Annotated in this window: 103 protein-coding genes, 1 pseudogene and 1 riboswitch; of the genes and pseudogenes, 56 read left to right on the top strand and 48 right to left on the bottom strand. The window is 69.3% G+C overall.

Annotated elements, in window-relative coordinates:
- Positions 1 to 45: 45 nt before the first annotated feature.
- Positions 46 to 1,656 carry a chaperonin GroEL gene (groL, locus tag ACWEKR_RS17085; RefSeq protein ID WP_452355253.1) on the top strand — a complete coding sequence of 537 codons (1,611 nt, stop codon included), beginning with the start codon at positions 46 to 48 and terminating at the stop codon, positions 1,654 to 1,656.
- Positions 1,657 to 1,872: 216 nt separating this feature from the next.
- On the opposite strand, the gene ACWEKR_RS17090 is transcribed toward groL, so the two are convergent.
- The 3 genes from ACWEKR_RS17090 to ACWEKR_RS17100 all read right to left on the bottom strand — a co-directional run bounded on the left by ACWEKR_RS17090 (position 1,873) and on the right by ACWEKR_RS17100 (position 3,444).
- Positions 1,873 to 2,124, bottom strand: coding sequence for an RskA family anti-sigma factor (locus ACWEKR_RS17090; protein WP_195084637.1), 252 nt, complete (start codon positions 2,122 to 2,124; stop codon positions 1,873 to 1,875).
- Position 2,125: 1 nt separating this feature from the next.
- Positions 2,126 to 2,701 carry a sigma-70 family RNA polymerase sigma factor gene (locus tag ACWEKR_RS17095; protein WP_159839569.1) on the bottom strand — a complete coding sequence of 192 codons (576 nt, stop codon included), beginning with the start codon at positions 2,699 to 2,701 and terminating at the stop codon, positions 2,126 to 2,128.
- A gap of 449 nt (positions 2,702 to 3,150) precedes the next feature.
- On the bottom strand, positions 3,151 to 3,444 hold the full coding sequence (locus ACWEKR_RS17100) for a WhiB family transcriptional regulator (RefSeq protein WP_039796164.1): 294 nt from the start codon (positions 3,442 to 3,444) through the stop codon (positions 3,151 to 3,153).
- Positions 3,445 to 4,069: 625 nt separating this feature from the next.
- On the opposite strand from ACWEKR_RS17100, the gene ACWEKR_RS17105 reads away from it, so the two are divergent.
- From ACWEKR_RS17105 to ACWEKR_RS17115, 3 genes are all read left to right on the top strand, one after another.
- Complete coding sequence (locus ACWEKR_RS17105) at positions 4,070 to 4,957, top strand: hypothetical protein (protein WP_452355254.1); 888 nt, start codon at positions 4,070 to 4,072, stop codon at positions 4,955 to 4,957.
- Positions 4,958 to 5,087: 130 nt separating this feature from the next.
- Complete coding sequence (locus tag ACWEKR_RS17110; protein ID WP_039795737.1) at positions 5,088 to 5,666, top strand: sigma-70 family RNA polymerase sigma factor; 579 nt, start codon at positions 5,088 to 5,090, stop codon at positions 5,664 to 5,666.
- Positions 5,659 to 6,828: an anti-sigma-D factor RsdA gene (locus ACWEKR_RS17115; RefSeq protein WP_452355255.1), complete on the top strand. Its 1,170-nt coding sequence runs from the start codon at positions 5,659 to 5,661 to the stop codon at positions 6,826 to 6,828. Before ACWEKR_RS17110 ends, ACWEKR_RS17115 begins: the two co-directional genes overlap by 8 nt.
- A gap of 235 nt (positions 6,829 to 7,063) precedes the next feature.
- Here ACWEKR_RS17115 and ACWEKR_RS17120 read toward each other — a convergent pair whose 3' ends face one another.
- Positions 7,064 to 7,477: a DUF5319 domain-containing protein gene (locus ACWEKR_RS17120; protein WP_039795739.1), complete on the bottom strand. Its 414-nt coding sequence runs from the start codon at positions 7,475 to 7,477 to the stop codon at positions 7,064 to 7,066.
- Between the two features lie 227 nt (positions 7,478 to 7,704).
- Between ACWEKR_RS17120 and guaB the strand changes: the two genes are divergently transcribed.
- Both guaB and ACWEKR_RS17130 read left to right on the top strand, forming a co-directional pair.
- Complete coding sequence (guaB, locus tag ACWEKR_RS17125; protein ID WP_195084640.1) at positions 7,705 to 9,249, top strand: IMP dehydrogenase; 1,545 nt, start codon at positions 7,705 to 7,707, stop codon at positions 9,247 to 9,249.
- Positions 9,250 to 9,540: 291 nt separating this feature from the next.
- The gene (locus ACWEKR_RS17130) at positions 9,541 to 10,704 is read left to right on the top strand and encodes a GuaB3 family IMP dehydrogenase-related protein (protein ID WP_452355256.1); all 1,164 of its coding nucleotides are present in this window, start codon (positions 9,541 to 9,543) and stop codon (positions 10,702 to 10,704) included.
- 152 nt (positions 10,705 to 10,856) lie between these two features.
- On the opposite strand, the gene ACWEKR_RS17135 is transcribed toward ACWEKR_RS17130, so the two are convergent.
- Entirely contained in the window at positions 10,857 to 11,657 is an 801-nt protein-coding gene (locus ACWEKR_RS17135; RefSeq protein ID WP_452355257.1) for an alpha/beta fold hydrolase, read from the bottom strand.
- A 118-nt stretch (positions 11,658 to 11,775) separates the two neighbouring features.
- Between ACWEKR_RS17135 and guaA the strand changes: the two genes are divergently transcribed.
- Positions 11,776 to 13,350 carry a glutamine-hydrolyzing GMP synthase gene (gene guaA, locus ACWEKR_RS17140; RefSeq protein WP_159839559.1) on the top strand — a complete coding sequence of 525 codons (1,575 nt, stop codon included), beginning with the start codon at positions 11,776 to 11,778 and terminating at the stop codon, positions 13,348 to 13,350.
- Between the two features lie 51 nt (positions 13,351 to 13,401).
- Here the strand turns inward: guaA and ACWEKR_RS17145 are convergent, their stop codons facing one another.
- The 3 genes from ACWEKR_RS17145 to ACWEKR_RS17155 all read right to left on the bottom strand — a co-directional run bounded on the left by ACWEKR_RS17145 (position 13,402) and on the right by ACWEKR_RS17155 (position 15,494).
- Entirely contained in the window at positions 13,402 to 13,536 is a 135-nt protein-coding gene (locus tag ACWEKR_RS17145) for a hypothetical protein (protein WP_268895590.1), read from the bottom strand.
- 118 nt (positions 13,537 to 13,654) lie between these two features.
- Positions 13,655 to 13,873: a hypothetical protein gene (locus ACWEKR_RS17150; protein WP_452355258.1), complete on the bottom strand. Its 219-nt coding sequence runs from the start codon at positions 13,871 to 13,873 to the stop codon at positions 13,655 to 13,657.
- Positions 13,866 to 15,494, bottom strand: a complete 1,629-nt coding sequence (locus tag ACWEKR_RS17155; RefSeq protein ID WP_452355259.1) for a PspC domain-containing protein — start codon at positions 15,492 to 15,494, stop codon at positions 13,866 to 13,868. Before ACWEKR_RS17155 ends, ACWEKR_RS17150 begins: the two co-directional genes overlap by 8 nt.
- Before the next feature lie 211 nt (positions 15,495 to 15,705).
- Between ACWEKR_RS17155 and ACWEKR_RS17160 the strand changes: the two genes are divergently transcribed.
- Complete coding sequence (locus ACWEKR_RS17160) at positions 15,706 to 17,034, top strand: ATP-binding protein (protein ID WP_452355260.1); 1,329 nt, start codon at positions 15,706 to 15,708, stop codon at positions 17,032 to 17,034.
- A gap of 128 nt (positions 17,035 to 17,162) precedes the next feature.
- Positions 17,163 to 17,798 (top strand): response regulator, encoded by a 636-nt coding sequence (locus tag ACWEKR_RS17165; RefSeq protein WP_195084849.1) that lies wholly within the window; start codon positions 17,163 to 17,165, stop codon positions 17,796 to 17,798.
- A 34-nt stretch (positions 17,799 to 17,832) separates the two neighbouring features.
- On the opposite strand, the gene ACWEKR_RS17170 is transcribed toward ACWEKR_RS17165, so the two are convergent.
- Positions 17,833 to 18,954: a serine/threonine-protein kinase gene (locus tag ACWEKR_RS17170; RefSeq protein ID WP_195084644.1), complete on the bottom strand. Its 1,122-nt coding sequence runs from the start codon at positions 18,952 to 18,954 to the stop codon at positions 17,833 to 17,835.
- Positions 18,955 to 19,495: 541 nt separating this feature from the next.
- Here ACWEKR_RS17170 and ACWEKR_RS17175 point away from each other — a divergent pair.
- Both ACWEKR_RS17175 and ACWEKR_RS17180 read left to right on the top strand, forming a co-directional pair.
- The gene (locus ACWEKR_RS17175) at positions 19,496 to 20,284 is read left to right on the top strand and encodes a hypothetical protein (protein WP_452355261.1); all 789 of its coding nucleotides are present in this window, start codon (positions 19,496 to 19,498) and stop codon (positions 20,282 to 20,284) included.
- A 310-nt stretch (positions 20,285 to 20,594) separates the two neighbouring features.
- Positions 20,595 to 22,178 (top strand): DNA polymerase Y family protein, encoded by a 1,584-nt coding sequence (locus tag ACWEKR_RS17180; RefSeq protein WP_452355262.1) that lies wholly within the window; start codon positions 20,595 to 20,597, stop codon positions 22,176 to 22,178.
- Between the two features lie 408 nt (positions 22,179 to 22,586).
- Here ACWEKR_RS17180 and ACWEKR_RS17185 read toward each other — a convergent pair whose 3' ends face one another.
- On the bottom strand, positions 22,587 to 23,285 hold the full coding sequence (locus ACWEKR_RS17185) for a class I SAM-dependent DNA methyltransferase (RefSeq protein ID WP_452355263.1): 699 nt from the start codon (positions 23,283 to 23,285) through the stop codon (positions 22,587 to 22,589).
- A gap of 195 nt (positions 23,286 to 23,480) precedes the next feature.
- Between ACWEKR_RS17185 and ACWEKR_RS17190 the strand changes: the two genes are divergently transcribed.
- A complete protein-coding gene (locus ACWEKR_RS17190; protein ID WP_452355264.1) occupies positions 23,481 to 24,236 on the top strand; it encodes an alpha/beta fold hydrolase in 756 nt (251 codons plus the stop codon).
- Between the two features lie 12 nt (positions 24,237 to 24,248).
- On the opposite strand, the pseudogene ACWEKR_RS17195 reads toward ACWEKR_RS17190, so the two are convergent.
- Positions 24,249 to 25,163: pseudogene (locus ACWEKR_RS17195) on the bottom strand (SDR family NAD(P)-dependent oxidoreductase); the annotation flags it as partial.
- A gap of 254 nt (positions 25,164 to 25,417) precedes the next feature.
- On the opposite strand from ACWEKR_RS17195, the gene ACWEKR_RS17200 reads away from it, so the two are divergent.
- The 4 genes from ACWEKR_RS17200 (at position 25,418) to ACWEKR_RS17215 (ending at position 30,561) form a co-directional block, all read left to right on the top strand.
- Complete coding sequence (locus ACWEKR_RS17200; RefSeq protein ID WP_452355265.1) at positions 25,418 to 25,873, top strand: hypothetical protein; 456 nt, start codon at positions 25,418 to 25,420, stop codon at positions 25,871 to 25,873.
- 54 nt (positions 25,874 to 25,927) lie between these two features.
- Positions 25,928 to 29,290, top strand: coding sequence for an error-prone DNA polymerase (locus ACWEKR_RS17205; RefSeq protein ID WP_452355266.1), 3,363 nt, complete (start codon positions 25,928 to 25,930; stop codon positions 29,288 to 29,290).
- A gap of 88 nt (positions 29,291 to 29,378) precedes the next feature.
- A complete protein-coding gene (locus ACWEKR_RS17210) occupies positions 29,379 to 30,371 on the top strand; it encodes a DUF4349 domain-containing protein (RefSeq protein ID WP_452355267.1) in 993 nt (330 codons plus the stop codon).
- Complete coding sequence (locus ACWEKR_RS17215; RefSeq protein ID WP_452355268.1) at positions 30,328 to 30,561, top strand: DUF167 domain-containing protein; 234 nt, start codon at positions 30,328 to 30,330, stop codon at positions 30,559 to 30,561. The genes ACWEKR_RS17210 and ACWEKR_RS17215 overlap by 44 nt, the downstream gene beginning before the upstream one ends.
- A gap of 6 nt (positions 30,562 to 30,567) precedes the next feature.
- Here ACWEKR_RS17215 and ACWEKR_RS17220 read toward each other — a convergent pair whose 3' ends face one another.
- Both ACWEKR_RS17220 and ACWEKR_RS17225 read right to left on the bottom strand, forming a co-directional pair.
- Positions 30,568 to 31,032 carry a tRNA (cytidine(34)-2'-O)-methyltransferase gene (locus tag ACWEKR_RS17220; protein WP_195084655.1) on the bottom strand — a complete coding sequence of 155 codons (465 nt, stop codon included), beginning with the start codon at positions 31,030 to 31,032 and terminating at the stop codon, positions 30,568 to 30,570.
- A gap of 49 nt (positions 31,033 to 31,081) precedes the next feature.
- Positions 31,082 to 31,513 carry a hypothetical protein gene (locus ACWEKR_RS17225; RefSeq protein ID WP_452355269.1) on the bottom strand — a complete coding sequence of 144 codons (432 nt, stop codon included), beginning with the start codon at positions 31,511 to 31,513 and terminating at the stop codon, positions 31,082 to 31,084.
- Between the two features lie 109 nt (positions 31,514 to 31,622).
- Here ACWEKR_RS17225 and ACWEKR_RS17230 point away from each other — a divergent pair, with 109 nt between their 5' ends.
- Entirely contained in the window at positions 31,623 to 32,195 is a 573-nt protein-coding gene (locus ACWEKR_RS17230) for a hypothetical protein (RefSeq protein WP_452355270.1), read from the top strand.
- A gap of 6 nt (positions 32,196 to 32,201) precedes the next feature.
- Here ACWEKR_RS17230 and ACWEKR_RS17235 read toward each other — a convergent pair whose 3' ends face one another.
- Positions 32,202 to 33,104 carry an NAD(P)-dependent oxidoreductase gene (locus ACWEKR_RS17235; RefSeq protein ID WP_452355271.1) on the bottom strand — a complete coding sequence of 301 codons (903 nt, stop codon included), beginning with the start codon at positions 33,102 to 33,104 and terminating at the stop codon, positions 32,202 to 32,204.
- A 284-nt stretch (positions 33,105 to 33,388) separates the two neighbouring features.
- Here ACWEKR_RS17235 and ACWEKR_RS17240 point away from each other — a divergent pair, with 284 nt between their 5' ends.
- Complete coding sequence (locus tag ACWEKR_RS17240) at positions 33,389 to 33,691, top strand: DUF3017 domain-containing protein (protein WP_452355331.1); 303 nt, start codon at positions 33,389 to 33,391, stop codon at positions 33,689 to 33,691.
- A gap of 38 nt (positions 33,692 to 33,729) precedes the next feature.
- On the opposite strand, the gene ACWEKR_RS17245 is transcribed toward ACWEKR_RS17240, so the two are convergent.
- Positions 33,730 to 34,377 (bottom strand): nitroreductase family protein, encoded by a 648-nt coding sequence (locus tag ACWEKR_RS17245; protein WP_452355272.1) that lies wholly within the window; start codon positions 34,375 to 34,377, stop codon positions 33,730 to 33,732.
- A gap of 69 nt (positions 34,378 to 34,446) precedes the next feature.
- On the opposite strand from ACWEKR_RS17245, the gene ACWEKR_RS17250 reads away from it, so the two are divergent.
- Positions 34,447 to 34,824: a winged helix-turn-helix transcriptional regulator gene (locus ACWEKR_RS17250; protein ID WP_195084660.1), complete on the top strand. Its 378-nt coding sequence runs from the start codon at positions 34,447 to 34,449 to the stop codon at positions 34,822 to 34,824.
- Between the two features lie 73 nt (positions 34,825 to 34,897).
- Here ACWEKR_RS17250 and metX read toward each other — a convergent pair whose 3' ends face one another.
- Together metX and ACWEKR_RS17260 are read right to left on the bottom strand one after the other, a co-directional pair.
- Positions 34,898 to 36,055, bottom strand: a complete 1,158-nt coding sequence (gene metX, locus ACWEKR_RS17255) for a homoserine O-acetyltransferase MetX (protein ID WP_452355273.1) — start codon at positions 36,053 to 36,055, stop codon at positions 34,898 to 34,900.
- A 184-nt stretch (positions 36,056 to 36,239) separates the two neighbouring features.
- A riboswitch (SAM riboswitch) is annotated at positions 36,240 to 36,350 on the bottom strand.
- A gap of 51 nt (positions 36,351 to 36,401) precedes the next feature.
- Entirely contained in the window at positions 36,402 to 37,115 is a 714-nt protein-coding gene (locus tag ACWEKR_RS17260) for a TetR/AcrR family transcriptional regulator (protein WP_452355274.1), read from the bottom strand.
- A gap of 125 nt (positions 37,116 to 37,240) precedes the next feature.
- Between ACWEKR_RS17260 and ACWEKR_RS17265 the strand changes: the two genes are divergently transcribed.
- From ACWEKR_RS17265 to ACWEKR_RS17275, 3 genes are all read left to right on the top strand, one after another.
- A complete protein-coding gene (locus ACWEKR_RS17265; protein WP_195084663.1) occupies positions 37,241 to 38,740 on the top strand; it encodes an MFS transporter in 1,500 nt (499 codons plus the stop codon).
- Between the two features lie 351 nt (positions 38,741 to 39,091).
- Positions 39,092 to 40,309, top strand: coding sequence for an NADP-dependent isocitrate dehydrogenase (locus tag ACWEKR_RS17270; RefSeq protein WP_040864988.1), 1,218 nt, complete (start codon positions 39,092 to 39,094; stop codon positions 40,307 to 40,309).
- Between the two features lie 390 nt (positions 40,310 to 40,699).
- Positions 40,700 to 41,857: an MFS transporter gene (locus ACWEKR_RS17275; protein ID WP_452355332.1), complete on the top strand. Its 1,158-nt coding sequence runs from the start codon at positions 40,700 to 40,702 to the stop codon at positions 41,855 to 41,857.
- Positions 41,858 to 41,918: 61 nt separating this feature from the next.
- Here ACWEKR_RS17275 and ACWEKR_RS17280 read toward each other — a convergent pair whose 3' ends face one another.
- A complete protein-coding gene (locus ACWEKR_RS17280) occupies positions 41,919 to 42,605 on the bottom strand; it encodes a TetR/AcrR family transcriptional regulator (RefSeq protein WP_452355275.1) in 687 nt (228 codons plus the stop codon).
- A 333-nt stretch (positions 42,606 to 42,938) separates the two neighbouring features.
- On the opposite strand from ACWEKR_RS17280, the gene ACWEKR_RS17285 reads away from it, so the two are divergent.
- The 5 genes from ACWEKR_RS17285 to ACWEKR_RS17305 all read left to right on the top strand — a co-directional run bounded on the left by ACWEKR_RS17285 (position 42,939) and on the right by ACWEKR_RS17305 (position 47,892).
- Positions 42,939 to 44,156, top strand: a complete 1,218-nt coding sequence (locus tag ACWEKR_RS17285) for a lipid-transfer protein (protein WP_452355276.1) — start codon at positions 42,939 to 42,941, stop codon at positions 44,154 to 44,156.
- Between the two features lie 42 nt (positions 44,157 to 44,198).
- The gene (locus ACWEKR_RS17290) at positions 44,199 to 44,636 is read left to right on the top strand and encodes a type II toxin-antitoxin system Rv0910 family toxin (RefSeq protein WP_159839513.1); all 438 of its coding nucleotides are present in this window, start codon (positions 44,199 to 44,201) and stop codon (positions 44,634 to 44,636) included.
- A gap of 144 nt (positions 44,637 to 44,780) precedes the next feature.
- A complete protein-coding gene (locus ACWEKR_RS17295) occupies positions 44,781 to 45,662 on the top strand; it encodes a MaoC/PaaZ C-terminal domain-containing protein (RefSeq protein ID WP_195084665.1) in 882 nt (293 codons plus the stop codon).
- Positions 45,663 to 45,733: 71 nt separating this feature from the next.
- Positions 45,734 to 46,609: an SDR family oxidoreductase gene (locus ACWEKR_RS17300; protein WP_159839509.1), complete on the top strand. Its 876-nt coding sequence runs from the start codon at positions 45,734 to 45,736 to the stop codon at positions 46,607 to 46,609.
- 26 nt (positions 46,610 to 46,635) lie between these two features.
- The gene (locus ACWEKR_RS17305; RefSeq protein ID WP_452355277.1) at positions 46,636 to 47,892 is read left to right on the top strand and encodes an acyl-CoA dehydrogenase family protein; all 1,257 of its coding nucleotides are present in this window, start codon (positions 46,636 to 46,638) and stop codon (positions 47,890 to 47,892) included.
- Between the two features lie 469 nt (positions 47,893 to 48,361).
- On the opposite strand, the gene ACWEKR_RS17310 is transcribed toward ACWEKR_RS17305, so the two are convergent.
- Entirely contained in the window at positions 48,362 to 49,252 is an 891-nt protein-coding gene (locus tag ACWEKR_RS17310; RefSeq protein WP_452355278.1) for an alpha/beta fold hydrolase, read from the bottom strand.
- A gap of 62 nt (positions 49,253 to 49,314) precedes the next feature.
- Between ACWEKR_RS17310 and ACWEKR_RS17315 the strand changes: the two genes are divergently transcribed.
- Genes ACWEKR_RS17315 through ACWEKR_RS17325 form a run of 3 tightly spaced genes read left to right on the top strand, consistent with a single transcriptional unit; the run spans position 49,315 to position 51,061 of the window.
- Positions 49,315 to 50,091 (top strand): exodeoxyribonuclease III, encoded by a 777-nt coding sequence (locus ACWEKR_RS17315; RefSeq protein WP_452355279.1) that lies wholly within the window; start codon positions 49,315 to 49,317, stop codon positions 50,089 to 50,091.
- On the top strand, positions 50,088 to 50,567 hold the full coding sequence (locus tag ACWEKR_RS17320; protein ID WP_452355280.1) for a ribonuclease domain-containing protein: 480 nt from the start codon (positions 50,088 to 50,090) through the stop codon (positions 50,565 to 50,567). The genes ACWEKR_RS17315 and ACWEKR_RS17320 overlap by 4 nt, the downstream gene beginning before the upstream one ends.
- Positions 50,567 to 51,061: a barstar family protein gene (locus ACWEKR_RS17325; protein WP_452355281.1), complete on the top strand. Its 495-nt coding sequence runs from the start codon at positions 50,567 to 50,569 to the stop codon at positions 51,059 to 51,061. The genes ACWEKR_RS17320 and ACWEKR_RS17325 overlap by 1 nt, the downstream gene beginning before the upstream one ends.
- Positions 51,062 to 51,070: 9 nt before the next feature.
- On the opposite strand, the gene ACWEKR_RS17330 is transcribed toward ACWEKR_RS17325, so the two are convergent.
- The gene (locus ACWEKR_RS17330; RefSeq protein WP_195088086.1) at positions 51,071 to 51,706 is read right to left on the bottom strand and encodes a TetR/AcrR family transcriptional regulator; all 636 of its coding nucleotides are present in this window, start codon (positions 51,704 to 51,706) and stop codon (positions 51,071 to 51,073) included.
- A gap of 151 nt (positions 51,707 to 51,857) precedes the next feature.
- On the opposite strand from ACWEKR_RS17330, the gene ACWEKR_RS17335 reads away from it, so the two are divergent.
- The 3 genes from ACWEKR_RS17335 to yhjD all read left to right on the top strand — a co-directional run bounded on the left by ACWEKR_RS17335 (position 51,858) and on the right by yhjD (position 54,957).
- Positions 51,858 to 52,790, top strand: coding sequence for an oxygenase MpaB family protein (locus ACWEKR_RS17335; protein ID WP_452355282.1), 933 nt, complete (start codon positions 51,858 to 51,860; stop codon positions 52,788 to 52,790).
- Positions 52,791 to 52,811: 21 nt separating this feature from the next.
- A complete protein-coding gene (trpS, locus tag ACWEKR_RS17340; RefSeq protein WP_452355283.1) occupies positions 52,812 to 53,843 on the top strand; it encodes a tryptophan--tRNA ligase in 1,032 nt (343 codons plus the stop codon).
- An 82-nt stretch (positions 53,844 to 53,925) separates the two neighbouring features.
- On the top strand, positions 53,926 to 54,957 hold the full coding sequence (yhjD, locus tag ACWEKR_RS17345) for an inner membrane protein YhjD (RefSeq protein ID WP_452355284.1): 1,032 nt from the start codon (positions 53,926 to 53,928) through the stop codon (positions 54,955 to 54,957).
- A gap of 37 nt (positions 54,958 to 54,994) precedes the next feature.
- Here the strand turns inward: yhjD and ACWEKR_RS17350 are convergent, their stop codons facing one another.
- A complete protein-coding gene (locus ACWEKR_RS17350; protein WP_452355285.1) occupies positions 54,995 to 56,296 on the bottom strand; it encodes a D-alanyl-D-alanine carboxypeptidase family protein in 1,302 nt (433 codons plus the stop codon).
- Between the two features lie 128 nt (positions 56,297 to 56,424).
- Here ACWEKR_RS17350 and ACWEKR_RS17355 point away from each other — a divergent pair, with 128 nt between their 5' ends.
- Both ACWEKR_RS17355 and ACWEKR_RS17360 read left to right on the top strand, forming a co-directional pair.
- Positions 56,425 to 57,939: an MFS transporter gene (locus tag ACWEKR_RS17355; RefSeq protein ID WP_452355286.1), complete on the top strand. Its 1,515-nt coding sequence runs from the start codon at positions 56,425 to 56,427 to the stop codon at positions 57,937 to 57,939.
- Positions 57,929 to 58,540, top strand: a complete 612-nt coding sequence (locus tag ACWEKR_RS17360; protein ID WP_195088094.1) for a TetR family transcriptional regulator — start codon at positions 57,929 to 57,931, stop codon at positions 58,538 to 58,540. The genes ACWEKR_RS17355 and ACWEKR_RS17360 overlap by 11 nt, the downstream gene beginning before the upstream one ends.
- 15 nt (positions 58,541 to 58,555) lie before the next feature.
- Here ACWEKR_RS17360 and ACWEKR_RS17365 read toward each other — a convergent pair whose 3' ends face one another.
- Positions 58,556 to 59,446: a phenylalanine 4-monooxygenase gene (locus tag ACWEKR_RS17365; protein WP_452355287.1), complete on the bottom strand. Its 891-nt coding sequence runs from the start codon at positions 59,444 to 59,446 to the stop codon at positions 58,556 to 58,558.
- A 128-nt stretch (positions 59,447 to 59,574) separates the two neighbouring features.
- Entirely contained in the window at positions 59,575 to 60,096 is a 522-nt protein-coding gene (locus ACWEKR_RS17370; protein ID WP_452355288.1) for a DUF4396 domain-containing protein, read from the bottom strand.
- A gap of 107 nt (positions 60,097 to 60,203) precedes the next feature.
- Between ACWEKR_RS17370 and ACWEKR_RS17375 the strand changes: the two genes are divergently transcribed.
- Entirely contained in the window at positions 60,204 to 60,401 is a 198-nt protein-coding gene (locus ACWEKR_RS17375; protein ID WP_452355289.1) for a type II toxin-antitoxin system VapB family antitoxin, read from the top strand.
- Between the two features lie 18 nt (positions 60,402 to 60,419).
- On the opposite strand, the gene ACWEKR_RS17380 is transcribed toward ACWEKR_RS17375, so the two are convergent.
- The gene (locus tag ACWEKR_RS17380; protein WP_452355290.1) at positions 60,420 to 60,719 is read right to left on the bottom strand and encodes a DUF6881 domain-containing protein; all 300 of its coding nucleotides are present in this window, start codon (positions 60,717 to 60,719) and stop codon (positions 60,420 to 60,422) included.
- A gap of 257 nt (positions 60,720 to 60,976) precedes the next feature.
- Here ACWEKR_RS17380 and radC point away from each other — a divergent pair, with 257 nt between their 5' ends.
- The 3 genes from radC to ACWEKR_RS17395 are packed head-to-tail and all read left to right on the top strand — an operon-like array spanning position 60,977 to position 63,395.
- Positions 60,977 to 61,648, top strand: coding sequence for a RadC family protein (radC, locus tag ACWEKR_RS17385; protein WP_452355291.1), 672 nt, complete (start codon positions 60,977 to 60,979; stop codon positions 61,646 to 61,648).
- 38 nt (positions 61,649 to 61,686) lie between these two features.
- On the top strand, positions 61,687 to 62,373 hold the full coding sequence (locus tag ACWEKR_RS17390) for a HEAT repeat domain-containing protein (RefSeq protein WP_452355292.1): 687 nt from the start codon (positions 61,687 to 61,689) through the stop codon (positions 62,371 to 62,373).
- Positions 62,367 to 63,395: a HEAT repeat domain-containing protein gene (locus tag ACWEKR_RS17395; RefSeq protein WP_452355293.1), complete on the top strand. Its 1,029-nt coding sequence runs from the start codon at positions 62,367 to 62,369 to the stop codon at positions 63,393 to 63,395. Before ACWEKR_RS17390 ends, ACWEKR_RS17395 begins: the two co-directional genes overlap by 7 nt.
- A gap of 45 nt (positions 63,396 to 63,440) precedes the next feature.
- On the opposite strand, the gene ACWEKR_RS17400 is transcribed toward ACWEKR_RS17395, so the two are convergent.
- The 6 genes from ACWEKR_RS17400 to sdhC form a co-directional block, all read right to left on the bottom strand.
- The gene (locus ACWEKR_RS17400) at positions 63,441 to 63,866 is read right to left on the bottom strand and encodes a cytotoxic translational repressor of toxin-antitoxin stability system (protein ID WP_452355294.1); all 426 of its coding nucleotides are present in this window, start codon (positions 63,864 to 63,866) and stop codon (positions 63,441 to 63,443) included.
- The gene (locus ACWEKR_RS17405) at positions 63,863 to 64,279 is read right to left on the bottom strand and encodes a prevent-host-death protein (protein WP_452355295.1); all 417 of its coding nucleotides are present in this window, start codon (positions 64,277 to 64,279) and stop codon (positions 63,863 to 63,865) included. The genes ACWEKR_RS17400 and ACWEKR_RS17405 overlap by 4 nt, the downstream gene beginning before the upstream one ends.
- A 122-nt stretch (positions 64,280 to 64,401) precedes the next feature.
- Entirely contained in the window at positions 64,402 to 65,175 is a 774-nt protein-coding gene (locus tag ACWEKR_RS17410) for a succinate dehydrogenase iron-sulfur subunit (protein WP_195088114.1), read from the bottom strand.
- Positions 65,175 to 66,944 carry a succinate dehydrogenase flavoprotein subunit gene (sdhA, locus tag ACWEKR_RS17415; protein WP_159839461.1) on the bottom strand — a complete coding sequence of 590 codons (1,770 nt, stop codon included), beginning with the start codon at positions 66,942 to 66,944 and terminating at the stop codon, positions 65,175 to 65,177. The genes ACWEKR_RS17410 and sdhA overlap by 1 nt, the downstream gene beginning before the upstream one ends.
- 16 nt (positions 66,945 to 66,960) lie before the next feature.
- Positions 66,961 to 67,392, bottom strand: coding sequence for a succinate dehydrogenase hydrophobic membrane anchor subunit (locus tag ACWEKR_RS17420; protein WP_452355296.1), 432 nt, complete (start codon positions 67,390 to 67,392; stop codon positions 66,961 to 66,963).
- Between the two features lie 82 nt (positions 67,393 to 67,474).
- The gene (gene sdhC / locus ACWEKR_RS17425; RefSeq protein WP_083863252.1) at positions 67,475 to 67,873 is read right to left on the bottom strand and encodes a succinate dehydrogenase, cytochrome b556 subunit; all 399 of its coding nucleotides are present in this window, start codon (positions 67,871 to 67,873) and stop codon (positions 67,475 to 67,477) included.
- Between the two features lie 275 nt (positions 67,874 to 68,148).
- On the opposite strand from sdhC, the gene ACWEKR_RS17430 reads away from it, so the two are divergent.
- The 4 genes from ACWEKR_RS17430 to ACWEKR_RS17445 all read left to right on the top strand — a co-directional run bounded on the left by ACWEKR_RS17430 (position 68,149) and on the right by ACWEKR_RS17445 (position 72,118).
- Complete coding sequence (locus tag ACWEKR_RS17430; RefSeq protein ID WP_195088119.1) at positions 68,149 to 68,550, top strand: cytidine deaminase; 402 nt, start codon at positions 68,149 to 68,151, stop codon at positions 68,548 to 68,550.
- A gap of 70 nt (positions 68,551 to 68,620) precedes the next feature.
- Entirely contained in the window at positions 68,621 to 69,913 is a 1,293-nt protein-coding gene (locus ACWEKR_RS17435) for a thymidine phosphorylase (RefSeq protein ID WP_324198282.1), read from the top strand.
- A 380-nt stretch (positions 69,914 to 70,293) separates the two neighbouring features.
- Complete coding sequence (locus tag ACWEKR_RS17440; RefSeq protein ID WP_195088123.1) at positions 70,294 to 71,391, top strand: adenosine deaminase; 1,098 nt, start codon at positions 70,294 to 70,296, stop codon at positions 71,389 to 71,391.
- Between the two features lie 70 nt (positions 71,392 to 71,461).
- On the top strand, positions 71,462 to 72,118 hold the full coding sequence (locus tag ACWEKR_RS17445) for a hypothetical protein (RefSeq protein ID WP_452355297.1): 657 nt from the start codon (positions 71,462 to 71,464) through the stop codon (positions 72,116 to 72,118).
- Here the strand turns inward: ACWEKR_RS17445 and ACWEKR_RS17450 are convergent, their stop codons facing one another.
- From ACWEKR_RS17450 to ACWEKR_RS17470, 5 genes are read right to left on the bottom strand one after another with little or no spacing between them, the layout of a single operon-like run.
- A complete protein-coding gene (locus tag ACWEKR_RS17450) occupies positions 72,119 to 73,381 on the bottom strand; it encodes a primosomal protein (protein WP_452355298.1) in 1,263 nt (420 codons plus the stop codon).
- 26 nt (positions 73,382 to 73,407) lie between these two features.
- A complete protein-coding gene (locus tag ACWEKR_RS17455) occupies positions 73,408 to 73,755 on the bottom strand; it encodes a YbaB/EbfC family nucleoid-associated protein (protein WP_452355299.1) in 348 nt (115 codons plus the stop codon).
- The gene (locus ACWEKR_RS17460; RefSeq protein WP_159839445.1) at positions 73,752 to 74,093 is read right to left on the bottom strand and encodes a hypothetical protein; all 342 of its coding nucleotides are present in this window, start codon (positions 74,091 to 74,093) and stop codon (positions 73,752 to 73,754) included. The genes ACWEKR_RS17455 and ACWEKR_RS17460 overlap by 4 nt, the downstream gene beginning before the upstream one ends.
- Positions 74,090 to 75,199, bottom strand: a complete 1,110-nt coding sequence (locus ACWEKR_RS17465) for a C40 family peptidase (protein ID WP_452355300.1) — start codon at positions 75,197 to 75,199, stop codon at positions 74,090 to 74,092. Before ACWEKR_RS17465 ends, ACWEKR_RS17460 begins: the two co-directional genes overlap by 4 nt.
- Positions 75,200 to 75,203: 4 nt before the next feature.
- Positions 75,204 to 75,539 (bottom strand): type VII secretion target, encoded by a 336-nt coding sequence (locus tag ACWEKR_RS17470; protein WP_452355301.1) that lies wholly within the window; start codon positions 75,537 to 75,539, stop codon positions 75,204 to 75,206.
- A 129-nt stretch (positions 75,540 to 75,668) separates the two neighbouring features.
- Between ACWEKR_RS17470 and upp the strand changes: the two genes are divergently transcribed.
- Entirely contained in the window at positions 75,669 to 76,292 is a 624-nt protein-coding gene (gene upp / locus ACWEKR_RS17475) for a uracil phosphoribosyltransferase (protein ID WP_452355302.1), read from the top strand.
- A 19-nt stretch (positions 76,293 to 76,311) separates the two neighbouring features.
- On the opposite strand, the gene ACWEKR_RS17480 is transcribed toward upp, so the two are convergent.
- Positions 76,312 to 77,808 carry a phospho-sugar mutase gene (locus tag ACWEKR_RS17480; RefSeq protein WP_452355303.1) on the bottom strand — a complete coding sequence of 499 codons (1,497 nt, stop codon included), beginning with the start codon at positions 77,806 to 77,808 and terminating at the stop codon, positions 76,312 to 76,314.
- Positions 77,809 to 78,588 (bottom strand): purine-nucleoside phosphorylase, encoded by a 780-nt coding sequence (locus ACWEKR_RS17485; RefSeq protein WP_452355304.1) that lies wholly within the window; start codon positions 78,586 to 78,588, stop codon positions 77,809 to 77,811.
- A gap of 384 nt (positions 78,589 to 78,972) precedes the next feature.
- Here ACWEKR_RS17485 and ACWEKR_RS17490 point away from each other — a divergent pair, with 384 nt between their 5' ends.
- The 3 genes from ACWEKR_RS17490 to ACWEKR_RS17500 all read left to right on the top strand — a co-directional run bounded on the left by ACWEKR_RS17490 (position 78,973) and on the right by ACWEKR_RS17500 (position 82,835).
- Positions 78,973 to 79,677 carry an enoyl-CoA hydratase-related protein gene (locus ACWEKR_RS17490; RefSeq protein WP_452355305.1) on the top strand — a complete coding sequence of 235 codons (705 nt, stop codon included), beginning with the start codon at positions 78,973 to 78,975 and terminating at the stop codon, positions 79,675 to 79,677.
- 651 nt (positions 79,678 to 80,328) lie between these two features.
- Positions 80,329 to 81,570, top strand: coding sequence for a M20 family metallopeptidase (locus ACWEKR_RS17495; RefSeq protein ID WP_452355306.1), 1,242 nt, complete (start codon positions 80,329 to 80,331; stop codon positions 81,568 to 81,570).
- Between the two features lie 59 nt (positions 81,571 to 81,629).
- Positions 81,630 to 82,835 (top strand): M20 family metallopeptidase, encoded by a 1,206-nt coding sequence (locus tag ACWEKR_RS17500; RefSeq protein WP_452355333.1) that lies wholly within the window; start codon positions 81,630 to 81,632, stop codon positions 82,833 to 82,835.
- Positions 82,836 to 82,950: 115 nt separating this feature from the next.
- On the opposite strand, the gene ACWEKR_RS17505 is transcribed toward ACWEKR_RS17500, so the two are convergent.
- On the bottom strand, positions 82,951 to 83,424 hold the full coding sequence (locus ACWEKR_RS17505) for a gamma-glutamylcyclotransferase (protein WP_195088143.1): 474 nt from the start codon (positions 83,422 to 83,424) through the stop codon (positions 82,951 to 82,953).
- Positions 83,425 to 83,597: 173 nt separating this feature from the next.
- On the opposite strand from ACWEKR_RS17505, the gene ACWEKR_RS17510 reads away from it, so the two are divergent.
- From ACWEKR_RS17510 to ACWEKR_RS17525, 4 genes are all read left to right on the top strand, one after another.
- The gene (locus ACWEKR_RS17510) at positions 83,598 to 85,001 is read left to right on the top strand and encodes an NAD(P)H-quinone dehydrogenase (protein ID WP_452355334.1); all 1,404 of its coding nucleotides are present in this window, start codon (positions 83,598 to 83,600) and stop codon (positions 84,999 to 85,001) included.
- Between the two features lie 465 nt (positions 85,002 to 85,466).
- On the top strand, positions 85,467 to 86,345 hold the full coding sequence (locus ACWEKR_RS17515) for a hypothetical protein (RefSeq protein WP_452355307.1): 879 nt from the start codon (positions 85,467 to 85,469) through the stop codon (positions 86,343 to 86,345).
- 200 nt (positions 86,346 to 86,545) lie between these two features.
- A complete protein-coding gene (locus tag ACWEKR_RS17520) occupies positions 86,546 to 87,418 on the top strand; it encodes a hypothetical protein (RefSeq protein ID WP_452355308.1) in 873 nt (290 codons plus the stop codon).
- Between the two features lie 148 nt (positions 87,419 to 87,566).
- Positions 87,567 to 88,745 (top strand): aminotransferase-like domain-containing protein, encoded by a 1,179-nt coding sequence (locus tag ACWEKR_RS17525; RefSeq protein ID WP_195088151.1) that lies wholly within the window; start codon positions 87,567 to 87,569, stop codon positions 88,743 to 88,745.
- Positions 88,746 to 88,872: 127 nt separating this feature from the next.
- Here ACWEKR_RS17525 and glpK read toward each other — a convergent pair whose 3' ends face one another.
- Positions 88,873 to 90,372 (bottom strand): glycerol kinase GlpK, encoded by a 1,500-nt coding sequence (gene glpK / locus ACWEKR_RS17530; protein WP_452355309.1) that lies wholly within the window; start codon positions 90,370 to 90,372, stop codon positions 88,873 to 88,875.
- 354 nt (positions 90,373 to 90,726) lie between these two features.
- Between glpK and ACWEKR_RS17535 the strand changes: the two genes are divergently transcribed.
- Positions 90,727 to 92,460, top strand: coding sequence for a glycerol-3-phosphate dehydrogenase/oxidase (locus ACWEKR_RS17535; RefSeq protein WP_452355310.1), 1,734 nt, complete (start codon positions 90,727 to 90,729; stop codon positions 92,458 to 92,460).
- A gap of 26 nt (positions 92,461 to 92,486) precedes the next feature.
- On the opposite strand, the gene ACWEKR_RS17540 is transcribed toward ACWEKR_RS17535, so the two are convergent.
- From ACWEKR_RS17540 to ACWEKR_RS17560, 5 genes are all read right to left on the bottom strand, one after another.
- The gene (locus ACWEKR_RS17540) at positions 92,487 to 93,062 is read right to left on the bottom strand and encodes a TetR/AcrR family transcriptional regulator (RefSeq protein ID WP_452355335.1); all 576 of its coding nucleotides are present in this window, start codon (positions 93,060 to 93,062) and stop codon (positions 92,487 to 92,489) included.
- Between the two features lie 59 nt (positions 93,063 to 93,121).
- Positions 93,122 to 93,385 (bottom strand): hypothetical protein, encoded by a 264-nt coding sequence (locus tag ACWEKR_RS17545; RefSeq protein WP_452355311.1) that lies wholly within the window; start codon positions 93,383 to 93,385, stop codon positions 93,122 to 93,124.
- Positions 93,378 to 93,563: a hypothetical protein gene (locus ACWEKR_RS17550; RefSeq protein ID WP_452355312.1), complete on the bottom strand. Its 186-nt coding sequence runs from the start codon at positions 93,561 to 93,563 to the stop codon at positions 93,378 to 93,380. Before ACWEKR_RS17550 ends, ACWEKR_RS17545 begins: the two co-directional genes overlap by 8 nt.
- A gap of 12 nt (positions 93,564 to 93,575) precedes the next feature.
- A complete protein-coding gene (locus ACWEKR_RS17555) occupies positions 93,576 to 94,358 on the bottom strand; it encodes a DNA-formamidopyrimidine glycosylase family protein (RefSeq protein WP_452355313.1) in 783 nt (260 codons plus the stop codon).
- Positions 94,359 to 94,433: 75 nt separating this feature from the next.
- Positions 94,434 to 99,290 carry an ATP-dependent helicase gene (locus ACWEKR_RS17560; RefSeq protein WP_452355314.1) on the bottom strand — a complete coding sequence of 1,619 codons (4,857 nt, stop codon included), beginning with the start codon at positions 99,288 to 99,290 and terminating at the stop codon, positions 94,434 to 94,436.
- Between the two features lie 96 nt (positions 99,291 to 99,386).
- On the opposite strand from ACWEKR_RS17560, the gene ACWEKR_RS17565 reads away from it, so the two are divergent.
- The 3 genes from ACWEKR_RS17565 (at position 99,387) to ACWEKR_RS17575 (ending at position 101,780) form a co-directional block, all read left to right on the top strand.
- A complete protein-coding gene (locus ACWEKR_RS17565) occupies positions 99,387 to 99,932 on the top strand; it encodes a histidine phosphatase family protein (RefSeq protein ID WP_324198284.1) in 546 nt (181 codons plus the stop codon).
- A gap of 67 nt (positions 99,933 to 99,999) precedes the next feature.
- Positions 100,000 to 100,947, top strand: coding sequence for a patatin-like phospholipase family protein (locus ACWEKR_RS17570; protein ID WP_452355315.1), 948 nt, complete (start codon positions 100,000 to 100,002; stop codon positions 100,945 to 100,947).
- A complete protein-coding gene (locus tag ACWEKR_RS17575; RefSeq protein WP_452355316.1) occupies positions 100,944 to 101,780 on the top strand; it encodes an SDR family oxidoreductase in 837 nt (278 codons plus the stop codon). Before ACWEKR_RS17570 ends, ACWEKR_RS17575 begins: the two co-directional genes overlap by 4 nt.
- Before the next feature lie 52 nt (positions 101,781 to 101,832).
- Here ACWEKR_RS17575 and ACWEKR_RS17580 read toward each other — a convergent pair whose 3' ends face one another.
- Together ACWEKR_RS17580 and ACWEKR_RS17585 are read right to left on the bottom strand one after the other, a co-directional pair.
- Positions 101,833 to 103,020 carry a lipase family protein gene (locus ACWEKR_RS17580; RefSeq protein WP_452355317.1) on the bottom strand — a complete coding sequence of 396 codons (1,188 nt, stop codon included), beginning with the start codon at positions 103,018 to 103,020 and terminating at the stop codon, positions 101,833 to 101,835.
- A 372-nt stretch (positions 103,021 to 103,392) separates the two neighbouring features.
- Positions 103,393 to 103,872, bottom strand: a complete 480-nt coding sequence (locus ACWEKR_RS17585) for a hypothetical protein (protein ID WP_452355318.1) — start codon at positions 103,870 to 103,872, stop codon at positions 103,393 to 103,395.
- 275 nt (positions 103,873 to 104,147) lie between these two features.
- Here ACWEKR_RS17585 and ACWEKR_RS17590 point away from each other — a divergent pair, with 275 nt between their 5' ends.
- Positions 104,148 to 107,621 carry an indolepyruvate ferredoxin oxidoreductase family protein gene (locus ACWEKR_RS17590; protein ID WP_452355319.1) on the top strand — a complete coding sequence of 1,158 codons (3,474 nt, stop codon included), beginning with the start codon at positions 104,148 to 104,150 and terminating at the stop codon, positions 107,619 to 107,621.
- A gap of 265 nt (positions 107,622 to 107,886) precedes the next feature.
- Here ACWEKR_RS17590 and ACWEKR_RS17595 read toward each other — a convergent pair whose 3' ends face one another.
- Together ACWEKR_RS17595 and ACWEKR_RS17600 are read right to left on the bottom strand one after the other, a co-directional pair.
- Entirely contained in the window at positions 107,887 to 109,353 is a 1,467-nt protein-coding gene (locus tag ACWEKR_RS17595) for a subtype B tannase (protein ID WP_452355320.1), read from the bottom strand.
- Between the two features lie 408 nt (positions 109,354 to 109,761).
- The gene (locus tag ACWEKR_RS17600) at positions 109,762 to 110,391 is read right to left on the bottom strand and encodes a hypothetical protein (RefSeq protein ID WP_452355321.1); all 630 of its coding nucleotides are present in this window, start codon (positions 110,389 to 110,391) and stop codon (positions 109,762 to 109,764) included.
- Between the last annotated feature and the right edge of the window lie 675 nt (positions 110,392 to 111,066).

Genomic DNA, 111,066 nt, shown 5'->3' on the forward strand with positions numbered 1-111,066 from the left:
CCCGGGCGGTCCGGAGCGCCGCAATCCACTACAGGAGCGAATTCCATGGCAAAGCAGATCGAGTTCGACGAGAAGGCTCGCCGGGCTCTGGAACGCGGCGTCGACAAGCTCGCCGACGCGGTGAAGGTCACTCTCGGCCCGCGCGGACGGCACGTCGTGCTGGCGAAGTCCTTCGGCGGTCCGACCGTCACCAACGACGGCGTGACCATCGCGCGCGACATCGAGCTCGAGGACCCGTTCGAGAACCTCGGCGCGCAGCTGGTCAAGAGCGTCGCCACCAAGACCAACGACGTCGCGGGCGACGGCACCACCACCGCCACCGTGCTGGCCCAGGCGCTGGTCCGCGCCGGACTGAAGAACGTTGCCGCGGGCGCCAATCCGATCGCGGTCGGCTCCGGCATCGCCAAGGCCGCGGACGCGGTCTCCGAGGCGCTGCTCGCGCTGGCCACGCCGGTCTCCGGTGAGCAGGCCATCGCGCAGGTCGCGACGGTGTCCTCGCGCGACGAGGAGATCGGTGAGATGGTCGGCAAGGCGCTGACCACCGTCGGCAAGGACGGCGTGGTCACCGTCGAGGAGTCCTCGACGATGCAGACCGAACTCGTCGTCACCGAGGGCGTGCAGTTCGACAAGGGTTACCTGTCGCCGTACTTCGTCACCGATCCCGACAGCCAGCAGGCCGTCCTGGAGGACGTGTTCGTCCTGCTGCACCGCGAGAAGATCAGCTCGCTGCCGGACTTCCTGCCGCTGCTGGAGAAGATCGCCGAGAGCGGTAAGCCCGTCCTGATCATCGCCGAGGACGTGGAGGGCGAGGCCCTGTCCACCCTGGTGGTCAACGCGATCCGTAAGACGATCAAGGCCGTCGCGGTCAAGGCGCCGTTCTTCGGCGACCGCCGCAAGGCGTTCCTGGACGACCTCGCCGTGGTCACCGGTGGCACCGTGGTGAACCCGGATCTCGGCATCTCCCTGCGGGAGGCGGGCTTGGACGCGCTCGGCAAGGCGCGCCGCGTCGTCGTCACCAAGGACGACACCACGATCATCGACGGCGCCGGTTCCGCGGCCGACGTGGAGGCGCGGGTCGCGCAGCTGCGCCGCGAGATCGAGTCCACCGATTCCGACTGGGATCGCGAGAAGCTGGAGGAGCGGCTGGCCAAGCTGGCCGGCGGCGTCGCGGTGATCAAGGTCGGAGCGGCCACCGAGACCGCGCTCAAGGAGCGCAAGTACCGCGTCGAGGACGCGGTGAGCGCCGCCAAGGCCGCCGTGGAAGAGGGCATCGTGCCCGGCGGCGGCACCGCGCTGGTGCAGGCCGCGGGCAAGCTCGTCGAGCTGCGCGAGTCGCTGTCCGGTGACGAAGCCGTCGGCGTCGAGGTGGTCCGCACCGCGCTGCAGGCGCCGCTGTACTGGATCGCCACCAACGCGGGCCTGGACGGCGCGGTGGTGGTCAGCAAGGTCGCGGAGGGCAAGGACGGCTTCAACGCGGCCACCCTCACCTACGGTGACCTGCTCACCGACGGCGTCGTCGACCCGGTGAAGGTGACCCGTTCGGCCGTCGTGAACGCGGCGTCGGTCGCCCGCATGGTGCTCACCACCGAGAGCGCCGTGGTCGACAAGCCCGCCGAGGAGCAGAACGAGCACGGCCACCACGGCCACGCGCACTGAGCCCGGCGTCGGGCAATCCGGCCGGCAGGGCCCCTGAACCGCATGGTTCGGGGGCCCTGCCCGTTCCGGCGACAGGCCACGGCCGTGATTTCCGATGACACCGAGAATGTTCCGAGCTCGACACGCTGTCTGCCGCGGGACCGAAAGGGGATGCGGGCCGATCCGGACCGTTCGGCCCGGACGCGCGGAGCGGGAAAACCTGGCGGGACGCCGGATTCAGCTGGCGACCGGCGGCTGTTCGGCGGCGATGGCCGCGAGTAGGCGAGCACGCAGCGACGGCGGCGGAAGGGCCGCCGTGGCTGCGGCGAGAGCGGAAAGCGCTTCTTTCGTGTCTCCGACTTCCCGGATGAACTCCGCGCGTAGCACGGGGTCCTCGCTGTCGAGCAGTTCCTGCACTTCCTGATGGTCTTCGTCGTCGATCGATCCGAGCGCGACGGTGTGCGCGAGATCGATCTGGCGTTCGTTCATCTCACGTCACCCCCAAACTTTTCTTCAGTCGTGTCAATCCGTCCCGGATCCGGGACTTAACCGTAGGCAACCCTACGTCGAGGTAGGTGGCTACCTCCGCATAAGTGCGCCCACCGTAGTAGGCGAGCGAGATGGCTTCTCGCTGGGTTTCGGTGAGTGTGGCGAGACCGGCGAGGACCGCCTGTTGTTCGAACCTGCGCTCGACCTCTTCGGTGACCTCGTCGAATTCGTTGCCGAGCACCCGGATGCCGTAGGCGACCTCGCGCTGGGTGTGGGCCTGCTCGGCGCGCACCCGATCGACGGCGCGCCGATGGGCGAGCGTCATCAACCAGGTGACCGCGGAACCCTTCGCCGGGTCGAAAGTCGAGGCCATCCGCCAGATCTGCAGATAGACCTCTTGCGTGGTCTCCTCCGCGTAGCCCGGATCGTGCAGGACGCGCAACACGAGACCGAAGACGCGCGCACACGTCCGGTCGTACAGTTCGGCGAATGCTTCCTGGTCGGCTCGGCCGCATCGATGCAAAAGAGCGGCGAGCTCGATACTTTCGGCTGCGCGTGCCGTAACCGCAGAATCCACCGTGGGTGGGAAGGCTTCTCTTCGGAACGAGTCGCCCTCTGCGGCCGACGGCCGCGTTGTCACAACGCTCCATTCTGTGTCATCGGTCACTACCGTAGCGCGCCGCTATGACCTCCCTTCCGCTGGGGTGCCCGCGAGTCCGTCACACATCGGCGCCGCGTTGCGGAAAAGCGTCGAGAGGGCGGACATCTCGGAGGGACACGCCGTGACACGCCGAGCACTGTCGCACCGTGCCGCGGAACGACCGTGCCGCGGAAACGGCAGATGCCCGGTTTCCGGCCTTGGTCCGGCGGCCGGCCGATCGAGGGTGACGATCGGAACCCACGCGCCGACCTCGGCGAGGAGCCGATCATCGTGTCGCGTGAGCGGCCCGGCCGAAGCATGTTGCAGTGGCCCGTTGTTTGCTAGGAATTCGACGCCCGGTGGCGTGCGGATGGGGAGGGATTGATTCAGACGGCCATGCGGCGGCGGTTGCGCCGCGCGTGCATCTCGCGCTCGGTCTCCGACATGCCGCCCCAGATGCCGTAGGGCTCGCTGACTTTCAGCGCGTGCGCGCGGCACTGCATGAGCACCGGGCAGGTGCGACAGATCTCCTTGGCGCGCATCTCGCGGGCGGTGCGGGCTCGGCCACGTTCGCCATCGGGGTGGAAGAACACCGCGGAATCCTGCCCGCGGCACGATCCTCGCATCTGCCAATCCCAGACATCGGCGTTGGGTCCCGGGAGGTGGGTCGGCATGGGCATGGTGAACTCCTCGTGGTGCGAGCTCGTCAGCGTTGTCGAGCAGTTGTTCTGCAACAGTTGTGGGCCACGACGCCGGTCGGCGGGGGTACCCGGGGGCTCGCCCTTCGTGGTCGCTGCAATTTCGCGCGGCGCCGTCCGTGGCGATGAGCTACGTTAGGTCCAGCCGCGAAATTCCGTCAATAGTTCGACGCAGCACTTTTCCAAATCTCGCGCTGTGAAATTTAACCTCCGAACTGTTTACTTTTCGCGTCGCTTCCGGCGATACTGTTCGGTTGGCCGGAGGTCCGTGGCTCTCGCACGGGCTATGCTCCTTCGTATTATCGCAGGTAGAAGTGATTTCTGGGCTTCGGCTCCGCTTCGGCGCCGAGGGCACGCGTATGACAGCGGTCACCGCGGCGGCCGACGGCCTTCCCGGCGCGCGGATCCGAAGATGGCGGAAACGGGGCGGGCAGGTTAATTACGCGAAACGCGCATGAATTCCCGGCGGGGCCGCTCGGCGATTGCCGGGCCGAGATTTACCTAATGGAAACATCGGTCCGGTGGGGAAATCCCGGTGGTTGCCGGTCTGTCCTTCGATCACCTTTCGTCGTCCCGGCCCGGGTGCCGCACAGGATAGAGTGCGCCCGTGTTCGCGCCCGCTCCGTTCGCAGACCCTCACGTCGCGGTCCTCGCCGAGGCCGCCTTCGGCGCCGATCCGGGTCGCGCCGCCGCCGATCTGCCGCCCGCCTCGGACGCGCTCGGCGGGTGGTATCGGGCGGTGGTGCTCGGCGGCCAGGGACGTTATGCCGCGGCGCGCGCCGAATTGCGAAGGGTATGCAACCACAGCCGCGACCCCGTTCTCCTCTCACTGGCGGGAAGTACGGAGGGTTCTTTCCTGCGTCAGCTCGGCTGGCACGAGCGCGCGGCGGCGTTCGACGGGCGGGCCGCCGCCGTGATCCTCGCCGCCGACGCCGGGACGGAGGCCACGGCCGTGGGCGGCGCGCCGCCGGAAACCGGCGCGTACCTTCCCGGCCGCGCCGACGCGATCTGCGACGCGCTCACCGGGCTCGCCGCCGACGCGCTCGGGACCGGACGGCTCGCGCTGGCCGCCCGGCTGCTGCGGCGCAGCGCGTCGGCGGCACGGCAGTATGGAGCGGGCTGGCGTCCCGCGATCCGGCTGGGCTGGGTGTCCGCGGAAACGGCCTTGGCAACAGGGGATTTCGAGTCGGCGGCGGAGCACGCGGCGGGCGCGCTGGACCTCGCCGACCGATCCCCGTCGGTACGCCATCAGGTCAAGTCCCGCCTGCTGGTCGCCGCGGCCGACGTGGCGCGCGACGCGCGCGGGGCATCCGGCGTGTCGGCCGAGGACGTCGCCGCGCAGTGCCGCGAGCACGGCCTGCTGCCGTTGCGCTGGGCTTGTGCCATGCTCCGCGCCGGATCGGGTGCCGAGAACGCCGCGGTGGAGGCGGCCGAGTGCGCCGCCGTCATCGCCCGCGCCGGCGGCGCGTTGCGGCCCATGGGCGGCGGGCAGTGATCACGGAGTCACCCGTGTTGCCCAGCTTCGGCCAACGGGTCGCTATTGTTAGATCCGTTCCGCCCCTTCGGTGGAAGCACTGGTCGTCACCGGACCGTGCCACTTTGTAACGCCAGGAATATCTCTGACGATGACGCACACGGGCGAAGAGTTGGACCTCGCCGTCGCTGCCGCTGCGCAGGGCGACAGATCCGCTTTAGCTCAGGTACTGGAGATGATCCGCCCGCTGGTGGTGCGCTACTGCCGCGCGCGGATCGGAGCCGCGGAGCGTGGGCAGCTCTCCGCGGACGACGTTGCGCAGGAGGTTTGCCTGGCTGTGATGACAGCCTTGCCCAGGTATCAAGACCAGGGCAGGCCCTTCATGGCCTTTGTTTACGGAATCGCTTCTCACAAGGTCGCCGACGCACATCGCAACGCCGCCCGTAACAAGGCGGAGGCGATGGCCGAAGTACCAGATGTCATATCCACCGACCAGGGACCGGAACAACGAGCTCTCGAGTCCGAGACGAGCAGGCAGATGAACCGTCTGCTGGCGACGCTTCCCGAGAAGCACCGAGAGATCTTGATCCTGCGCTTGGTCATGGGTTTGTCAGCGGAAGAAACCGCAGTCGCCGTGGGCAGTACGGCGGGTGCGGTACGGGTGGCCCAACACAGGGCACTCGCGAAACTCAAGTCACAAGTGGCGAGGGCAGGTGAAATGTATGGCTAGGGATGGCGAGCGCGGTCGGGGTGACTGGAAGGCGCGGCTTGGATCGCGGAACAGCGGTCCCTACGCCGAGGCGTCCGGTGACACCGGCCCGGTCGACATCGCCGCGGTACGCCGCGACGATGCTCTGATCGATGCCATCGCCAGCGATGGTCCGGTGCACACCGACAGCGCCGAGGAGTATCAGCTCGCGACGTTGCTCGCGGATTGGCGAGCGGAGTTGCTCGAGGCTCCGATGCCGGCCGAACCGGACCTGGATGCGATCGTGGCCGCGGTCAACCAGGAGATCGGTGCGCGGCAGGTTCGCATCGGGGCGCACAACGGCGGACGACTGCGGCTTGTCCGTCCGATCATGGGCGCCGCGGCCGCGCTTGCCCTGGTCATCGGCGGTATGACGGCGTTCTCGTACAACGCCGAACCAGGCGATCCGCTATGGCGGGTCAAGGAGGTCGTGTTCAGCGAGCAGGCCCAGACCACGGTGGTGCAGCGTGCGGGCGACGATCTGAACGAGGCGTCGACTCTGGTCACGCAGAACCCGTCGCAGGCGAAGGTGCGCCTGGAGCGCGCCAAGGAGAGCGCCGCGCAGGTCAGCGATCCAGAGAAGCGCGCCGACCTGATGGCCGAGTGGGAACGACTGCTCGCGGAGTTGCGCAAGGTGGACAAGGAGCTGGCCGACCAGCTCGAGGCGACGGTGCCCAAGACCACCGATCCGCGCGCGACCCCGGGCACCAGTGCGACCACGAAGCCCGGCTCGTCGACCGGCTCGACGATCGTCCAGCAGCCGGGTGAGCCGACGAAGCCTTCCACCACCGTTGATGCGACCGCTCCGAGCGGAGGCGGCACATCGAACAATGGCGGAACTCCGAACGGCGGAACTTCGAACGGCAATGCGCCGACCACGGTGCCGCCGGTGACCACCGCCCCGCCGGTGACCCCGGTCCCGCCGGTGACCGTGGAACCGACGGCGCCGCAGGAACCGCCGGTCACGGAGGTCAAGCCGCCGCCAACGGGCGGACCCACGGGAGACACGGGTAATCCGACGGCGCCGCAGCAACAGCCTCCCACCGCTCCTACGCAGGGCAACACCGGCACCAACAATCAGCCGCCGACCTTCAGCGTGCCCGTCATCCCCAATCCGGGCTCGTTCGTGCCACCCGGTCGCTGAGAGTAGAAAATTCGGGTAAGGCAAGAACCGATCGCCAGCCAGGCGGTCGGCTTTTTGTCTTAGGGGAGCCGGTCTCCCCGGCGAGGCCCATCGGACCGTGATTCATCGGCGGGTCGGCCCGTTCGGGACCGTCGCTTTTCGCTTGTCGAAGTGATCGTGTGCGTCGAAAATCACAGTGGCAAGCGTCGAGTCCGCGCGCCGAGCGTGGCCCGCGTGCGTCTGGGTCGGACCGGGTTCAGCCGTCGAATCCGTCGAATCCGTCGCCGTGGAAGGCCTCGTTCATCGAGGCGTCCGCGTACCCCCGGCAGTAGTCCCAGGTGACGTACGCTTCCGGCGTCGGGTCATAGGCGGGCTCGTGCGGGCGGACCGTGCCGTCGACCAGCAGTTGCAGCAAATTGGCGCGCAACATGTCCCAGTCGTGGTAATGGTCCTGCCTGCAGTCTTCGCAACTGACCACGAGTCCGCGGATACCGCGGTGGGCCAGCAGCGCCTCGTACACCGCGAGGTCGGCGAGATCCTCCTCGACCGCAAGGCGCTCGTGGGGATCCAGCGGTTCGCCGGGCTCGATGGCGTCGAGCGCGGCGGACGGGTCGGAGGGGTCTCCGGCGAACGGATCCGGCGGCAAGCCAGGTGGTAGATGGTCACGCACATCCCCACGGTACGCAGAACAGGGTGGTCTGCGCCAGCTATGCGGCCTGCCAGTTTCGGTGGTGGGCTCACTTCGTCGGCGAGTTCACCGGACAGATACCATGGAGCGCACAGGCTACGGCGGGTCCCGACCGCACCGCCGCCGCACCCACGTCCATCCCATCAGCCGTCACGGCGCCGGTTACCCCGGCGCCGGTCGCTATCGACGTCCAGGAGGGGTCGATCCGAATGAGTAATCCCGTATCGGGCGAACGAATCGCAGTCCGCCCTCCTACGGGTGGCGACGATCCGAACAAGATCGCCATGCTCGGCCTCACATTCGATGATGTGCTGTTGCTGCCTGCCGCCTCGGATCTCATCCCCAGCTCTGTGGAGACCTCCAGCTTGCTGACCAGGGAGATCCGCCTGCGCACCCCGCTGGTCAGCTCGGCCATGGACACGGTCACCGAGGCGCGGATGGCGATCGCCATGGCCCGTGCGGGCGGCATGGGCGTGTTGCACCGCAATCTCTCTGCGGCCGACCAGGCTTCCCAGGTGGAGACGGTCAAGCGGTCCGAGGCCGGGATGGTCACCGACCCCGTGACCTGCCGTCCCACCGATACCCTCGCCGAGGTCGACGCCATGTGCGCCAGGTTCCGCATCTCCGGTCTTCCGGTGGTGGACGAGACCGGTGCGCTTGTGGGCATCATCACCAACCGGGACATGCGGTTCGAGGTGGATCAGAACCGTCGCGTCGCGGACGTGATGACCAAGGCCCCGCTGATCACCGCGCAGGAAGGCGTGACCGCCGAGGCCGCGCTCGGGCTGCTGCGCAGGCACAAGGTGGAGAAGCTGCCGATCGTCGACGGCAACGGACGCCTGCGCGGCCTGATCACGGTCAAGGACTTCGTCAAGACCGATCAGTACCCCAACGCCACCAAGGACCGGGACGGCCGGCTGCTGGTCGGCGCCGCGGTCGGCGTCGGCACGGACGCCTGGTCGCGTGCCATGACACTGGCCGACGCGGGCGTCGACGTGCTGGTGGTGGACACCGCGCACGGGCATCAGGCGCAGGTGCTGCAGATGGTCACCAAGGTCAAGGCCGAGGTCGGCGACCGGATCCAGGTGGTCGGCGGCAACGTCGCCACCCGTCAGGGCGCGGCCGCCCTGGTCGAAGCGGGCGCGGACGCGGTCAAGGTGGGTGTCGGCCCCGGCTCCATCTGCACCACCCGCGTCGTGGCCGGTGTCGGCGCGCCGCAGATCACCGCGATCCTGGAAGCGGTCGCCGCGTGTAAGCCCGCGGGCGTCCCGGTGATCGCCGACGGCGGCATCCAGTACTCCGGTGACGTCGCCAAGGCCATCGCCGCCGGTGCGTCCACGGTGATGCTCGGCTCGCTGCTCGCCGGCACCGCCGAGTCACCCGGCGAACTGATCCTGGTCGGCGGCAAGCAGTTCAAGAGCTATCGCGGCATGGGTTCGCTCGGCGCCATGCAGGGGCGCGGCCAGGCGAAGTCGTTCTCCAAGGACCGCTACTTCCAGGACGACGTGCTCGCCGAGGACAAACTGGTCCCCGAGGGCATCGAAGGCCGGGTGCCGTTCCGCGGGCCGGTCAACCAGGTGATCCATCAGCTGGTCGGCGGTCTGCGCGCCGCGATGGGCTACACCGGTTCGCAGTCGATCGCGCATCTGCAGGAGGCTCAGTTCGTGCAGATCACCGCGGCGGGCCTCAAGGAGAGCCACCCCCACGACATCACGATGACCGTCGAGGCCCCTAACTACACCGGACGGGGTTAGCCCACTAGGTTCATGTACAGGACCAACCGGTCCGTGCATGATTGAGCTTGCCCACCGGCTGTGGCGGTGAGCGAACTGCGGTGAGTCGGTGGTGCATTTGTGCTGCCCACCGCCCCCACAAGTAACCACTGGAGGCGCGAGTCTTACGAGCGCCGTTCGCGGCCCGGCTCGCGTTCCAGCGGTCGAAGCGCATGCGCCGCAGGCGCGCGTCTCGACCGCTGGAACGCGAGCCATCCAGGGGCCGCGAACACGCAGCGCCGCAGGCGCTGCCAAAAATTAAGGAGATTTCGCGTGCGCGACATGGTGGAGATCGGCATGGGCCGGACCGCCCGGCGTACCTACGAGCTGGACGACGTCGACATCGTCCCCTCGCGCCGGACCCGCTCGTCGAAGCAGGTCTCGCTGTCCTGGCAGCTGGACGCCTACCGCTTCGAGATCCCGTTCCTCGCGCATCCCACCGACGCGCTGGTGTCGCCGGAGTTCGCCATCGAGCTCGGCCGCCTCGGCGGTCTCGGTGTGATCAACGGCGAGGGCCTGTGGGCGCGGCACGCGGACGTCGGCGCGAAGATCGACCAGCTGCTCGAGCTGGTCGGCAAGGGCGGCTACGAGCGCGCCGTGGCGCTGCTGCAGGAACTGCACGCCGCGCCGATGCAGCCCGATCTGCTCGCCGCCGCGGTCGCGCAGGTCCGCGCCGCCGGTGTCACCGTGGCGGTGCGGGTGAGCCCGCAGAACGCGCGCACCCTCACCCCTGCGTTGCTGCAGGCCGGCATCGACCTGCTCGTGGTGCACGGCACGATCATCTCCGCCGAGCATGTCGGCGACGGTGAGCCGCTGAACCTCAAGACCTTCATCGCCGAGCTGGACGTGCCCGTGGTCGCGGGCGGCGTGAGCGATCACCGCACCGCGCTGCACCTGATGCGCACCGGGGCGGCGGGCGTGATCGTCGGCTACGGCTCCTACCCCGGAGCGACCACCACCGGCGAGGTGCTCGGCATCGGCGTTCCGATGGCCACCGCGATCGCGGACGCCGCCGCCGCGCGCCGCGACTACCTGGACGAGACCGGCGGCCGCTACGTGCACGTCATCGCGGACGGCGACATCGCCACCTCGGGGCAGCTGGCCAAGGCGATCGCCTGTGGTGCGGACGCCGCCATGCTCGGAGTACCGCTGACCGTGGCCGCGGAGGCGCCGGGCCGCGGCTGGTACTGGCCGTCGGCGGCCGCCCATCCGTCGGTGCCCCGTGGGTCGCTGCTGCACGTCGATGATCCGTGGGATCTCGGTGGCGAGCCGGTCGGCGACACCGTGCGACCGAGTCTGGAGCGCGTGCTCTTCGGTCCGTCCGACGATCCGTTCGGCTCGCTGAATCTCGTCGGCGGGTTGCGCCGTTCGATGGCGAAGGCCGGTTACTCGGATCTGAAGGAATTCCAGAAGGTCGGCCTGAGCGTCCGCGCTTGAGTTGCGTCTGATTTGCAGCGCTGTGCCTGATGTGCAGCGCCTGCGGCGCTCGTGATCGGCGCGCGGCTGGGAGGGCGCGCAGGGCCGCTCGCCGCTGCATTCCGCCACACGGATCGGGTGCAACGGTTTCGATGACTCATCGGGTGAGTGGTTCACCGCACGCGAGTGGGTTTCGTTCTGGCGCGCAGGAATTGCTGGATCGCGTGGTTCACCGGTTCGGGATGGGTCATCGTGACGGCCAGTCGTGCTTCGGCGATTTCGATGAACGTGGCGCCGGACAATCCGTAAGCCAGTTCCTGGGCGCGCTCGCGATCCATGCCGCTGTGCGTGGGGTGGATCACCAAAGCGGGGCAAGCGATTTCGTGCAGGCGATCCAGCACCGAATCGCGGCTGAGCAGGCAGCCCGCCGCCACCTCGATGCCGCGCCGGTCGCGCACCAGCCAGCGCTGGGTCCAGATCGAGCGATACCACTCGTCGTCGCCGATCAGCCAGGAAGCCAGTTGGTGCACGGCCCGTTCGCGGGAGCCGTCGTCGTACCACTCGTCGAGGAACTTCTGAGTGGCGGTGGACTGCTCAGGGGTGGGACCGTGCGCTTCGGTGCTGATCAGGATGAGCGCGGAGACGCGTTCGGGCGCGATCAAGGCGGTACGCAGTGCCGTGAACCCGCCCTGCGCGGTGCCGCCGACCACGGCCTGCTCGGCGCCGAGATGATCGAGGACGGTCAGCGCGTCGCGGGCCGCGGTCCAGTAGGTGAAGGGTAGGCCCTCGTCCCGAGTGCGGCCGTGGCCGCGGGCATCCCAGGAGACGATCCGGAACTCCGGTGCGAGCGCGGCCATTTGGGCGGCGAACATGGTGCGGTCCATGAAGAACTCGTGCGCCAGCAGTACCACCGGGCCGTCCCCGCCGCTGTCCTCGTAGTGGATGTCGGCATCGATCGCGCGGGCGAAGGGCACGAGCAGAAGGATAACCAGCGAGCCGGGCCGCGGGTGACGATTCGGGCGGTCGGCTCGCCCACCGCCCGAGCCGCTGTGCCGATGATTCGCTCGTTCAACCGCTCACTAAACTGGCTGGGTGGCACAAACCCAGAGACCGGTCCTCGTCGTCGACTTCGGAGCACAGTACGCCCAGCTGATCGCGCGACGGGTGCGCGAGTCGAGCGTGTTCTCCGAAGTGGTCCCGCACACCACGACGGTGGAGGAGATCGCCGAGAAGCAGCCGCTCGCGGTGATCCTCTCCGGCGGCCCGGCCAGCGTCTACGCCGAAGGCGCGCCGCAGCTGGACCCGCGTCTGTTCGAGCTGGGGCTGCCGGTCTTCGGCATCTGCTACGGCTTCCAGGCGATGGCCCAAGCGCTGGGCGGCACGGTCGCGCACACCGGCACCCGCGAGTACGGGCGCACCGAACTCAACATCGACGGCGGTTTGCTGCACGGCGGCCTGCCCACCATCCAGCCGGTGTGGATGAGCCACGGCGACGCGGTCACCGACGCCCCCGACGGCTTCGAGGTCACGGGCACCACCGCGGGTGCTCCGGTCGCCGCGTTCGAGGATCGCGCGCGCAGGCTGGCCGGCGTGCAATACCACCCGGAGGTGCTGCACTCGCCGCACGGGCAGCAGGTACTGAGCCGGTTCCTGCACGAACTCGCGGGCATCCCCTCCAGCTGGACACCGGCGAACATCGCCGATTCGCTGGTCGCCTCGGTGCGCGAGCAGATCGGTGACGGGCACGCGATCTGCGGGCTGTCCGGTGGGGTGGACAGCGCCGTCGCCGCCGCCTTGGTGCAGCGCGCCATCGGTGACCGGCTGACCTGCGTTTTCGTCGACCACGGCCTGCTGCGTGCGGGGGAGCGCGAGCAGGTGCAGCAAGATTTCGTAGCCGCCACCGGCGCCAAGCTGGTGACCGTCGACGCGGTGGACAAGTTCCTCGGCGAGTTGAAGGGCGTGACCGATCCCGAGGAGAAGCGCAAGATCATCGGGCGGGAGTTCATCCGCTCCTTCGAGGACGCGGTGAGCGAGGTGGTGCTCGAGCACGGCGAGGCCGACGGCGCGACGCCGAAGGTCGAGTTCCTGGTGCAGGGCACGCTCTACCCGGATGTCGTCGAGTCCGGCGGGGGCAGCGGCACCGCGAACATCAAAAGCCATCACAATGTCGGCGGTCTGCCCGACGACCTGGAGTTCGACCTGGTCGAACCGCTGCGGTTGCTGTTCAAGGACGAGGTCCGCGCGGTCGGCCGCGAGCTGGGGCTGCCCGAGGAGATCGTCGCCCGTCAGCCTTTCCCCGGTCCGGGCCTGGCCATCCGGATCGTCGGTGAGGTCACCGCGGACCGGTTGGAGACGCTGCGCCAGGCCGACGCGATCGCCCGTGAGGAGCTGACCGCGGCCGGTCTGGACGGGCAGATCTGGCAGTGCCCGGTCGTGTTGCTCGCGGAGGTCCGCAGCGTCGGCGTCCAGGGCGACGGCCGCACCTACGGTCATCCGATCGTGCTGCGCCCGGTCTCCAGCGAGGACGCCATGACCGCCGACTGGACCCGGCTGCCCTACGAGGTGCTCGAACGCATCTCGACCCGCATCACCAATGAGGTGGCGGAGGTCAACCGGGTGGTCCTGGACGTGACCAGCAAGCCGCCGGGGACCATCGAGTGGGAGTGATCGCCCGGCTGTATGCCGGGCGGTAGCTCGTCATCGAGCCCGCGGACGAGGTCAGCGGGGGCGGTGGAAGGCGCTGTGCAGGATCAGATGGCCGAGGAGTGCGCCGGTCGAGGCGCCGGGACGGGGATCCGGCGGTGTGGTCCGAGCCGTGGGACGCGCCTGGTCGTTGGGTTTGTCGGAGTTCATGCGGTTCTCCTGTCGTACGACGACGAGGGGGAGTGTTGTCCGGCTCGCCCGGCGTGCCGGTGAGGTCCGGAGATCGAACGCCGAACGGCCCGTCGCGGGGACGGGCCGTTCGGCGTGATCAGGATCGTTTGCGCGGGGAGATCACCAGCGCGATGCCGATGACGATCGCGGCGAGCACGATGATCCACCCGATCGGGATCATGCTGGCCGCGGGCCAGGACGCCGGGCCGACGAAAGCCCACACGCTGATCGCGAGGGACAGCAGTCCCGCGACGAGCAGCGACGCGGCCGGGCCGCGGCGGGAATCGGTCGTCTCCTTCTGCTCGGTATCAGCCATGCTGCACCTCCACGTTTCCGGCGCGGACGTCGACGTTCAGATCCAGGACCGGCGCGCCGGGGGTATTCGGACCGCTGACGCCGTCGACGCAGCGCGCTTCGGCCATGGTCGCCGCGCAGTGCGTGCGGACGGTCATCTCCGCGGGCAGCAGGACACGGGCCTCACCCATCCGGACGTCGAGGTCCACGGTGCGATTCTCGGTCAGTTTCACCGACCTGAGGTCCAGCGTGCCGGACCCCATGGTCACCCGGTAGTTCGACGCCAGGTCGGCGACGGAAGCCGGCGCCCAGGTGTGGTCGCCCATCGCGCCTTGCTCGAAGTGGATCGGACCCACCGCGGAGGCGAGCAGCACGAACCCGGCGAGTGGCGCGGTGAGCACCAGTAGGCCGTAGCCGCGGCGCAGGAATGCCCCGAGCACCAGGCCGAGGCCGATCACGGCGAGCGCCGCCGCGGCGATCCGGCCGGGTGTCATCCACTCCGCGCCCGAGGCCGCCGCCGCACCCGCGCCCGCTGCCGCGAGGATGGCCAGGCCGATCACCACCGGGGTCAGGCGCGAGCGGGGACGCTTCGGCGGCGGGGCGACGACGGTGCGGGCCGGCGTCGGCTCCGGGAGGTCCCAAGCGAGCGGGGCGACGCCAAGCGGATCCCAGGAAGGTGGGGTCGAGCCGCCGATGATGGCGGAGTGCGCGGCCACGGGGCGGTGCGTGGTCGCGACCGGCCGGGACACCGGAACGTCTTTGCCGAGGGCGACCGGACCATCGGATGAGGTCCCGGCGACGGATTCGCGCCTGTCGGTCGTGGCGGGCGCGGTTCGGCCGACTGCCTCGGCTTGCCCGCCGCCGGCCGCAGCCGGTCCATGATCATCGACCGCGGTGGGCGAATCGGCCCGGTCGCGGTCGTCGGCGGACGAATTCGTCTCCGCCCCCGCGGCGGGCATCGCCGACGTTTCCGGAGCCACGGTCGCGGGCTTGTGCAGCGGGACCGTGGTCGCAGCGCCGTCAGGCGCGGGCGCCTCCGGAACGTAGGCGTCCGGCAGCTTCGTATAAGGGGTGTACACGCTGGTCGGCGGAACGTACATGTCTCCGACGGTCCGGGGCGCTCCCGGCGGGAAGACCGCGCCGGGGTAGCCGGTGGCGGTGATCCCGCCCTCCGGGGCGAATCCGAACGCCTCGGTGGTTCCTGGCGGCGGGTTGGGCGTGCGCAGGTGCAGCATCCACCAGCCCGCCAGCATCAGGGCGAGGCTGATCAGACCGGATCCACCGAGACCGACCCCGACCGGGCCCATCGTGCTGACCGCGATGGCCAGGGCCACGATCAAGACGATGGTCTTGGTCTGCGACTGCGAGCTGGGGCCCTTGCCGACCAGCGACTCGGCCGCGGACGCCTGATCGCCCGCCGCGCTCAGCAGCAGCCAGGCCAGCAGGTAGAGCACCATGCCCGCGCCGCCGAAGATCGTCGAGACGACGAACGCGACGCGCACCAGCACCGGGTCGATCTCGTAGCGGCGCGCGAACCCCGCCGCGACGCCCGCGATCGGTCCCTGTCGCGGCAATCGGACCGGCCGGGTCTGCCATATCTGCTGGACCTGGTCGCCGAAGCTCGTTTTCGTCATGTTTCCCATGGTGTGCCGCGCCACGGAATCGGCGCATCGGGGGGAACCCTGAAAAACGGCCTGAACACTTTGGACCGATCCACTGATGTAGCAATCACCCAGCTATGTCTGTGCCCGGCTGGGACCGACCGCGTCTGCCCTGGTCGGCATGGGTGTCGTCCAGCAAGATCAGGGTGAATCCCGATGGCTGGCAGCTGCGTTGTCGGGCAGTATCGAAGACATGTACCCGTCTGTTCCCGCGTTCGACACTCGGGGGTTCGACGCTGCCCGTGGGCTGGGACCCGCGCCCGCGCCGGTTCCCGGGCCGCCGCAGGCGCGGATGGTCCGCCGGTCCGGCGGCCGGATCGTCGGCGGGGTGGCCGGCGGTCTGGCCGACCACTTGGACGTCGACGTGTTCAAGGTGCGGATGGCGTTCGTGCTGTTGTCCGCGCTGGCCGGGGCGGGCATCGTCGCCTACGGGCTGCTGTGGATCTTCTCGCCGGGCGGGTCGGACCAGGCGAAACCCTCCGGTGCGGAGCGTCGGCAGGCGATCGGGCTCGCTCTGCTCGGGCTCGGGCTCGCGGTCGCCGTGTCGTGGGTGTTCAGCGGGACGGCGGCGAAGGTGATCGCGCCGATCATCGTGGTCGCGGTCGGTGCGGCGCTGGTATGGCGGGAGTACGACGTCGACGGGCCGCGTTCGCTGCTCGGCATGCCCGCGCGGCCCTCGGTGGTCACCTGGTCGCGCATCGTCGCCGGTGTGACGCTGATCGTGGCCGGTCTCGGAGTGGTGGTGCTTGCGCGGATCGATCTGAGCTCGCTCGGATCGGCGCTGCTCGCGGTCGCGGTCACGTTGATCGGCGCAGGCTTGCTGACGGTTCCGTTGTGGCTGCGGATGATGCGCGCGTTGAACGCCGAGCGGGCCGCGCGCATCCGCAACGAGGAACGCGAGGAGATCGCCTCGCATCTGCACGATTCGGTGCTCCAGACGCTCGCGCTCATCCAGCGCCAGGCCGACGACCCGCAGGAGGTGCTGCGACTGGCCCGCAGCCAGGAGCGGGAATTGCGGAAATGGCTGTTCGAGGATGCCGCCCCCGCGCAGTCGAGCCTGGCCGCGGCCCTGCGGACCATCGCGGGCGAGGTGGAGGACCAGCACGGCGTGAAGGTGGCGCCGGTGACCGTCGGCGACGTGTCGATGGACGTCGACGGCTCCGGGGCGGGTCTGCCGAAAGAGCACTTCACCGCATTGCTCGGCGCGAGCAGGGAAGCCCTGGTCAACGCCGCGAAGCACGCGGGCGTCCCGGAGATCGACCTGTTCGCCGAGGTGGAGCCGCATCAGGTGAGCATCTTCGTCCGTGACCGCGGCTCCGGCTTCCACCTCGCGTCCGTGCCGGAAGATCGCCGCGGCCTGGCCAAGTCCGTGCGCGGCCGGATCGAGCGCCGCGGGGGTCAGGTGGACATCCTGTCGACGCCGGGCCGCGGCACCGAGGTCCGGATCATCATGCCGCGCAGCGACTCCGGTTGCCCCACCGCGGAGGAAGAGCCGGCTCCCGCCGCGGGTGTCCCCCGCTAGGACGCGGACTCCTTCGATTCCGCGCGGTCGGCGCAGCCGGCGCCCGGACGTGACATTCTGCGGAGCGCGTGGGGGATGAGTGTGGTACGGGTTGGGGGTCATGGGTCGGTTAGGAGAAGTAGGTGACCGTGCGGGTCTTTCTCGTCGATGATCACGCCGTTTTTCGGTCGGGTGTGCGTGCCGAGTTGAGCCGGGAGGCGGACATGGAGGTGGTCGGGGAGGCCGGCGGGGTGGCGGCGGCGGTGGCCGGGATCAACGCCGAGCGCCCGGACGTCGTCCTGCTCGACGTGCACATGCCCGACGGCGGCGGGGTGGCGGTGCTGGCCGGTATCGAACCGGGACCGGTGTGCCTGGCGTTGAGCGTGTCCGACGCGGCCGAGGACGTGATCGCGGTGATCCGGGCCGGGGCCAGAGGGTATGTGACCAAGACGATTTCGGGAGCCGAGCTGGCCGACGGCATCCGCAGGGTGGCGGGCGGCGACGCGGTCTTCAGCCCGCGATTGGCCGGATTCGTGCTGGACTCGTTCACCGGGAGATCCCCGGTGCCCGAACCGCCCCTCGACCCCGAACTCGACTCACTGACGCCGCGCGAGCTGGAGGTGCTGCGCCTGCTCGCCCGCGGCTACACCTATCGCGAGATCGCCGAAAACCTGTTCATCTCCGTGAAAACCGTGGAGACGCACGCCTCCAACGTGCTGCGCAAGACTCAGCAGTCCAACCGCAACGCCCTGACCCGCTGGGCCCACCGCCGCCGCATCGACTGACCGCCGCTCGCACACCGCTGGATACGCGCGGAGGTCAGAGGACGGCGACGATGATCGCGATGATGATGATCAGGCCGATCAGAAGACCCACGGCGATGGCCAAGGGGGCGTTGCTCGGCTGCGGGTTCCTGGCGCGCTGCCCAGGTGTGGCCGCGGTGGCGCCCACGTGGTTGCGATGCGGGCGAGGGAGCGGCGTGGAGTGGGGGCTGCGGATGCCGGACGCCGAATTGCGGGCGGCCCAGAACGGGATGGTTCCGTCCTCGGTGCGGACGGGCGCGCCGAGAATGTACGGTCCGGTGCCGGGACCGAAAGCCGCGGTGAGGATCTCGTCGCGCGCCTCGGCCATGGTCGGGCGGCGCTGCGGCGCGGGCTCCATCATGTGCAGCAGCGCCTGGGTGAGCGCGCCGCTGCGGGTCGGCGGGATGATCTGCGCCATGGCGGCGCGGTGCACGATGACGTCGCTGTCCTCGTCGAAGCCGTACGGCGGCTGCCCTTCGATCGCGGTGTAGAGCGTGGCGCCCAGGGAGAACACGTCGCTGGCTTTGGTCGGCTGTGCCCCGCGCGCCACCTCGGGCGGCAGGTAGGAGGGGGTGCCGGTGATCACGCCGTCCGGTTCGTCGGACAGATCGCCCGCACCGCGGGAGATGCCGAAGTCGCTGAGTTTCGCCATGCCCACGCCGGGGCCGCGGTCGGCGACGAGGATGTTGCCCGGCTTGATATCCCGGTGCACGATCCCGACCGCGTGCGCGGCGGCCAGCGCGTCGGCGACCTGAGCGCCGATCTGCGCGACCTCGATCGGCGGCAGGGTGTCGACCAGCGCGAGCGCTTTCGCGACACTGCGGGAGGGTAGGTGCTCCATCACCAGCCAGGGCTCACCGGCTTCGAGCACCACGTCGTAGACGGCGATCGCGTGGTCGTGCGAGAGTTTCGCGGCGACCCGGCCCTCGTGCATGATCTGGTTGCGGACGGCGTTCGCTTCTTCCTCGTCCAGCCCGGCCGTGGTGAGCACCTGCTTGATCGCGACGTCCCGGTCGAGCAGGCGGTCGTGCGCCAGCCAGACCGCGCCCATGCCGCCGCCCCCCAGCTTCGACTGGAGGCGATAGCGGCCTGCGACGAGATATTGGGGGCCGACAGTGGGACGAGCGCGTTCGGTCACGGGTGCAGGGTAGCGGAAAATGAGGCTAGCTGGCCTGATTCGTGTTCGCGCATAGGCGCGACAGCAGGCGCGGCCGTACGGCCGGGGGTGCCTGCTGACGTTGGGTCGGATGTGTGTCACACACCATACCGATGAACGGGTGCTGCGGTGCTGTAGCCGGGCATCCGCCGGATTCTGCCCCGCCTGTTCTCGCATCGAGAATCACGTCCCTCGGCGTAGGTTGCCGGGCGGAATCGGGGTTGCGATCCCGGTTTGCCGGCGGATCGCGTTCGCCCGCGGGCAGGACGCGCGTCTGCCGGAGCCGGGTCCGCCGCGCGGCTGAATGCGCGCCCGGCCTGGGGGCCAGGGCGGAATCCGCTCGATGCACCGTTCGGGCGACACGAAGCGCTGCGCCCTTGACGAAACCTGGGGGTCGGTTTCTACTGAGTCGGTATCGAACGTATATTCGATACGAATCGATAGCTGGATCGGTGCTGACGCTCGAATAGAGGGTCGCTCCGCATGCTTCGCCTCGGGTCCATCGTGGGAAGTAGGTGTTGGGATGGGTTCGGATGCGATCTCGCAGGGAGGGGTGAATCGGGGCGCGCCGGCGCGCAGTGGTGGGCGGGGGGATGCTCCATCACTGGCTGAACTGCGCAGACGCATGGCCGCGGTACCGGGTCGCGGGGAATCGGCGGCGCATCGGGTGCCGCTCGGCGCCGGGTCGCGGGGAATGGCGCTGCCCGTGCCCGCGGCGCTCGCACCACTGTTGCCCGATGGTGGCTTGGCCAAGGGTTCCGTCGTGGCGTACACGGGGGCGAACTCGCTGCTGGCCGGCCTGCTCGCCGCGGTGACCGAAGGCGGCGGGCATGCGGCGGTGGTCGGCATGCCCCGGCTCGGTCTGCTCGCCGCGGTGGAAATGGGCGCGCAGCTGCGGCGACTGGCCGTGATCGCCGACCCCGGCCCCGACCCGGTAGAGGTGGCCGCGGTGCTGCTCGACGGGCTCGATCTGGTCGTGCTCGGGCTCGGCGGCGGCGCCGTCGCGCCCGCGCGCAGCCGGGTGATCGCGGCCCGCGCCCGCAACAAGGGCGCCACCCTCGTGGTCGCCGACGGTCGCTGGCCGGGCGCGTCTCTCCGGCTCGACGCCCGTGTCTCGGGGTATACCGGGCTCGGCCGCGGGCGTGGACGCTTGCGTTCGCTCGGCTTGACGGTCGAGGTGCGTGGCAAGGCGGGACCGCCGCGGCGCGGACGGCTGGATCTGTGCCCGAACGCCGGACGCGTGGAATGGGTGCTGCGCGAAAAAGCCGCTCGAACAGTCGAAGCCATCGACACGCAGGAGGCGGTGTCGTGAGTGTGCCTGCGAGCTCCGCGGCTGCCCCCGGCGTCTCGACGACTCCGGCCACCCTCCGCCGGGAGCGATCGCTGCCGAGCCGGCCCGGCGCACCGACCGAGCGATTCGGCGCGGCTGGTCACGACGGCCGCAACCGCGATCCAGGGGTGCGGACGGGCGGCAGCGAGCGCGCGCGGGGCCGGTGTGACGGTCTTGCCCGCTATCTCGAGCCCATGCCCGGCGATGCCCCGGCCCGTTCCGCCGGAGCAGTGCGTTTGCGCGGACGCACTGGTCGCCGGAAACCGGGGATGGTGGAAGGTCGTGCGGCGCCGTGACCCGGCCGGGGTCGAAACGGGTGCTCGCACTGTGGTGCCCCGACTGGCCCGCGGTCGCCGCGGCGGCGGTGGCGGGACTGCCCGCGACGCGGCCGGTGGCGGTGTTGTTCGCCAACCGGGTAGTGGCCTGTTCGGCGATCGCGCGAGCCGAAGGGGTGCGGCGCGGCCTGAAACGCCGAGAAGCGCAGGCGCGGTGTCCCGAGCTGTACCTCGCGCAACAGGATCAGGATCGCGACGCGCGACTGTTCGAACCGGTGGTGGCGGCGGTGGCCGCGACGGTGCCCGGAGTGGAGGTGCTGCGTCCCGGGTTGCTGGTGCTCGCCGCGCGCGGTGCGGCGCGGTTCTTCGGGTCCGAGGAGGCGGCGGCCGAGCGGCTGGTCGACGCGGTGGCCGCGGCCGGGGTGGAGGCGCAGATCGGGATCGCCGACGAGTTGTCCACGGCGGTGATCGCCGCCCGGCGCGCCGCGATCGTGCCCGCGGGGGCGGGAGCGCGCTTCCTCGCGCCGTTGCGGGTCGGGGAACTCGCGGTCGAGCCGAGCTTGGCCGCACCGGAACGCGCCGATCTGGTCGATCTGCTGCACCGCTTGGGTTTACGCCGGATCGGGGATTTCGCCGCGCTCTCGGCGGCGGAGGTCGCCTCTCGGTTCGGGACCGACGCCGTGCTCGCGCATCGCTGCGCCAGGGCCGAGCCGGAGCGTCCGCCCTCCGCGCGGCAGCCGCCGCCGGATCTGGTGGTGGAGTACCGCTGCGATCCGCCGATCGAGCGGGTCGATGCGGCGGCCTTCGCCGGACGCTTGCTCGCCACCCGGCTGCACAGCGCGCTCGCGGCTGCCGGGCTGGCCTGCACCAGGCTTTCGGTGCACGCGGAAACCGGTGCTGGAGAAGATCTTTCGCGGATCTGGCGCTGCGCCGAGCCGCTCACCCCGGAGGGCACGGCCGATCGGGTGCGCTGGCAGCTGGACGGCTGGCTCACCCGGCGTGCCGGCGCGCGACCCACCGCGCCGATCACCGTGCTGCGGCTGGAACCCGTCGAGGTGATCACGGCGGGCGCGCTGCAACTCGGGTTGTGGGGTGGAGACGGGGAAGAGGACGAGCGTGCCCGTCGCGCGCTGATCCGGGTGCAGGGGCTGCTCGGCGGGGCATCGGTGCGGGTCGGCGTCCTGAGCGGCGGACGCGGACCCGCCGAGCGCATCACCATGGTCACGCTGGGCGATGAACTCGTCCCCGCGACCGACCCGGCGCAACCCTGGCCGGGGCGGCTGCCCGAGCCCGCCCCCGCCGTGATCCTGCTGAACCGTCCGCTGGTACGGCTGGAAGCCGCCGACGGCGCGCTCGTCAAAGTCACCGACCGCGCCCTGTTCGACGCCGACCCCGCACTGCTGCGGTGGGGAAGCAAACAGTGGCGGCTGACCGGCTGGGCGGGCCCGTGGCCGGTGGACGAACGCTGGTGGGCGCCCGATTCGGACGACGCGTTCACCGCACGCGCACAGGTCCAGCTCGATGACGACCCTGCCGCGGGCAAAGTGCTGTTGCTGATCTATCACGACGAGACTTGGCGGGCCGAGGGGCTTTACGACTGACGCCCTGCGCGCCACTGCACGTGATCAACAGCAAAGGCACATGATCGATCGACTCCGGCTCTGTTCGACTGAAACCCATGGATTGGGTGCGGGAGTTCTACTCCAGAAATGACTCGTGGTGGGGCAAGACCGAGGCGAGGGTTGCCGATCGCGACCGGCACCGCGTGCGTCTGCTCCGCGACCACGGCGCATCGGCGGGCCGGGTGCTCGAACTGGGCTCGGGTTATGGCACCACCGCGGTGGCGATGGCGCTGGAAGCGCTACGCCGTGACTGCGATCGAGATCAGCGACCGCGCCGACTTCACCCACCAGCTGGTCGAGGACAACGCCGCGTGACGCGCACGAATATCTCGCGATCATCCGCCGGACCGCCGAGGCGTAACCCCCGGATCGCGTGCTGCGACGGGCTTACTCCGGGCGCGACCACACCGTCGCCAGCGTGAACGGATGGCCGCGCAAGGCGGCCCATTTCGGCTTGCGAGCCAGCCAGGCGTCGTCCACCAACGCCTCGGCTACCTCGGTGAGCACCCAGCCCGCGGCCAGGCCTGCCGTCAGGTGCTCGCTGATCAAGTGCAAGTGGGTGCTGATCGCCACCGGTTCGCCGGACGGGTCGGTGTAGTGCGTCGGCATTCCGGACACCATGATGAATTGCGGGTGATAGCTGACCAGTACGCACCGCGCGCCCGGCGCGGCCAGCCGCCACGCCTCCGCGTAGAACGGCGCCTGCTCGGGTAGGTGCTCGTCGATCAGGGACGCGATCACCAAGTCGTAGGCGCCGCCCGGCAGGCCGGTGGCCCGCACGTCCGCGCGGGTCAGCGTGGTGTGGGCGCCGCGTTCGGCGGCCAAGGCCAGCATTCCCCGGCTCACGTCGACCCCATCGATGTGCGTTATCCCCTGCTCGCGCAACCAGCTTCCGGTTCGGCCGGTGCCGCAGCCGAGGTCGGCCGCGCGCCGTACTCGGCCGAGGTCCAGGTGCAACCGCCCGAGCAGGGCGAGATCCATCTCGTCCAGGACCGTTTGCTCATAGGTGGGCGCCCAGCCGTCGTACCCGGTGGCGACGTCGACGGTGCGGTAGTCGCGGCGGTCGAAATCGGCGAATGAGGGCATGGGGCGAGTATTGTTCCGAGTCGGCGCCCGCGCCAGGCGTTTTTCGGGCAACTCGAAATACCGAGGGGGTCAGCGCAGTTCGTGACCTCTCGCCGCCGATCTCGGCAAAGTGCCATTCGAACTGCGTCTTTGCCGCAGGTGATCAGCGCTACACCGTGCGGAGTCGGCGCATGACTGCCGGTATTCTCGTTGGTCGTGGATCTGACGCTGGGCCAGGTGACTTTCGGAGACGTGCGGATCGCCTATCGGGACTCGGGGGTGGGCGCGGTCAGCGACATCCCCGTGCTGCTGGTGCACGGGATGGGCGGCGACGGGCATACGTGGGATCGGTTCGCGCGCGTTCTGATGCGGTCCGGGCGCCGTGTGATCATCCCCGATCTCCGTGGACACGGCCGTAGCTCACACGCCGGTTCCTACCTCTTCGACGACTTCGGCGACGATCTGCTGCGCCTGTGCGACCATCTGGAACTGCCCACGGTAGACCTGGTCGGGCATTCGCTCGGCGGTTACGCGGTGTCGCGGGTCGCGCAGGAGCGGCCGGAACTGGTGCGCAGGCTGGTCATGGAGGAGTGTCCGCTTCCGCTGCAGTCCGGCGCCGAGGAAGTGCGTCTGACCCGCCGGTTTCCCACCGTGCCCGAACTGTGGCACGCCACCTCGAGCCTGGTCCGGCACCCGCGCGCGGTGCTCGCGTTCGACCGCTCCATGACGAAGACGGCGCTCGAGCAGTTCCGCAAGCCGAACCCGGAGTGGTGGGACCGGCTCTCCGACATCACCGCACCTACCCTGGTGCTGTGCGGCGGGCCAGGCGGCATGGTGGATCCGGAGAAGCTCACCGTCCTGCAAGCCGGCCTCGCGGACTGCACGGTCACCACCTTCACCTGCGGCCACAGCATCCATCGCGACCGCTACTGGGAGTTCGCCGCCGCCGTCCGGCCGTTCCTGGCGGGCTGACCTTCTTTCGGATCACCAATGGGTGCCGGGTACCCAGCGGGCGGCGCGGCGTAAGGCTGTACCTGTGACGCGGCGCGCGGTCGACCGGGTGCGGGGTGTGGGGAGCGCGGCGATGGGGTCGGCCGGTTCACCGGGCACGTTCGGTTCGCCCTTGGCCGCGGGGGAGTCGGGCAGGGCGCGGTAGTAGCGGTGCAGGACGCGGTCGCGGATCTTCGGGGTGAGCAGCGCGCCGTATTCGGCGATGGTGCCCAGCGGTACGTCGATGCGTTTGGGCCGTTCGGTCAGCGCGCGCACGATGGTCGCGGCCGCCCACTCGGGGGACTCGGCGGGGCCCTGGTCACCGCTCGGGGTGATCATCGGGGTGCGCACCAGCGGCATGTGGATGGTGGTGAACGTGACGCCGTCGGCCATCGTCTCGACGGCAGCCACCTCGGTGAACTTGTCCAGCGCCGCCTTGCTGGCCAGATAAGCCGAGAACCGCGGCGTGGCCATCTGCACGCCCGCGCTGCTGATGTTGACGATGTGCCCGAACTTACGTTCCCGCATCTGCGGCAGCAGGGCCAGCGTCAGCCGCAGTGCGCCGAAGTAATTGACGGCCATGGTGCGTTCGAAGTCGTGCAGCCGGTCGGTGGAGCGGTGGATGGCGCGGCGGATCGAGCGGCCCGCGTTGTTGACCAGCATGTCCACGTGATCGTGTTCGCGCAGGATGGTCTCGACCACGTGGTCGACCGAGTCGGTATCGGTGACGTCGCAGGAGTATCCGTAAGCCGAGCCGCCCGCGGCCCGAATCTCGTCGACGACGGCGGCGAGCTCCTCGCCCCGGCGCGCGAGGAGAAAGACGGTGGCGCCTTTGCCCGCCACCGCCACCGCCGCCGCCCGGCCGATTCCGGAGGACGCTCCGGTGATGAGGACGTGCCGTCCGGTGAGGTCGCGGGTGCGGCGCCGGGTGTGCTCAGCGGATGCGTCGGTCATCACTGCTCCTTTGCAGGTCTGGTGCCCATGAACTTACTCTGAAGTAAGTTCGCTGCCAAGTGTCCCGGTCGCACTCGGATCGGCACACCACCCCGTCGGCGCGTCCGCGCCGGGGTGTTCGAGAACCGCACGGGCGCGGGGTTTTCGGGTGCGCGAAACGCATCGAACAACTCTCGAAACGTTCGAACATATGTGCGATACTTCACCGCATGTCGGACGATCGGATGGCGGAGGTGTTTGCCGCGGTGCGGCTCGGTGGCGTCGACCCCGCGGCGGGGCGACGGGCGTTGGAAAAGCTCTGGGACGAACTCGGCGAACGCGGCGGAGCGTTGCAGCGCTGCGTGGTCGCCCATCATCTCGCCGATCTCCAAGCGGAGCCCGCCGAGGCGTTGCGCTGGGATCAGCGCGCACTGGCCGCGGTATTCGGCCCCGGAGTGCCGCTCGACGAAGGGCTGCGCGGCTTCTTGCCCTCGCTCTATCTCAACCTGGCCGACAGTCATCGCCGGGTCGGCGAGTTCGAAGTGGCCAGGATGCAACTGGCGATCGCTCGCGGGCATCTCGACGTCCTCGCCTCCGACGCCTACGGCGCGCTCATCCGCGCTCGGCTGAAGGGTGTCGAAGCCGCGCTGGCCGCCGGGTCCGTCGAACGCCTGTCGGTGGCCTGACCTGCCTGTACAACGTCGCGCATCGAATGTATGTTCGAGGCGAGGAGGTGAGTCGTGGGCTGGGGCAACGGTCCGCCCAGCTGGGCGGAGATGGAGCGGGTGCTGTCCGGGCGGCCCGGACGGACGAACCCCGACGCGATGTATCCGGGCGACGGCGGCGACAGCCCGGCGTGGTCGCGCAAGCGCGGCGAGTACCACGCCGAGCCCGTGCGACGCGCCGAAGAGCCACCGGTCCCGTACGCGGAGCTGCACGCGCATTCGGCCTACAGCTTCCTGGACGGCGCCAGCCCACCGGAGGAACTGGTGGAGGAGGCGGTACGGCTCGGCCTGACGGCGATCGCGCTCACCGACCACGACGGCTTCTACGGCACCGTCCGCTTCGCCGAGGCGGCCAGGGAATGGGGAATGCCCACCGTCTTCGGCGCCGAGCTGTCCCTCGGCACGGCTGCCGAGCCGCACGTTCCCGGCTCCGCGAGCGGGCCCGCCGCCGCCCCCGACTCGGCGCCGCGCACCGGCGCGCCGGACCCGGCCGGGCCGCACCTGCTGGTGCTGGCTCGCGGCCAGGAGGGCTACCGCAGACTCTCCCGCGAGATCGCCGCCGCGCACATGGCCGCCGGGGAGAAAGGGATCCTGCGTTACGACCTCGACACGCTCACCGCGGCGGCCGAGGGGCACTGGCAGATCCTCACCGGCTGCCGGAAGGGGCAGCTGCGCCAGGCGCTCGAGCTCGACCTGCGCGCCGGCAGCACCCGCCTGGAACGGGCGGAAGCCGCGCTGCGTGAGCTGACCGAGCGCTTCGGCGCCGACCGGGTGAGCGTGGAGCTGACCCAGCACGGCATCCCGGAGGACGACGAGCGCAACGCGCACCTGATCGCCTTGGCCGATCGCGTCGGCCTGCCCGTGCTCGCCACCACCGGAGCGCATTTCGCCGCACCGAGCCGGCGTCGCCGCGCCATGGCGCTCGCGGCGATCCGGGCCAGACAGAGCCTGGACGAGATAGCGGGCTGGCTGGCGCCGGTGGGCGGCGCGCATCTACGGTCCGGTGCGGAAATGGCGCGGTTGTTCGCCGACTGCCCGCAGGCGGTGGCGAACGCGGCGGCCCTGGCCCGCGAATGCGCCTTCGACCTGCAGCTGATCGCTCCGCACCTGCCGCCCTTCGACGTGCCCGCCGGGCACGACGAGCAGTCCTGGCTGCGCGAGCTCACGATGGCGGGCGCCGCGGCGCGCTATGGGACCCCCGAGCAGAACCCGGAGGCCTACCGGCAGATCGAGCACGAACTCGCGGTGATCGAGAAGCTGGAGTTCCCTGGCTACTTCCTGGTGGTGCACGACATCGTCAGCTTCTGCAAGGACAACGACATCCTGTGCCAGGGGCGCGGCTCGGCGGCCAACTCCGCGGTCTGCTATGCCATCGGCATCACCAATGTCGACCCGGTCCGTAATCAATTGCTGTTCGAGCGTTTCCTCTCCCCGGAGCGCGACGGTCCGCCCGACATCGACGTCGACATCGAATCCGATCGCCGCGAAGAGGCCATCCAGCACGTCTACCGGAAGTACGGCCGCGAATACGCCGCGCAGGTGGCCAACGTGATCACCTACCGCGGCAAGTCCGCGGTCCGGGATGCCGCACGGGCACTGGGGTTTTCACCCGGGCAGCAGGACGCGTGGAGCAAACAGGTGAGCCGCTGGACGGGCGTCGGCGCCGAGACGAACACCGACATCCCCGCCGAGGTGCTGGAACTGGCCGCCGACATCGAGGGCCTGCCCAGGCACTTGGGCATCCACTCCGGCGGCATGGTGATCTGCGACCGGCCGATCGCCGACGTCTGCCCGGTGGAATGGGCGCGCATGCCCGGCCGCAGCGTCCTGCAGTGGGACAAGGACGATTGCGCCGCCATCGATCTGGTGAAGTTCGACCTGCTCGGCCTCGGCATGCTCTCGGCCCTGCACTACATGATCGACCTGGTGCGCGAGCACAAAGGCGAGACCGTCGAGCTGCACTCGCTGGACCTGGCCGAGCCCGAGGTCTACGAGATGCTCGCGCGCGCGGACTCGGTCGGCGTCTTCCAGGTCGAGTCGCGCGCGCAGATGGCGACCTTGCCCCGGCTGCGCCCGCGCAGTTTCTACGACCTGGTGGTCGAGGTGGCGCTGATCCGTCCCGGTCCGATCCAGGGCGGATCGGTGCATCCCTACATCCGCAGGCGCAACGGCGTGGAGGACGTCGTCTACGACCATCCGGCGCTGAAGAATTCGCTGGAACGCACGCTCGGCGTGCCGCTGTTCCAGGAGCAGCTCATGCAGATGGCCGTCGACGTCGCCGGATTCACCGCCGTCGAGGCCGATCAGCTGCGCCGCGCCATGGGCTCCAAGCGGTCCACGGAACGCATGGAGCGCCTGAAGGCGCGGCTCTACCAGGGCATGCGCGAGCGGCACGGGATCACCGGCGAAGTCGCCGACCGGATCTACGAGAAGCTCTACGCTTTCGCGAATTTCGGCTTCCCGGAGAGTCATTCGCAGAGCTTCGCCGCGATCGTGTACTACTCGGCCTGGTTCAAACTGCATCATCCCGCCGCCTTCTGCGCGGGTCTGCTGCGCGCCCAGCCGATGGGGTTCTACTCGCCGCAGTCGCTGGTCGCCGACGCGCGCAGGCACGCGGTCGCGGTGCACGGTCCCGACGTCAACGCCAGCCGGGCCGAGGCGACCCTGGAGGCTCAGGGCACCGAGGTGCGCCTGGGTCTCGCCGCGATCCGCCAGATCGGCGACGACCTCGCCGAACGCATCGTCGCCGCCAGGGGCGAGCGGCCCTACACGTCCTTCCTCGACCTGACCGGCCGGGTGGAACTGACTGTGGCGCAAGCCGAATCGCTCGCCACGGCGGGCGCGCTCGGCAGTCTCGGGATCACCCGCCGCGAGGCGCTCTGGGCGGCCGGCGCCGCCGCGGGCGAGCGCTCGGACCGGTTGCCCGGTACCGGCGCGGCCACCACCGCGCCCGCTCTGCCCGGGATGAGTGACCTCGAGCTGGCGGCCGCCGACGTATGGGCCACCGGCGTCTCGCCGGGTAGTTATCCGACGGAATTCTTGCGCCCGCACTTGGACGCGCTCGGCGTCGTGCCGGCCGCCGGCCTGCTCACCGTGCCCGACGGCTCTCGTGTGCTGGTGGGCGGCGCGGTGACGCACCGGCAGCGTCCCGCCACCGCGGAGGGCGTCACCTTCCTGAATCTGGAAGACGAGACCGGCATGGTGAACATCGTCTGCTCGCTGGGGCTGTGGCGGCGTTACCGGCGTCTGGCCCAGGGCGCCGCCGCTCTGCTCATCCGCGGCCGGGTGCAGAATGCCGAAGGCGTGGTCAGCGTGGTCGCCGAACATCTCCAGCGCATGGATCTGCGGATGGCGTCCACATCGCGCGACTTCCGTTGAGCCCATTGCTTTAAAGAAGTGTTAGAAGCGCTCTAGGAAACCGTTATGCGGGGCTGTCCGCGCAGCGTAAACGGCTACTGTGCCAGGCATGAGGAAGCTTGCTGTGCTGTGTGTCGGCGCGCTGGGGTTGGCTCTGCTCGCCGGTTGCGGTGACGACGACGCGAAACCCGCTCGGGACCGGTCGTCGACGGTGGTCACCGGTCCCGCCCCCGCGATCGCACCGCCGGGAGCGCACGAGCTGGCGCCTCCGAAGCGGGACAACAACTCCGGCGGCGAACCGGTGTCCACGCGCAAGGAAGTGGTCACCGGCAGCGTGGAAATCACCGCCGACGCGCCGGTCGCCGCGGCGGGCACGATCATCGACCAGGTGCGCGCCGCGGGCGGCCGGGTCGACAGCCGCACCGAGCAGCCCGGCACCGACGACACCGAGCCCAGCGCCACGCTCGTCGTCCGCCTGCCCGCGGACAAGACCGACGCGTTCATCACCGGTCTCGGCGGGGTCGGGCAAGTCACCCGGGTCACCACCAACCGCGACGATGTCACCATGCAGTGGGAGGACCTGGACGCGCGGATCAAGGCACTACAAGCGTCGGTGGACCGGCTGCGCGCGCTCATCGCGGGCGCCACCAGCACCTCCGACCTGCTCGCCGCCGAACAGGCGCTGTCGAGCCGCCAGGGTGAACTGGACAGCCTCACCGCGCAGAAGCGACGCCTCGACGACCAGGTCGCCTTGTCCACGCTGACCATCGAGATCACCACCGACCGCGACGGGCCCGGCGACGACCCGGACAATTTCTGGGACGGCATCGTCGCCGGCTGGAATTCCCTGGTGAACTGGCTGCAGGACGCCGTCGTGTTCAGCGGCAGAGCGATTCCCTGGCTCGGCTTCCTCGCTGTGGTGGCCGCGGTGCTGTGGGGTATCGCGCGCCTGGTGCGGCGTCGGAAGCCCGCGCCGCGTAGGGAAGAATCGGCGCAGGCTCCCGTCGAGCCCGCGAGCAGCGCCGCGGACGGCGCGCAGACCAGCGCAGGAGGCGAGAATGCCGACGGTGGTAAGGGCGACGATCAAGCCGAACAGCCGTAAGGGCCCGCTGGTGGAAACCCTCGACGACGGCAGTCTGCAGCTGTACGTGCGGGCTCCCGCCGTCGAGGGAAAAGCCAACAAGGCGGCCGTCGAACTGCTCGCCGAGCACTACGGAGTCCCCAAGTCCGCCGTCCGGCTGGCCGCGGGCGCGACGTCTCGCTTCAAGCGCTTCGAGATCGACCTGCCATGACCACGCCTATACGCCGCCGGGAAAGCCCAGTTGGCGCCATGCTTCGTAGACGGTGACCGCGGCCGCGTTGGACAGGTTCATGGAGCGGCGGCCGGGCAGCATCGGGATGCGCAGCCGGTCGGTGACGTGCGGGTCCGCCAGCACCTCCGCGGGCAGGCCGGTGGGTTCGGTGCCGAACAGCAGGACGTCGTTCTCCCGGTAGGCCACGTCCGTGAACCGGGTGGTGGCTTGCGTGGTGAACGCGAAAACCCGCTCCGGCCGCAACGTCTCCCACGCGGCCGCCAGAGTCGCGTGCACCGTCACCGACGCCAGATCGTGGTAATCCAACCCGGCTCGGCGCAGCTTCGGCTCCGACAGATCGAACCCCAACGGCTCGATCAGGTGCAGATGACACCCGGTCCCCGCGACCAACCGGATCGCGTTGCCGGTATTCGGCGGAATGCGCGGCTCGTGGAACATCAGATGGAACACGGGTGTCAGTCAACCAGGCGCCACGACCGCCGGGGCTACCGGCGAGGCCTCAGCCGAAGCTGCCCGTGCTCGGCTTGCCGATCACGTCGACGGTGACGATGTCCGTCGTCGCGGTGTCGCCCGCGCGGGGATCGCCGGTGGGCCGTTCCCAGGCGCATGCGCCACGCACGCGCATCTGTCCGGCGGGCAGGGACCCGTTGCCGAGCGACGTCTGGACCATCTTGCCGTCCGCGATGGCGAACGAGGTGGGGTTGTTGCCGCCGAAGATCTCCCCGGTGTCGTCGTTGTACACCCAGCACATGCCCTCGGCGTTGGGATTGTGGAACTTCGCCGACACGGTTCCGGGCACCGAGAAGACCTCCTCGAGCACCGGAGGCGACAGCGGAGGTGTCGCGGTAGCGGTGGCGCCGGAGCCGAGCCCCACCGCCAGAAGGGCGGTAACGGCGAGAAGGGGAAGTCGTCGCGCGATCATGATCGACATGTTGTCACCCGAGCGTGCCCTGTCTCCAGGGGTGGCCATACCACTGGACGACGACGCTTTCGATCCGGTAGGAAGCGATAGACCAGCTGAGCGGGAGGGCGCGCTGTCCGTGGCCGCGTCGAACCTGAGCGGAGGCAACATGGTGGGGGCGGTGGTTCGTGCCGGATCGAGTCTGCTGGCCGTCGTCGTCGCCGGCGTTGCGCTGCTGGCAGGTTGCGGTTCCGGGAGTTCGGCGGATCCGGCGGCGGAGCCGACCGGGACAACGACTTCGACGGCAGCCATACCAGCAGGCTGCCCCGCCCTGTCTGTCGATCCTCTGGTCACCGGGGAGTTGAAGACCGCCCTGACAGCGATAAACCTTCCGGTGGGAGCATGTCTCACGTCCGTGCATGTGGTGGGAAGCCCGGCCACCCTGGATGAACTGGCGTTCCTCGTCACCCTCACCATACCCACGGCGGCAGCACCGGATGATCTACGCCCGATCGCCACCGACATCGCACACGTGTGGAAGAAAAGCCAGCTCGGGCAGCGGACGTCCGAGCTGGCGGTCACCAATTGGGCGTATACCGGAGCGAAGTACGTGGAATACCTGACCGACGAGCGCTTTCGGGATCATCCGTGGGACGGAACGCAGTCCCGCGAAGCCGAGTTGGCGATATGGACCGTCACGGCCAAGGGATGAATCCTCTCAGATTTCCCGGGTATCGACCCGCCGACGGTCGGGTGCGAGGAGCTGGACCAGCGCTGTGATGCTCTGCTCGCCCAGGCCCTCGGCTACCGCTCGGTGCAGCAGGTCGTGTATCGGGGCATGCCAGGACATATCGACGCCCGACTCCGCGGCGAGTCGCTCGTCGTCGCCGATCGCGTTGTGGAACAGCGCGATCGACGAGCCGAGCCGGGTGTAGTCCTCGCTGTCGATCTCCTCGGCCATGACCGGCAGCAGTGACTCGATCATCTGTAGCCATTTGATCGAATACGGCACCATTGTGCGTGCTGTCAGACCGCGCGCGGACAGTATCGCTGCGCCTTCGAAGAATCCGAGCAGTGTGGGCAGAAGTGTTGCGCCGACCGCAGATTCGTAGAGAGCGGCCAGGTCCGGTTCGGCACCCAGATGGACGAGTTCACCACCGAGCACTCGCAGTGTTTCCTTGTGCTCGTCGAAGATGTCCGGTTCGCCGCCGAAGTACAGCAGTGTGTCCGGCTTCCCGACGGCCGCAGGTACGTTCTTGATCGCGCCACCGAGGAAACGCGCTCCTCGGCCGGCGGCCCACCGCGCGAAGTCTCGCGCGTCGGCCGGGGTGCCGCTGTTGAGAGTGATCAGCGTTCGCCCGTTCAGCTCGGTGTCGGCAGCGGTCAAAGTGTCGCGGGTCGCTTGAAACGTGGTCAGGCAGGTGATTATCAGCGGGCTGGCGGTGATGGCATCGGCGACGGCGAGCTGTTGACGCGCGCCCACGGCCACCAGCGCAGACGCTCGCTGCGGGCTGCGATTCCACACGGTGGTCGAATATCCCGCCGCGAGAAGAGCCTCTGCGAGGGCGTAACCCATCGAACCCGTGCCGAGCACGGTCACCGCGGTTGTCCGATCGTTCATGCGACTCCCCTCGCGCGCTGTGCCCGTAGGGCTCACGGCTTCCTGACCACGACCGAGTGTTTGCTCAGCCCGCGACGACGACAAGTACGCACTTTCGACACCAGTTCCGCACGTTCAGGTAAGCGCCCAGGTGGCCGGGAGTGGAACCCGGCCCAAGTGACCGGAGTCACCATCGGCCGTCGCCATCGAGGCGGTCGCCATGGGCGCGACAGCCAAGCTCGCGGAACCTCCGGCGGACCGGACGCGGGCAGGTCTGCAAGAATCGGGGCGTGACCGATGCCGACATGCCTGTCGCCAGGCGACGCAGTCCGGGGGCGGAGTTCTTGCGTTCCCATCTGCCGATGGTGGTTGTGACGCTGGTCATCGTGGTGGCGGTGGTTTTCGTCGCGTCCGATCGGTGGCGGCGCGGGGCGTTCTTCTTCGGGGGGGCGACGTTGCTGGCGGCGGCGTTCCGGCTGTGCCTGCCGACCGCGCGGGTGGGGCTGCTCGCGGTGCGCAGCAAGCCCTTCGACGTCGGCGCGCTGACCCTGCTCGGATCGAGCATCCTGTTTCTCGCGGCCACGATCAACACGCTCGGCGTCGGCTGAGGCGCGGGCGACCCGGCCGGGCCGGGCCGCCCTGGCGATCAGCGGGCAGCGGGATATCGCTCGGCGAAAACAGTTCGCGCGCGCGGGCGGCGCCCGGGGTGGGGCGGGACGGTGTCGCTGTAGCCGATGGTGACCAGCACCGCGATGGCGAGATCGTCGCGGTCGCCGATGCCGATGGCTTGTTTCACGAGCGTGGGGTCCCAGCCGTTCATCGGTGCCGAGGCCAATCCGAGACCGGTGGCGGCGAGCATCGCGTAGGTGGCGGCGATCATCGCGTTCTTGACGGCGTTCTCCCGTAGCAGCCCGTGCCGCTCCAAGGTCAGGTACTCGGCGCGCGCGTCGAACATAGCGGTGAACTCGGCGTTCCACGCGCCGTTGCGGCCGGCCAGTTCGGCGATGTCGGCGTTGGCCGCTCGCCAGGCGGCGGCATCGGCGACGAAGACCAGCACCACCGGCGCCTCTGTGGGTTGCGGCTGACCGAACGCCGCCTCCGACAGCGCGGCGCGGCCGGATTCACTCGTCACCACCACGATCGACCGGTCTTGCATGTTCCATGCGCTCGGCGCTTGCATCGCCAGCTCGAGCAACTCCTCGATCAGCTCGGGTGCCACCGGATCGGAGCGGTAGTGGCGCACCGTGCGACGCCCGCGGATCGCGTCGGCCACCGAAAGTGTTTGCGTTTCCATATTTCTAACTATCGGAGAGTCACACTCTCTTAGGAAGAAGGCACTAATCGGTGCGCTACACTCCAATAGGTGTCCACCTATGTCGAAAGCTCCGGCCTGCCCGCCGACGTGTACTCCGCGAAGTGCCCGACGCGGGAGATTCTCGACCACATCGCGGGCAAGTGGACGGTGCTCATCATCGACGCGCTCGCCGACGGCACCCTGCGCTACACCGATCTGCGCCACCGCATCGATGGGATCTCCCAGAAGATGTTGACGCAGACGTTGCGGCAACTCGAGAACGACGGATTCGTCACTCGCACAGTGCATCCCACCATCCCGCCGCGGGTGGACTACACGCTCACCGAACTCGGCCACAGTCTGCGCACGCCGATCGCCGCGCTGCGGGAATGGATCGAAACCAACATCAACCTGATCGAATCCGCGCGGCGGCGCGCGGCGCTCTGAGCGCAAGGCGACGCGGACAGCGCCCGGAACGCCGCCGGGCACTGTGCGGCGATCGACGGCCGGGCCGAACCGCTCAGCGTTCGGGCCGCACCACGGCGCGCGCCAGGCGCATGGTCTCGGTCAGCAGCTTCGACACCGCCGCCGCCTCGGTGAGGAATCCGTCGTGCCCGTCGCGCGAGTGCACGACGTCCAGCCCGTCGCAGCCGGGCAGCAGATCGGCGAGTTCCTGCTGGGTCCGCAGCGGGTACAGCCGGTCGGAGTCGACGCCGCCGACCACGCACGGCACCGGCGTCGCCGCGAGCGCCGCCTCGATGCCGCCCCGGCCGCGACCGACGTCGTGACGGTTCATCGCCTCGGTCAGCAGGACGTAGGTGGCGGGATCGAAACGCTTGCACAGCTTTTCGGCCTGATGGTCGAGGTAGCTCTGCACGGCGTAGCGGCCGCCGTGCCACGGGTCCTCGTCGTCCTGAGGCTTGTTCTCGAACCGGTGATCCAGCTCGAATTCGGTGCGGTAGGTCAGGTGCGCGATCCGGCGGGCCAGGGCCATGCCCGTCGTCGGGGCGCGGCCGGTGCCGTGATAGTCGCCGCCCTGCCAGTCCGGATCGGCCTTGATCGCCGCGATCTGGGTGGTCTGGGTGCCGATCTGGTCGGCGGTGGCGCGGGCGCCGACCGCGAGCACCAGTGCCGCGGCGACCCGCTCCGGCGCCCCCACCATCCACTCGAGCACCCGCATGCCGCCCATCGACCCGCCGACGACGGCGGCGAGCCGCTCGATGCCGAGCAGGTCGAACAGAGCCGCCTCGGCGGTCACCTGATCGCGGATGGAGATCTCGGGAAACCTCGCGCCCCAGGGCTTTCCGTCCGGGGCGAGGCTGGAGGGCCCGGTGCTGCCCTTGCAGCCGCCGAGCACGTTGGTCGCGATCACACACCATTCGTCGGTGTCCAGCGGCGCGCCCGGCCCGACCATGCCGTCCCACCAGCCGGGCATCGGGTGCACGTCGTCGGGCTTGCCGACGACATGGGAATCGCCGGTCAGCGCGTGTTCGACCAGTACCACGTTGTCCAGGCCGGGCGAGAGTTCACCCCAGCGCTGCACCGCCAAGTGGACGTCCGGGATGACCGCGCCGTTCTCCAGACGCACGTCCCCGATGGCGATGGTGCCGAGCCGCCCATCCGGAGGGGGCAGGGCGACGCCGGAGGTTCGTGCGTTCGCTTCGGTACCCACGGTCACGTCGCCGCCGTCGCTGAACCTGCGTGCGCATCCGCAATGTCCACGCTGCGGAAAGACCACTGCGCGGGCTCGGCCCCGGGCGCGGTGAATTCACTCATGGTTTGCTCCCAAGCAGGTGTTCGCCGGTACAGCAGGGGTTAGCGGTGTGTGGGTGACGAACAACAACACATGCCGGCGACCTCCTGTTACGCGCTTGCTCCCGGCTCTCGGGAGCCAGGTCATCACCCGGAGCACCCCACCGCGGCTGGAGGGTTGCCGACCAGCGAGCCGGGGCTTGGCGCTGGTACTCATGACCTGCCCGGCATCATAACCGGCGGCGGTCAGCGCCCGAAATCCTCCGTCGAACTCACCGGTCCGCGGCGCCCGGCGCCCCGCAGCAGGCGCGGACGAACTCATCGTAGGTCTCGGTGAACGCGGCGCGGCCCGCCCTGGCCGCGGCTGAAAGGTCCTCGTCCAGGAATGTGTCGTCCGAGCATTCCATGCCGATGTGGCCGATGAGTTGCCAGGTGCCGACGATGAGCCGCACGGGACGCGCGTCGGGTGTGGTGCCGAGACGCTCGGCGACCACCGCCGCGATCGCGGTGTTCTTGTCGTCGGCGTGTTCCATGCTGCGCGCGCTGACCGACGGGCTGCTGCGCAGGATGCGCTGTATCTGCTGGAACTGGCGGAACGACAGCGGATCGGCGTCGCCCGCCGCGGCGGCTCGATCGACCACGTGCAGGAACGCCGTGCGCAACGCCTCGAGTTCGTTGCCCGTGCGGGGCAGCTCGCGCAGCGTCTCGGCGATGGTACGGCCGAAGTCCTTTACCGGGCCGAGGACGATGTCCTCCTTGTTGTCGAAGTAGCGATTGATCGTGCGCGGTGAGACGTCCGCCACGTGGGCGATCTGCTCGATCGTGGTCGCGTCGAAGCCCTGCGTATCGCACAGATCCAAGGCGGCCGCGATGATGCGCAACCTCGTCTGCTGCTTCTTGCGTTCGCGCAGCCCTGTGGTCGGTGGGGCGCCCGCGGCGCGGGCGGCCGCTGCGCTCGCGCCCATCGGCGCCGATGACTCGAGCATGTGCCCATGCTAACGCAACCTGCTGCTTTTCTGTCCTTAACGGTCAAATGTCGTAATGCGACATTTTTCTCTTGACGACAAATGTCGCTCGATGACAGGATAGCTCGGACGACGAGGACGAGGAGATGACCGTGACGGAAACGGCAACGGCGGTGCCCGCGCCGCAAAAAGCGGCCGGTTCGGCGCGCTGGCTCGCGCTGGCAGTGATCGCATTGGCCCAGCTCATGGTGGTGCTGGACGCCACCATCGTGACCATCTCGCTGCCGTTCGCGCAGCGTGATCTCGACATCAGCGACGGCAACCGGCAATGGATGCTCACCGCCTACACGCTGATCTTCGGCGGCTTGCTGCTGCTGGGCGGCAGGCTGGCCGACTACCTCGGCAGGCGCCGGATCTTCATCATCGGCCTGATCGGTTTCGCGGGCGCTTCGGCGCTGGCCGGCCTCGCGCAGAACGGCGCGGAACTGTTCGCCGGGCGCGCGCTGCAAGGCGCGTTCGCCGCGCTGCTCGCCCCGGCGGCGCTGTCGCTGCTGTCGGTGACCTTCACCGAACCGGGTGAGCGGGCCACCGCGTTCGGCGTGTTCGCGGGCATCTCCGCGGGTGGCGCGGCGCTCGGCCTGATCGCGGGCGGCGCACTCACCGAATACGCGTCGTGGCGCTGGTGCCTGCTGGTCAACACCCCGATCGCGCTCATCGCGCTGTTCGGCGCGCTGGCCTGGGTCGCCAAGGACGTGCCCGCGCCGCGTAGTGGGGGATACGACGTGCCCGGTGCCGTCACGGTGACGCTCGGCCTGATCGCCATCGTGTACGGCTTCAGCCGCGCCGCTGACGACGGCTGGCTGGCAGGCAGCACCCTGGCGCTGCTCGTCGCCGGGCTGGTCCTGCTCGCCGCCTTCGTCGCGATCGAACGGCGCTCGTCGAACCCGCTGCTGCCGCTGCACATTCCGGGTGAGATCAACCGGGGCGGCGCCTTCCTCGCCGCGCTGCTCATCCCGATCGCGATGTTCGCGATGTTCCTGTTCCTGAGCTACTACTTCCAGATCACGCTGGGCTACTCCGCGCTGAAGGCGGGCTTCGCGTTCCTGCCCTTCCCTGCGGGCATCGCGATCTCTGCCGGTGTCACCAGTGCCTTGCTCCCGAAGCTCGGCCCGCGGCCGCTGATGCTGGCCGGCGCCGTGCTCGGCGTCATCGGCCTGCTGCTGCTGGCCCAGCTCGGCTACGGCGACAGCTTCCTCGCCGGGGTGCTGCCGGCTCAGGTGCTCATCGCGCTCGGCATGGGTCCGCTGTTCGTCGGGATGCAGACGGTCGCGCTGCACCAGGTGGAGGAAGAGGACTCCGGCGTCGCCTCCGCGTTGCTGAACGCGGCGCAGCAGGTCGGCGGTGCGGTCGGGACGGCGCTGCTGACCACGATCTCGGTGCAGGTCGCCAAGTCCTTCGCGCAGGAGAACCCCGGCATCGACAACCTGGCCGCGCGGGCCGCGATCCACAGCTACGACGTCGCCTTCTATGTGGGCGCCGGGTTCTTCCTCGCGGCCATCCCGATCATCGCCCTGATGATCCGGGACCGGCCGGAGAACCTCATCGAGGGTTCCGAGGAGGGGGCCCGGATCCCGGTCGCGGTCTGATCCACCGCCCGAGAGGTCCGCGCAACGTCACGATGTTGCGCGGGCCTCGTCGTGTGCCAGGCGGTTGCCGGGCTTGGAAGGAAGGCGGATCATGGCGGCGACGGCGGTTGCGGGGATGCGTCCGGGAGTCGTCGCCGACCTACCAATCGGTAACAAAGGTGGCGCAGCTCACTCCGGGGGCTGCCCGTGCGGTGAGGACTCGGGCAGCAGTACGCTTGTCTTGTTTGCACCACACGTCTCGCCGACAACGCGGGACATATACGTTGTCTGTTGGAACAGCTGGGGTCCGCTCACAAGCGTGTTCGCCTGGCCGTGCAATGAGGGCACCATCCTAGGAGGACACGAAGATCCATGTCCAAGATCAAGGTTGAAGGCACCGTCGTAGAACTCGACGGCGACGAGATGACCCGGATTATCTGGCAGTTCATCAAGGACAAGCTGATCCACCCGTATCTCGATGTGAACCTGGAGTACTACGACCTCGGCATCGAGTACCGGGACAAGACAGACGACCAGGTCACCGTCGACGCCGCCGAAGCCATCAAGCGGCACGGCGTCGGTGTGAAGTGCGCCACCATCACCCCGGACGAGGCGCGGGTCAAGGAATTCGGCCTCAAGAAGATGTGGCGCTCGCCCAACGGCACCATCCGCAACATCCTGGGCGGCACGATCTTCCGCGCCCCGATCATCATCTCGAACGTGCCCCGGCTGGTTCCCGGCTGGACCAAGCCGATCATCATCGGCCGCCACGCCTTCGGCGATCAGTACCGCGCCACCGACTTCAAGGTGTTCCAGGGCGGCACCGTCACCTTGACCTTCACCCCGGACGACGGCAGCGAGCCGATCGTGCACGAGGTCGTGAAGATGCCCGAGGACGGCGGCGTCGTCATGGGCATGTACAACTTCCGCAAGTCCATCGAGGATTTCGCGCGGGCGTCGTTCAACTACGGCCTGCAGCAGAACTACCCGGTGTACATGTCGACGAAGAACACCATCCTCAAGGCCTACGACGGCATGTTCAAGGACACCTTCCAGGACATCTTCGACGCCGAGTTCAAGAGCCAGTTCGACGCCGCGGGCCTGACCTACGAGCACCGCCTGATCGACGACATGGTCGCCTCCTCCATGAAGTGGGAGGGCGGCTATGTCTGGGCCTGCAAGAACTACGACGGCGACGTGCAGTCCGACACGGTGGCCCAGGGCTTCGGTTCGCTCGGCCTGATGACCTCGGTGCTGCTCACTCCGGACGGGCAGACCTGTGAGGCCGAGGCCGCGCACGGCACCGTCACCCGCCACTACCGCCAGCATCAGCAGGGCAAGCCGACCTCGACCAACCCGATCGCGTCCATCTTCGCCTGGACCCGCGGGCTCGAGCATCGCGGCAAGCTGGACAACACCCCCGAGGTGATCGGCTTCGCGCAGACCCTGGAGGACGTCGTCATCAAGACCGTCGAGGGCGGCCAGATGACCAAGGACCTCGCGCTGCTCGTCGGTGGTGACCAGGGCTACCTGAGCACCGAGGAGTTCCTCGGCGCGCTCGATGCCAATTTGGCTCGCGCACTGCGCTGAGCCGCTCCGGCGCCGCGTCGTCGCGGGGCCGGGTTGCCGGGCCGAGCCGCGTCGCTCGACCGACTCCGGCGCTGGGTGCCCAACCCAGCGCCGGGCTGAATCTCGGGCACCCGCCCCACCTCGGTGGAACGGGTGCCCGGACTGTTTCGGCGACGAGTTCGCCGGGCGTCGGTGAGGCATGCCGCTGGGGGCGATGTCGCCGCTCGTCAGCTCGAGTCGCCGAGCGCGAATTGTCATGTCACCTGCGTAGTTCACCGGCGGCGCGTGGGCGAACTCACGTTCGCCCGGGAAGCGAATGCGGGCCGGGGCCGGTTACATGAACACGTGACCAGCCCCGTGAGTACCAGTGCCGCCGCTCCGCCCGGACGCACCGATTGGCACGTACCGGCCATGTCGGCGCTGGCCCTCGGCGGATTCGGGATCGGCACGACCGAGTTCGTCACCATGGGTTTGCTACCGGACATCGCGTCGGCCGTGCACGTCTCCGAGCCGACGGCGGGACACGCGGTGTCGGCCTATGCGCTCGGTGTGGTGATCGGTGCGCCCCTGATCGCGGCGCTGTGCGCGCGGGTGCCGCGCAAGCGGCTGCTCGTGGCGCTCATGGTGGCGTTCACCGTCGGAAACGCGGCGACCGTGCTGGCGCCCTCGTTCGGGATGCTCGTTCTGGCGCGGTTCGTATCGGGATTGCCGCACGGTGCTTATTTCGGTGTCGCCTCGCTGGCCGCCGCCACCCTCGCCCCGGTAGGGCAGCGGGCCAAGGCGGTTGCTGGAGTTATGCTGGGATTGAGCGCCGCCAATGTCGTCGGCGTTCCCGCAGCAACTTGGCTCGGCCAGCACCTCGGCTGGCGCGACGCGTTCGTGGTGGTCGCGCTGATCGGGGTGAGCACCGTAGCCGCGCTGCTGCGCTTCGTCCCGGAACTCACCGGCGTCACGATCACCGATCCGATGACCGAACTCGGCGCGCTGCGCCGTCCGCAGGTGCTGTTGACGCTGCTGGTGGGCGCCGTCGGATTCGGCGGCATGTTCGCCGTCTATACCTACATCGCCACCACGCTCACCGACGTCGCCGGGCTGCGCGCCGGGGCGATCCCGCTGGTGCTGATGTTGTTCGGCGTGGGCATGGTGATCGGCAACATCGTCGGCGGCGTGCTCGCCGATCGCGGTGTGGACCGCGCCATCTCGGTGTCGATGGTCGCGATGACCGTCATCCTCGGCGGCTTCGTCGCCGCGGCGCACAACCCGTACACCGCCGCCTTCGGCGCGTTGCTGGTCGGCGCGTCCGGAGCCGCGCTGGCGCCTGGGCTGCAGACCCGCTTGATGGACGTGGCAGCCGATGCCCAGACCCTCGCCGCCGCCCTCAACCACGCCGCCCTGAACATCGCCAATGCCGCGGGCGCCTGGCTGGGTGGCTTGGTCATCGCGGCGGGCTTCGGTTACACGGCGCCGGCCGTGGTCGGCGCCGCCCTGGCCGCTATCGGCGTCTTGTTGTTCACGGCGACCGTCTGGGCCGCGCGCCCGGCCGTGCGGAAGAAACGCGCGGCGCGGTAGCGCCTTGCCGAGCGCGGGCACTGGAGGCGACGGCGTCTTCCCGGTGCGAGGCCCGGCGCGCTCACCCGTGGTGGCCGTCGGAATCCGGACGCACCGGGTCGGGTGAGGACTGTTCGGAGCGGGCGGCGAGGGCACGACCGGCGATCTCGTGCAGATGCGCCGAGGCGCGCCGCCACCGGCGACGGGCGCGCTCGTCGTCGGGGTCGATGAAATTGGAGATCAGGATGCCGCGCAGCGCGTCCATGGCCGTGTAGATGAAATCGCGCGCCTCCTTGCGGCGCACGTCGTCCGGCACGAACCGGGCGACAGCCAGCAAGACGGCGTTGTTCACGAACGGCTCGACCTTCTCCATCGCCGCGGCGAGCACCGGGTCGGTCCGTCCCGCCACCCACAGTTCCACGGTCGCGATGAACAGCGGACCCTGATGCAGGTCCCACAGGAACTCCAGCGCCGCCGCCACCGGATCGTCACCGGCTTCGACCCGTGACATCTCCCGCATGGCGGTTTCGGCGCGCAGCTGCGCGAGATGGCTGATGGCGGCCACCACCAGATCGGTTTTCGAGCCGAAGTGATGCACTTGGGCCCCGCGGGTCACTCCCGCGCGTTCGGCCACCCGTGGCGTCGTGGTGCCGGAGTATCCGTACTCGACCAGGCAGTCCACTGTCGCGTCCAGCAAGCGGGTGCGCATCTCGGTGCTGCGCTGCTCCTGTGTCCGGCGCTGCTGCTTCGCGACTACGCTCCTGGCCATCGCTCGATCCTACACTTACATACACTGCTGTATGTTCCGGCTCGGATGGGGATCGGGATGGGCCGGGAATCGTTCTGGACGGCGACTTCGATGACTCGCCGGGGCGTCGCTCATCCCGGGTGGCGAGCGGGTGTCTACCGGCGGTGAGTCCGGTCTGAGGTTCTAAGAACATGCATGTCTCACTGTATGTAGCAGCCGAGCGGCAATCGGCTGGTCGATCGGGCGTCTGTAAAGAGCGTGGGGAATCTCTTGCCCAGTTTACATACAACCTTGTATGTTTGTTTTTACTCGCGCCCGCCGCCCCGCGGCGGACGCACAGATGTGAGGAGTTCGATGGCGAACAAGGTCTACGTCGTCGGTGTCGGAATGACGAAGTTCGAAAAGCCGGGCCGCCGCGTGGTCGAGGAGGCCGACGGCACCACCCGCGCCTGGGACTACCCGGACATGGCCAGGGAATCGGGCACCAAGGCGCTCGCGGACGCGGGCATCGCCTACGACCTGGTGGAACAGGCCTACGTGGGCTACGTCTACGGCGAATCCACCTCGGGCCAGCGTGCCGTCTACGAACTCGGCATGACCGGCATTCCGGTGGTCAATGTGAACAACAACTGCTCCACCGGCTCAACGGCGCTGTACCTCGCGGCGCAGGCGATCCGTGGCGGTCTGGCGGACTGCACGCTGGCGCTGGGTTTCGAGAAGATGCAGCCCGGGTCGCTCGGGTCGACCTGGGACGACCGCGAGCAGCCGATGGCCAAGCACGTCATGGCGCTGGCCGAGATCTCCGAGGTGCTCTTCCCGGTGGCGCCGTGGATGTTCGGCGCGGCGGGCCGCGAGCACATGAAGCAGTACGGCACCACCGCCGAGCACTTCGCCAAGATCGGCTACAAGAACCACAAGCACTCGGTGAACAACCCGTACTCGCAATTCCAGGACGAGTACACCCTCGACGACATACTCGCCTCGCGGATGATCTACGACCCGCTCACCAAGCTGCAGTGCTCGCCGACCTCGGACGGATCCGGTGCGGTGATCCTGGCGAGCGAGGCTTTCGTCGACGTCCACGACCTCGCCGGACAGGCGGTGGAGATCGTCGGCCAGGCGATGACCACCGACTTCGCCTCGACCTTCGACCAGACCGCCAAGAACCTGATCGGCTACGACATGAACGTCCAGGCCGCGCGGAAGGTCTACCAGCAGTCGGGGTTGGGCCCGGAGGACTTCCAGGTCATAGAGCTGCACGACTGCTTCTCGGCCAACGAACTGCTGCTCTACGAAGCGCTCGGACTCTGCGGCGAGGGCGAGGCCGGGCAACTGGTGGACGACGGCCGGACCACCTACGGCGGCACCTGGGTGGTCAACCCGTCCGGCGGCCTGATCTCCAAGGGGCATCCGCTCGGCGCGACGGGTCTCGCGCAGTGCTCGGAGCTGACCTGGCAGCTGCGCGGCACCGCGGACAAGCGACAGGTGCAGGGCGCCACCGCCGCCCTGCAACACAACATCGGCCTCGGCGGCGCGGCCGTCGTCACCGCCTACCAGCGCGCCGATCGCTGAACGGCGAACCGGCCCTGGACGAATTCGACGAGGAGTCGACACATGGGACACATCGAAGCCACCAAAGACGTCAACGCCGCCCCGGAGGCTTTGTGGGCGGTCGTCTCCGACCCGCAGACCTGGGACAAGTGGTTCACCATCCACGAACGCTTCATGGAGGAGCCGCCCGCCGTACTGAGCGAGGGCGCCAAGCTGGTCGCCAAGATCGTGATGCTCGGCATGGCGAACAAGCTGGAATGGACCATCGTCGCGGTGGACGCGCCGCACAAGCTGACCCTCGGCGGCACCGGCATGGCCGGGGTCAAGACCGAATTCACCTTCGACATCCGGCCCAACGGCGAGGGAAGCACCGTCCTGGTGTCCGGCGACTTCGAGGGCGCGCTGATCAAGGGCGCGCTCGGCAAAGCCGTGGAGAAGGACGGCATCAAACAGCTGGACCGATCCCTCGAACAACTCGACGCCCTGGCTGTAGCGGCATGAGCGGTCAGGCCCGGAGGAGGCAGCGCAGCGTGACCACGCAGGGCCCCGCTCATGCCGGAAAGGACAGAGCATGAGCGGTCAGGCCCGGAGGAGGCAGCGGAGCGTGACCACGCAGGGCCCCGCTCATGCCGGAAGGCACACAGCATGAGCGGTCCGGCCCCGGGGACCGCCCGGGTCGTCGAGTTCGACGACAGCGGCTTGGAGACCTGGTCCGACGAGGACCGTTTCGAGGTCACCGCCGAGCGCGTCGCGGAATACGCCGCCGCGACGAACGATCCGATCGCCGCGCATCTGGCCGGTACGGTGGCCGGGCCGGTCTTCGCCATCGTGCCGGTCTTCGAGGCCATGATGATGCCCGTCATCGATGTCGCGCCGATGGACATCTTCGGCCGGGTCGTGCACGGGGAGCAGGACTTCCATTTCCATCGCGCGATCCGGCCCGGCGATCGGCTGGTGTCGCGGGCGAAGGCGATCGGCTACGCCAGCCGTCCGAACGGGACGGCCATCACCATCCGCATCGAATGCCGCACCGATGCGGGCGAACCGGTCAACGACCAGTACCTGACCGCCTTCTTCCGCAACATCGATGCGGGCGCCACGGTCGGCGCGGCCGCTCCGCCACACAAGTTCGACGAGCGGCTGCGCGAGCAGGATCCGGTCGCCGTGGTGGCGCAGCACGTGGACCACGACCAGACCTTCCGCTACGCACCCGCGTCCGGTGATCCGGTGCCGCTGCACCTGGACGAGCAGGTCGCCAAGGACGCCGGGTTGCCCGGCATCATCGCGCACGGGTTGTGCACCATGGCGTTCGCGTCCTGGGCGGTGCTCACCGAGGTCGCGGCGTCGGATGTGCACCGGCTCCGGCGCTTCGCGGTGCGCTTCGCCAAACTCGTCTTCCCCGGCGACGATCTGGAGACCCGCATCTGGCGGGCGGGCTCCGCCGACGGCGTCACCCGCTACGCCTTCGAGACCGTGCGCGGCGACGATGTCGTGCTCAGCGACGGACTGGCCGAGATCGCCGACTGACCATCGCGCGGCGGCACCGACGCCGCCGTTTTTCCCATCGCCGGAATCGGCGCGACTTCAGGAGACATCACATGGGCGTACTGGCCGGACGGGTCGCCGTCATCACCGGCGCGGGTCGCGGCATCGGCCGCGAGCACGCACTACTGTTCGCGAAGGAAGGGGCCGCGGTGGTCGTCAACGACCTCGGCGGCAGCAACGCGGGCGAGGGGACCGACACCGGCCCCGCCCAGGAGGTGGTGCGCGAGATCGTCGCCGCCGGCGGCAAGGCGGTGGCCAACACCGACGACGTCGCCACCTGGGACGGCGCGCAGAAGCTGGTCGACCAGGCGGTCGCCGAGTTCGGCGGGCTCGACGTCGTGGTCAACAACGCGGGCATCCTGCGCGACGCCTTCCTCGCGGGCATGTCCGAGGCACAATGGGACGCGGTGATCGCGGTGCATCTCAAGGGCCACGCAGCGGTGCTGCATCACGCCGCCGCGTACTGGAAGCAGCAGTCCAAGGCGGGCAACCAGCCCAAGGCCGCGGTGATCAACACCGCCTCGGCGTCGGGCACCACGCTGCCCAATCCGGGTCAGGCCAATTACGGCGCGGCGAAGGCCGGGATCGCCGCGCTCACCCTGGTGGCCGCCGACGAACTGGCGCGCTACGGCGTGCGGGTCAACGCGATCGCGCCGATCGCGCGCACCCGGCTCACCCTGGCCACGCCCGGTATGGGGGAGATGCTGGCGGCCGAGGCGGAGTCGTCCGAGGGCGGGTTCGACGCCTTCGCGCCGGCGAATATCGCGCCGCTGGTCGCCTACCTGGCCGCGGAGACGTGCCCGATCACCGGGAAGGTGTTCGCGGTGCAGGGCGGCGCGATCTCCGAGCTGGCCGGTTGGCACGATGTGAAGACCATCGAGACCGAGGGTCCCTGGCTGATCGACGACATCGCCGCCCGGCTGCCCTGATCTCGGGGAATGTGAGGAGAACGACGATGTTCGAATGGTCCGAGACCGATCTGCTGATCCGCGACGCCGTCCGGGCGTTCATCGACAGGGAGATCCGTCCGAATCTGGACGCGCTCGACAGCGGCGAATTGCCGCCCTACCCCGTCATCCGGAAGCTGTTCCGCGAGTTCGGGATCGACGTAATGGGCGGCGAGGCTGTGCAGAAGATGCTGGCCAGGCAGGAGGCGCGCGCGGCGGACGCGGCGGCGGGGGAGCCGAAGCAGGAGAAGAAGGCCTCCGGCGCGAGCCCGTTCGCGGGGCAGGAATCGCTGATGGCGGTGCTCATCGGGGAGCTGTCCGGGGTGTGCATGGGCTTGGTCTCCGCGATGGGGGTGAGCATCGGTCTCGGCGCCACCACGATCATGTCGCGAGGCACCCTGGCGCAGAAGCAGCGCTGGCTGGAGGACATCGTCACCATGCGCAAGGTGGCGTCCTGGGCGATCACCGAGCCGGACTCCGGTTCCGACGCGTTCGGCGGCATGAAGACCTACGTCAAGCGCGACGGGGAGGACTACCTGCTCAACGGTCAGAAGACCTTCATCACCAACGGCCCGTACGCCGACGTGATGATCGTCTACGCGAAGCTCGACGACGGCGCGGGTGGCGACAAGCGCGACCGCAAGGTGCTCGCGTTCGTGCTCGACAAGGGGATGCCCGGCCTCACCCAGGGCAAGCCGTTCAAGAAGATGGGCTTGCACTCCTCGCCGACCGGTGAGCTGTTCTTCGACAACGTGCGCGTCGGCCGGGACCGGCTGCTCGGCGAGACCGAGGAGCACAAGGGCGGGGACGGGCGGGAGAGCGCGCGCTCCAGCTTCACCGCCGAGCGCGTCGGCGTGGCGTTCATGGCGCTGGGCATCATCAACGAGTGTCATCGGCTGTGCGTCGAGTACGCCAAGACCCGCAAGCTCTGGGGCCAGGAGATCGGGCGGTTCCAGCTGGTCCAGTTGAAGCTGGCGAAGATGGAGATCGCGCGGATCAACGTGCAGAACATGGTGTTCAACACGCTCGAGCGCGGCCGCGCGGGCAAACCCCCGACGCTGGCCGAGGCCTCCGCGATGAAGTTGTACGCCTCCGAGACCGCCACCGAAGTCGCCATGGAAGCGGTCCAACTCTTCGGCGGCAACGGCTACATGACCGAATACCGCGTGGAGCAGCTCGCCCGCGACGCCAAGTCGCTGATGATCTACGCGGGCAGCAACGAGATCCAGGTGACCCACATCGCAAAGGGATTGCTGGCGCAGTAACCCGACAACTTCGCTCGCCGTGGACGCGGTGGTGCCTTCAGCCGTGTGCCTGTTGCTGCATGCGCCCCGCGTCTCGACTGTTCCAGTCGCGTGCTCCGTGCCTGGGGTTCGATTGCCAACGTGCCCAGCGCACCCCGGCCACGTCTTTCGAGCGAAGCGGACCGAGCATTGCCTGTTCGCGGCCTGGCTAGCGTTTGCGTGGCCGCCGCATACGCGGCGAACGAGCAGGCGGCGGTCGCGCAGAGGAGTCTCTCGAAACGGCGTGCCACGGGCTGTAGCGCTCGGCCCCTGACCCGCCCAGCGGATCTCGACCCCCGGTTTCGAGCGAAGCGAGACCGAGCATTGCCCGTTCGCGGCCCGGCTCGCGTTTGCGTGGCCGCCGCGTCCGCGACGAAGTCGCAAGCGGCGGTCGCGCAAACGCGAGCCACAAGGGGGCCGCGAACACCCAGCGCCGCAGGCGCTGGACAAATCACACAGCGCGTAACCGGGTGCGGCTGGCGTACACGTGCTCGGCGATGAGGGTGGCGATGCGGTCGGGCGCTTCCAGCATCGGTACGTGGCCGACGCCGTTGACCAGGATGCGGTCGGCGGATTCGGGAAGCTCCTTCAGGTAGCGGCGGGCGTACACGCGGTTGGGGATGACCCGGTCGTACTCCGAGAGCAGCAGCCGGACCGGCGTGCGGAGGGTGGACAGGTCTTCTTGGGCCGGCGCCCGCATCGCGCCGAGAATCATCGGAACCATCGCCGGGCAGTGCAGTGCGGCGGCGAGGGCGGCGGCCGCGTCGCGCCGTGGCACCGCGGAGGCATGCTTGCTCAGGGCGAGCAGCGCGATCCGCTGGGCGAGCGGGTTGCCGATCGCGAATCCGCCCAAGCGCTTGCCGATTTCGACGATCGGGACCAGGGACAGGAATTTCAGGTTGACCCGCCACTGCGTCAGCGAGGGCGCGTGCCAGCCGCCCGCGGGCGCGATGAGCGTCAGGGTGCGGGCTCGTCCGCGGCGGGCGAGTTCGACGCCGACCAGGCCGCCGAGCGAGTTGCCCGCGATATGGCAGGTGCGCCAACCCAGTTCGTCGAGCTGTTCGCAGATCCGGTCGGCCAGCGTCGGCACGTTCACCGCCGGGCCCTCGGCGGGCGCGCCGCCCCAGTGGCCCGCGAACGCGGGCGCGAACACTTCGCAGTGTGTCGACAGTCGCGCGGCGGTCTGCTCCCAGCAGTGCGGCGACATCATGAACCCGTGCAGCAACAGCAGCGGGTCGCCGGAACCCACGTGCAATGCCTTGATCGGCTGGGGCTGTTCGGCCCGGGTGGATCCGCGCGCGGCGGCGGAGGAGGACTGGGAGGTGTCGGACGACATCGTCATCACCCCTTCCTGGACGGCAGTGTCCGGGGGACTTCATCTGACCAGCATTGTACGGTCGTGGGGTGCCGTATATCTCGACAGTGAACGTGAACGGTGTCCGCGCGGCCGCGGGCAAGGGGCTGCTGGCCTGGCTCACGGCCACCGAGGCGGACGTCGTCTGCGTGCAGGAGACCCGCGCCACCGACGAGCAGGTCAGGGCCGCGCTGGCGCCCGCCCTCGACGCGGGATGGCAGCTGTCGCATGCCGAGCCGGAGTCCAAGGGGCGCGCCGGTGTCGGCATCCTGTCCCGGCGGGCGCCGAGCGCGGTGCGAGTCGGCTTCGGCAGCGATGAATTCGCGGCTGCCGGACGCTATCTCGAGGCCGATTTCGGCGACCTCACCGTGGCCAACGTCTACGTGCACTCCGGTGACGCGGGCACGGTTCGCCAAGAAGAGAAGTATCGCTTCATGGCCGAGCTCGGCGCGTACCTCGCGGCTCGAACCGGGGATTTCGTGGTCGCCGGGGACTGGAACATCGCGCACACCGAGCGGGACCTGAAGAACTGGAAGGGCAACCTGAAGTCGGCCGGATTCCTGCCGCAGGAGCGGGCGTGGATCGACGAACTGCTGGCCGCCGGATATGTCGACGTGGTGCGCAGGCTGCATCCCGAGGTCGACGGTCCCTACAGCTGGTGGTCCTACCGTGGCCGCGCGTTCGACAACGACAGCGGCTGGCGCATCGACTATCACTTGGCCCGAGGCGATCTGGCCACCCGCGCCAAGGCCGCGGTGGTGGAGCGCGCTGCCGCGTACGATCAGCGCTGGTCCGACCACGCTCCCGTTACGGTGCAGTACCGATGAACCGGTCGCTCAGGCGCGGCCTCGGACTGCTCGGCGCGGTCGCTCTGGTGCTGCTCGCGGCGGTGCTGGCGCTGTACGACGGTGGCGATACCACCACGGCCGCGCCGACGAGTCGCGCGACGACCGTCGCGGTGACCACGACCGCCGCCGCCCCGCGCGGTGGGGACACCGCTTCGCCGGTCACCCAGGCGGCCGGCGTCCCGGAGCGCGCGTACGTCACCCTCCGGGAGATCGATGCGGGACGGTGGCCGGACTCGGCGAACGCCCCGGGCACGAAAGGGGGCGAGCGATGGCAGAACCGCGGCCGCGACCTGCCCACCACCGACGGCTCGGGTAAGCCGATCGCCTATCAGGAATGGGACGTCAATCCCAAGCAGCCCGGCCGATCCCGCGACGCCGAACGCATCGTCACCGGCAGCGACGGCTCGGCCTGGTACACCGGCGACCACTACCAGACCTTCACGAGGATGCGCTGATGACAAAGACCGTCACGCTGTCGCAGTTCCTTGCCCGGCCCGACGCGGACGACGCGCCACCCAGCGCCGAACTCGCGCCGCCGGGCGTCACGTTCGGCGCCCTCGCGGTCGACGCCGCCGAGTTCAGCGCGGTGCGGGACAAGGCGCCTTCCGGCTACCTGGTGCGCGAGCTGCGCGGCGCGAAGATGCCGACCACCGCCCGGCTGTTCGACGAGTTCGCCGCCGCGTTCCAGTTTCCGTACTACTTCGGCGAGAACAAGGACGCGTTCGACGAGTGCCTGCGTGACCTGGACGATTTTCTCGGCGAGGGCGCCGGTTACGTTGCCGTGGTACGCGACTCGGCCGAATTGCTGGCCGAGGAGCCGATCGAACGCGACTGGTTCGCCGAGGCGATGCGCGACTGCGCCGCATACTGGTCGCGGCGGGAGGTGCTCTTCCGGGTCGTCCTGCAAGGCGACGCGCCCGACCTGCGGGACGTGTCGCTGCGGCTGTGAGCGGGGCCGTTACCGCAATTTGTCGGCCAGGTCCTCGCCGAGCAGGACGAAGACGTCGACCGTGTGCTCGATCAGTTCGTCGCGCGTGAGATTCAGATCGCCCTGCAGCCAAGCGGTCAGCGTCTGCACCAGCCCCCCGACCAGGTAGAGGGCGCGGAAGTCGACCGCCGAGGCGGGGGCCGAATCGGGCATCCGATAGAAGTCGGTGCCCTCCGCGGCCACCATCCGCGCGAACCCGCGAACGGTCTCGGTGGTGCGGGCGCGCAGGTCGGGCGTCGCCATGCCCGCGATCAACGCTGCCTTCGCCTTGCGCGGGTCGTCGGTGAGCAGGTGCACGCCCGCGGTGATCGCGGCGTGCGCGGTGGCGCGCGTGTCCGGCGCGGCGGTGCGCACGGCCGCGAGAATGGCCGCCGCCAGTTCTTCGGCGATCCCGTCGATCAGGGCGGTGAGCACGGCGTCGCGGCTGTCGAAGTTCTCGTAGTAGTACCGCTCGTTGAGACCGGCCCGCGCGCACAACCCCGACACGGTGAGTTTCCCCAGACCTTCCGTGCCGATGATGTCGAGCGCGGCCTCCAGCAACGCGCCGCGCCGCTGCGCCCGGCGCTCTTCGGCGGATATGCCTCCATAGGTTCGTTGCGCCGTCACAGTTCGATTCTTACAGGCGCCCGAGGTACCGGCGGCTGCCTTGCCGCCCACGCTGCCCGACGCGGCTCGGCAACATTCTGGAGGTAACTCTTGCCAGAATATCTAATTCTGGTGGATGCTATTGCCAGATGTTCTCGACGAGGAGGCGGCGATGTCCGAGCCCGGCTATTTCAGTGACCATTCGATGGTCCGGCGGGTGATGAGCAAGCGCGTGGTCGGGCTGACCTACGGCTTGCGCGCGCTGGTGATCGGCGCGGTGCATCCGCTGCTCTACGTGGGCACCGCGGAGAACACCGAGCACCGGATGACGCCCTACACCCGGCTCGCGCTGACCGGCCGCCTGTTCGAGGCGGTGTTCCTCGGCAGCAAGGCCGACGCCGATCGAGCGCTGGCGTTCACCAGGAAGCGGCACGTCAGGGTGCATGGCGCGCTGCCGGAGGATGCCGGTGCCCGCCACCCGGCGGGGACTGGGTACTCCGCGCTCGACCCGCATCTGATGTTCATGACGATGGCCTTCACCTTCGACTCGGCAGAGGTGATGTACGACCTGCTGGTGCGCACCATGACCGACGGGGAGCGCGAGGCGCTCTACCAAGACTACGTGCGCTGGGGGGAGCTGTTCGGCATGCCCGCCGACGCCGCGCCGGGCGGCTACCGCGAGTTCCGCGCGTTCTTCGACGGCTACCTCGCCTCCGACGAGCTGTTCCTCACCGACGAGGCGCGCCTGGTCGGCTCCTACTTGGCCGGGCAGCACGTCCCTTACCCGCAGGGCGCGCCGTTGCAGCAGGTCACGTCCGCGTTCTATCTGCTGGTGCAGGGCAGCCTGCCGCCGCGGATCCGGCAGATGTACGGCATGCGGTGGGGCGTACCCGAGGAGGTCGCCTACCAGGGCCTTTCGCGCGCGGTTCGCACCGCGCACGTGTCGGTTCCGCTGGTGCCCCCGGTGCTGCGCAACACGCTCGCCGGTCCGAGCGCCCCGGTCTACAAAATGCTGTCCCGGCGTGAGCACGAACTGGTCAGCGGCGGCAAGCCGAGCATGCCCGGGGTGGACCCGCGCAACTGGGTGCAGCGAAATTCGGCTTGAGCCGCATGCGAAGATCGGGGTATGTCCAGTCCTGCGCCCAGCCCGGCCGCCGAACGCAAACAGCGGGTTCTGTCCGGGATCCAGCCGACCAGCTCCTCGTTTCATCTAGGGAACTACCTTGGCGCGCTGCAGTACTGGGTGACCATGCAGGACGACTACGACGCGCTGTATTTCATCCCGGATCTGCACGCGATCACGGTGCCGCAGGAGCCCAAGGAGCTGAGGCTGCGCACCAAGGCCGCCGCCGCCCAACTGCTGGCGCTCGGCATCGACCCGAAGAAGTCGACCCTGTTCGTGCAGAGTCAGGTGCCCGAGCACGCCGAACTGGCCTGGGTGCTCAGCTGCATCACCGGTTTCGGCGAGGCCGGTCGGATGACCCAGTTCAAGGACAAGTCGGTGAAGCAGGGGGCGGAGAACGCGACCGTCGGCCTGTTCACCTACCCGGTGCTGATGGCCGCCGACATCCTGCTCTACCGCGCCCATCAGGTGCCCGTCGGCGAGGACCAGCGCCAGCACCTGGAGTTGACCCGGAACCTGGCCCAGCGCTTCAACACTCGGTTCAAGAAGACGTTCGTGGTGCCGGAGGCGCACATCGTCAAGGGCACGGCGAAGATCTACGACCTGCAGGATCCGACCGCGAAGATGAGCAAGTCCGCCTCCGCCGACGCGGGCCTGATCAACCTGCTCGACGATCCGAAGGTCACCGCGAAGAAGGTGAAATCCGCGGTCACCGACACCGAACGCGAGATCCGGTACGACCCGGAGCGCAAGCCGGGTGTCAGCAACCTGCTGGTGATCCTGAGCTCGCTGACCGGTGCGCCGATCGTCACCTTGGAGAAGGACTTCGAGGGTAAGGGCTATGGCGAGCTGAAAGCCGACGTGGCCGACGCGCTGGTCGAATTTGTCACGCCGCTGCGGGCGAAGGTGCAAGAGTACATGTCGGATCAAGGTGAACTCGACCGTGTACTCGCCGCCGGAGCCGAGCGCGCGCGAGAGATCGCCGGCAACACCCTCGCACAGGTCTACGACCGGGTCGGTTTGCTGAGTCGCTAGGCTGCCGAGTCTTCGCCGGACGGTTGTCGCGCGCCCGCCCGGGTAACACCGGTGTGAGGTCTCTCGGTCGAAGGGGCGAATGGTGCAGGTGATCGACAACGTCAAAGCCGGGATCGAACGCCGGATTCAGGCGCAGCCGTGGCTGGACCATTTGGTCCGCACCGCGGGACGCTATCAGCGGCAACGCGGCGACTACTACGCGGCCGGCATCACGTATTTCACTGTGCTGTCGTTGTTTCCGCTGCTCATGATCGCCTTCTCGGTCGCGGGCGTGGTCTTGTCCAGTAATCCGGAACTGCTCCAGGAGTTACAGGCCAAAATCATCGAGAACGTTCCCGGTTCGTTCGGCACTCAGCTGAACGACCTGGTGAATCAGGCGGTCGATTCCCGCGGTACAGTCGGCACCCTGGGTTTGCTCACCGGCATCTACAGCGGGCTCGGTTGGATGGCGAACCTGCGCGCCGCGCTCACCGAACAATGGGAGCAGAAGTCTCCGGACGGCAATTGGCTGATGACCAAGCTGTCCGATCTGGGGGCGCTGGTCGGTCTCGGGCTCGCCTTCGCCGTGTCGCTCGGGTTGTCGGCGTTGGCCTCGAGCACCCTCGGCAGCCGGTTGCTCGAGAGCATCGGCCTCGACGAAGCCCCAGGCGCGGGCGTGCTGCTGTGGCTGTTGTCCACCTCGCTCGGGTTCCTCGCCTCGTGGGCGGTGTTCGCGTGGGTCATCGCCCGGTTGCCCCGGGAGCCGGTGACGCTGGCCAGCGCCGCCAAGGCGGCTGCCATAGCCGCGTTGGTGTTCGAGGTGTTCAAGATCGTCGCGTCGATCTATTTGCGATCGGTGCTGAGCAGCCCCGCGGGCGCCACATTCGGCTCGATCATCGGACTGATGGTGTTCAGTTACGTCACCTACCGCATCGTCCTGTTCGCCACCGCCTGGGCCGCCACCGCGACGGAGAACGAGCCGGAAGCGGAGATTCCCGCACCCGGACCCGCTGTGATAGCGCCGCGGGTCAGGGCAAGCGAGCTGTCGGCGGGCGTGGGCGCCGCCTACTTCGGCGCGGGCGCGCTTGCCGCCCTGGCGCTTTCCGGCCTACGTAAGTTGCCCGGCCGTCGTTGATCTGTCCGCCGCGCCGAGTGTTCATGCGCGGGTTCGATCAGCGTCGCCGGTTGGCCTGCCGGGCGGCTAGCAGCAGCGCGGCGACCACGAGGACACCGCCGATGATCAGCATGGTCCTGGCGCCTGCGCGGCGATCCTCGGCCGCGGGCATCGCGGACGGGTCGCTGCCCGGCACCGACGGCGTGGCCCGGTCGCTGTCCGCAGTGGGCGGCGCGGCCAACGTGACCGCGCTCTGGTCCCGCTGCGGCACCACCGCACCGGGCAGGTTGCCGACGGAGGCGCCGCGGGGCAGTGCGAATCCGTAGTCGAGCAGGTGGGCGGCCTGTTCCCAGGGCCGCAACGGCTGCACGTCGGCCTTGAGCAGGGTGACGGCGAGTCTGCGGCCGCCCCGCTGGGCGGCGGCGACGAAGGTCTGGCGCGCGTCGTCGGTGAAGCCGGTCTTGCCGCCGAGCGCGCCGTCGTAGTTGTAGAGCAACTGGTTGTCGTTGCCGATCGGGTAACCGGGACGGTCGGTGTCGCCGGGAATCGCCGGGTCGGCCGGGTAGCCCGGGAAGTCGACCTGCTCGGTGTGGATCAGTTCGGCGAACAGCGGGATGGTCATGGCCTCGCGGAACAGCACGGCGAGGTCGTAGGCCGATGTGCTCATCCCGGGTCCGTCCAGCCCCGACGGCGTAGCCGTACGAGTGTCCATGGCGCGCAACGACTTCGCCAAGTCGTTCATTTTCGCGACGGTCGCGGCGTCACCGCCGAGCTGCGCGGCGATGGCATGCGCAGCGTCGTTGCCCGAAGCCATGATCAGCGCCTGCAGGAGCTGCCGGTTCGTATACCGGCCGCCGGGGCCGATGCCGACGCGGGTGCCGTCCACATCGGCGTCGGCCCGCGTGCCGACCACCACCTTGTCCAGCTTCAGCGTGCGCAGCGCCAGTGTGGCCAGCAGCACTTTGATCGTGCTGGCGGGCCGGTAACGCCCGTGCGGGTCCTTCGCGGCCAGCACTTCGCCGCTGTCCAGATCCGCGACCAGCCAAGCCGTCGCCGAGATGTCCTGCGGGGCGGGCGGCGCGGCTTTGGGAAGCACGACACCGCATTCGCCGAGGCGCGTGCCGCCGATCGGCGGGGAGGGGATCGGCAGCGGGGTCGGGGTCGGCTGTCCGGGCGCGGGCACTTCGGAGGCGTCGATCGGCGCGGGCGGCAACGTCTTCTGCGGGCAGCCGTCGGTGTTCGGGGTGGTGAACGGCGTAGTGGTGCCGGGCTCGGCGAGCGACGGCGCGGCCGTCGCTCCGATCGCGGCGACGGCCAGCACGACGCCCACGCAGAGCAAGGCACGGCGAGTGATCTTCATCGCCGATGAGCCTAGCGAGCGATCCGGTGATCGGCCGCACACGCTTGGGCTTCCGAACCAGATATTGACAGACTCTACTAAATGACAGCTACTATCAAATAAATGCAACTACCATTTATGGAGGCGTCATGAAGAACGACTCGCCCCGGCGCTGGCTCGCTCTCGGCGCGCTGGCCGTGGCGATGCTGACCATCGGGCTCGATGTCACCGTGCTGACCGTGGCGCTGCCCACGCTCGCGATCGACCTCAACGCGAATACCGCCGCGCTGCAATGGTTCAGCAGCGCCTACACGCTGGCGCTGGCCGCCGTGATGCTGCCCGCGGGCGCGCTCGGCGACCGCTACGGTCGCAAGAAGTTCCTGCTGGCCGCCCTGGCGCTGTTCGGCGTCGCGTCCGTCGCCTGTGCCGTGGCCGGTTCTCCAGGCGAGCTCATCGCGGCGCGGGTCGTGCTCGGTATCGCGGCGGCGGCGATGATGCCGCTGTCGATGTCGGTGCTGCCGGCGATGTTCCCCGAACCGGCCGATCGCCAGCGAGCGCTCACCATCTGGATCACCTCGACCGCGATCGGCTTGCCGCTGGGCCCGATCGTGGGCGGCTGGCTGCTGCGCAACTTCTGGTGGGGGTCGGTGTTCCTGATCAACGTGCCGATGGTCGTGATCGGCGCGCTGGCCGTCGCCGTACTCGTGCCCGAATCGCGCAGCGCGCAGCGCTTCCGGATCGATCTGCTCGGGGTGGCGCTGTCCGCGGTGGGCATGCTCGGGCTCACCTACGGCTTCATCCGGATCGGTGAGCAGGGCTGGAGCGACGGCCCGGCCTGGGCGACCGTCGCGGCCGGTGTGCTGCTGTTCGGCGCGTTCCTGGCCTGGCAGCGCAAGGCCGCGCATCCGCTGGTCGACCTCGCGTTGTTCGCGACGGACGGATTCCGCTGGGGGACGGCTTTTTCCATCGTGGTGAACTTCGCCATGTTCGGCATGTTCTTCACCGTTCCGCAGTACTTCCAAGCGGTGCTCGGCGTGGACGCGCTGGGCAGCGGCCTGCGGTTGCTTCCGCTGATCGGCGGGTTGCTGGTCGGCAGCAGGCTGGTCGACAAGGTGCTGCCGAAACTGGGCCTTCGCATCGTGATCACCGCGGGGTTCACCCTGCTTGCCGGTTCGCTGGCGCTGGGCGCGCTCACCACGGTGGACAGCGGCTACGGCTTCACCGCGGTGTGGCTGACGCTGCTCGGCGCCGGAATGGGGTTGGTGATGCCCGCCGCGATGGGCATGGCGATGGGTGAACTGGACGCGGAGCGCTCCGGCTCGGGTTCCGCGCTGCTACAGGCGCTGCGCCAGGCGGGCGGCACCATCGGCGTCGCGGTGCTGGGCACCGTGCTGTCCACCCGGTACCGATCCGAACTCGGCGCGCTGAACCGCGAACCGATCGACGACGGTGTGAACGCGGGCGTCGCCACGGCACGCAAGCTGGGAGATCCGTCGATGCTGCACCACGTGCAGGTGGCCTTTCTCGGCGGCATGAGCGCGATGCTCTGGGCCTGCGCGGGGCTGTGCCTGCTGGCGGCCGTGCTCGCGGCGACCGTGATGCGTGCGCGGCAACCCGCCGGGGCGCCGGAGCCGGGTGCGGCAGAATCAATACATGTCGGTTGAGCTACCCGCGAACGGGACGGCGCAGGGTTTGCGCGAGCGGAAGAAGGAACGGACCCGCCGGACGATTCGCCTGGAGGCGTTCCGGCTGTTCCGCGAGCAGGGGTACAACGAGACGACCGTCGAGCAGATCGCCGCGGCCGCCGATGTCTCGCCGAGCACCTTCTTCCGCTATTTCCCGTCCAAGGAACAGTTGGTGCTCGCCGACGACCTGGATCCGCTGATGCTCGAGGCGCTGCGGCGTCAGTCGCGCGATCTCAAGCCGATGGCGGCCTTCCGCAACGCGGTGCTCGAGGTCTTCGGCAATCTGCCCGCCGCCGAGCTGGCGTTCGAGCAGGAGCGGCAGGCGCTGCTGTATCACGTGCCGGAGCTGCGGTCGGCCATCGGCTTGGAGATCATCCGCAGCATCGACCTCATCGCGACCCTGCTGGCCGATCATCTGGGCCGGGCCGCCGACGACTTCGAGGTGCGGGTGGCGGCGGGCGCGATGGCGGGCGCGGCCCTCGGCATGGCGACGATGACGCCGTTGAACGTCGAGAACATCACCCGCACCTTGGATTTTCTGGATGCGGGCATGCCGCTCGGCCCGCGGCCCGAGTCCTGAGGTCGTGACCCGGCGCTACCGGGCCTTGGCGGTGCGTAAGCGATCCGGTGTCTCGTCGTCCATGGTCGCGAAGAAGCCGCCGATCACGTCCTCGATCTCGGCGATCGAGTCCGCGCAGTACAGAATCGGCTGGTAGTGCGTGATGTCGTAGGTCGCGGTGCCCATCTGGGCGATGTCGAGCGGGCGCAGCTCGGCGTGCCGGAACTCCTCGATCTCACCGTAGGACGACAGCAGGCCCGCGCCGTAACAGCGGACCTCGCCGTGCTCCCGGACGACGCCGAACTCCATCGAGAACCAGAAGACGTCGGCGAGGAATTTCAAGGCGCGGTCGGTGGTCAGGCGCGCGACCGCCGCACCGACCGTCGCGTAGATCGCCGCGAAGCGCGGGCTGGCGATCTGGTTGGCGTGACCGATGATCTCGTGGATGGCGTCCGGCTCGGGGGTGTACAACGGCGCGGAATGATGCCGGATGTACTGCGTGGAGTGGAAGATCCGATCGGCGAACGAGCCGAAGAACTCCCGCAGCGGCACCAGGCCCGCGGCCGGCGCGTAACGGAACCCGGTCAGCGGTGCCAGCGCGGCGGAGACCTCGTCCAGTTGCGGGATGTGATCGGTGGGCAACGCGAGCGCCTCGGCGGCCGCGAGTACCTCCGCGCTGGCGTAGCTGCGATGTTTGCGGGCGAGTTCGGCCGACACGATTCGCCACACCTGCTGCTCTTCGTCGGTGTAGGCGATGTGGGGGAGCGGCTTTCCCGGCGCGTAGTCCAGCGCCAGCGCCGCGATGGCGTTGCGTCGGACCCGGTATACCGGGTCGTGCACGCCGGGGTGCTCCTCGCTCAGGTGCACGGTCACGTCGCCGTCGCCGGTGCGGGTCACCGGCGAGTACAGCTGCGCCTCGGTGAACATATCTCGATGCAAGCACCGCCCGAACCCGCCGACAACAAAAGCCCGTTCAGCTGAGCAAACTGCCTAGCTGAACGGGCTGGCGGCCGACAATCCCGGCACTGGAGGGCGCGGATCCGGCGGCGTGCTGATCAGTGGCCGCCGTGCAGCGAATGCACCACCGCGTGGCCCTTGCCGCGGCCGATCATCCATTTGTTGACCGGCGTGGTCACCACGAAGGCGACTGCGAAGGCGACGGCGAGGGTGGCCCAGAACAGCGCCGTGTCCAGGTGGGCGTCCATCGCACCCGGGACCGCCAGGATCACGGCGTTGTCCACGATCTCCATGACCGTGATGGACACCGTGTCGGCGGCCAGTGCGGTGCCGATCGCGGCGGCCAACGGCAGGCCCGCCCGCAGCACGCCGCGCATGGTGAACGCGTAGCCGAACACGAACGCCAGCACGATGGCCAGCACCATCGTCGAGGCGTTGTTCCAGCCCAGCGCGGTGCCGATCACCATGCCGAGGATCTCGCCGATGGCACAGCCGGTGAGGCAGTGCAGCGTCGCCATGGCCGCCATCCGCCAGGTAGCGGGGGCGTGGTGTCCGGCGTGCTGTGCGGTGTGCGTGGCGTGCGAGGTGTGCTCGGCCGACGGGTGGTGCCTGTGTTCCATGCTGTGAACTATACCCCCGTAGGGTATTAGCGCAAGCCCGAGTTCCTGATTTGCCGGACATGAGCGGGCGCCATGCCGCAAGATGGCGAAAGTACGAAGGAGGGCGCATGAAATCCGTGCGGATCGATCTCGACCAGGACTTACTCGCCGCGGCCGCCGCCATCATGGGCACGGCGACCAGCGACGCCACGATCAACGAGGCCTTGCGCCGGATCGTCGTGCACGAGCGCCAGCTGCACAATCTGGCGCGGCTCGCCGCGAACGCGTTCGTCGGGCTACCGGACGTCGCGGTGGCGGACCGCTAGACCCTCCGATCGAGCGGGCTATCGGGGCGAGGTAGGCCGTCGCTCGTCGAGAGCGCGCCGCCAGACCGCATCGAACTCCGTGGCGTCGATCTGTAGTGCGGTGAATTCGGTCTCCTCGCTCAGCTCCTCCGGGGTCGGAACCGGGATCTGCCCGAGTTCGGTGGTCCCGGTGCCGCGATCGGAATCGGCCCAGTCGCGGTGCCCGTCGCGGAAGACTTCGACCTTACGCACCTCGAAGCCGTCGTCACCGATCTCGCTGTACAGCTCGACCGGTTCGTCATCGAAATCGTGGTGCCATTGCGCCTTCAGGTACCACATCGCCATCAGCTCCCCAGCTCGCGACCGACTCGGTTACCGAACCGCACATCAGCCAGCATATGGGCGCGGCATCCCGGTGCCGAGTTGTCCGTACGGTTCGCGGGCGCGCGGGCCTCGGGGCGCGGGTCGGCGTTCTGCTGCTGAGCGCTCGGGTCGGTACGCCGAGGAACCGGCCAGGCCGGTCCGGTCCCGGCGGAACTGTCGGTGGCCGCTGGCAGAATCCCGGGCACTGTTGGCGTGACCGAGGGGTGGGGTTCATGGCGGTCTCTCTAGTCGACGTGCCGGTGACGCAGCGGCCGCGGGAACGGTTGCTGGCACTCGGGCCGCACGCACTGAGCGACGCGGAGTTGCTGGCCCTGCTGTTACGGCAGGGCAGGCGCGGTGCGAGCGCGCTGGACCTGGCGGTCGAGCTGCTGGTCGAGCACGGCGGGCTCGCCGGGCTGGCGTCCGCGCGTCCGGAGGAGTTGTCGCGCCGGGCGGGCATCGGCGTGGCGAAGGCCGCCGCGATCATCGCCGCCTTCCACCTCGGCGCGCGAGCGCGCGGCAGGCCGGACACGTCGATCCGGCTCACCAGCTCCGCCGACGTGGCCGCTGCCGCCCGCCCGCTGTTCGCGGGTTGCCGGGTCGAACGCCTCCTCGTACTCGTCTGCGACGCCCAGAATCGTCTGCGCCAGAAGGTTTTCGTCGCCGAGGGCGCCATAGACCAGGTCGCGGTCCCCGTGCGGGAAATCCTGAACACCGTCCTGCGCCACGACGGCCGAGCCTTCGCCATCGTGCACAACCACCCCTCCGGAGACCCGACCCCCAGCTCAGACGACCGTCGCACCACCACCATGCTCACCGAAGCCGCCCAGACCGTTGGCCTCCGCTTTCTCGACCACGTGGTGATCGCGGGAGAGAGGTGGACGAGTGCCCCGAGATTCGCTTGACCTTCTCACTGTGTGAAGGCCTTCACTGGCTGTCGGAGGTGGTCCCCATCAATTCGACACACAGCAATACACAGCACACCCGGCTGCTGGACGCATTGGCGGCCGTGAACTCGTCGACGCGGCTACAGGCGGCGCTGGCGGCAGGCACACATCCCGAACCCGAGTTCATCGATGCCCTGGTGGAGCGGTCCGCGATCGAGCCGGACTTCTTCGTGCGCGACATGCTCACCTGGGCGCTGACTCGGCTCCCGGCGGAGCTCACGGTGCCGAAACTGCTCACGGAGGTGCGTTCCGAGCGGGCGCAGGCCCGCAGCCAAGCGTTGCACACGCTGTCCAAGATCGGGGATCCGAGCGCGTGGGCGGCGATCACGCGCTCGTTGCTGCACGATGCCGACGATGACGTCGCGCGGAGTGCCTGGCGCGCTGCCGTGGTTCTGGTGCCCGACGAAGCGAAAGAATGGCTGGGTACGGAACTGGCAGGGCAATTCGGCCGGGGAGACCGGGAGGTACGGTTGAGCCTGAGCCGCGCTCTCGTCGCGCTCGGGGAGGTGGTCGAGCCGGTCCTGCGGACCGCGATGGCGCATTCCGACCCGACGGTGCGGGCGCACGCGCGCGCCACGGAGCGGCTGCTACGCGATCCGGACGCCGGATTCGACATGGCCATCGATGAGGCGCGGCGGGTCGTCGCGCTCGGCCCGGATCGGGAGGAGACGACTGCGTGCTGATCGGCGAGGTGGCGCGCCGCTCGGGAGTGAGCGCCCGCATGCTCAGGCACTACGACTCCCTCGGGCTGGTCCGGCCGACCGGCCGTACCGTGGGCGGTTACCGGGAATACTCCCCGGAAGACATCCGGCGGATCTTCCACGTCGAGGGTCTGCGCTCCCTGGGGCTGTCACTGAGCCAGATCGGACGCGCTCTCGATGACCCCGCGTTCACCCCGTCCACGCTCGTCGGCGACCTCATTCGGAAGACCGAAGAACGACTGAACCGGGAGCGAGAACTCCTGGAGCGGCTCCGTACGGTCGATTCGGCCGAGCCCTCGGGCTGGCAAGACGTCCTGCGCATCGTCGAACTGCTGCACGGACTCGGTTCGCAGAGCCCGGCCCGGCGGCAGCAGGCCGTCTTGGCCCCGGCCGAGGACGTAGCGGTGCCGGCCGAACTGCTGGCCGAAGCGGTGCTCACCGAATCCGATCCGTATGTGGCCGGGGCTTTGCGGTGGGCACTCGCGCGGTCCGGCGGTGACGGCGTGGCGAGCGTGGCATCCGGCATGGGCTCCGACAATGTCGACATCCGGCGGCGCGCTGTTCTGGCGCTCGCCGAGCTGCCGGGCGACGAGGCGACCGCGGTGCTCACGGCCGCGCTCGATGACCCGGACGCGACGGTCCGCAGACACGCCGCTCTCGCCTTGGGCGCGCGCGGCATGACCCTCGCCGTGCCCGCGCTCGTCGCCACGGTGGTCGGTGGCCCGAACGATGTCGAGGCGGCTGAACTCTTGGGAACCTTGGCGCGTGACCCGCAGTGGGCGGACCGGATCCTCACCGCACTGGTCGACGCGCTGACCACACACGCGGCGAACTCGGCGGTGCGGATACGCCTGACCCAAGCGCTCGCCGAAATGCCGGACGCCATCGCCATGAACACCCTGCGGCAACTGGTGAGCGACGACGATCCCACCGTAGCCGCCATCGCCTCGGCCCTCATGACAACGCTCGACCCCCGTCCCGGCCAAAAAGGCACGCTCCCTTGATTTGTTGGTCGAGCATTCCCGGGCGTCCTGGTCGACGATCTGGTTTCAGCGGCCTTCGGTCCAGAACCGCTGTATACGAGTGATCGCCTCCTCGCGGGTCATCAGGGCGATTTCGTCCTCGGTGAGACCTACTCGCTGAATCAGCAAGTGCACGAGGTCGATGGGCAATGATGACTTGGGCTTCTCTGGGAGACCACGGTTCGGCAGCACATCGTTCAAGACGCACTCCCAGAACGAATCCTCGGTTACGTCCAGTTGGTCCCGCAAGATATGCGACCACAGGGATGAGCCGTAAGTTGTGCGATCGACGGGATGGGAAATGCGTGTGCGCAGAATTCGGCCGTCCGGTAGGCCCAATTCGTAAGTGACGTGGTGGGTCCCCGTGCGGCCTCGTTCATCCCGTATCCGCTCCCACCCCTCGATCTCGCAAAACTGTTCGTGGCGTTTACGAGTCGGCTGCGGCCACGTCATGCGGCGGCTCCGACCAGCCATTCCCGAAGCTGGGCGTCGTCGCTCAGGCCGATCAGCTGAATGAGGCCCCAGTTCTCCCGATGGTTCGGCGCATCCCGCAGTCTGGTTTGCCAGTCCTCGGCGTATTCGCGTAGTGCGGCCATCGTCTCGTCGATGGCCTCATCGAGCGTGCTGCCGTCAGCGGCCACAGGCAAGCCTGGTAGGAATACCGACCACCCTCCGTTCTCGGCGACCACTTCTGCCCCGGACGGGCAAAACTTCGCAAGCATGTATCGGAGGCGTTCGGCATCGACGACTGCGGCGTACTCGGTGTCGCGCCGAACGGTCGCTACACGTCCTCGTACGGCCGCATCCAAAAGTTCTTTGAGATGAGCACGTGCGTCGGTGTAGCTGTCATAGTGCACCGCTGACATCGGTCACCTCCAAGCGCTCGCGCCCTCTGGAAGTACGTCAAGTACGCGACGTACTGTTCGGAACGACGAAGGCCGCCTTCCTCCGAAGAGAGAGGCGGCCTTCGATCGGCTTGTGCGAGCGATCAGCGGGTGAACAGGAGCGCTCGCTTGACTTCCTGGATCGCCTTGGTCACCTCGATGCCACGCGGGCAGGCGTCGGTGCAGTTGAAGGTGGTGCGGCAGCGCCAGACGCCTTCGACGTCGTTGAGGATGTCGAGGCGCTCGCGGGCGGCTTCGTCGCGGCTGTCGAAGATGAAGCGGTGGGCGTTCACGATCGCGGCCGGGCCGAAGTAGCTGCCGTCGCTCCAGTACACGGGGCAGGAGGTGGTGCAGCAGGCGCACAGGATGCACTTGGTGGTGTCGTCGAACCGGGCGCGGTCGGCCTGGCTCTGGATGCGCTCGCGGGTGGGTTCGTTACCCGAGGTGATCAGGTAGGGCTTCACCGCGCGGAAGGCGTCGAAGAACGGCTCCATGTTCACCACGAGGTCCTTCTCCACGGGCAGGCCGCGGATCGGCTCGACGGTGACGGTGATCGACTTGCCGCCCTTGGGCAGCATGTCCTTCATCAGCACCTTGCAGGCCAGCCGGTTGACGCCGTTGATCCGCATGGCGTCCGAACCACACACGCCGTGCGCGCAGGAACGGCGGAAGGTGAGCGTGCCGTCCAGGTAGGACTTGATGTAGATCAGCACGTTCAGGAAGCGGTCGGTCGGCAGGACCGGCACTTGGAAGGACTCCCAGTGCGCGCCCTTGTCGTCCTCCGGGTTGAACCGGGCCACCTTGACGGTGATCATCACCGAGCCCTCGGGGACCGGAGCGGGCTTCTGCGAAGAGGGTGCTTCGGCAACTGCGGTCATCAGTACTTACGCTCCATCGGCTCGTAACGGGTCTGCACCACCGGCTTGAAGTCCAGGCGGATGTCCGAAAGGAGCTCCGAGCCCTCCTTGTAGGCCATCGTGTGGCGCATGAAGTTCACGTCGTCGCGGTCCGGGTAGTCCTCGCGGGCGTGGCCGCCGCGCGATTCCTTCCGGTTGAGCGCGCCGACCACGGTGACCTCGGCCAGTTCGAGCAGGAAGCCGAGCTCGACGGCCTCGAGCAGGTCGCTGTTGTAACGCTTGCCCTTGTCCTGCACGGTGATCCGCGCGTAGCGCTCCTTGAGCGCGTGGATGTCGGTGAGCGCCTGCTTGAGCGTGTCCTCGGTGCGGAACACCGAAGCGTTGTTGTCCATCGACCGCTGCAGTTCGGTGCGGATGTCGGCGACCCGCTCGTCGCCGTGCTCGCTCAGCAGCTGGGCCAGCCAGTCCTGCACCATCTGCGCCGGGTTCTCCGGCAGCTCGACGAACTCGCTGCGCTGCGCGTACTCCGCCGCGGCGATGCCGGCGCGGCGGCCGAACACGTTGATGTCCAGCAGCGAGTTGGTGCCCAGACGGTTGGCGCCGTGCACCGAGACGCACGCGCACTCGCCGGCGGCGTACAGACCGGGGACGATGTCGCTGTTGTTGCGCAGCACCTCGCCGCGGATGCGAGTGGGGATGCCGCCCATCACGTAGTGACAGGTCGGGAACACCGGCACCAGTTCCTTCACCGGGTCCACACCCAGGTAGGTGCGGGAGAACTCGGTGATGTCGGGCAGCTTCTCCTCGAGCACGTCCTCGCCGAGGTGGGTCACGTCGATGTAGACGTAGTCCTTGTTCGGCCCCGCGCCACGGCCCTCCAGCACCTCGAGCACCATCGAGCGGGCGACGATGTCGCGCGGCGCGAGGTCCTTGATGGTGGGGGCGTAGCGCTCCATGAACCGCTCGCCGTCGGCGTTGCGCAGGATGCCGCCCTCGCCGCGGACGGCCTCGGAGATCAGGATGCCGAGCCCGGCCAGGCCCGTCGGATGGAACTGGTGGAACTCCATGTCCTCCAGCGGCAGGCCCTTGCGGAACACGATCGCCATGCCGTCGCCGGTCAAGGTGTGCGCATTCGAGGTGGTCTTGTACATCCGGCCCGAGCCGCCGGTGGCGAACACGATCGACTTGGCGTGGAAGACGTGCAGTTCACCGGTGGCCAGCTCGTAGGCGACGACGCCGGTCGCGACCGGGCCGCGATCGGTCTCGCTGAGCACCAGGTCCAGCACGTAGAACTCGTTGAAGAACTCCACGTCGTGCTTGACGCAGTTCTGGTACAGCGTCTGCAGGATCATGTGGCCGGTGCGGTCGGCGGCGTAGCACGCCCGGCGGACCGGGGCCTTGCCGTGATCGCGGGTGTGGCCGCCGAAGCGCCGCTGGTCGATCTTGCCTTCGGGGGTCCGGTTGAACGGCAGGCCCATCTTCTCCAGGTCGAGCACGGCGTCGATGGCCTCTTTGGCCATGATCTCCGCGGCGTCCTGGTCGACCAGGTAGTCACCACCCTTGACGGTGTCGAAGGTGTGCCATTCCCAGTTGTCCTCTTCGACGTTGGCCAACGCGGCGCACATGCCGCCCTGGGCCGCGCCGGTGTGGCTGCGGGTCGGGTACAGCTTGGTCAGCACCGCCGTCCGAGCACGCGGGCCGGCCTCGATCGCGGCGCGCATGCCCGCGCCACCCGCGCCGACGATGACGACGTCGTAGCGGTGCTCCTGGACAGGACGAGATTCACTCATGCGAGGGGGCCTGTTCCTAACTGATGTTGGGGTCGAAGGTGAAGATGACGTAGGTGCCCACGCCCATGATCAGAATCATCGACACGGCGAGCAGGGTCTTGAGCCAGAAACGGGTCGAGTCCTTGCGTGAGTAGTCGTCGATGACCGTGCGCAGGCCGTTGCCGCCGTGCAACTGTGCCAACCACAGCATGGTCAGGTCCCAGAACTGCCAGAACGGGCTGGACCAGCGGCCCGCGACGAAGGCGAAGTTGAGTCGCTTCACGCCGCCGTCGAGCAGCAGCATGATCGTCATGTGGCCGAGCACCAGCACGATCATCAGCAGGCCGGAGAAGCGCATGAACAACCAGGCGTACTTCTCGAAGTTGTTGTTCGAGCGCGCGCGCGGCGAGCGCGGCAGGTCCAGGCTGGCCGGACGGTCGTACGACTTACCGATGACAGGTGCGCTCATGCCTCCACCTCGCTGGCGCTCGTTTGCGGCATGACCGCACTTGCGGCTGTGTTCATGGGTCGCTCGCTTCGCTCGCTCATGATCAGTGCTCCGTGAACAGGTAGAAGAACTGACGCCCGATCGCCGGAACGGCCAGCAGGAACCAGATCGCGAGGATGATCCAGAGCATCAGGCGCTGGTACTTCGGGCCCTTGGACCAGAAGTCCACCAGGATCACGCGGACGCCGTTGAGCGCGTGGAACAGGACGACGACGACCAGGCCCATCTCCATCAACGCCACGATGGGCGTCTTGTAGGTCTCGATCGCCTCGTTGTAGGTGTCCGGGCTCACGCGCACCAGGGCGGTGTCCAGCACGTGGACGAAGAGGAAGAAGAAGATGGTGACGCCGGTGATCCGGTGCAGCGCCCACGACCACATTCCGGGGTCGCCTCGGTACAGCGTCTTCCGCTTCGGCTGGGCCGGAGCTTCAATCGTGGTCATAGAGTGCGGTGCCTCCAACGTCGTTGATGGACCCGGTCGCAGGTCCGACGCCGACGGCGTGGCGGGCGAATGCCCAGGTGGCTGTACTCCGGCCCGTCGCAGGAACCTGAACCGATCTGTTCTGGACTCTAATCCTCCAGCAATCCCGGAACTAATTCGGCGTACCGTGCGTTGCGCGACAGTCGATCGGGTTAGGCTTACCTTTCTTGATCGGTGCGGGGTTCCGTCGTGGCCCTCGCGCGGCCGTGATCGGGTCGGTCGGAGAGAGGTTCCCTGTGCCGGAAATCGACTGGAAATTGTTGCGTGACAACGCATTTCGAGTAATGCAGAATGCCTATGCGCCGTACTCGCGGTTTCCGGTCGGCGCCGCCGCTCTCAGCGCCGATGGCCGCGTGGTGAGCGGTTGCAATGTGGAAAATGTCTCATACGGATTGGGCCTGTGTGCCGAATGTGTACTCATCGGTAACTATATTTCGGGCGGCGGGGGTCGTCTGGTGGCCGTCTCGGTGGCGGATTCGCGCGGGGAGATCCTCATGCCTTGCGGGCGCTGCCGCCAGCTGCTCCACGAGCACGGCGGGGGCGATCTCCTCGTCGATCACAAGGACGGGCCGAAGCCCTTGCGCGCGTTGCTGCCGGACGCGTTCGGCCCCGACGACCTGGATGCAGGCCAGGTGTAACGAGTCCATTCGGCTGCGTCCCATCGGCGAGAACCCGGGTGCACGGCGGCGCGTGCCAGACTTGGCGACCGTGACGGCTCTGGACGCGGTTTCGATCATCACCCTCAAACGCGACGGCGGGGAGCTGTCGGACGCGCAGATCGACTGGGTGGTCGACGGGTTCACCCGCGGCGCGGTGGCCGACGAGCAGATGTCCGCCCTGGCCATGGCGATCTTCTGGCGCGGGATGACCCGACGCGAGACGGCGCGGTGGACCGCCGCGATGATCGCCTCCGGGCAGCGCATGGACTTCGCCGACCTGCCCCGCCCGACCGTGGACAAGCACTCGACCGGCGGGGTGGGCGACAAGATCACGCTCCCGCTGGCCCCGCTGGTCGCCGCGTGCGGCGCCGCGGTGCCGCAATTGTCCGGGCGCGGTCTCGGCCACACCGGCGGCACTCTGGACAAGCTGGAGTCCATTCCCGGCTGGCAGGCGGACGTGCCGGCGTCGCGGATGCGCGACCTGCTGACCGACCCTGCCATCGGCGCGGTGATCTGCGCGGCGGGCGCCGATCTCGCGCCCGCGGACCGGCGGCTCTACGCCTTGCGCGACGTCACCGGCACCGTCGAGTCGATCCCGCTGATCGCCAGCTCGATCATGAGCAAGAAGATCGCCGAGGGCACCGCCGCGCTGTTGCTCGACGTCAAGGTCGGCTCCGGCGCGTTCTTGAAGACCCTCGACGGCGCCCGCGCCCTGGCGACCGCGATGGTCGAACTCGGCGACGACGCGGGCGTCCGCACGGTCGCGCTGCTGACCGCCATGGACACCCCGCTCGGCCGCACCGCGGGCAACGCCCTGGAAGTCGCGGAATCGGTCGAAGTGCTCGCAGGCGGCGGTCCCGGCGACGTCGTGGAGCTGACCATCGCCTTGGCCCGGGAAATGGTCGCGCTGGCCGGGCTCGACGTCGACCCCGCCGACGCGCTGGCCGACGGCCGGGCCATGGACCACTGGCGCGCCATGATCCGCGCCCAAGGCGGCGACCCGGACGCGCCCCTGCCCACCGCGAGACACACCGAGACCGTGCGCGCCGACGCCGACGGCGTGCTGACCCGGCTCGACGCGCTGGGTGTCGGTGTCGCCGCGTGGCGACTCGGTGCGGGCCGGGCCCGTCAGGGCGATCCCGTTCAGTTCGGTGCGGGCATCGAAATGCATGTGAAGCCGGGCGGCGCCGTCACAGCGGGTCAGCCGCTGCTCACCCTGCACACCGATACCCCCGAAGCCTTCCCCGGAGCCATCGCAGCCTTGCGTGACGCCGTCACCATCGGAACCGATGCCGTGCCCGCTGCGGCGGACCCGCTGATTCTCGACCGCATCGTGTCCTGAGCGATTCGCGAGCACAGGGTTCAGCGCTGTCGCGGGGAGCCGTGGCTGATTCGCCGCCCCGGCCCGCGACTCGCCCAGGCGCGATGGCCGACGGTGATCACAGCGCCCGGTCCAGGCATCGCGTCGCGCGGAATGTTCGAGGACGACTGCGGTCGCCGCGTCGCACCGGGTGGCTGGAGCGAGCCGAGCGGGCGGCGAGCCTCCGGTCGAGGACCGGGTCGCGAAGCCGTGCGCGTCCCACAGGTGACGGAGCGGCTCGCTGGTGGTGCGGCAACCGGGTGGTGTCCTGCGGTGGACCGGCCCGCATCCGGCGGGCGACGAGATGGTTGTCACGGCCGGACTCGGCTGCCGTTTCGGCGCACTGCGGCTACCGTCGATACATGACTGGACCGATGCCTCTGACTCTCGCCTCGATCCGCCAGGCGCCCAAAGCGCTGCTGCACGACCACCTCGACGGTGGCCTGCGGCCCGCTACGGTGCTCGAACTGGCCGCGCACAGCGGCTACGACGACCTACCCGCCACCGACGAGGCGTCGCTGGCCGCCTGGTTCCGCGACGCGGCCGACAGCGGATCGCTGGAACGCTATCTGGAGACCTTCGCCCACACCGTCGCCGTGATGCAGACACCCGAGGGCCTGCGCCGGGTCGCCCGCGAATGCGCCGAGGATCTGGCCGCCGACGGCGTCGTGTACGCGGAGGTGCGGTTCGCCCCCGAGCAGCACTTGGAACGCGGGCTGACGCTGGACGAGGTGGTCGAGCACACGCTGGCCGGATTCCGCGAAGGCGAGGCGATCGCCGCGGAGCGGGGACACCCGATCGTGGTGACCTGTCTGCTCACCGCGATGCGGCACGCGGCGCGCTCGCGGGAGATCGCGGAACTGACGGTCCGCTTCCGCGATCGCGGGGTCGGCGGCTTCGACATCGCGGGTGCGGAAGCCGGTTACCCGCCGAGCAGGCACCTCGACGCGTTCGAATACATGCGCGCGAACAGCGCGCACTTCACCATCCACGCCGGCGAGGCTTTCGGCCTGCCGTCCATTCACGAGGCGCTCGCGTTCTGTGGCTGCGACCGGCTCGGCCACGGCGTGCGGATCACCGACGACATCAGCGTGCCCGGCGCGATCGAGGAAGCGCAGCTCGGGCTGGTCGCCAACTATGTCAGGGACATGCGCATCCCGCTGGAACTGTGCCCGTCGTCGAACGTGCAGACCGGCGCCGTGCCCTCACTGGACAAGCACCCGTTCGACCTGCTGGCCCGGCTGCGCTTCCGCGTCACCGTCAACACCGACAACCGGCTGATGAGCGACACCAGCATGAGTCAGGAGATGCTCAAGCTGGTCGAGACCTTCGGTTACGGCTGGAGTGACCTCGAGCGGTGGACCATCAACGCCATGAAGTCGGCGTTCATCCCGTTCCCGGAGCGGCTGCGGATCATCGACGACATCATCAAGCCCGGATACGCCGTGCTCATCGGCTAGCACGGCGTCCGAGCGGCCAGGGAGAACGGTTCCGCAGCCGATCGGCAACCAGTTCGCTAGCGTGGCGAACATGGCGACCTTGCGCATTTCCCGCCGGTTCAACGGTCCGCCCGATTCCGGCAACGGTGGCTACGTGGCAGGTCTGCTCGCCGCCCAGCGCGACGAGCGGACGGCCACCGTCATCCTGCGCAGTCCGCCGCCGCTGGAGACGCCGCTGGACGTGCGGGACGAACGGCTCTACGACGGTGACACGCTGATCGCCGAGTCGAAGCCCGGCGAACTCACGCGGGACGCACCGCGTCGGATCGCGTTCGCCGACGCGGCGGAGGCATCGCGCGGCTACACGAGTATCGAGATGTTCGCGTCTTGCTTCGTCTGCGGCAGCGGCCGGGCGGACGGGCTGCGCATCGAACCCGGCCGGGTCGATGAGCACCGCGTGGCCGCGCCGTGGGTGCCCGACGACACCGTGCCGCTGGGGCCGCCGCTGCTGTGGGCCGCGATGGACTGCCCCGGCGGGTGGTCGCTTCCCGGCATGCTCGAGCGTCCGGCACTGCTCGGCTCGATGACCGCAACGGTGCACGGCATCCCCGACGTGGAGGAGCGCTGCGTGGTCGTGGGCGAGTTCCACGGCGAGCAGGGCCGCAAATGCTGGACCTCGACCGCGGTCTACGGCGCCGATGAACGCCTGCTCGGGCAGGCCGAGCAGGTCTGGATCCGGCTGAGCTAGTTACTGCTTGTCGAGCCGGGACTCCAGGTTGCGTTCCAGTTCGCGCCAGGCCTGCGCCTCGGCGGTGAACGGCGGGTTGGGCGCCAACCGGGTGGGGTCGGGATTCAACAGGTAGGAGACGTACCAGCCCAGCGGGGTGGATTGCGCCAAGGCTTGCTCGACCGTGGCGTCGTCGGCGTAGTCGGCGGCGTCGGTGAACAGCTCGACCGCCAAGTCGAGTTGCTCGATGTCGACCGCTTCCGGGCCCTCGGCCAGGTCCTCGGCCAAACCGGGCAGCACGTAGACGTTCTCGTCGGTGACCTCCACCTCCAGCGAGCCGTCCACCGCCGCGGTCTGCACGTCGGCGAAAGTGCTCACCCGCGCCAAGTCGTGCTCGTGATCGTCGGCGAGGTAGCGGGCCAGCGCGCGCTCGGAGGAGAACACCGTGATCGAGCCCTTGGAGCCGAGGAAGATCGGTTCGTCGTCGAGGTAACAGCGCAGCGTGAAGACGCTGCCCTCGGACGTGACGATCTTGACCGGGTCGATGCCGACCTCGTGCCAGAACGACTCGTCCTCGTCCTCGTCGTCTTCTTCGTCTTCCTCGTCGTCGTCGAGGTCGACGGGCTCGAACTCCTCGTCCTCGTCGCTGTCGGCCGCGTCGTCGGCGTCGACCACGTTCTCCTCGGCCGCCAGCAACTCGGCTTCGGCGACCGCGACCGCCTCGGCGTCGACCTCGGGCGTCTGCACGACGGAGTCGATGGCGTCCAGCACGTCGTCCCAGCCTTTGGCGATGGCCGCGCCGATCTGGTCCCACAACTCCTCGCCGTCACGCCCGACGAACGCGCTGACACCGCCCGGCAGCGCGCCGAGCACCGGATGGGAACCGAAGAACTTGGTGACCGTCTCCAGTTCACACACCTCGCCGATGTTGCGCACCATGCCGAGCGTGTCCTCCAGCTCGGCGATGGTGTCGACGTCGGGATCGCCCGCCGCCAGCTCCGGCACCGCGACCAGATCGAAGGTGAAGTTCTCCTCCGGCTCCAGTTCGACCGCGGACAGACCGGCGACGACCTTCCACGCCGGATGGTCCACGAGGTCGTTGTCGGCGTTGGTGCGGATGAACGCGGCCAGCTCCGCTACGGACTCGAAACCGTAGAGGGCGTCCTCGTGACCGAGGAACGCCTCCCACTCGTCGTCACCGTCTCGCCAGCGCGGTGCCCACAGGGTGACGAGATCGCCGTCGGTCAGGCCGAGCTCGATCGGGACGATGTCTCCAGAAGCCATGTGCGGAAGCCTATCGACCTTCCGCGTCAGGCACTATCCGGCCCGCCCCCATTCGTTCCCCCGGGCGGCTGCCCGGACGGGACGAACGACTCGTTCAGTGTCGCAACGACCTTGGACCGCTGCGCGCCGGCGTCCTCCGCGGCCTGCCTGCACGCCCAGACGATCAGCTGTCCGACTTCGGCCGGCGGCAGCGATGTGACCGATTCCGCCAAGGTCAGACCGACCAAAGCGCCGTCGCTGTTCACCTCGACGCTCACCGCCCCGTCGTCGGAGGTCCACCGTCCGCGCACCTGCTTCAGCCCGTACAGCGCGGCTTCCAGCGCCTCCAGTTTCTGGGTGGCCGACGCGACCAGGGCGTCCATTTCCGCACTCATACCGGCCTCATCCAGCTCGTCGGTCCCGTGTCCGCGTCATCGATCCGGTCGAGCTCGTCCACCGCCTGCTGGCGGGTGGGCAGGCCGAGCCGGTCGAGGATGTCCGAGGGCATACCCGCCTCGGCGAGCAGTTCGCGCCGCCGCGCCCGCGCCGCGATCGCGGACCGCTGGGTGAGCCGCAGGATCTCGTTCGCGAGCGACTGTGCGCCGTAACGGTATTCGCTGCGCTCGAACTTGATCTCCACCGGCATGCCCTGATCGGTCGCGCGCACCGAAATGGTGCCCGACCGGTTGCTGCTCGAGGCCACCGTGACGTTGGGGACTTGGGGTCGGGTCATGCCGTCGGCCTGTAGAAACCGTAGAAGTCCATGCCTGAGTTCTCCGTTCGAATCGAGCTGATCTGGACCGGGTCACCCGCCTCGACCAACTGTCCGTTACCGATCACCATGGCCACGTGGCCGTCCCAGATTGCGAGGTCGCCCGGCATCAGGTCACCGGCCGACACCGGCGTGGCCCCGTTGCCCTGGTCGCACGCGAGCCGGGGCAGGTCGACGCCCGCCTCGCCGTAGGCGTACTTGGTGAGCCCGCTGCAATCCAATCCCGAGCCCGGGCTGTTGCCGCCCCAGACGTAAGGCGTGCCGACGGCGCCGATCGCCGACCGGACCGCCGTGGCCGCCTGCTCGTTGGGCGCCTCCACGACACTGCCGTCGGGCAGCGTGATCTTCACGCCCTTGCCGTCGTCGGGCGCTCCCGACGAACCGGTGTCCGGTCTGGGCGTGCCCGTCGTGCCGGGCGTGCCGGTGGAACTGCGCGAGGACGTCGACTGCAGGGGCGTGGCCATCACGGTGCTCAGCAACGAGCCCGCACCGTTGAGCACGCCGGACGCGGCGGACGCCGCCTGCTGCACGCCTGCGGCCGGCACGCCTGCGAGGGAGGGAGTGGTCGGCGGCGGGGTCAGGTCGTTCATGGACGCGGTGTGCGTCTGCAATTCGTTCTGGACCCGGCCGACGACGGTGAGCGCTTGGTTGAGATGGTCGATCGCGGAGCCGACGAGCGCCGTCAGACCTTCCGGTGTCGCCAGGACCGGCCCCATGCTCGCCGCGGTGTTCATGAAGGACTGCGCGATGTCGGTGAGATCTTTCTGTCCCGTCTCGACCTCGCCCGCGGCCTGGTTGACGACCGTCGCCATCTCGTTGCCGCGATCGGAGATGGTGGCCGCGGAGGTCTGCACGCGCAGTGCCTTGGCGGTGGCCGCGTCGGCCGCGCGGCCGTCCCACGCCGCGTTCATCCCGTTGATGCTGTCCCGGCCCATCTGATGGATCTGGTCCACCACGGAGGAAGTGCTGCGCAGCGCGTCGGTGGGACCGCCGGCGGGTAGCACCCCGCTGCCGAAGCTGGCGAGCAGATCCAGAATCGGTTGAGCCAGCGCGTTGACATCGATCACGAGCTCACTCCAGCTCGCCGGCCGCGTTCTGCAGCGCGCTCGCGTGGGTGGCGTCGGTCTCGGTGAGCACGGCCGCCGCACCGGTGGCCGCGCCGCCCATGCTGGTCAGCACCGCCGACAGCTGGCCGATCGCGGCGACATGCCCGGCGTGCGCCGCGGCGTAGGCCGCCATGAAGTCGCCACCGATCAGCCCCATGATCGGACCGAGCAACGCGGGCTCCGCCGCTGCGGCGCTCGCCCCGGCCGCTGCCATCTCACCCGCCATGACGTGGGCGGTCGCGCCGTAGGCCGCAATGCCTTCGGTGTCCGCCGACATCTTTCGCATCAGAACTTCCCCCATCTGTTGTTCCCAGGCAGAGTACGTCATCCACTTGGTTCGACGCGCGCGGTTCCGTTTCGGTTCCGCCGCTTCGGAAAAAAGTCCGGTGGCGTCCGGCGGCGCACCCGCGACCGACCTTATCGTTCCCTCATGCGCACCCACACCGTGGACCATCCACTCGTCGCCGCCCTGCTCACCACGATGCGGGACGAGCGAACGCCGAATCCGGCTTTCCGTGCCGCGCTGCGTGATCTGACCGGGATCCTGATCTACGAGGCGCTGCGCGACGCGGAGGTGGAGCGTTTCGAGATCGTCACGCCGGTCGCACCCACCGAGGGGATCCGGCTGGCCCGGCCGCCGTTGCTGGTTCCGGTGCTGCGCGCCGGACTCGGCATGATCGATGCGGCCGCCGAGCTGATCCCCGACGCCCGAATCGGGTTCGTCGGTCTCGCCCGGGACGAGGACACCCACCTGCCGGTGCCCTACATGGAATCGCTGCCCGCCGATCTCGCCGGACTGCCGGTCTTCGTGCTCGACCCGATGCTGGCCACGGGCGGCTCGATGCGGCACACCCTGCAATTGCTCGCGGCGCGCGGCGCCACCGACATCACCGTGATATGCGTCGTCGCGGTGCCGGAAGGCATTGCGACACTGGCGGATTCCGGTCTGCCCGTGCGGCTGGTGACCGCCGTCGTCGACACGGGCCTGAACGAGAACGCCTACATCGTGCCCGGCCTCGGCGACGCGGGCGACCGGCAGTTCGGCCCGCGCTGAATCTTCCGTGTGGCCGGTGTCAGAACTTCCGGCAGTAATTCCGCAGCGCCGAGAGGCGTTCGTGCGCGGCGGCTCGCGCGGCCGGGAGGCCGGCCCGCGAGCCGACCGGCTCGACCACCTCCAGATAACACTTGAGCTTCGGCTCCGTCCCGGAAGGACGGATCACCACGCGAGAAGAAACGCCCTCGAAGATCAACGCGTCGGTGCGCATCCGGCCCCGCACCCGGAGTTGATCGGTGTATTCGACCGGCTCGCCCCCGATCTCGTGCGGCGGGTCCGCGCGCAACCGGTCGACCACCGCGGCCGCGTCGGCGGCCGAGGCGAGCCGCAGCGACACCTGGTCGCCCGCGTGCAAGCCGAATTCGACCGCGTAACCGTCGAGTTGGTCGTTCAGATCGCGGCCCGCGGCCTTCAGCCGGGCTACCAGGTCGGCTACCAGCACGGCGGCGGAGATGCCGTCCTTGTCCCGGACCGCCGCCGGGTCGACGCAGTGGCCGATCGCCTCCTCGTACGCGTAGACCAAGCCGTCGCCCGCGCGGGCCAGCCACTTGAAGCCCGTGAGCGTTTCCGCGTACCGGCCGCCGCGCGCGGGCGCCAGCTTCGACAGCAGCCGCGACGACACGATGGTCGTCGCCACCAGCGCGTCGTCCGGGGCGGTGCGCAACACGCAGTCGCCCAGCAGCACGCCGGTCTCGTCGCCGCGCAGCATCCGCCAGGCACCGTCCGGCCCCGGGACGCCCACCGCGCACCGGTCGGCGTCCGGATCCAGTGCGATCGCCACGTCGGCGCCGACCCGGGCCGCCGCCGCGAGCAGCAGGTCGGCCGCACCGGGTTCCTCCGGGTTCGGGAACGCGACGGTGGGAAAGTCGGGGTCCGGTGCGAACTGCTCGTCGACCACATGGACATCGGGAAAGCCCGCCGCGCGCAGCGCTTCGACCGCGAGTTCACCGCCGACGCCGTGCAGGGGAGTGAGTGCGATCCGGATACCGGCGCGCTCGCCCGATCCACCGATGCGCGTGGGTATTCCGGCGACCCGGCGTAGGTAGCGCCGCACCACGTCGTCGTCGGCGGGAGTGACCGGCGCGCGGTCGATCGGCTCGACGACCGCCTCGATACAGCGCTCGATCTCGGCGTCGGACGGGGCGATCAACTGCGAACCGCCGTCGAGGTAGACCTTGTAGCCGTTGTCGGCGGCCGGATTGTGCGAGGCGGTGATCTGCACGCCGGCCACCGCGCCCAGCTCACGCACCGCGTACGCGACCACCGGCGTGGGCAGTGGACGCGGCAGCAGCGTCACCGGGAAGCCCGCTGCCGCGAAGACCTCCGCCGTCGCCGTGGCGAACTCGGCGGAACCGTGCCTGGCGTCGCGTCCGACGACAACCGCGCCGCCGCCGAGACACCGGTCGCGCAACCACGCCGCGAGCCCCGCGGTCGCCCGGCTCACCGTGGTCACGTTCATGCCGTCCGGACCGTCGCGCAGCGGCCCGCGCAGGCCTGCCGTGCCGAAACGCAGCATCTACACCCGTTCCAGGATGCCGCGCAGCAGCTTGCCGAGCCGGGGGGCGGCCGCGTGGCCTTCGGCGAGCACCTCCGCATGGGACAGATGCGCGCCGGTGACCCCCGCGGCGAGATTGGTGACCAGCGAAATGCCCAGCAGTCGCGCACCGAGCGCACGGCAGGCGATGGCTTCCAGCACCGTGGACATGCCGACCAGATCCGCGCCGATCGTGCGCAGCATCCGGATCTCGGCGGGCGTCTCGTACTGCGGCCCGGTGAGCCCCGCGTAGACACCCTCGGTCAGGCTCGGGTCGATCTCCCTGGCCAGCGCCCGCAGTTCGGGATCCCAGGCGTCCACCAGGTCGACGAAGGTCGCGCCGGCCAGCGGCGTGCGACCGGTCAAGTTGAGGTGATCGCTGATCAGCACCGGCTCACCCACCCGGAGGCCGGATCGGATACCGCCGGCGGCGTTGGTCAGCACTACGATCTCCGCGCCCGCCGCTACGGCCGCCGACACCGGATGCACCACATCGGCGGGCTGGTACCCCTCGTACAGATGCTGGCGGCCCATCAGCAGCAACACGGCGGTGTCGTCGACCTGGACGGAATGGATCACGCCGACATGGCCCTGCGCGGTCGGCGTCCCGAACCCGGGCAGCTCCGGCATCGGCACCGACGCCCGCGGCGCCCCGATCTCCGCGGCCGCGTCCTGCCAACCGGACCCCAGCACCACCGCGACCCGGTGGCGTGACACTCCCGTACGTTCGGCGATCGCCTCGGCGGCCTGTTCGGCAAGCATGATCGTCACGATAGTGGATTCCAGCGCCTTCGGTGCCGGGCCGCGAACGGGCAATGCTCGGTCTCGCTTCGCTCGAAACCGGGGTCGAGGTGCGCTGGGCGCGTCAGGGGCCGAGCGCGCTACGGCCCGTGGCACGCCGTTTCGGGAGACTCCTCTGCGCGAACTTGCTCCTTCGTCGCCTACCCGGCGGCCGCGTAAACGCGAGCCGGGCCGCGAACGGTGGATGCCTGTTCGCGCGGGCTTCGACCCGGGTCGTTTGCACGGGAGTCTCGCGCTCCTGGTCTCCCCTCCCGTGGTAGGGCGATTGCGGCCGGTGGGAGGGTGTCGGCACGAGAGTGCTACCCGTGAGTAGGAGATCGGCTGTGGCCCGTTACGCTGCACCGCATGCCGTATCTGGAACGCCAAGGGGAAGTGTTCGTCGTCTACCTCGGTGGCGAGGGGCAGACGGAGAGCGAGAACCGTTTCCACCCGGACTGGATCGATGCGCTCCACGGGCTGCTGGACGAGGTCGAGAGTTCCGCGGGGCCTGCGGCGCTGGTGACCACCGCGACCGGGAAATTCTTCAGCAATGGCCTGGACACCGACTGGCTGTTCGGCAATCTGGACAAGATGCACGGCTACCTCGACCGCGTGCACTCGCTCTACACCCGCCTGCTCGCCTTCCCGCTGCCGACCGTCGCTGCGCTCAACGGCCATGCCTTCGGAGCGGGCGCCATGCTGGCCACCTCCCACGACTTCCGCGTGATGCGCGCCGACCGCGGCTTCTACTGCCTGCCCGAGGTGCACTTGGGCATGCCGTTCACCATCGGTATGAACGCCTTGCTCACCGAGCGGCTGACCAACCAGGTCTGCGTGCAGGCGATGACCACCGGCCACCGCTACCCGGCCGACGAGGCCATCGCCGCTGGCATCGTGGACGCCAAGGCGGAAGCCGCCGAGTTGCTCGCGACCGCCGTCGAGCGCGCAGCCGCACTGGCGAGCAACCGCAAGCCCAACCTCCCGGTGATCAAGCGAGCCCTCCACGCCAAGGCGCTAGCCGGCCTCGCCGTCCCGACCACCCCGGAAAACCTGGCCTTCGCCACGAGCTGACCGCCACCGCGGACGGCCGACGCCGCTCGCGCACCGCGCCGCTACGTCGGCGAGGAGCCGCCACGCCACCACGGCCGGCCCCCGGTCCACGATGCAGCGAGGCATCCCACTCGCATCGAGGGCACACGACGAACACGCGAAAGCCGCCGGCGACCCGTCATCCCGAATCGGGCCTACATCGCGGGCGGCCGACGCACACGGATGGCAGCTGCCCCACCCGCTGAAGTCGTCCGAAACCGGCGGGTTACGGGCCGTAGCTTTCGGCTCGTGACGCGCTCAGCGAACTCGAGCCCCCGGTTTCGAAGCTGAGCGAGCGTGTGCATCCGCCGTTCGCGGTCCGGCGCCCGGCTGCGCGGGTGCCGCGTCCGCGACGAAGGAGCAAGTTCGGCACGCACCGCCGAGGAGTCGTTCGAAACGGCGTGCCATGGGCGTGACGCTCGGCCCCTGACCCGCCCAGCGCACCTCGACCACGTCTTTCGAGCGAAGCGAGACCGAGCATTGCCCGTTCGCGGCCCGGCTCGCGTTTGCGCGGCCGCCGCGTCCGCGACGAAGTCGCAAGCGGCGGTCGCTCGGACGCGAGCCACATTAGGGGGCCGCGAACCCGCCGCGCCGAAGGCGCGGCAAATCGAACACAGTGCGAGACTGTGTTGCATGCCACCACCGCGCAGCGGGCGCCAGGAAGCGCAACACGACGGCAACGCCGTATGTGAGGTCGACGCTGCCGCTCGCAGTGACGCCGCGATCCGCGCGGCGTCCGCCGAGCTGATCGGGCTTTCGCACGCGATTCACGCCGAGCCGGAGCTGGCCTTCGAGGAGACACGCAGCGTCGCGAAGACCATCGCTCCGCTGGCCGAGCGCGGCTTCGAGATCGAACCCGGGGTCGCCGAACTGCCCACGGCCTTCCGCGCGCGCTACGGCAGCGGGGCGCTGACCGTCGGTCTCTGCGCCGAATACGACGCGCTGCCCGAGATCGGCCACGCATGCGGGCACAACGTCATCGCCGCGGCCTCGGTGGGCGCGGCGCTCGGACTCGCCGAGGTCGCCGACGCGCTGGATCTCACCGTGCTGGTGTTCGGCACGCCCGCCGAGGAGAGCGGCGGCGGCAAGGTGCTCATGCTGGAGCGCGGGGTGTTCGACGACGTCGCGATGGCGATGATGGTGCACCCGGGCCCGCTCGACATCGTCGGCGCGCGTTCGCTGGCGCTGGCCGACGTGTCGGTGGTCTTCCACGGGCGTGAGGCGCACGCCAGCGCGGCCCCCGAGCAGGGCCGCAACGCGGGCGACGCGGTCACCGTCGCACAGGTCGCCCTGGGGTTGCTGCGACAACATCTCCTGCCCGGCCAGCAACTGCACGGTATAGTCGGCGACGGTGGCGTAGCTCCCAACATCGTGCCCGGACGTGCGGAACTGCTGTATTACCTACGCGCAGTCGACTCCGCATCCCTCGACGATCTGATGCGACGAGCGTCGGCTTGTTTCGAGGCGGGCGCCCTCGCGACCGGCTGCACCCACGAAATCCGGACGCTAGCGCCGACGTATACCGAGCTGACCCCGGATCCGGAGTTACTGCTCGTCTATCGCGAGCAGCTCACCGGATCGGGACGCGTGCCGCTCGCTCCGGAGTTCGAGGCGCAGCGGCTGCTGGGCAGCACCGACATGGGGAACGTCACCAACGTCATTCCGGGCATTCACCCGGTCATCGGCATCGATGCCGGTGGTGCGGTGACACATCAGCCAGGCTTCGCCGCGGCCAGCGTCAACGCCTCGGCGGATCGTGCGGTCCTCGACGGTGCGCTCGCGCTCGCGCGTACCGCGATCGCCGTCGCCCGCGATGACATCCATAGAGACAGGTTGTTGCAACGGCTAGTTCAACGACAGGAGGACATTCGGTGAGCACAACCGGCCGTTCGGCGGCGCCGGCTACGGGCCCGGCACCGGGCATCCGTGTGGCCATGGAAGGCCCCGGCAGCTCCGCGGCCTCGGAGACCCGGGGATCCGGGCGAGCAGCGGTGGAGTCCTGGCTGGCCGATCACACGGTCGATCTCGTTCAGTGGCGCAGGCATATCCACGCCAATCCGGAGCTGTCCCGGACCGAGTTCGGCACCACCGAGTTCGTCTCGGCGTGGCTGACCAAGGCGGGACTGACGCCGCAGGTACTTCCCGGCGGCACCGGGTTGATCTGTGACCTCGGACCGGACGGCCCGCGCATCGGCCTGCGCGCCGACATGGACGCGCTGCCCCTGCAAGAGTTCACCGGACTGCCCTTCGCCTCGACGGTGCCGGGCGTGTCGCACGCGTGCGGCCACGACGCGCACACCACCATCCTGCTCGGCACGGCGCTGGCGTTGGCCGAGGTTCCGCACCTGCCGGTCGGTGTGCGGCTGGTCTTCCAGCCCGCCGAGGAGATCATGCCCGGTGGCGCGATCGACGTGGTCGCGGCCGGTGCGATGACGGGTGTGGAGCGGATCTTCGCGCTGCACTGCGATCCGCGTCTCGAGGTCGGCCGGGTCGGCATCCGGGTGGGCGCGATCACCTCCGCCGCCGACACGATCGAGCTGGTGCTCGACTCGCCGGGCGGTCACACCTCGCGACCGCACCTGACCAGCGACCTGGTCTACGCGATCGGCTCGGTCATCACCGGGTTGCCTGGCCTGCTCAGCCGCCGCATCGACCCGCGTACCAGCACCGTGATGGTGTGGGGCGCGGTGAGCGCGGGGAAGGCTCCGAACGCCATCCCGCAAACCGGCATGCTCACCGGCACCATCCGCACCGGAGACCACGCGACCTGGTCGTTGCTGGAGCCGATGGTGCGGCAGATCGTCGACGGCCTGCTCGCCCCGACGGGCGTGCGCTACCAGTTGAACTACCGTCGCGGCGTGCCGCCGGTGGTCAATGACGAGCACTCCACCCGCATCTTCGAGGACGCGATCCGCGCGCTCGGCCCCGACGCGCTGGCCGACACCCCCCAGTCCGGCGGCGGCGAGGACTTCTCCTGGTACCTGGAGGAGGTGCCCGGCGCGATGGCGCGCCTGGGCGTCTGGTCCGGTGAGGGCGAGCAGCTGGATCTGCACCAGCCGACCTTCGACATCGACGAGCGGGCGCTCGCGGTCGGCGTCCGGGTGCTGAGCAATCTCGTGCTCGACGCGGGTTCGGCCTGATTCCAGCGCCTGCGGCGTAGCGAACCGTGCTCGATGGCCTCGCACTCCGTGCGCCGACGGCATGGCCGACCCAGCGGGTACGGCCGTGCCGCCGGCGTTGCGGTGAGCCGCGCGGTCAGCCGAAATTGCCCGGGCCGACGTTGCGGCTGTTGCGGGTACGTAGGGCGTGCACGTAATCCTCTGGCGCGCCCGCCTTTTCGGCGGCGTCGGCGATCACTCCGAGGTAGCGGGCCGAGGGCAGGCCACCCTCGTACGCGTCCAGCACGTAGAGCCAGGCCAGCGTGGGGTCGCCGCCGTCGCCGTTGCGGGTCACCCGCAGGCGGATCTTCTTGTGGATACCGAAGTCCGAGCCCTCCCAGCGGTCCAGCCGCTGCTCGTCCTCCGGGGACACGTCGTAGAGCACGACGAACACCCGGGAACCGGGATCCTCGACGACCGTCGCGAGAGGCCCTTCCCAGCCGATGTCGTCACCGGCGAAGGTGAGCCGCCAGCCCTCCAACCAGCCCGTCCCGGACATGGGGGAGTGCGGACAGCGCTCGAGCATCTGCGTCGAGTCCATATTGGACCCATAGGCGGCATAGATCGGCACCAGCAAAGGGTAGCCAATAATCTTCGCCGACCGCGTTCGATTGCCGCACCTGCGGCGCGGCGCGCGGCGGGGAACCGTTGCGCACCGGTAACGCGGTCGATGGTGCGAGGTGGTTGCCGGATAACGTTGACGCGTGCCGGAGATCCCGGCGCGAAGCACGAGCGGAGGTATCAATGACCCGCATCGCGATCATCGGTGGCGGACCGGCCGGCTACGAGGCGGCCCTGGTGGCGGCCCAGCACGGCGCGTCGGTGACGCTGATCGACTCCGACGGGATCGGCGGGGCGTGCGTGTTGTGGGATTGCGTTCCCTCGAAGACCTTCATCGCCTCGACCGGCGTGCGCACCGACCTGCGCCGCGCTCGCGATCTGGGGATCACCCTCGACCCGAATCAGGCGCAGGTGCAGCTGCCGGAGGTGAACGCGCGCGTCAAGGCGCTGGCGCTGGCGCAGTCCTCCGACATCCGCTCGAAGCTGCAGACCGTCGGGGTGAGGGTGCTGGCCGGGTACGGCGAGCTGATCGACCGCGGCAGCGGCCTGGCCGCGCACCGGGTGCTGGCCAAGCTCGCCGACGGCGCGCAGCAGACCATCGAGGCCGAGGTCGTGCTGATCGCCACCGGGGCGAGCCCGCGCGTGCTGCCGGGTGCGGAGCCGGACGGTGAGCGCATCCTCAACTGGCGTCAGCTCTACGACCTGGAGGAACTGCCGGAGACCCTGGTCGTGGTCGGTTCCGGTGTGACCGGTGCGGAATTCGTCTCGGCCTACACCGAGATGGGCGTGCGGGTGAAGCTGGTCTCCAGCCGCGACCGCGTGCTGCCGGGCGAGGACGCCGACGCGGCGCTCGTGCTGGAGGACGCGCTCGCCGAACGCGGCGTGGAACTGGTCAAGCACGCGCGCGCGGACGCGGTGGAGCGCACCGCCGACGGCATCGTGGTGAAGCTGTCCGACGGGCGTACCGTGTCCGGTTCGCACGCGCTGATGACGGTCGGCTCGACGCCCAACACCGCGAACCTGGGGCTGGATCGGGTCGGCATCGAACTCGACCGCGGCGGTTACCTCCGGGTGGACCGGGTGTCGCGCACGTCGGTGCCCGGCATCTACGCCGCGGGCGACTGCACCGGGCTGCTGCCGCTGGCCTCGGTGGCCGCGATGCAGGGACGCATCGCCATGTACCACGCGCTCGGCGAGGGCGTCAGCCCGATCCGCCTGAAGACCGTCGCCTCCGCGGTGTTCACCCGGCCGGAGATCGCGACCGTCGGCGTCAGCCAGACGGCGATCGACAACGGGGAGGTCCCCGCGCGCACGGTGATGCTGCCGCTGAACACGAACCCGCGCGCCAAGATGTCCGGGCTGCGACGCGGTTTCGTCAAGATCTTCTGCCGTCCGGCGACCGGTGTGGTGATCGGTGGTGTCGTCGTGGCGCCGATCGCCTCGGAGCTGATCCAGCCGATCGCGCTTGCGGTGCAGAACAATCTGACGGTCAACGACCTGGCCCAGACCTTCTCGGTGTACCCGTCGCTCACCGGCTCGGTGACCGAGGCGGCGCGTTTGCTGATGCGGCACGACGATTTGGACTGACCTCGGTTCGGCGTCTGCCGTGCCGTGTCCGATCCAGGACATCACGCCCGGTCAGCGCGGGACGCGCAGGGGATGCGGGCGCTCTTGCCAGCCTTGGCTATTCACCGCGTTGCCCATCGTGCGCACATGTGGTTCACTCTCGGCAGAGATGCGATCGAAGGATGGTCGCGGAGTTCGGTGTGGGGGGATGGGTCCTTTCCAAATCGGCACGAACGAACGGCCCGGGTCGTTCGACGATCAGGCGTCTCACCCAGGGACAACTGCATGCGGCCGTTCCGGTCGCACCCGGGAAGGGAATTGCGAAAAGTGAAACATCGTAAGCCGAGTCGGGCGCAGCGAGCGATGGCGAGCACCTCGTTGCCTCTGGCCACAGCGGCTGCAGTGGCCACTCTCTTCGCTGCGCCGGCGGGGGCGGCTCCCAACGATCCGACCACTCCGCCGACGCCTGCTCCGACGCAGCCGGGCGTGAACGAGTCGCCGAGTACCCCGGAGACCACGCAGCCGGAGCCGAACAAGCCGGAGTCCAGGCAGGATCCGCAGAAGCCGGAGAGCAAGCCCACGCCGAGCCAGCCCGGCGTCACCACCCCCGAGTCGGACCACGCCGCGCCGGACCAGAAGGATCCGAAGCTGGCGAAGCCGACCCAGCCGGGTGTGACCCCGCCGCGGGTCGCGCCGCTGCCGGTCCCCGGTCAGCAGAAGCCGAGCGACCCGCAGCCCGCGGTCGTGCCGGACCAGTCCGCGCCGCAGCCGGGTCAGCAGGCCGCGCCGCAGCCCGGCCAGCAGACCACTCCGCAGCTGGGCACGCAGAACGACAACGACAACGCTCAGGCGCGCCAGCCGGAGAGTTCCACGCTGGTGCAGCCGCGCTGGCAGGCGCCGCGGATGGAGGCGGCTCCGGCCGCGCCCGTCGTGGAGATGACCGGTCCGCACGCGGAGATCGGCGCGAACATCGACGGCGGCACCATCCTGCCGGGCCACGTGGCCAACACCCACCACTTCAGCAACGAGGCCGGTTACGTCGGCACCATCGGCTACCGCACGCCGACCGGCGCGGGTGAAGCGGGCGTCTCGGTGGAGTTCGTCGACAAGAACACGGTCAAGCTGACCACCTACACCGGTGGCGAGGGCTTGGCCTCGAACAACACCACCGCCGTGTTCGACACCACCCAGCTGAACCAGGCCAAGGCCGCGGTCGAGGACTGGATCCGGGAGCAGCCGGGCGGCGCGGCCGCCCTGGAGGCCGCCGCACAGGTTAAGCTTCCGCTTCAGCCGGGCGATTTCGCTCCGCAGACCGTCGACGTGGGTGGTGTCACCACCCAGTGGGGTGGTTCACTCCAGTACTGACACGTGCTGTTCGACGGGTGGGGCGGTCGTTCGCGGCCGCCCCACTTGTGTGTCCTGGGAAAGGATTGGGTGTGACTTCCGAGGGTTCTGCGAGGGAGAACGAATCCGATCAGTCCGGTTCGGCGTTCGGTCCGCCAGTGGGGGAGTTCGGGCCGCCGATTTCCGAATTCGGCCCGCCGGTAGCGGAATTCGGTCCGCCGATGGCTCCGGACGCCGGCCCCGGCTGGCAGGTGCCGCAGCAGTCGGCCGACCACACCGAGCTCACCTGGCGCCCGGTAGGTGAACCGGAGACGACCCCGGTACCGCCCGCGCGGTTTCGCGCGCCGGATTCGACGGTCTACGAAGAACGGCCGTCCGCACCGCCCGCGCCTGCCCAACTCGAGCCCCCCGCCGCGGATGGCGCGGGCCCGAAGTCCACGGACGGCGAGAAGGACTCCTGGTGGAACCGGCCGACGCAGGAAGGCGGCGTTCCGAAGCCGCCGCCGCCCTCCGGGTCGGGCCTGTCCTGGGCCGAGGATCCGATCGCCATGCGGCTCGCGCTGCGCATTCCCGAGACGCCCGCGCCCGCGCGGCGCAGTTCCTCGCGGCGCTGGGTCGTGCTGGGAACGCTCGCGGCAGTGGTGGCGCTGGTCGCGCTGACCGTGACCATCGTGGTCTTCAGCGGCAGCGAGGACGGCCCGGCTGCTTCGGACACCACCAGCGCCGTGGCGATGGACTGCCCGACCCGCACCGAGGGCAAGGTCACCTTCGGCAACGGTCCCGGTGATACGAGCAGTGGGATCCGGGCGATTCTGGGCTTCGAGCATGCGTACTATTCCGAGCGCAGCGCAGCTCGCGCCCACCTGTTCGTGGCGCCGGGCGCGAACGTCGAGCCCCCTGCCGACCTGCAGAAGACCATCGACCAGCACATCCCGCAGGGCACCGGCTATTGCCTGCGGATCGCGGAGATCTCCTCCGATCGCTTCAACGTCGAGATCACCGAGCGCCGTCCCGACGGCACCGAGGCACAGTACTTCCCGGTGATCACGACCGTGAACATGGACGGGCGGACGCTCATCTACCTGATCGATTGATTCTGCTCCGACCGCCCGAGGTGACCTGGTCTCCGCTCTAGAAAGGCGGGCCGCTGTGTCTCATATATTGAGATTACAATTTCACATTCTGGTAGACGATATGAAACAGTGAGGACTCGCGTACCGTGGCGTCCTTTCGGGAGGTTTCATGTCGGCGATCACTCCACCGCTGGCCCGGCGTCTCGACGGCCTGACGAGTTCGGCGATTCGGGACCTGCTGAAGGTGGCCGCCCGCGACGACGTGATCAGCCTGGCGGGCGGCTTGCCCGACGAGCAGTTGATGCCGCGCGACCGGATCGCGCAGGCCGCCGAGGCGGCGCTCGCGGACCGCGCGCGCCTGCAGTACACCGAATCGGCGGGCTGGGGCCCGCTGCGTGACGTGCTCGCGGCACGGGAGACCGTGCGGCTGGGGCGGCCGGTGTCGCTCGAGGAGGTGTTCGTCACCCACGGGTCGCAGCAGGCATTGTCGCTGCTCGCCGAGGTGCTGGTGGACCCAGGTGCGCTGGTCGTGGTCGAGGATCCGGCCTACGTCGGCGCCTTGCAGGTGTTCCGGGCCGCCGGTTCGCGCATCGTGACGGTGCCGTTGGACGCCGAGGGCATGCGGGTCGACGCCCTGGCCGAGTTGCTCGATCGTGGCGAGCGGCCCGCGCTGGTGCATACGGTGAGCAATTTCCACAACCCGCGCGGGGTCACCATGAGCCCGCGGCGACGCCGGGAGCTCGCCGGACTGGCCGATCGGTACGGATTCTGGGTGATCGAAGACGATCCCTATGGTGAGCTGTGGTTCGAGCGGCCGTCCCCGGAGCCCATCGCGACGTATTCGGCCAACGTGATCCGGCTGTCGAGCGTGTCGAAGATCCTGGCGCCGACCTTGCGGGTGGGCTGGATGACCGCGCCCGACGCGGTGTGCCGGGGCGTGGAGCTGCTGAAGCAAGGCGCGGACCTGTGCGGTTCGGCGCTCACCCAACAGATCGCCGCCGATCTGCTCGCCGACACGGATTGGCTGGGCGCGCAAGTGGAGGAGATCCGGCGCGTCTACGGAGCGCGAGCGCGCGTCCTGGTGGACGAGTTGCGTGCGCGTTTCGGTGACCGGCTGGTGAGTACGGACGCGGCGGGCGGCATGTTCGTGTGGGTCGACTTCACCGACGGGACGGACACCGTGGACCTGTTACCCCACGCGATCGATCTCGGCGTCGCCTACGTTCCCGGCGACGCGTTCGCGGTCTCCGGGGACCATCGGAACTCGATGCGGCTGTGCTTCACCACCTCCGAGGAGGCGACCCTCCGGGAGGCGGTCGCGCGCTTGGGGCATGCGATAGGCGGATGATCGTGGGCGCGGTTTCCTCGGCGCGCGTCACTGCCGGTCGCTGACCGGTGCCTGTTCCGGTCGATTCGGCCGCGCCGGGGTCGACGGCGGCAACCGCGCGGCGCGAGATCGCCGGCGGAGGCGCCCGTCAGTCCACCCAGCCGTAGGTGCGTTCGACCGCCTTGTTCCACGCGGCGAAGCGCTCGTCCCGGTCGGTGGCCGACATGGTCGGGTGCCAGGTCTTGTCGGCGGCCCAGTTGTCCCGGATGTCGTCGGTGCCCGACCAGTATCCGACGGCGAGTCCGGCCGCGTATGCCGCGCCGAGGGCGGTGGTCTCGTTGACCACGGGGCGCACGACGGGCACGTCCAGGATGTCGGATTGGAACTGCATGAGCAGGTCGTTGCCGACCATGCCGCCGTCCACCTTCAGCGTGGTCAGCTCCAGGCCGAGCCGTTGGGACTCGGCGTCCGCGCGCATCGCCTCGACCACCTCGCGGGTCTGGAAGGCGGTCGACTCCAGCACCGCCCGCGCCAGATGCGCCTTGGTGACGAAGCGGGTCAGCCCGGCGATCACGCCGCGCGCGTCGGGACGCCAGCGGGGCGCGAACAACCCGGAGAAAGCGGGCACGATGTAAGCGCCGCCGTTGTCGTCGACACTGCGGGCCAGCGGCTCGATCTCGTCGGCGGCGGAGATGATGCCGAGGTTGTCGCGCAACCACTGCACCAGCGAGCCGGTGACCGCGATGGACCCCTCCAGGGCGTACACCGCCTCCGTGTCACCGAGGCGGTAACACACCGTGGTGAGCAGGCCGTGCTTGCTGAACACCGGCGTGGTCCCGGTGTTGAGCAGCATGAAATTGCCGGTACCGTAGGTGTTCTTGGCCTCGCCGGGCGACAGGCACGCCTGGCCGAAGGTGGCGGCCTGCTGGTCGCCCAGGATGCCCGCGACCGGCACCCCCGCCAGCGGCCCGGACGCGATCGGCGCGTAGACCTCCGAGGAACTGCGCACCTGCGGCAGCATCGACTCCGGCACGCCGAACTCCGCACAGATCTCCAGATCCCACTGCAACGAGCGCAGATCCAGCAGCATGGTCCGGGAGGCATTGGTCACGTCGGTGATGTGCTCGCCGGTCAGATTCCACAGCACCCAGCTGTCGACCGTGCCGAAGCACAGCTCGCCCGCCTCCGCGCGCTCCCGCGCACCGGGCACGTTGTCCAGGATCCAGCGCAGCTTCGGGCCGGCGAAATAGGTGGACAGCGGTAGGCCGGTGCGGTCCTGGTAGCGGGCCGGACCGGCGTCGCCGCCCAGTTCGGCGCACAGCCGGTCGGTGCGGGTGTCCTGCCAGACGATCGCGTTGTACACCGGACGCCCGGTCGCGCGGTCCCACACCACGGTCGTCTCCCGCTGATTCGTGACGCCCACCGCGGCGATGTCGTCAGCGCCGAGACCGCCGCGTTCGAGCACGTCACCGAGCACGAATGCGGTATCGCGCCAGATGGTTTCGGCATCGTGCTCCACCCACCCCGGTTGCGGGAAGATCTGCTCGTGCTCGCGCTGGGCGACGCCGACGACGCGTGCCTGCCGGTCGAAGACGATGCACCGACTCGATGTCGTGCCCTGGTCGATGGCGGCCACATAACGACGCATCCGTGCAGTGTATTTTGGCCGCGACTGCGTCGCGGCGTGTTCGCGGCCCCCTAGTGGCTCGCGTTTGCGCCAGACGTTCGACGCTATACCCGAGGCTCTCGTCATGACTGCGGCGCGGCGACTGGCGAAAGCGACCGGGTGATCTCCGGCGGACGCGTCTGGCGGGGCGCGACCCGGTGTCGGTCCTCACTGAGCTGTGCGCGATGACTCGCCGCTCGGTTAGGGTGGTCTTGTTACCGATGAGTAGGTACAGGCGACACGGGCCGGGGCGCGGGCGGTCGATCCGCGGCGGTTCGCCTAGCCTGGACCTGAACGCTCGATCGGACACATCCGCGTCGGCTGGAGGAGTCGAGCATGGCCAATACACCGGATTCGCAGTTCCTCGGCCCGGAGCAGCGCAGGGCGGCCTGGGAGCGCTTCGGCAAGGATCATTTCGATGTGGTCGTCGTCGGCGGTGGCGTGGTCGGGGCCGGTATCGCGCTGGACGCGGCGACCAGGGGTTTGCAGGTGGCCTTGGTCGAGGCCCGGGATCTCGCGTCCGGGACTTCCAGCCGGTCGTCCAAGATGTTCCACGGCGGGCTGCGGTACCTCGAACAGCTGGAGTTCGGGCTGGTGCGCGAGGCGCTGCGGGAACGCGAGCTCACGCTGTCCATCCTGGCGCCGCACCTGGTCAAGCCGCTACGGTTTCTGTACCCCCTGACCAATCGCGTGTGGGAGCGTCCGTACGTAGCCGCCGGCCTCGTGCTCTACGACACCATGGGGGGATCCAAAAGCGTTCCGGGTCAACGTCATCTGAGTCGCGCGGGGGCATTGCGGCTGGCGCCGGGGTTGCGGCGCGACTCGTTGATCGGCGGTGTCAGCTATTACGACACGGTTGTCGACGACGCGCGGCACACCATGACGGTGGCCCGCACGGCCGCGCACTACGGCGCGGTGATCCGCACGTCCACCCAGGTCGTGGGGTTCGTGCGAGAGGCAGACCGGGTGATCGGCGTGAAGGTGCGCGACACCGAGGACGGGCGCAACGGCGAAGTCCGTGGCCATGTGGTGATCAACGCGACCGGCGTGTGGACCGACGAGGTGCAGGCCCTGTCGCATCAGCGCGGCCGATTCCACGTGCGGGCCTCCAAAGGCGTGCACATCGTGGTGCCGCGCGATCGGATCGTCAGCGACACCGCGATCATCCTGCGCACCGCGACCTCGGTGCTGTTCGTCATCCCGTGGGGTGCGCACTGGATCATCGGCACGACCGACACCGAGTGGAATCTCGACCTCGCGCATCCGGCCGCGACCAAGGCGGATATCGACTACCTGCTGGAACGGGTGAACGAGGTCCTGGTCACGCCGCTCACGCCGGGAGACATCGACGGCGTGTACGCGGGTTTGCGCCCGCTGCTGGCCGGGGAGAGCGACGAGACCTCCAAACTGTCACGCGAGCACGCCGTCGCCCGGGTGGCACCGGGCCTCGTCGGCATCGCGGGCGGCAAGTACACCACCTATCGGGTGATGGCCATGGACGCGGTGGACGAAGCGGCGCAGGACATTCCGGCCCGGGTCTCGCCGTCGATCACGGCGAAGGTGCCGCTGCTCGGCGCCGACGGCTATTTCGCGCTGGTCAACCAGACGGTGCAGCTGGCCGAGACCTACGGGGTGCACCCCTACCGGGTCAAGCATCTGCTGGATCGGTACGGCTCGCTCATCGCGGACGTCATGGCCTTCGCCGCGGACCAACCGGAACTCCTGCAACCCATTACGGACGCCCCGTCCTATCTGCAGGTGGAGGCGGTCTACGCGGCGGCGGCCGAGGGCGCTCTGCATCTCGACGACATCCTGGCCCGGCGGACCCGGATCTCGATCGAGTACCCGCATCGCGGCAGCAACTGCGCCGAGCAGGTGGCTCAGCTGGTCGCGCCCATTCTGGGCTGGGACGAGGAGGAGATCGAGCGGGAGGTCCGGACCTATCAGGCGCGGGTCGACGCGGAGATCCGTTCGCAGACGCAGCCGGACGACGCCTCCGCCGACGCCTTGCGCATCGCCGCCCCGGAGCCACGCGCGGAGATTCTGGAACCGGTCCCGTCCGAGAGTTGAGCCGCGCGACCGGGCCGTCTCTCCGCTCACTCCTCGCAGGCGGGGGCCTCGACGCGAATCGCCCAATCGACCAGTGAGCGCAGATAGCGCAGCATCAGATCGTCTGGATATTCGACCGGATCGACGAGGTGCAGCCGGGCCAATTCCTCCATGGCGGCCAACAGGATCCGCTCCGTCGGGCCGTTCGGATCCACGGTGGTCCCGAGATAGCGGGACAGATGACGCGCCCCGATCGCGCGGGCGTAGGCGCGGCGAAGTGCGAGCCGCTCGCGCAGCTCGGGCGGTCCGCCGTCGAACGGGCTGAGGATGATGCGCCAGCTCGTCGGCGCGGCGTGCAGGTAGGCGAGGATGCCGCGGCCGACCCGGTCCACGTCACCGTGCTCCCAGTCGACGCTGCGCACACCGGCGAACGCGATGGCCGACTCGCGATCCAGCAGCGCCGACGTCAGCCCGGACAGGTCGGTGAACTGCTGATACACCAGCGCGCGGGCGACCAGCGCCTCGCGAGCCACCCGATCGATGCTCACCGCGCCGAAGCCCTCGGTGGCCACGATGTCGCGCGCCACGTCCAGTAGCTGGGTACGGCGGTCGGCGGCGGACATCCGGCGCCTCGGCCGCGCCGCCTCGGTGGTCGCGCGCTCGGCCGTGGAGCGATCCGTGGTCACGCAGACGAAGGTAGCTCGAGCAGGGCCTCGACCGCCCGCGCGGCGCTGGGCACCGAGCTTTCCCTCGTCGCCGACCAGTCGGTGGCGGTCCAGTCGCCGGAGAGCACCAAGCCGGGGACCGAGGGCCGCTGCGCCGGTCGCAACGCTATGCCGAGCGCCAGCCGATCCCACGCCGCCGCACGTGCTTCGGCGGGCATGCCGACCCGGTCGAACCATTGCTCGGTGGTGATGCCGGGCAGGTCGGCGGCTGGTTCAGGCACTGCAGGCCGAGCCGGACGGCGGCGATCGCCGCGCGCGCTCCAGCGGATTCGCGTCGGGATGCGCGCCGAACAGCGTGCGCGGCGCGGCGACCAGCGTGCCTGCCTCCGCCGGCCAGACCGCCGAGGCGATCCCGCCCAGGCCGCCGCCGATCACCACGTACCGCCGTGGGTCGCTCATGGTGCCCGCGGATCAGCCGGCCGGGGCCGGCTGGCAGTGCGGACAGAAGAAGATGCCGCGTTCTCGCTGCACCACGCGGTCGTAATCCGGTGCGGTGTCGCCGAGCAGGTCGGCGACCAGCGGTGTGCCGCAGCGCTGGCACGGCCGGTGCGTGCGGCCGTAGGCCAGCGGCCGTCGCGGGGGCCGCTCGACCGCTTCGGTCAGGATGCGGTGTGCCTCGTTGACCATCGCCAGCAGATCGGGGACGTCCCCGACCCTGGTGGCGGGGTGCACGCGGCGCAGGAAGCAGACCTCGCTGCGGAAGACGTTGCCGATACCGGCCAGATTGCGCTGGTCGAGCAGGGCGACGCCGATGGGTTGATCCGGATACCGTTCCAATCGCCGGACGGCTTCGGCCGGATCCCATTCGGGCCCCAGCAGGTCCGGTCCGAGATGGTCGACGACGCGGTGCTCGTCGCGCACTCGAACCACCTCGACGGTGCCCAGCGAGAAGCCAACGGCTTCGACGTCCGCGGTGCTCAACACGACTCGTGCGGCCACGCGAGGTCTGGTCCAGCGCTGTCCGCAGTGGAACACGCGCCAGCTGCCCTCCATCTTCAAGTGCGTGTGCACGCTCACGGTGGGTGTGCGGATGAAAAGGTGCTTGCCGTAGCTGCCGACGCTTTCGACCACCTGCCCGCGCAGATCGACCGTGGCGTATCGCGGCACCCGGAAATCGCTGCGCGTCAGTTCCTTTCCCGCCAAAGCGGCGCGAAGCCTCTTGGCGGCCAGGAAGACGGTGTCACCCTCAGGCATGCGACCCCGGTGCGCCGATGGGCCCACTCGATGGGCCGAATGCGCTTCGGCTCGCTTTCACCCAGGTCTCACTGTTCACGGGCGGCTCCGGAGGCGGAGTCCGCGCGGGGTGGCGGAGAAGCCCGCTTCGGTGAGGAAACCGGCGAAGGTGTTGCCGTGCACGGTGTCTCCGTTCACGCGGTCGATGACCAGCGAGTCCACCCGGCGGCGCCGGACCAGGTCGGCGAGCGCTCCGGCGGCGGCCCGGCGGGCATCGGGGTCCTCGGTGAACGTGAGCAGGGTCTTGCCGCCTCGCTCCAGATACAGGACCAGTTCGCCGTCGACCAGCACGACCAGCGCTCCGGCCTTGCGGCCAGGGCGGTGGCCGCCCTCGATGTCGCTCTTCGGCCAGGCCAGCGCGGCGCCGTACGGGTTCGCGGGATCGGACGCGGCCAGCGCCAGCACCGTGCCGGTCGGCTGCCTGGACTCGGGACGAGCGCGTTCGGCGTCGAAGGAGCGCAACCGGTCCACCACGTCGGTGGTGGAGAACTGGGCGCCGCCGAGCGAGTCGACGAAATAGCCGCGACGGCAACGGCCGCGGTCCTCGAACTCGGTGAGCACCCGATACATCAGCGCGAATCCGCCCGGCACGCCCTCGTTCTGCACCGAGCCCCTGGTCAGCACCCCGTACCGCTCCAGAAGCAGATCCGCGGTCGCGTGCGCGCGCACCGTGCTGTCCGAGACGCGCTCCGGCAGCAGCGACCATCGTCCGGCGACCGAGGGCGGACCGGCGCGGGTGGGCATGCTCGGCCGGGGCAGGTAGGCCCGCCCCCGCGGCGCGCGCCGGGGCGTGCGATGGGCCGTGGTGGTGCGGGTGGTGCCGGACAGCAGCGCCCGCACGGGCGCGAACGTGTCCCCGGAAACCAGTCCTGCCCAGGCCAGTTCCCACAGTGCGGAGGCTACGGCGGCGTCGTCGAGCAGGCCGGTGGCGTCCGAGAGTTGCCGGAAGAAGTACGCGCCGCCGCCCTGCGGAACGGGTATCAGCCGTTGCGCGGGAGCGCCGGAGCCGGCAGGTTCCGTGCCGGCCGGTGAGCGGCGGCCGTTGTCCGGCCCGGACGCACTCGGTGCGCCGGATCGCCCGTCGGTGCCGCGTTCGTCGAACGCACTGCCCGCGGGGGAGTCGGGCTCGTCCAACGGCACCGGAGCGCGCACGGCGTGTGCGGCAGCGGGCGGCGACCACGGCACGAAGGTCGCGCCCAGCGCGGTGAGCAAGCGCAACTGCACGTCCGTGAGGTCGATCTCGTCCGGCGGGGCCAGAGTGAACGGCGCCTGCTCGGCCGGATGCAGAGCGATCCAGCCGTCCTTGGCGGTGATGGCGCCGTGCCCGGACCAGATCACCTCGCCGGTCGCCATGAGTTCGTCGAGCATGGCGGGGGTGTAGTCGGGCACCCGCGTGGGCAGGACGAGCGACTCCCAGGCGGAGGCGGGAATCGGCACACCCGCGAGCTGTTCCACGACGGCCGCCACACCGTCGACGCCGCGCAGCTCGCCGCTGCCGACGTGCTGCCAGGCCGGGAGGAAACGTCCGAACGCGGCGGTCGAGACCGGCTCCACCTCGTGCCGGGCCGCAGCGAGCGACCGGCGGCGCAACCGGCGCAGCACCTGCGCGTCACACCATTCCGCCCCGGCCGCTCCGGGCGTGAATTCCCCTTCTACCACCCGTTTCTCGGCGGTCAGCCGATGCAGGGCGGTCGCGGCCACCGCGGTGCCGAGCCCGAACCGGGCCGCCACCGCCTCCGTGGCGAACGGGCCGTGCGTGCGGGCGTAGCGGCCCACCAGATCGCCGAGCGGATCGGCCACCGGCTCGATGAACGCCGACGGCGTGCCGATCGGCAGCGGCACCCCGAGCGCGTCGCGTAACCGGGCCGCGTCCTCCACCGCGACCCACCAGCTGCGGCCCGCGAACGACACCTCCAGCGCCCGCCGTGCGGCCACCAGGCGCTCGAACCAGGCGGTGGGGTCGTCGTCGCAGCGCTCGGCGGCTTCGGCGGCGGTGAGCGGCCCGAGCAGGCGCAGCAGATCCGCCAAGCCCTCGGCGTCCCGCGCGTGCCGCTCCGGGGTGAGCCGCTGCAGCTCCCGCTCGGTCTGCTCCATGACCGCGGCGTCGAGCAGTTCGCGCAGTTCGACTCGGCCGAGCAGTTCGGCCAGCAGCCCGGAATCGAGCGACAGCGCGGCCGCGCGCCGCTCGGCCAGCGGGCTGTCGCCGTCGTACATGAACTGCCCGATGTAGTCGAACAGCAAAGCGTTGGCGAACGGTGACGGGGTCGCCGTCTCCACCTCGACCAGCCGGATCTGACGCCGCCCCACCCGGCCGAGCAGGTCGCGCAGCGACGGCAGGTCGTAGACGTCGCGCAGGCACTCGCGCACCGTCTCCAGCAGGATCGGGAACTCGGGGAATTTGCGCGCCACGTCGAGCAACTGGGCCGAGCGCTGCCGCTGCTGCCACAGCGGGGCTCGTTTGCCCGGGTCGCGGCGCGGCAGCAGCAACGCACGCGCCGCGCATTCGCGGAACCGGGAGGCGAACAGCGCCGAGCCGCCAACCTGCTCGGTGACGATGTCGTCGATCTCGTCGGACTCGAAGACGAACAGCTCGGCGCCGGGCGGATCGTCGGTGGTGTCGGGCAGCCGCACGACGATGCCGTCGTCGGAGGCGTTCGGCGCGGCGTCGACGCCGAACCGTTCCCGCAACCGTGCGCCGACGGCCAGCGCCCAAGGGGCGTGCACGGGGAGACCGAAGGGGGAGTGCAGTACCAGACGCCAGTCGCCGAGCTCGTCGCGGAACCGCTCCACCACGAGGGTGCGGTCGGTGGGCAGATGCCCGGTCGCGGTGCGCTGTTCGTCCAGCAGCGTGAGCAGATTGGCGGTCGCGTTGTCGTCGAGACCGGCGGATCGCATGATCTCCGCGACGTGGCCTGTCACCGGAACGACGGACGCGCCGAGTTCGCGCCCGGCCGGCTCGGCGCCGTCGTGTCGCGCTCGCGGCTTCGACGCGGCGGGCGGTGCGCTGCCGGCCCGCCGTGCCGTCTTCCCGGTGCTCGCGGCCGATCCGGTGGCACGGTCCTGCGCGACCGTGCGCACGAACTCGCCGAGCGCCGCGCCGAGTTCGGCGGGCCGCCCGAGCCCGTCGCCGTGCCAGAACGGCAAACGCCCCGGCTGCCCGAAAGCGGGCGTCACCAGCACCCGATCGAAGGTGATCTCCTCGATCCGCCAGCTCGTCGCCCCGAGCGCGAACACGTCGCCGACGCGTGACTCGTAGACCATCTCCTCATCGAGCTCCCCGACCCGAGACGCCTTCTCGCCGACCATGTACACCGCGAACATGCCGCGATCGGGTATCGCTCCGCCCGAGGTCACGGCCAGCCGCTGCGCGCCGGGCCGCCCGGTGAGCGTGCCCGCGTCGCGATCCCACACCAGCCTGGGACGCAGCTCGGCGAACTCGTCGGACGGATACCGCCCGGAGAGCAGGTCGAGTACCGACTCGTAGGCCGAGCGCGGCAGCGACGCGTAACTGCCGGTGCCGCGCACGATCTCGAACCATTCGTCGACATCGATCGGGTCCAGCGCGCACGCGGCGACGGTCTGCTGCGCGAGGATGTCCAGCGGGTGCGCCGGAATCTGGATCGCTTCGATCTGCCCGGCGGTCATCCGCTGCGACGCCACCGCGCAGTGGATGACATCGGTGCGGTGCTTCGGGAAGATCACACCGCGCGAGATCTCCCCGACCTGATGCCCGGCCCGCCCGATCCGCTGCAAACCGCTGGCCACCGAGGGCGGCGCCTCCACTTGAACCACCAGGTCGACCGCGCCCATGTCGATGCCCAGTTCCAGGCTGCTGGTCGCGACGACGCAGCGCAGCCGCCCGCTCTTGAGATCATCCTCGATCAGCGCCCGCTGCTCCTTGCTGACCGAGCCGTGGTGCGCGCGCGCCAGCAGGGGCCCGGCGCCGTGGTTCACCTCGGTGGACGGGCCGAGCTGGGCGGGCGGCACGTGCTCGGTTTCCACCGGCTCCCCGAGCCGGGCCGCGTAGGCCTCGTTGAGCCGGGCGGTGAGCCGCTCGGCCAGCCTGCGGGAGTTCGCGAACACGATCGAGGACCGGTGCTGCAGCACCAGCTCGACGATGGCCTCGTCCACGTGCGGCCAGATCGAGCCCGGCTGGTCGGAATCGCCCGGCTCGGTCATGTCCGCGACCGGCACTCGCACCGAGAGGTCGAATGTCTTCGGCGCGGGCGGCGCGACCAGGGTGATCGGCGCGTTGCCGACCAGGAACCGCCCGACCTCCTCCGGTGGCCGCACGGTCGCCGACAACCCGATGCGCTGGGCGGGCCGATCGGTCAACAGGTCGAGCCGGGCCAGGGACAGCGCCAGATGCGCACCGCGCTTGGAACCGGCGATCGCGTGTACCTCGTCCACGATCACCGTGCCCACGTCCCGCAGTGTTTCCCTGGCGGCCGAGGTCAGCATCAGGAACAGCGATTCCGGCGTGGTGATCAGGATGTCCGGCGGGGTGCGCAGCATGGACCGCCGGTCGGCCGCGCTGGTGTCGCCGGAACGAACTCCGACGGTGATCTCCGGCGGCTCCAGGCCCAGGCGTTTGGCGGTCTGGGTGACGCCGACCAGCGGGGCCCGCAGGTTGCGTTCCACGTCCACCGCGAGCGCCTTGAGCGGGGACACGTACAGCACCGCGGTGCCCGCGCGCTCTGGCCGCTGCTCCCGCGCGGCCAGCTGGTCTATCGCCCAGAGGAACGCCGAGAGCGTCTTCCCGGAGCCGGTAGGCGCGACGACCAACGTGTGCTCGCCCGCCGCGATCGCCTTCCAGGCCCCCAGTTGAGCGGAGGTCGGCGCAGGGAACGCGCCGTCGAACCACTCCTGGGTCGCGCGAGAGAACTGGGCCATGGATTCAGTGTGCACCGGCCCACCGACAAGCACGGCCGTACCGTTTCGCGAGCGAAGCGGCAGCAATCGCCGACGCCTGGCCGTACGCTTCCACAGGTGCAAAAAGTGCTCAGACTCGACCTGGTCAGCCATGGGATGACCGAGGCGATGCGGAAGGCACGCTTCCCGGTGGACGAATCGCTCACCGAGGCGGGCAGGCGGGCGGTGGCCGAGTGCGGGCCGCTCACCGCCGCGCGGGTGCTCACCGGGCCGGAACGCCGGACGGTGGAGACCGCGGCATTGCTGGGTTTGCCGGGCGAGGAGGACAACCGGTTGCGTGACCTGGACGCGGGCGCTTGGCGCGGCGGCGAACTGATGTCGGTGCCACAGGACGAGCTGTACGCCTGGCTCACCGACCCGGCGTTCCGCGGGCACGGCGGCGAATCCGTGCTGGACGTCATCGAACGGACCAGGCGGTGGATGGCCGAGGTGGCCGCGCAGTCGGTGTCCACGATCGCGGTCACCCACCCCGCGGTGGTCAGGGCCGCGTTGCTGGTGACGCTGGACGCCCCTCCGAAATCGTTCTGGCGCATCGACATTCCGCCCGGCAGCATCACCCGGCTGCACTATCGCGGCGAATGGACGCTGCACTTCACGGCCTGATACCGCCCGGTGCGCCGTTCGCGCGAAGACGTGGCATCCGCGCCGCACTGGGCTAGTGTCTGAGACTATGGGTAACAACAATGGGTCGCAACGGCGCGGCCTGGCCATCGGGTGTGGTGGCACCGTGGGGGCGGCGTGGATCGTCGCCGCCCTCGCCGCCGCCCGTGACGTGCTGGACTGGGATCCACGCGAGGCGGACGTGCTGATCGGCACCTCGGCGGGCGCGGAGACGGTCACGATGCTCGGCAGCGGTTTTTCGGTGGAAGACCTGGTCGCCATGCAGCGCGGCACGGTGACCGACCCGGTGCTGCGCGAGCACCGCGCGGCCGAGCCCGGCCGGTTTCCGCCGTTGCCGCGCCCGCGACTCGGCTCGCCCCGGCTGCCGCTGTGCCGCCAGGAACCAGGCCAGGCGCTGCTGGCCGCGGGCAGCGGACTGCTGCCGGTCGGCGGCGGCGACGCGGGGTGGCTGGGGCGGCTCGCCGAACGGCTGAACCCCGGCCGCGCGTGGGTGCCGCATCCGGCGACCAGGCTGGTGGCGATGGATTACGCGACCGGTGAGCGGGTGGCATTCGGTTCCCCCGGTGCTCCCGCCGCGACCATCGGCGAGGCGCTGCGGGCGTCCTGGGCGATTCCCGGCTGGTTCCCGCCGGTCACCATCGCGGGCCGTCGCTTCGTCGACGGTGGCGCGGGCTCGACCGCGTCGGTGGACCTGCTCGCCGCCGAAAAGCTCGACGAGGTCCTCGTGCTCGCGCCGATGGCCTCCGCGGCCCGGATCCCGGCCACCGGCCCCGGGCACCTGCTGGAACGGCACCTGCGCAACCGGATGAGCGACAAGCTTCGCGCCGAGATCGCCCGTTTGCGCGCGGCGGGCACCAAAGTGCTCTTCGTGGGCGCGTCCGCCGAGGACCTCGCCGTGATGGGACCCAACTTCATGGACGGCCGCCGCCGTCCGGCCACCTTCGAGCACAGCCTGCGCAGCACACGCCGCGCCCTCGAGCGAGGAGCATTCGCATGAACATCTTCGGCTCCGGTTACCCCGCGATCGACCTGCGCGAGGCGACCGTCCTGATCACGGGAGGCGCGCGGGGCATCGGCCGGGCCACCGCGGAATCGTTCGCCGCGAAGGGATCCCGCGTCGTGCTCGCGGACGTGGACAAAGCCGCCGTCGACGCGACCGCGGCCGCGATCGGAGCGAGTGCGTTCGAGCTCGACGTGCGTTCGCGTGGACAATGGGACGCGGTCGTCGCGGCGGTCGGCGAGATCGACGTGCTGGTCAACAACGCCGGTGTCATGCCTGCGGGAGCGTTTCTGGAACAACCCGACGTGGTGGGTCAGGCGACAATGGACATCAACGTCTGGGGTCTCGTGCACGGTATGCGCGCCGCCGCGCCGGGCATGATCGAACGCGGACGCGGGCACATCGTCAATGTCGCCTCCCTGGCGGGCAAGGTCCCGATTCCCGGGCTGGCCGTGTACAACGCCAGCAAGTTCGCGGCGGTCGGCCTCTCGGCGGCGACCCGGCTGGAATTCGCCGGGCAGGGCGTCAGCGTCAGTTGCGTGCTGCCGTCGGCCGTGCGGACCCGGCTCTCCTCGGGACTGGCCTTGGGCCACGGCATGCCGACCGTCGACCCGGAGGACGTCGCCGCCGCGATCCTGCGCACCTGCGCGACTCGCAAAGCCGAGGTGGCGGTGCCGACTTACCTAGGACCGCTGGACATCGCGCTGGCGGCCGCGCCGGAACGCGCGGTGCGCCTGATCCGCGGCCTGTTCGACGGGGATCGAGCGTTGCGCCCGGCCGACGAGACGACGCGGGCACAGTACGAGCAAGAGGTGCGATCCATCAGCTGATCGAACGAAAAATGGCCCGGGAGAGCGTCTCTCGGGCCGTACTCGTCCGCTTTCAGCAGCTGGTCGGTGCGGGTTCGCCGCGGAACCTGGCCTCCACGTAGTTCCACGCGTCGGCGAATCCGGCGGCCGCCGCGGTCATGTGCTCGGAGATGTCGACGGTGTGGAACTGCACCGGCGCACCCGCCTTGCAGTATCGGGCAGCGACCTCGGCGACGGGCGGATAGAAGGTGAGCTCGTCGTAGCGGCCCTGCCAGATGTAGGTCGGCACGGTCGGCACGCCGTCGAAGTACCGCAGGCTGTTCTCCCGCAGGACGGCGTGTGCCTCGGGGCTGTCCATCAGGCTCTTGGACGCCGCCATCTGCTCGGCGCTGCGGAAGGCGCCGTGGAAGAGCAGGAACCGGCGGCAGGCGTCATGCGTGAATTCCCGGAACCACAAACCGTTCTCGTTGAGTTGATCGGAGATCGGCAACCGGTCCGGATACTCCCGCTCGAGTCCCATGGCGGCGGCGAAGGCGAGGCCGAATCCGGGGTGCGGGTCGAAGCCCAGCGACATCGCCATTTGCTCGAGGTCGGCCGGGATGCCACCGGCCACGGCGGCGGTCAGCTTCAGATCCGGCGCGTAGGTGGGTTGCAGCGCGGCGGCCCAGGAGGTGGCCATGCCGCCGCCGGAGTAGCCCGCGAGGGCGACGGGGGAGGACGACAGACCGAGTTCGGCGACCTTGCGGACGGCCTTCACGCTGTCGAGGGTGATCATGCCGGCCAGGCGCGCGGCGCCGTAGGCGGAGGTCGGCCCCAGGTAGTCCGGCAGCGAGATCGCCCATCCGCGTCCGATCGGCAGCATCGCGCCGACCGCGTCCTGCAGTTCGCCGTTGAACAGCGATCGCGACGGATTGCACTGGGTGCCGAGCGAATTGATCAGCGCCTGATAGGAGACCAGCGGCGGGTTCTTCACCCCGGCGGGCAGCAGGACCGTCGTGATGGCCATGACGGGATCGTCCTGCGAATTGGTGGAGCGGAATGCCACCTGCCAGCCCTCGGTCCCGACATAGATACCGGTGTCGATCCGGCGGGCCCGCACGACGTCGCCCGGAGCGAGCGCCCCTAGATCGGGCGGTGCCGTGTAGAAGGGATCGGGATCGGGAGTGGGGTAGAGGGGCTGAGCCGTCGCTGGCAGGCCGAGCAGGCCGAGCGAGACGAGGCTCACCAGCAAGATCGCGATCCGGAACGCAACTCTGGACACGGGTTTCCTTCGAAAGTCAGCCGTCACCGACCCACCGCCCCGCGGGCACGCCGCGGTGTCGGTGTTCCGGACGGACCGGCACTACACGGAAAACCGCAGCGAACGTTCGCTGCGGGACGGAGCAGAAGGAACCGCCGCCGGAAAGATCCTGAGTCGATCATGGCGGACTGCCGCACCTCCTTCGACTCCGGGACCGCCGGTAGCCGCGAAGGCGGCACCATCCGCTGCGAAGATAACGCTCCGCTTATCGCGGCGTCGCACCGGAACAGGCGAACCGGACATGTCACAAAGCCCGCGGCCCGCCATTCGACAAGATCACTAAAGGAGGTGGCCTGCCCGGTCGCGCACCGAATCGTTCGCGCGTCGCGTAGCTCATGCGAAGCTGAGCACCGGCCGAGCGCCCAGCGGGCGAAGCAGGTCGACCACGACCACGCCGTACTCGCGCTTCTGCTCGGGATTCGCGCCCTGGCACGGCGGCATACCGCGATGCAGGCCACGGATCAGTCGCACGCTCACCAGGTCGGCAGATTCTTCCACGCGCGCGGTGAATCCGATACTCGGACAGCCGACCGGGCCGGGGATGTGGATCGCGAGTTTGTTCGTCCCGTCTTCGGTGTCGTACTCCGAGAAGGGCATGGTCGAACTGGGGTCCAGATCCGCGGCATGCGGGATGACGACCATCGTTCCGCCCGCGTAAGTGCGGGGACCCGGGTCTGCCCGCGTGCCCGTCGCGGCTTCCGCGGTGCGCTCCGGCGTGGAGGGGGCAGCCGGGTCCGCCTGCTGCCCGCACGCGGTCAGCGACCCCAACGTGATGGCGGCGAGCAGCGCCGCACCCCTCCTGAGCATTGACACCTTTCCACCTTCACACAGGCGGGCGCGGGTGCCGCGGAGGAAACGCGGTGTGGCACCCGCTCGGCTCGCCGACGCGGCGACGCTGTGCTGTGCGCGTCATCACATCGACCTCGCACTGTGCTTAGGTTGTGCCCACCGGCACTGCGAAGAATTGGGCATATTGCTCAACATGAAGAGTCAAGATTGCGCGTTCAGATCTTCACAGACACCATATCCGCAACAAGTGCTCAACGATGCGAGGCGCCGGACCGGCGCCGAGCGGACGGGTGGATCTGATGACCGAGCTCGCCGACCGCGATCTGATCGCAGCTCCCTACGACCTTGCCGACCGTTACCGCGTCGGCTCGGGGACGGTGGTCCTCACCGGCGTCCAGGCCATCGCGCGCCAGCTGGTCGAGCAGCACGTGCGTGATCTGCGCGCGGGCCTGCGGGTGGGCACGTTCGTCTCCGGGTATCAGGGCAGTCCGCTCGGCGGCGTCGACAAGATGCTGGCCGGCATGCCGGAGGTCCTGGCCGAGCACGACATCTCGTTCGTCCCGGGGTTGAACGAGGAACTGGCCGCGACCTCCGTGTGGGGCAGTCAGGCGGACCTGCCCGCGGGCACGGCGACCCACGACGGCGTCGTCGGCGTCTGGTACGGCAAGGGCCCCGGCTTGGACCGCGCGACCGACGCGCTGCGGCACGCCAATATGTACGGCGCGAATCCGCGGGGCGGCGTCCTGTTGCTGGTCGGCGACGATCCGGCGGCCAAGTCCTCCACCGTGCCCGCGGTGAGCGAGCGCTCGCTGGCGGCGATGAACATTCCCGTGCTGTTCCCGCGCAACGCCCGCGAGATCATCACCATGGGCCTGCACGGGGTGGCGCTGTCGCGCGCCTCGGGCTGCCTCGTGGCGCTGAAGATCGTCGCCGACGTCGCCGACGGCGCCTGGACCGTCGAGGGTTCGGTGGGTGACATCGATATCGTCGTACCCGAAATCGACTGGGCCGGAGCGCCTTTCCGTTACCGGCAGCGTCCGATGGCCGCGCCGGCCGACAGCCTGCTCGCCGAGGCGGATCTCTATGGTCCCCGCTGGGAGCTGGTGCGCGCCTACAGCACACGCAACGAGCTGGATGTGATCGAGGTCCACCCGGCTCGCGCCACGATCGGCATCGCCGCCACCGGGACCACCTTCGACGCCCTCCGCCAAGCCCTGCTCGACCTCGGCGCGGACGACGAGGCGTTGCACGCCGCAGGAATCCGGCTGTTGCGGATCGGCATGCCGTATCCGCTCGCGCCCGACCGGGTCCGGGAGTTCGCCGCCGGGCTCACCCGGCTGATCGTCGTCGAGGACAAGACGGCATTCGTCGAGACCCAGGTCCGCGAGATCCTGTACGGCGTTCCGGGTGCGCCCGAGATCCTCGGCAAGCGCGACCATGCGGGCCGCCCGCTGTTCGGCGCCGACGGCGAACTCACCTCCGGGCGTATCGCCGCACCGCTACGCCGCGTACTCGACGGCCACCTCGAAATGAAACGCCCACTGCCGCAGCCGCTGTCGCTGTCCGTGCTGCCCGCCAAGCGCGCGGCCTACTTCTGCAGCGGTTGTCCGCACAACCGTTCCACCGCCGTCCCGGAAGGATCGCTGGCGGGCGGCGGCATCGGCTGTCACACCTTGGTGACCATGTCCGGCCGGGAAGACAGCAAGGTCACCGGGCTGACCCAGATGGGCGGCGAAGGCGCCCAGTGGATCGGCCAAGCGCCGTTCACCGACGTGCCGCATCTGTTCCAGAACATCGGGGACGGAACGTATTTCCACTCCGGCCAGCTGGCTGTGCAGGCGTGCGTCGCCGCGGGCGTGAACATCACGTTCAAGCTGCTGCACAACGACGTGGTCGCGATGACCGGCGCGCAGCACGCCGAGGGCGCGCTCACGGTGCCGATGCTCACCCACAAGCTCGCCGTCGAGGGCGTCCGGCGGATCATCGTCTGCGCCGACGAGCCGGGGCGATACCGCAAGCGCGATCTCGCTCCCGGCACGCTGCTGTGGCACCGGGACCGTCTCGACGAAGCGCAGCGCGCGTTGCGGGAGGTCCCCGGCGTCACGGTGCTGATCTACGACCAGCACTGTGCGGCCGACGCGCGGCGCCAGCGCAAGCGGGGCGCCCTGCCGGTGCGCCGCACCCGGGTGGTCGTCAACGAGGCGGTGTGCGAAGGCTGCGGTGACTGCGGTGTGCAGAGCAACTGCCTGTCGGTGCAGCCGGTGGACACCGAGTTCGGGCGCAAGACGCGCATCGACCAAACCTCCTGCAACACCGATTACAGCTGCCTGAATGGGGATTGCCCCTCGTTCGTCACAGTGGAGCTGCCCGACCCGGCGAAGCGGAAGCCGCGCGGGAAAATCCAGCGGCAGCAGCCGCCGCGGCTGCCGGACCTCGTGCACGAACCACCGACGACCACGCAGAACGTCTTCCTCGCCGGCATCGGCGGCACCGGCATCGTGACCGTGAACCAGGTGCTGGCCACCGCCGCGCTGCGAGCCGGATACGAGGTGGCGAGCCTGGATCAGATCGGCATGAGCCAGAAGGCCGGCCCCGTGGTCTCGCACCTGCGTTTCGCCGCGGGCGCGCTGGAGCCCGCCAACCGCCTGGCCCCCGCCTCGGCCGACTGCGTGCTGGCCTTCGATCTGCTGGCCGCTACCGACAACAAGAACTTGGCCTACGGGTCCGCCACGACGACCGTGTCGGTCGCCTCCACCAGCAAGACTCCGACCGGGGACATGGTCTACGACAAATCGGTGGCCTATCCCGACGAGGCGGTGCTGCTGGGGCGTTTGGGGCAGGTGTCGCGCTCGGTACGGGCCTTCGACGCCCTGGCCGCCGCGGAAGTCCTCTTCGGCAACACCGCCGCCGCGAACTTTCTGCTGGTCGGCGCTGCTTATCAGACCGGAGGCCTGCGGTTGCCCGGCACCGCGATCGAAGAGGCCATCGGGATCAACGGAGTCGCGGTGGAGGCGAATCTGGCGGCCTTCCGGTGGGGGCGGGTCGCGATCGCGCGACCGGAGGAGTTCGCCGCCGCGACCACGCGCCGCGCACCCGAACGTGCCCCGGTGGCGGTGCCCGCGGACCTTTTCGAGGGGTTCACCGCCACGGGAGAGGTACGGCGGCTGGTCGAGCTGCGTGCGGTCGAACTGATCGGTTTCCAGAGCGTGGCGGTGGCCCGCGCTTATGTCGCCGCGGTACAACGCATCTGGGATGCCGAGCGGCGGGTGACCGACCGGACCGAGTTCAGCGAGCAGGTGGCGCGCGGCCTGTACAAGTTCACGGCATACAAAGACGAGTACGAGGTGGCGCGCCGGTTGACCGATCCGGCGTTCCTGGCCGAGGTCGCCGCGCAGGTACCCGAGGGGGCGAACCTCACCTATCGGCTGCACCCGCCGGTCCTGCGCGCGATGGGCCGGAAGAAGAAGATCGGGATGCGGCCGGGCAGCCACTTCGCCCTCCGCGTGCTGGCCAGAGGTAAGCGTTTGCGTGGCACCGCATTCGACCCCTTCGGATACGCCCACGTGCGGCGGGTGGAACGCGAACTGCTGGCGCACTACACCTCGATGGTGGCGGACCTTGCGTCGGTGTTGGACCCGGCGGGCTACGACCGCGCGGTGCGGGCCGCGGCACTGGCCGACGTGGTGCGCGGGTACGAAGACATCAAGCTCGCCAACGTCGCGCTCTACCGCGAACGCCTGCGGGAGCTCGGTATCGAGCCGCCGCGCTGCTAACGGCGCACTGCCCGACCGGGCACCGTTCGCCCAGGCTCCCAGGAATTCGGCGGACCTGCGCGTTCGTCTGACAGGCGGCCCAGCTCGGCCCATCCGCGCTGGGCGCGGAGTCCGCGCAGGAGGCGGCTGCTCGGCCGCAGCACGCGGCGACGGACGTCCTCCGATGATCGGCCGAAGACCTCGCTGCCGCGGCCACGGGTGGCGGTCGGCACCCGGCGCTGCCGAGGTCGGCGCAGGCCCGGCGGCCGGGCCTCGGTGTGCCGCCTCACCCCGCGTAACCGGTCACCTTGCCGATCCACGCGATGAAATCCTCCGGGTCTTCGTTGCTGCCGTGCCCGGCGTCCCAGTACATCGCGGTGTCGACCTCGTCCCCCAGGTTCTCCAAGCTCGCGGCGAGATTGCCAACGATCGTCAGTGACGTATCGGTGTCCTTGGTGCCCACGCGGATCCACCAATGCTTCGCCCGGACGGCATTCCGCTGTCGCAGGAAGAACATCGGGTTCATCATGCTGATCTTCTCGGGCAGGTCGCTGTCGAGTTGCGCGCCCGGGGCGCCGGTCGCTCGACGCAGGCTGAACAGGGTGAAGTGCCTTGCCTTGACGGTTCCCCCGCCGAACTCGTTGTTCTCGGGCGCCGACAGGTCGAAAGCGTCGAAGGCGGGCACGCCCTTCTGCCGCACGCCGACGTGCGAGAGGTAGTCCGGCCAGGTGAATTCCGCGCGATCGCCCGCCCAGGTGATCCAGCTGTTGGCCGCCAGGTAGCTGGAGCGGTCGGCGTCCGGCAGCTCGGTCAAGTACGCGGTCGCGGCCGGTTCGAGGTAGGTCCGCACCAGATAATTGCCGTAATTGCCGGCCGTGAGGGGGCCGAATCCGTTCCGGCCCTGCAGGGCCAGCGACGCCTGATAATCGGTGAACGCCGTGCTCAGCTCCCGCGAGGCGGCGGCGTCGAGTGTGCCGGAGCGCAGCGGGTTGGCGCCCCAATTCCACTCGTAGGCCATGTCCGCGTGCTCGAGATCGGTGACGGGGCAATAGGGAGCGGCAGCGAAGACGGCATCGCTCGCGTCCGCCGCGCCGAGTTCGGCCAGATACCGGTCGTACATCCGGCTGTCCCCGGACACCGCCAGCAAGGCGGACAGCGCGCCGCCCGCGCTGACTCCCGTGGCCACGATCCGGTCGGTGTCGCCCGGCACGCGGCCCGCGTTGTGCCGCAGATAGCGCACCGCGGCTTTCAGATCCACGATGGCCGCGGGCGCCACGCCGAAATATGTGCCGTCCGGCGCGACCAGGTCGCGACCGCGCGCACCGGGTTCCACGACGACATAGCCCGCCGTCAGTGCGAGGTCCCGGTTCCTCGCCCGATCCCCGCCGTCGTCCGGTGGGCGGCTCGTCACCGACGACGACAGATATCCCGCGACGGAGTTGCTGAAAAGGATGGGAGCCTTGCCCGCGTCGACGGCCGCTCCGTCGATTTCGGTGGGCACGCTGACGTTCAGGCTCTGGTATGCCTTGTCCACCGGCTGCGCCACATAGACGACGTTCTCGTAGCAGCGGTAGGTCACCTTTCTGTCGCGCTCGAAGGTGGCGACGGTCTTCGTCTTCGTCGTGAACGCGCCTGGATCGAAGGCCAATTCGTCCACCGCCCGCGCGCTGCCGCCCAGCACATCGCAGCCCGCGGTGAACATCGGCACGACGACCGCCGCCGCACACCCCTTGAGCATCGCTCTGCGCTGCACAGCTCTCTCCTTCGCGTACGGGGGCAGACCGTTGCGGCCGCGGCGGGGAACGGCCGCGACAGAACGGTTGCGCGAAAACGAATCAGCTGGTCATCGGGTCGCCGAGATCGAAGGATAGCGGTAGCGGACCGCGGGCTCGCGCACCTGCGCGGCCGCGCCCGCCGCGTCCGCCGAATGGCGGCGCAGCGGGAGCGGCCTGCCCTGGTTGGTCACAGACGGCCGAGCGGTGCCCTGGTCGGCGGTCCGCCTCGCTCGCCCAACTCGAGCACCGCTGGGCTCGCCGTAGCACGAGACAGCGCGGAGACAGATCGTGTGGAGTTCGAGAGCGCGCCTGGCTTGCCCCGGCGTGAGTTCGCCGGGTTCGGCAAAGCGATCGCCGATATCGGAGATCGGCGATCGCCTGCCGAATCAGCCGACTTTCACCGGGACGACAGCGGCATCGGTGAATCGAGCACGGCCTATGGTCAGGGTGACCAAGGCGACATTGCCGACCGTGGAAATCAGCGGACCGGCGATCGAAACGAATTCGAACCCGCTCACCATGAGCACGCCGAGCAGGCCGAGACCATTCGCGAAGGCATTCGCGGCGAAGGTTTGCCAGGTTTCCTCGCGGGGTTTGGACCACACATGCCGGAGCGTGGGGATGGTGGCGATGAGATTGGCGCAGACGGCGAACAGCGCACCGAATGCCTTTTCCTGCACGCCGACCGTCACCAGTACACAGGCGATCGACGCGAGCAGACAGGCCCAATCGATAGTGTCTTCCGGTCGCAGGCTGCTGCCGCGAGTTATGCCGACGGCGATGACCGCCGCGTTCATGGCCGCCGCCGCGGCGTTGATGCCCGCGGCGAGATAGCCGCCGTCGAGGTACGCCACGATCGCGAACACAGTGTTCGCGGTGCACCAAGCCGCCCACGACGCGACGCGCGGCCGGGTTTCCCCTTCCAGTATCCCCGCCAGATACGCGATGACGCCGAACAGGGAGATGCCGATGCTGAGACAGGCCAGAGACGAGCTCACATTCCAGAAATCACTCACGCGGAACATTCCTCACAGATTGTTGTCGTTGCACGCAGAGATGGCCGACGTCGGCGATCGAATCATTACGAACACGCCGAAGGGGACAAGCCGGGTGCGGTGACGAAACCGAGAGGTTGCCTGCGGGAAAACACTTCGGGATGAATAGTCCGGGTGACTCGGAAGTATCGTGACACGACAACTTCGTCGTCACCAATCCAAAGCGGCGCCGTAACCGTCTTTTAACCCCCGATTTGCAGAAGGTAGCGGCGGTGGAGCTGGCGGGAATTATTCGGCCGTAGATTCTGCTGTGAGCTACGGGACAGGCACACGTCGAAGCGCATGAAAGAAACTCAACCGTCGCGGTAAGCGACACGCCGGTGTTCGGGGACTGTCGTCACCGACGGCGCGCGACGAGTCTGCCTGCGTTGCGCCGAAGTCGGCGGATTCGCTGAATCGCCGGCTTGGCTCGCAGCACTCCGCCCCGGCTCGGTCCGAGCGTTCTTCGTGCTGGTCGACCGGAACCACACCTGCGGGCGACGCGCTGCGCACGCCGACGCCGAGACCCGGTGAAAGAGAACGGCCCGGAGCGCTGGGCGGGTTCTCGGGGTCCTCGCAACACCTGATGGCTATGTGGTCGTCAGTAGATCACGCAGACGCTCGGCTGGGGTTGCCCAGCCGAGCGTTTTGCGTGGT

This window comes from Nocardia sp. NPDC004573 (assembly GCF_053602135.1).

Bases quoted from the DNA above. Each gene is read 5' to 3' on its own strand.
- groL (WP_452355253.1), top strand. From the start codon at position 46: ATGGCAAAGCAGATCGAGTTCGACGAGAAGGCTCGCCGGGCTCTGGAA.
- ACWEKR_RS17090 (WP_195084637.1), bottom strand. From the start codon at position 2,124: ATGAACGAACGCCAGATCGATCTCGCGCACACCGTCGCGCTCGGATCG.
- ACWEKR_RS17100 (WP_039796164.1), bottom strand. From the start codon at position 3,444: ATGCCCATGCCGACCCACCTCCCGGGACCCAACGCCGATGTCTGGGAT.
- ACWEKR_RS17110 (WP_039795737.1), top strand. From the start codon at position 5,088: ATGACGCACACGGGCGAAGAGTTGGACCTCGCCGTCGCTGCCGCTGCG.
- ACWEKR_RS17115 (WP_452355255.1), top strand. From the start codon at position 5,659: ATGGCTAGGGATGGCGAGCGCGGTCGGGGTGACTGGAAGGCGCGGCTT.
- guaB (WP_195084640.1), top strand. From the start codon at position 7,705: ATGAGTAATCCCGTATCGGGCGAACGAATCGCAGTCCGCCCTCCTACG.
- ACWEKR_RS17145 (WP_268895590.1), bottom strand. From the start codon at position 13,536: ATGAACTCCGACAAACCCAACGACCAGGCGCGTCCCACGGCTCGGACC.
- ACWEKR_RS17150 (WP_452355258.1), bottom strand. From the start codon at position 13,873: ATGGCTGATACCGAGCAGAAGGAGACGACCGATTCCCGCCGCGGCCCG.
- ACWEKR_RS17155 (WP_452355259.1), bottom strand. From the start codon at position 15,494: ATGGGAAACATGACGAAAACGAGCTTCGGCGACCAGGTCCAGCAGATA.
- ACWEKR_RS17160 (WP_452355260.1), top strand. From the start codon at position 15,706: ATGTACCCGTCTGTTCCCGCGTTCGACACTCGGGGGTTCGACGCTGCC.
- ACWEKR_RS17175 (WP_452355261.1), top strand. From the start codon at position 19,496: ATGGGTTCGGATGCGATCTCGCAGGGAGGGGTGAATCGGGGCGCGCCG.
- ACWEKR_RS17185 (WP_452355263.1), bottom strand. From the start codon at position 23,285: ATGCCCTCATTCGCCGATTTCGACCGCCGCGACTACCGCACCGTCGAC.
- ACWEKR_RS17200 (WP_452355265.1), top strand. From the start codon at position 25,418: ATGTCGGACGATCGGATGGCGGAGGTGTTTGCCGCGGTGCGGCTCGGT.
- ACWEKR_RS17210 (WP_452355267.1), top strand. From the start codon at position 29,379: ATGAGGAAGCTTGCTGTGCTGTGTGTCGGCGCGCTGGGGTTGGCTCTG.
- ACWEKR_RS17215 (WP_452355268.1), top strand. From the start codon at position 30,328: ATGCCGACGGTGGTAAGGGCGACGATCAAGCCGAACAGCCGTAAGGGC.
- ACWEKR_RS17225 (WP_452355269.1), bottom strand. From the start codon at position 31,513: ATGTCGATCATGATCGCGCGACGACTTCCCCTTCTCGCCGTTACCGCC.
- ACWEKR_RS17235 (WP_452355271.1), bottom strand. From the start codon at position 33,104: ATGAACGATCGGACAACCGCGGTGACCGTGCTCGGCACGGGTTCGATG.
- ACWEKR_RS17240 (WP_452355331.1), top strand. From the start codon at position 33,389: ATGCCTGTCGCCAGGCGACGCAGTCCGGGGGCGGAGTTCTTGCGTTCC.
- ACWEKR_RS17245 (WP_452355272.1), bottom strand. From the start codon at position 34,377: ATGGAAACGCAAACACTTTCGGTGGCCGACGCGATCCGCGGGCGTCGC.
- ACWEKR_RS17260 (WP_452355274.1), bottom strand. From the start codon at position 37,115: ATGCTCGAGTCATCGGCGCCGATGGGCGCGAGCGCAGCGGCCGCCCGC.
- ACWEKR_RS17265 (WP_195084663.1), top strand. From the start codon at position 37,241: ATGACCGTGACGGAAACGGCAACGGCGGTGCCCGCGCCGCAAAAAGCG.
- ACWEKR_RS17270 (WP_040864988.1), top strand. From the start codon at position 39,092: ATGTCCAAGATCAAGGTTGAAGGCACCGTCGTAGAACTCGACGGCGAC.
- ACWEKR_RS17275 (WP_452355332.1), top strand. From the start codon at position 40,700: ATGTCGGCGCTGGCCCTCGGCGGATTCGGGATCGGCACGACCGAGTTC.
- ACWEKR_RS17280 (WP_452355275.1), bottom strand. From the start codon at position 42,605: ATGGCCAGGAGCGTAGTCGCGAAGCAGCAGCGCCGGACACAGGAGCAG.
- ACWEKR_RS17285 (WP_452355276.1), top strand. From the start codon at position 42,939: ATGGCGAACAAGGTCTACGTCGTCGGTGTCGGAATGACGAAGTTCGAA.
- ACWEKR_RS17290 (WP_159839513.1), top strand. From the start codon at position 44,199: ATGGGACACATCGAAGCCACCAAAGACGTCAACGCCGCCCCGGAGGCT.
- ACWEKR_RS17295 (WP_195084665.1), top strand. From the start codon at position 44,781: ATGAGCGGTCCGGCCCCGGGGACCGCCCGGGTCGTCGAGTTCGACGAC.
- ACWEKR_RS17300 (WP_159839509.1), top strand. From the start codon at position 45,734: ATGGGCGTACTGGCCGGACGGGTCGCCGTCATCACCGGCGCGGGTCGC.
- ACWEKR_RS17305 (WP_452355277.1), top strand. From the start codon at position 46,636: ATGTTCGAATGGTCCGAGACCGATCTGCTGATCCGCGACGCCGTCCGG.
- ACWEKR_RS17310 (WP_452355278.1), bottom strand. From the start codon at position 49,252: ATGACGATGTCGTCCGACACCTCCCAGTCCTCCTCCGCCGCCGCGCGC.
- ACWEKR_RS17320 (WP_452355280.1), top strand. From the start codon at position 50,088: ATGAACCGGTCGCTCAGGCGCGGCCTCGGACTGCTCGGCGCGGTCGCT.
- ACWEKR_RS17325 (WP_452355281.1), top strand. From the start codon at position 50,567: ATGACAAAGACCGTCACGCTGTCGCAGTTCCTTGCCCGGCCCGACGCG.
- ACWEKR_RS17335 (WP_452355282.1), top strand. From the start codon at position 51,858: ATGTCCGAGCCCGGCTATTTCAGTGACCATTCGATGGTCCGGCGGGTG.
- trpS (WP_452355283.1), top strand. From the start codon at position 52,812: ATGTCCAGTCCTGCGCCCAGCCCGGCCGCCGAACGCAAACAGCGGGTT.
- ACWEKR_RS17350 (WP_452355285.1), bottom strand. From the start codon at position 56,296: ATGAAGATCACTCGCCGTGCCTTGCTCTGCGTGGGCGTCGTGCTGGCC.
- ACWEKR_RS17355 (WP_452355286.1), top strand. From the start codon at position 56,425: ATGAAGAACGACTCGCCCCGGCGCTGGCTCGCTCTCGGCGCGCTGGCC.
- ACWEKR_RS17360 (WP_195088094.1), top strand. From the start codon at position 57,929: ATGTCGGTTGAGCTACCCGCGAACGGGACGGCGCAGGGTTTGCGCGAG.
- ACWEKR_RS17365 (WP_452355287.1), bottom strand. From the start codon at position 59,446: ATGTTCACCGAGGCGCAGCTGTACTCGCCGGTGACCCGCACCGGCGAC.
- ACWEKR_RS17370 (WP_452355288.1), bottom strand. From the start codon at position 60,096: ATGGAACACAGGCACCACCCGTCGGCCGAGCACACCTCGCACGCCACG.
- ACWEKR_RS17375 (WP_452355289.1), top strand. From the start codon at position 60,204: ATGAAATCCGTGCGGATCGATCTCGACCAGGACTTACTCGCCGCGGCC.
- ACWEKR_RS17380 (WP_452355290.1), bottom strand. From the start codon at position 60,719: ATGTGGTACCTGAAGGCGCAATGGCACCACGATTTCGATGACGAACCG.
- radC (WP_452355291.1), top strand. From the start codon at position 60,977: ATGGCGGTCTCTCTAGTCGACGTGCCGGTGACGCAGCGGCCGCGGGAA.
- ACWEKR_RS17400 (WP_452355294.1), bottom strand. From the start codon at position 63,866: ATGACGTGGCCGCAGCCGACTCGTAAACGCCACGAACAGTTTTGCGAG.
- ACWEKR_RS17405 (WP_452355295.1), bottom strand. From the start codon at position 64,279: ATGTCAGCGGTGCACTATGACAGCTACACCGACGCACGTGCTCATCTC.
- ACWEKR_RS17410 (WP_195088114.1), bottom strand. From the start codon at position 65,175: ATGACCGCAGTTGCCGAAGCACCCTCTTCGCAGAAGCCCGCTCCGGTC.
- sdhA (WP_159839461.1), bottom strand. From the start codon at position 66,944: ATGAGTGAATCTCGTCCTGTCCAGGAGCACCGCTACGACGTCGTCATC.
- ACWEKR_RS17420 (WP_452355296.1), bottom strand. From the start codon at position 67,392: ATGAGCGCACCTGTCATCGGTAAGTCGTACGACCGTCCGGCCAGCCTG.
- sdhC (WP_083863252.1), bottom strand. From the start codon at position 67,873: ATGACCACGATTGAAGCTCCGGCCCAGCCGAAGCGGAAGACGCTGTAC.
- ACWEKR_RS17440 (WP_195088123.1), top strand. From the start codon at position 70,294: ATGACTGGACCGATGCCTCTGACTCTCGCCTCGATCCGCCAGGCGCCC.
- ACWEKR_RS17445 (WP_452355297.1), top strand. From the start codon at position 71,462: ATGGCGACCTTGCGCATTTCCCGCCGGTTCAACGGTCCGCCCGATTCC.
- ACWEKR_RS17450 (WP_452355298.1), bottom strand. From the start codon at position 73,381: ATGGCTTCTGGAGACATCGTCCCGATCGAGCTCGGCCTGACCGACGGC.
- ACWEKR_RS17455 (WP_452355299.1), bottom strand. From the start codon at position 73,755: ATGAGTGCGGAAATGGACGCCCTGGTCGCGTCGGCCACCCAGAAACTG.
- ACWEKR_RS17460 (WP_159839445.1), bottom strand. From the start codon at position 74,093: ATGACCCGACCCCAAGTCCCCAACGTCACGGTGGCCTCGAGCAGCAAC.
- ACWEKR_RS17470 (WP_452355301.1), bottom strand. From the start codon at position 75,539: ATGGGGGAAGTTCTGATGCGAAAGATGTCGGCGGACACCGAAGGCATT.
- upp (WP_452355302.1), top strand. From the start codon at position 75,669: ATGCGCACCCACACCGTGGACCATCCACTCGTCGCCGCCCTGCTCACC.
- ACWEKR_RS17480 (WP_452355303.1), bottom strand. From the start codon at position 77,808: ATGCTGCGTTTCGGCACGGCAGGCCTGCGCGGGCCGCTGCGCGACGGT.
- ACWEKR_RS17485 (WP_452355304.1), bottom strand. From the start codon at position 78,588: ATGCTTGCCGAACAGGCCGCCGAGGCGATCGCCGAACGTACGGGAGTG.
- ACWEKR_RS17490 (WP_452355305.1), top strand. From the start codon at position 78,973: ATGCCGTATCTGGAACGCCAAGGGGAAGTGTTCGTCGTCTACCTCGGT.
- ACWEKR_RS17495 (WP_452355306.1), top strand. From the start codon at position 80,329: ATGCCACCACCGCGCAGCGGGCGCCAGGAAGCGCAACACGACGGCAAC.
- ACWEKR_RS17500 (WP_452355333.1), top strand. From the start codon at position 81,630: ATGGAAGGCCCCGGCAGCTCCGCGGCCTCGGAGACCCGGGGATCCGGG.
- ACWEKR_RS17510 (WP_452355334.1), top strand. From the start codon at position 83,598: ATGACCCGCATCGCGATCATCGGTGGCGGACCGGCCGGCTACGAGGCG.
- ACWEKR_RS17520 (WP_452355308.1), top strand. From the start codon at position 86,546: ATGGCTCCGGACGCCGGCCCCGGCTGGCAGGTGCCGCAGCAGTCGGCC.
- ACWEKR_RS17525 (WP_195088151.1), top strand. From the start codon at position 87,567: ATGTCGGCGATCACTCCACCGCTGGCCCGGCGTCTCGACGGCCTGACG.
- glpK (WP_452355309.1), bottom strand. From the start codon at position 90,372: ATGCGTCGTTATGTGGCCGCCATCGACCAGGGCACGACATCGAGTCGG.
- ACWEKR_RS17535 (WP_452355310.1), top strand. From the start codon at position 90,727: ATGGCCAATACACCGGATTCGCAGTTCCTCGGCCCGGAGCAGCGCAGG.
- ACWEKR_RS17540 (WP_452355335.1), bottom strand. From the start codon at position 93,062: ATGTCCGCCGCCGACCGCCGTACCCAGCTACTGGACGTGGCGCGCGAC.
- ACWEKR_RS17550 (WP_452355312.1), bottom strand. From the start codon at position 93,563: ATGAGCGACCCACGGCGGTACGTGGTGATCGGCGGCGGCCTGGGCGGG.
- ACWEKR_RS17555 (WP_452355313.1), bottom strand. From the start codon at position 94,358: ATGCCTGAGGGTGACACCGTCTTCCTGGCCGCCAAGAGGCTTCGCGCC.
- ACWEKR_RS17560 (WP_452355314.1), bottom strand. From the start codon at position 99,290: ATGGCCCAGTTCTCTCGCGCGACCCAGGAGTGGTTCGACGGCGCGTTC.
- ACWEKR_RS17570 (WP_452355315.1), top strand. From the start codon at position 100,000: ATGGGTAACAACAATGGGTCGCAACGGCGCGGCCTGGCCATCGGGTGT.
- ACWEKR_RS17575 (WP_452355316.1), top strand. From the start codon at position 100,944: ATGAACATCTTCGGCTCCGGTTACCCCGCGATCGACCTGCGCGAGGCG.
- ACWEKR_RS17590 (WP_452355319.1), top strand. From the start codon at position 104,148: ATGACCGAGCTCGCCGACCGCGATCTGATCGCAGCTCCCTACGACCTT.